Source organism: Bacillus thuringiensis (assembly GCF_001182785.1).
Lineage (GTDB): Bacteria > Bacillota > Bacilli > Bacillales > Bacillaceae_G > Bacillus_A > Bacillus_A thuringiensis_S.
On record NZ_CP012099.1, the window covers coordinates 4,834,980 to 4,950,322 of the forward strand.

The window sequence follows — 115,343 nt, forward strand, 5'->3', positions numbered from 1 at the left end:
CATATAAATCTTCAGCTGACTGAAGAGCAGCTTGACGCATCATTTTGAAGTCAGAGTTTGCAGTTAAATATTTCGTAAGAGCGCGGTAGTAAATTTTTTCTGTCGCTTCACGGCCCACTCCAGTTACTTTCACGCCGTAATGATCTCCGCCTTCAGATACTAAATAAGCAGCTTTATTATTAATACTACTGTTAATATGAACGCCGCCATTATCAGCTGTTCCAGTATAACGTTTATTATAGTGATCTGGGTAACCTTCACCTGGTTTTAATGGGTTTGGAATAGACGCTGGATCTTTTAATGAACGAAGTGCATCGCCTGGTTTACCAGGTGTATAAATGTCAGCACCTAAATCCCAGCTCTTCTTCTCAACCATAACACCCATAATATCAGATAACGATTCATTTAACGCCCCTGACTCATTTTTATAAACAAGGTTTGCTGTATGTTCAGTTACAGCATGCGTTAATTCGTGACCGATAACATCAAGTCCAGCAGATAATGGAATGAATGTTTTTCCATCGCCATCACCATACATCATTTGTACACCATTCCAAGCCGCGTTATTCCAGCTCTCTCCTACGTGAACAGTAGAAATAAGCTTCGCACCTTTATCATCGAAAGAGTTACGATTAAATGTCTTTTTGTAGTAATCATATACTTTTCCTGCATTTACATGCGCATCAACTGCAGCTTTATCTTCGAAGAACTTAGATTTACTTTCAACTTCTTCTCCTGTATATCCAAGCCATTGCGAGAATAAATTAAACCAGTTCTCGTCCATATTCTCTGCATCAAATGTATGGATACCTTGTCCTCGTTTACCATCAAACAAGTTGAATTGTCCTGTTTTCGTATCTTGAGCAATTTCAAATGATTGTCTAGCTCCTAATACTCCGTAACCAAATCCAGTAATGTTATCTACAGCGTTATATTTCTCAATAACATTTCCATTCGTTGCATCAACAAAATAATGCCAATACCCTGGAGCTGGTTTTGAAATCGATGCCTTAACTAAGTATGCAAGGTAGTAATTACCGTCCTTTTCATATACAAATAAATCTTTTTTCACACCGTCATAACTCTTTACTTTACCAATTTCTTTCTCAATATCTGCCTTTGCAATTGTTTCTGCTTGTTCCGCAGTAATACTTGCAGCTGCAGGAATATTTTTATCATCTAAATTCGGAATAACTTGTCCGAAGAATGCTTTTACATTATTTTCTTTATCAAGTGTAACAGTTTGATCAGAACCGTACACAGGAATGTTATTATGTTTCTCAACTAACTTCACATGTGTCGTATCAGATTCAGCGTCTTTTTCTTCCCCAACGATATTAAAATGCTTTTCAATATTTCCTGCTAATTTAAACATATCTTTCTTACTCTCTAAGTATTGAAAGACCGTCTCTTTTTTATCTAGTCCTTCCGGTGCTTTCCATTCTTCACCTATGTATGCAGGTGTTTTAAATTCTTGATGATATTGAATTTTTTGTTCTTCCGCTTTCGTTGTCGTTGCCCCAAACGCTCCAAATCCCCCGGCGATAACAGTTAACGCTAATGCTGATGAAATGACTTGCTTTTTCACTATAACATTCCCCATTCCCATAAAGATTTTTGACACTTTTATAAAATTCTGATTTTTTCAGCCGATACCTCCACCGAAAATTTGAGAAACATTTTTCAGACAATTCCAATCAAAAAAGAGGACATCCTATTGGATATCCTCTTTTTTACATATTTTATTGTTTTTTCAATTCAATTGCTAAATAATGAGATTGCTCTTTTGCTTCAATATGAATATCTTCTTCTACCGCTTCTGCTGCATCACGCATAACAAGATTTTCACCATTGATTACACTGCTTCCTTCAATTTGTACAAGGTACAATTGACGGCCTTCTTTCACTGGAAAATGAATTTCTTTTCCAGCCTCTAATGATAAGGAGTATAAATTCGCATCTTGGTGAATTTGAATTGGTGCATTTCCTTCTACTGAAGATACCATATGAAACCATTCATTTTCGCGCTTGCTCCAATCAAATTTAAACTCACCATAGTTTGGTTTATGATCCGCACGGTCTGGTAAAATCCAAATTTGTAATAAACGCAGCGTTTCATCGCCTAAATTATGCTCGCTATGAAATACACCCGTGCCAGCACTCATATATTGAACATGTCCACGCTCAATCGTTCCGCGATTTCCCATGCTGTCTTCGTGTGTTAAAGCACCATCTACAACGTAAGAAATAATCTCCATATCACGGTGCGGATGCATATCAAAACCAGTTTGTGCTGCTACTAGATCATCATTAATAACACGTAACGCTCCGAAGTTCATGTTATTTGGGTTATAGTAATTAGCAAAAGAAAAATGAAAATGTGTATTTAACCAGCCATGATTTGCTCTGCCCATATTTTTATGATCAACTTTTCTAAACATACCCTTCACCTCATACTATCTCGAATTCGAGATTTATTTTTAAATTTCTTCTTACTGTAACTTTTTTAGTAATGTTAATAATTGCTTTTGTTCCTCTATATTTAAATTATGAAACTTCTCTGCTTGGAACGTTTCTTGAGGTGGGACGATTTCCTCATATAAAGCTCTTCCCTTTTCTGTTAAAGAAATATATTTCGTAGTACCCTCTTGTTCACGCGAAATCCACTCAAGCTGCTCCATTTTATTTAAAAGCTGCGTTACATTTCCTTTCGTAACAAATAGCTTATTTCCAAGTTCTTGCTGCGTTAAACGATCATGTCCTCCAACTTGAGCTAACACATCAAACTGGGCGGCAGATACATTCCATTTCTTCAAATGCTGATTCGTCTCACGAATACTCTTATTATAAAAACGTGATAAACGAAACCATAATAGTAGCCCTAATCTATCTCCTGTTTTCATTTCATCACCTCGCTCGTTTTATACCATTAGTTTAGAACTAAACTTTATAAAAGTCAAATACTTATTTTTAATAAGCACAAAGAAAGCACAGCGCTATTTCTCCACTATGCTTTACATTAACTTTCTATTCTTATATTCATCCAATTTCCTCTCCGCGAACTTCCTCGCATCTTTTTCAATCCACCGCTCTTCGTACCGTTCACTTCCCACATACAATATATCTCTCTTATGCTGCATCGCATGGCGAAATTCATGCAGTAGCGTTTTGAGAACTTGTTCATACTCTTCCCACATACAAACGAAAATTAATTGCTTTTCTTTATGATAAAAACCACCTACTGGAAATAAGAACTCTTCTTCCTCTTCCCCTAATGATAGAAGCACATCGTTTGCATCACACGTATCACAAAAAATAACGGGCGTTTTACATGCTTCAATAAGAGAAAACAAATCCTCTCTCAGCTTTTTGACATCCCAAGGAAGCTCCGAATCCAACACATACCAATTCTCTACCTGTTGATATACATTTTGAAACTGGAGTTCCATTTTTCTATAATCCCCTTTCCAAGCACCCTTTTTCTATATGTATGCCACAATATGGTAAATATTAAACGTATTCTTTCATCCTTGAAAAAATACCAATAAAAAAGGAACCTATGTCGACATAGATTCCTTTTCCGTAATCACTTTTTTTTCATCACTTTTTTTAATACAAAATAACCAATTGCACAAACAATAGCAGCAAGTGCAAAGTATTTCACATATGGCCCCGCAACTTTATTAATGCTTTCCCACTCTGTTCCTAATTTAAAACCTAAATATACAAACACAATCGACCACGGAATAACAGCTAATGTAGTTAGCGTAATAAACTTAGCATGTGACATTTTCGCAATACCTGCTGGTATCGAAATAGCATGACGCACAACCGGAATAAAACGTGCAGTAAAGATAACGCCAGTTCCATAACGATTAAACCAATCTTCAGCATAATCAATATGTTTCTTCTGAATTAAAATATATTTTCCATATCGTTCAAGAACAGGTCTTCCTCCATATCGACCAATCCAATAAATGAATAGTTGTGCGATTACACCACCAATTGTACCGAACGCGACAGCGCCCCAAAATGTAATGCTTCCTGTTGATACTAAATAACCTGCATAAGACAATACGATTTCACTTGGAATAACCTCTAGCATTAATCCCAGCATAATTCCCCAATAACCAAGTCCTTCTAAAAAAACTAAAACTGAATGAATCAACTCTCCTAGCATCATTTACCTCTCTTTACTGTTTTCATTGCAAAAATAAAAGTACAAGCAGGAAATATCTTGTACTTTTATTTTTTTAAATTTAGTTAGTCTTCGTATCCCACTTAAAGATTTTATTTAAGAATTTATATACATTCTTCGACTCTTTTGTCAGAAGTGGGCCTAAAATGGATAGTATAAGCACGTATAGTGCTGAGAATGGTTTTAAGACTGACATTAAACCACCGGCGATACCGATATTAGCCATAATGATGGAGAACTCTCCTCTTGAAACGATTGTTAATCCGATATTTGTTGATGCTTTATGAGATAATCCAGCTTGTCTTCCTGCAATCATTCCCGCTACAAAGTTACCGATTATCGTAAGAAGGACAGCACCTAACGTTAACCATATCGCTCCGCCTAATGAGAACGGATCAATACTTAACCCGAAGCTGAAGAAGAAAATAGCTCCGAAAAAGTCTCTAAATGGAACAACAAGATGTTCAATTCGGTCACTATGCTCCGTCTCAGAGAAAACTAATCCTAGAAGAAGTGCTCCAATTGCTTCTGCAACGTGAATTGTTTCTGAAAAACCAGCAATGAAGAATAAAGAAGCAAATACTACAATAATAAAGATTTCATCTGAGCTAATATTGAGCAATTTATTTAATAACGGTGTAGCCTTTCTAGCTACTATAAAGAATAGAAGCATATATCCTAAAGCAATTCCAATTGAAGTAAGGGCACCTAAGAAGGAAGCGTGATCCCCAAGTACTAAACCAGAAACAACTGATAAATATACAGCAAGGAATATATCTTCAAACATAATAATTCCTAAAATTAATTCGGTTTCATTATTACCAGTTCTTCTTAAGTCCACTAACACTTTAGCAACGATAGCGCTAGAAGAAATCGTAATAATACCCGCAATAATTAAGATTTCTAGTAATGGGAATCCCATTATAAATCCGTATAACAAACCAAGTGAAAAGTTAATTAAAATATAAATCGTTCCGCCAATCGCAATAGAGCGTCCAGATTTAATTAGTTTTTTCATTGAAAATTCTAATCCTAGATAGAATAGAAGGAATAGAACCCCAATCCGTCCAAGGAAGGAAATTACACTTGCACTTTCAATAAATTTGAGATCGATAACACCTATTGTCGGTGCATGCGGTCCTACTAACATTCCAAGAACGATTAGAAAAGGAATTACTGAGAATTTAAATTTCCCTGCAATTACCGCTGCAATTGCCACTAAAACTAAAGCTGTACCAACTTCAAAAATTAACGTATCCATCTAGTCAGTCCCCCCTATTTGAAAGTAATTCATTAATGATTTTTTTAATTTCTTCTCTCTCACCTGAAACTACAAGCATATCTCCTTCTTCAATTACTGTTTCTGGTCCTGGATTAAATAGCTTCTTCATGTTCTTCTTCATAACTGCGATGATCGTTACGCTATATGTTTTTCTTATTTCAAGATCGCCAATTGTTTTTCCGATTGCTGGAGCTGAATTCTCCACTTTAAACCACTCAATCGCTAAACCTTCAAAAACCATCTCAACATTTTCTAACGCCCTAGGCTTATATACCATTCCACCTAATATTGCTGCGATTTGTCTTGCCTCTGAGTCACGTAGTGAAATACTCGAGATACTTTCTTCATGGTCTGAATCAAAATGATACATTTCTCTACGTCCATCATCATGAATGACAATTACCATCTTTTCGTTACCTTTCGTAACGATTTGAAACTTATAACCAATACCCGGAAGTTCACTTTCTCTAATATTCATTTTTAGCTCCTCCACAACTTTTTTATTTTAATTTTCTGTTTTTCTGTCTTTTATTCATGCAATCAACTTTAGAAATTCTAACCACTCAGGATATTTGTGGTTTGGAAATCTTTTATTGTAATAATAAGTGGCCCCTAAAAAGATACTTAAAGATGTAATGATAAAAAATATGTTGCTTCTCATTTTCAAACTCTCAAGGCTTACTTTCAATAAAGATTCTTCTCTCAAATTATCCCCACTTTCTCGCTTTAAATTTAGTTTTTTAAAATGTAAATAATTCTAAAAATATTACGATGTAACATAATCATAACACAAAAATGATTTAAGTAACATAACTTTTTAGAAAAATTGATTCTCGTATATTTTTTGCATATAATTTTCTTATTACGAAAAAAAGGAAGTGTATTATATGGTTGATATCTTTAGCAGATTCCTTGAGGTAACGAATAATATTTTATGGTCATATATTCTTATTGCAATGCTAATCGGCTTCGGTCTTTATTTTTCTTTTAAATTAAAATTTGTCCAAATTACTCAATTCAGTGAGATGGTCAGTTTAATTAGTAAAGGATTCAATCGAAAAGAAAAGAAGAAAGATAGCATCTCTCCATTCCAAGCATTTTGCTTAAGTGCAGCAGCACGTATCGGTATCGGGAACTTAGCCGGTGTAGCACTAGCAATTTCAATGGGTGGACCTGGCGCAATATTTTGGATGTGGTTTATCGCGATTATCGGAGCAGCTACTAGTTTTGTAGAATGTACGCTTGCGCAAATTTATAAAGTAAAAGATGGAAGCAGGTTCCGTGGTGGCCCAGCATACTACATGGAAAAAGGGTTAAACAAACGCTGGATGGGTGTCTGGTTTTCACTTCTTATTACAGTTACGTACGGATTAATTTTCAATTCAGTTCAAGCCAATACAGTAACAATAGCGTTTGAAAATGCTTTTGGTCTAGAGCGAACGATCGTAGGAGCTCTATTAGCTGTATTAGTTGCAGTTATTATTTTTGGTGGTATTAAAAGTATTTCACGTATTACTGAAATGATTGTTCCTCCAATGGCAATCGTTTATATCGGTGTGGCTGTTTTTGTTGTTATAAAAAACTTCAATATGTTACCAAGCATTTTCATGGAAATATTTAATGGTGCATTCGGATTAGATCAAGCCATCGCTGGTGGTATTGGTGCAGCAATCAAATACGGAATTCAGCGCGGTTTATTTGCGACAGAAGCAGGTATGGGTAGCTCTCCTAATGCCGCTGCAACTTCAGATGTATCTCACCCCGCTAAACAAGGATTCGTTCAAGCATTAGGTGTTTTCGTAGATACATTCTTAGTATGTACATCAACAGCATTTATCGTATTATGTTCTGGACTTTACAAAGGATCGAATTTAGAAGGTATCGAATTAACACAAAACGCATTAAGTTCACAAATCGGACCGTGGGCAAGCACTTTCTTAGCGATTATTATTTTCCTATTCGCTTTCAGTTCTCTACTAGGAAACTACTATTATGGTGAAACAAATATTGCATTCATTAAAGAAAGTAAAACATGGTTAATGATTTATCGTGTTGCAGTTGTCGGAATGGTATTCTTCGGATCAATCGCTGCTCTTAAAACAGTTTGGAGTTTAGCTGATTTATTCATGGGACTAATGGTATTCACAAACTTAATTGCCATCTCATTCCTTAGCAAATTTGCTTACGCTGCATTAGTAGACTATTTGAAGCAGAAGAAACAAGGAAAAGATCCTGTCTTCGTTGCAAACTCTATCCCTGGCTTAAAGAATACAGAGTGCTGGGATGGACAGGATGTAGAAGAAAAGCAAAAAGCTGTTTAACAAATAAAAGCAGAAGCGGCTCGTTTAAAACAAGAGCCATATCTCAAACAAAGGCCCTATTACTTCACCGTAATAGGGCCTTTTATTTACAACAGTTCATAATTTGTTCAAATTAATTCCAGCAAAAGGGTTGATTTATAGAGATTACTAGATTATAATAATTATAAATTAGTAATTGATATCACATAACAACTCAAAAGGAGATTGATCATAATGAACAAACAAGTAATCGAAGTATTAAACAAACAAGTAGCAAACTGGAGCGTTTTATTCACAAAACTTCACAACTTCCATTGGTACGTAAAAGGACCTCAATTCTTCACATTACACGAGAAATTCGAAGAACTTTACACAGAATCAGCTACTCATATCGATGAAATTGCAGAACGTATTTTAGCAATTGGCGGCAAACCAGTAGCAACAATGAAAGAATACTTAGAACTATCTTCTATTCAAGAAGCAGCATACGGAGAAACTGCAGAAGGGATGGTCGAAGCAATCATGAAAGACTACGAAATGATGCTAGTCGAACTGAAAAAAGGCATGGAAATCGCTCAAGACTCTGACGACGAAATGACATCTGACCTACTACTAGGCATCTACACAGAACTAGAAAAACACGCTTGGATGCTACGTGCGTTCTTGAATCAATAATAGACTTTAAAGCAGAAGCGGCTCGTTCAGAACAGGAGGGTGTTGGAACTCCTGATTACGAGGCGCTTTTTGCCTCGAATGAAGGAGTGAAACAACCGACTGTTCTAGCCGCTGGAGCTGGATATTAATTTAAAGCGGAGGTGACTTGCTCAGAACAGGAGGGCATTGGAGCTCCTGACGAAGAGGCGTTTTTTGCCTCACAGGAAGGCGCGAAATGACCGACTGTTCTAGTCACTGGAGCTGGATATCATTAAAAGCAGAAGCGGCTCGTTTAGAGTCGCTTTTTTATGTAATGGTCGCACTTAACGGTACACGAAATTATATCAACGATTTTTCAAACATATCGATCATAACTCGCAATATATCAACGATTTTTTCATTATATCGATCATTACCCGCAATATATCAACGATTTGACAAAGGATATCAATTTGCCGACAAATCACGACAATATCAGCGCCCCTCTCCCCTACTTTTATCAATATATTACAATCTCATCTATGTTAAAATGTAGGAAACACCCTTTAGTATCATAGATCCAAAAAGCTTTTCCAAATTCATCATTTACTACTTAAATGACGGGAGTGGTTCAGTTGAAAGACTACTTAATTAGAGCATTTTTTGCGTTAATAACAGTTGGGGTTCTCTTACTTATAGCTAATATTTTCAATATACGTGTCGAGGTTAAAGACTATGCTTTCCTCGTTGTCGTAGCAATTGGTGGCGGATGGGGTGGCTGGTACCTGTATAAAAAACAAAATAAAAATAACAATAAAGGCATTCCGAAATAATATGGAATGCCTTTATTCTATATTACATAATTAAACTTAAACCAATAATAAAAGTAGTCCCCAAAAAATATCATAAAAACCCATATTCTATGGTAAATAAAAAGAATTCATTTTGAATATAGAAACAGTCCAAAATCTTGCATAACAGAGGTATAACCCATTTGCCGCAACATTGTGGCTATATTCCCACGGTGATATGCTCCGTGGGTGACCACGTGTAGTATTGTTTCAGAAACCGTCGTATCTAGGTGCCCAGCATATGGATTATCAACCTCAACCACTTTTTCATAATCTTGTTGACTACTTAAAAGTACTTTATATCGTTTAGATAATTCATAAAAACTAGTTTTCATTTCCTCAATATTTTTTGTTTCCAGCTGCTCTCTCAATTGGTCTGTGTGTACCATTGCATCACTCATGCTTTTACCAGAAATAATCTCAAACCAGGCTAAATCTGTGAGGTATATGTGAGACATTACTTTTGCCACCGAAGAAAAACCACTCTTAACTTCCTTATGGAAAATGTCTTGCGGTAGTTCTTTTAAGCGATTTAAAATAACTTCATTTGCCCATAAGTGGTAATTATACATTTTTAATACAGAACGCCCCATGCTCATCTCTCCTCCAATTTTCACTTTAATGATTAGATTATGATACATAGCTGATTAAAAATTTCCAAAGGATTACATCTATAAAATTTATTCTGATTTCGATTAAAAAAACCTCTACTAACTTCATAAAAACATTCGGTATCTTCCAAAATCTGACCCTTTAACGGAACAATTATATATCACTCAATAATTCCTTACTCACCCTTTATTCAGATGTTCTTTTTTAATTCATCAAAACATCTCTCCATCTACTTCCCCTCTTCAAACGCTTCCACATCTCATTATCAATATATTGAACCAAATTAAAAACACATGCTTTTTTAAAATAAACTTACATGTGTTTCCAAAGACATCTATAAAAAACAAAGCAATCAAAATGATAAAGGCATTCCAAAGTAATATGGAATGCCTCTTTTATTGCCTTCTGTAATAAATAATGAAATTCAGACCACTAATACAACCAATCGCAATAAACATACAAAACGATTGTGGATCTCCACCTAGATTATACTCATCAACGATAAAACCAATCATAAAGAGCGTTATCGCCGAAACACCGATACACAATATCGAAATAAACCAAAGCGAAAATTCATTAATTAGCTCTTTCTTCTGTGTTGAAACAATTAGCATAACAAGAATAGACGCTGCTAAAATACTTTTAAAAACCGGACGTAAATACACAAACTCCTCCATCTATTTCTCCTTTCCCAAAAACATTACATCTAAACATTAACATATTTAACCAAATTAAAAACACATGCCTTTTTCAATTAAAACGACATGTGTTTCCGTATTTGCTATGATAGTTGCTTCCACTTCGTTCCCAAAACAGGACGCTCAAAATTTTGGATTGCATGAATTAGTTTATCTGCCGTCTCAGCTGAAACGATCAATTCTTTATTTGATGGATTCATAAATCCTTCTTCTGCTGCACGTTCAACCATTTGCAAAATTGGTCCGTAAAAATCTTTTATGTTTAATAAACCAACTGGCTTATTGTGTATACCAATTTGTGACCAACATACAACTTCAAATAGTTCTTCAAACGTTCCGTATCCGCCTGGAAGCGCGATAAAAGCATCCGCAAGCTCTGCCATTTTCGCTTTACGTTCATGCATTGTTTCTACTTCAATTAATTCTGTTAATCCTGTATGCACAATTTCTCCTCGGAATAGACCGCGCGGCATAACACCTGTTACACGTCCACCTAAACGAAGAACTTCGTTTGCTACTTCTCCCATTAATCCAACGCATGAACCACCGTATACGAGCTCATAGTCGTTCTCAACAAACATTTTACCTAACTGAATTGCCTGCTCTTTAAACTCTGGTCTCTCCCCTAAATTAGAACCTGCAAACACACAAATCTTTCTCATTCCTACACCCCGAAACTATATATTGTTATGATACAATTGACATTGTACAACATATTGAGGAGATGAGGAAGAAATGGATATCGTTGCATTCCAAAGATGGGTTGAGGAATTTTACGAAAAACGAAGCTGGTCACAGTATAATGCCTTTATTCGCTTAAATTTCTTAACTGAGGAAGTTGGGGAAGTTTCACGAGTCGTTCGCGCTATTGAAATCGGCCGTGATCGCCCTGATGAAGATGCGAAAACAGAAGAAGAGCTAAAACAAGAACTAAAAGAAGAACTTGGCGATGTACTATCTAACCTTATTATTCTTTCGCAAAAATATGATTTAGATTTACAAGACATTATGGACGCACACGTCACAAAGCTTTCGAAAAGATTCGAAGCATCTAAATGAGAATATTATCAATTATGGTATAATATTATTGTCACAATACTAAGGGGGATTTTATGTTATCAAAAAAATTGCACGACGCATTAAATGAACAAATGAACTTTGAATTTTACTCTGCCCATGCTTATATGGCAATGGCTGCTTACTGTACAGCTGAGAGCTATGATGGATTCGCTAACTTTTTCCTTGTACAAGCTGAAGAAGAACGTTTCCACGCAATGAAGCTTTACAACTATATTAATGACCGCGGAGAGCGCGCTATTATTACTGGATTTGATAATCCGAATAACGAATACGAATCTGTATTAAACGCTTTTGAAGTCGCACTTGAGCACGAGCGTGAAGTAACGAAACGTATTTACAACTTATCTGATATCGCTTGGGATGAGCGTGAACATGCAACAATTACATTTTTAAAATGGTTCGTTGACGAACAAGTAGAAGAAGAAGCTTCATTCGATAGCATCATCCAAAAACTAAAACGTATTACAAGCGATTCAAACGCACTGTTTATGCTAGATGCTGAATTAGAGAAACGTACATTTACGCCTCCAACTGAGTAATATTTCAATCACCTTAATACATGTATTAAGGTGATTTTTTTGTTTGCTCTCTATCTTAAAATCACCTTAAATTTCCTCATATTTGACATAGTGCCAGATATAAAATGGTATTATTTTCAATATAAAAACGAATATACGAGGAGAGGAAAAATGAATCAACGTGTAGAATCTGTTGATGCAATTCGTGGTTTCGCTTTGTTTGGCATTTTACTAATCAATATGACATTAATTCAATTTGGGTTCTTCACCAGTGAAAAACCAACTTATCTATTTGGCGATCTTGATAAAGGTGCTAATTGGTTTATTCAATTTTTCGGCACACATAACTTTATATCCCTATTTTCTTTTCTATTTGGACTTAGCATTATTTTGTTACAAAAAAGTATTATCGCAAAAGGAAAAAAATTCTTCCCCACATACATAAGACGTATTATCATTCTTTTACTACTCGGCTACATTCATGGCACTTTTGTTTGGGAGGGAGATATTTTATTTGCATACGGAATAATCGGGATTTTTTTAATGATATTCATCAATCGAAAACCGAAAACTTTGCTCATTTGGGCGATTATTCTACTCGCACTTCTTACACTTATGTCTTATCAAACTGATCCATCTACAAATATAAATGATTTCGCACCTTATACTGAAAAAGAACATAAAGTCCATCAAACTGGAAGCTATATGGATCACGTCAACTTTAGATTGACTGAAAATCCTTTTGATTACATGGGAATTGACGGTGCATTCGGATTATTTTTTATATCAGTTTTCGCAATAATTTTTATGTCTCCACTGTTCCTACTCGGAATGTATGTAGGGAAAAAAGGCTGGCTATTTGAGGTCAGTAAACATATACCTGCTGTCAAAAAAATATGGTTTGCCACCGGTCTCTTCTCTTTTACAATTAAAATCTTAGCTATGTTCGTAAAGCACCCGCTTTTAATTATGTTACAAGATGGCCTTACACCAGTAACTATGACCTTCTTTTACGGAAGCACAATCATTTTATTATTCCATTACAAAAAAGCAACCCGTCTACTAACATACATGGCGAACATGGGGAAAATGTCCGTTAGTAATTACTTAGCACAATCTATTATCGCAACAACCATTTTTTACGCATATGGATTTGGCTTATACGGGAAAATCGGATATTTCTTCGGTATTCTTTTAACTATCGGAATTTATACGATTCAATTATTCGTTAGCACCTATTGGCTCCAGAAATACCGGATGGGTCCAGTGGAATATGTGTGGAGACTGGGAACTTATTTAGAGAAACCACGTTTTAAAAGAGACTTGGATAAAGCAAGTTAAACAAAAAAGCAATGAGCCTACGCTCATTGCTTTTCTTAATTTATTAAAGCATAACCCCAACGATAATCGCTGATAATATACTTACTAACGTTGCACCGTATACAAGTTTTAAACCGAATGATGAGACAACGTTTGCTTGTTTGCCATCAATACTCTTCGTTGCACCTGCGATAATTCCGATAGATGAGAAGTTCGCAAATGATACAAGGAAGATAGATAAAATACCTACTGTACGAGCTGATAAATCGCCAGCTACTTTTCCAAGGTCAAGCATTGCAACGAATTCGTTCGTTACTAATTTTGTTGCCATAATTTGTCCTGCTTGTAACATCTCTGATGTTGGAATACCCATTACGAATGCTAATGGTGAGAAGATATATCCTAAAATGCTTTGGAATGTGATTCCGAAAATTGAATCGAATACACCATTAATTGCTGTAATTAATGCTACGAAACCGATTAACATCGCCGCTACTGTTACAGCGATAGAGAAACCAAGCATAATATATTCGCCTAACATTTCAAAGAATGTTTGTTTCTTGTCTTCTTGTAATTCTAAAATATCGTCTTCTTCTTTTACTTCATATGGATTAATGATATGAACGATAATGAATCCACTGAATAAGTTTAATACAAGTGCTGTTACTACATATTTTGGATCAATCATTTTCATATAAGAACCGACGATTGACATCGATACTGTAGACATTGAAGATGCACAAAGTGTGTATAAACGATTTTTCGGTAATTTGCTTAGTTGATCTTTTACTGTAATGAATACTTCCCCTTGACCAACGATTGCAGCTGCTACCGCATTATATGATTCTAGTTTTCCTAAACCGTTAACTTTACTTAATAGGAAACCGACTGCACGAATGATAATCGGTAAAACTTTAATATGTTGCAGGATCCCGATTAATACTGCTAAGAAAATAATCGGTAATAATACTGTTAAGAAGAATGGTGCTTGTCCATCGTTTGCTAGACCACCAAATACGAAATTAACCCCAGCTTCCGCAAATTTTAAAATAGAACCAAATCCATCTGCGATTCCTTTTACTAATACAAATCCGACCTTTGTATTTAGTAAGAAATACGCAAGTACCAATTGAATGACAAGCATAAGTGCAATTGGTTTATATTTAATCTTCTTACGATCTGAACTGATAAGGAAACCTAGTACAAACACTACAAGTAAACCGACTAGAAACATTACTATTTTCATATGTGAATCCCCCACTTCTCCCACGAATTGTTGGTCGTATAACGTATAACGAATGACGTCTGACCATTGTTGTTAAAAAAATTTAAAACCCCTAAAACTATTCAACTGTCATCTAAAATCAGTAAGCGTTTACATAAATTGCAATTTATAAAAGGTAGCTTCTTCTCTCCTACCATACTTGAAAGTCTGAAATTGATACCACCTACAAATCAAATTGTAAGCGTTATCTAGGTGAAATGCAATATAAATTTTAAAAGATTTTTATATGTTAATATATTCCTAATTAATTGGTTTTTTCATGCAAATTTACCATAAAAAAATAGCCCTAGCTATGAGCTAGAGCCATCCTTTTTTATAACATAACACCAACGATAATTGCTGATAGAATACTTACTAATGTCGCACCGTACACAAGGCGTAGACCGAATGATGATACAACATTTGATTGATTTTCATCGATACCTTTCGTTGCACCTGCGATAATTCCGATAGATGAGAAGTTCGCAAATGATACAAGGAATACAGAAAGAATACCAACTGTACGAGCCGATAAATCACCAGCTACTTTTCCAAGATCAAGCATCGCAACAAACTCGTTTGATACTAATTTTGTTGCCATAATTTGTCCCGCTGTTACCATCTCCGCTTGCGGGATACCCATTACGAATGCTAATGGTGAGAAAATATATCCTAAAATAGCTTGGAATGTAATACCGAACATTGAATCAAACAAGCTATTGATTGCTGTAATTAATGCTACGAAACCAAGTAACATAGCTGCTACTGTAATCGCGATTGTGAAACCAAGCATAATGTACTCGCTTAGCATTTCAAAGAATGATTGTTTTTTCTTATTTTCTAATTTCAGTGTATCTTCTTCTTCTGTAATATCGTACGGGTTAATAATATGAATGATAATGAAACCACTAAATAAATTTAATACAAGTGCTGTTACTACATATTTCGGTTCAATCATTTTCATATAAGAACCAACAATTGACATCGACACTGTCGACATAGAAGATGCACATAATGTATATAAACGATGTTTTGGGATTTTACTTAATTGATCTTTTACTGTAATAAATACTTCTGCTTGTCCAACAATGGCAGCTGCTACTGCGTTATATGATTCTAGTTTTCCTAGACCATTTACTTTACTTAACAACGTACCAATAGCACGAATAAATATCGGTAAAATTTTAAAGTGTTGCAGAATTCCGATTAAAACCGCAAAGAATACGATTGGTAATAACGCTGTTAAGAAGAATGAAACCTCTCCTTTATTAACAAGACCACCAAATACGAAAACGATTCCAGCTTCCGCATATCCAAGAAGTGCGCCAAATCCATCTGAAATTCCTTTTACTAAAATATAACCAACTTGTGTATTTAATAAGAAATAAGATAATACTAGCTGAATAATAAGCATAATTGCGATTGGTTTATACTTAATCTTCTTTCGATCGGCACTTATAAGAAAACCGAGTACAAATACAACGAGTAATCCTACAAGGAACATAACAAACTTCATTAATAAAATCCTCCATTTAACTCTTCATTAACGTTGAACGTCTGACCATTCAAAACAAGAAATAATCCGAACTTTCCATTTCTCCTCCAAAATCTTCAATCGGATAGGAAAGATCATAAAACCTCTTATTTCAAAGGCATTTTCCATTCTAACATAAATCACAACTCATATCCGCACTTTTCTTAAAAAAATACATTTTATTATGAAACATTCATGAATGTTCGTCTTTTTCATTATAAAGCGAAACTTTAATGAGCAGAAGTTTCACTTCACACAAATAGCTGAACCAACAAAAAATGAGCATCAAGTTTCACTTGATGCTCACCTCATTATACCGCTTTTTCTTTATCAGCTACCGCTGGCTTATCCCAACACTCTGTATTGTTCAAACCTGGAATAGACTCCGCATAAAAGACTGGATCTTTCCCTTGTTTCTTTTGCTTAATATAATCTGATAACGCTGCGAAAGCGTACTTAGAAAGGAATACAATTGCTACTAAGTTAATAACAGCCATAATTCCCATAAATAAATCTGCTAAATCCCAAACGATTTGAATTGTCGCTACAGACCCTAGCATAACCATACCAAGTACAGCAATGCGGTATGCATTTAATAACACTTTACTTCCATTTAAGAACTCAATATTTGTTTCACCATAGTAGTAGTTACCTACTAATGAACTGAATGCAAACAAGAAGATTGCCACTGCCACAAATATAGAAGCCCATGGACCGATATGTTGACTTAACGCCTGCTGCGTTAATTGAATTCCATTTAAATCAGCTGCATTATGCACGTCTGATAAAAGAATGATAAATGCTGTACAACTACAAATTAATAATGTATCTGTAAATACCCCTAAAGTTTGAATGAAACCTTGTTTAACTGGGTGCGTTACGTTCGCAGTCGCTGCTGCGTTTGGCGCACTACCCATACCTGCTTCATTTGAGAATAATCCACGTTTTACCCCTAATAAAATCGCAGCTCCTAATCCTCCGCCTACTACTTCTTTAATTCCGAAAGCATGTAAGAAAATTTCTTTAAATACATATGGAATTGCCGTAATGTTTGTTACAACAACGAATAATGCCACTGCTACATAAATAATTGCCATTACTGGAACAATCATTTCAACCGCGCGAGCAATTCGTTTTACTCCGCCGAAAATAATAATTGCAAGTAAACCAGCCATAACAAGACCTACTAATCTGCTATCTGTTTTAAATGCACCATCAAAGGCAGCTGCTACAGTATTAGACTGTACAGCGTTAAAAATCAATCCGAAACTTACTGTTATTAGAACAGAGAACACAACACCTAACCAGCGTTTCTTTAAACCCTTTTCCATATAATACGCTGGGCCCCCACGGAATGCATTCCCATCTTTTACTTTATAAATTTGCGCTAATGTGCTCTCTACAAATGCAGAAGCACCCCCAATTACCGCGATTAACCACATCCAAAATACTGCTCCTGGACCACCTGCTGAGATCGCAATAGCTACACCAGCTAAGTTACCAGTACCTACACGAGAAGCTGTACTCATACAAAACGCTTGGAATGATGATACACCGCTCTTCTCTTTTTGCGCTTTTCTCGTTTTCGAGCTTGCCCCATCCCCAAGCAAACGAATCATTTCACCGAAGTAACGAACTTGGACAAATTTCACACGAAATGAAAAATAGAGTCCTAACCCAATTAACATCGCAATAATGACATATGACCAAAGGACATTATTTACATCCCCAATTACCTTAGTTAAAAAATCCATATTTGCATTGCCCCCTCTTCCTAACAATAAGAAAATTATATTCTAAAAACTTTAAGTAATCAAGAACTTTATGTTAGGTTTTGTGACATGAGTATGTCACTTATATTAACATACGTGTTTTTTTACATAAAAATCTAGCCATTACATGCATTTATCCCGCATTAACGGGCAGTAAGACCCCCACCTCAAAATTCAACGAAAACGAAGAAATTAGGTGGGGGATCAACTGCCCGTAAAAGCCCGATTGGTTCAACTAATACTCAATCACTTATCCTCTTCGACCAGTCATACTTTTAAAACAGTACGTTCCCCACAAATAACGAGAGAGAAATAAACAAAAACGTTATATTAATAATTACCTCTCATCCTTTTCATCATTTACTACAACAAAAAAGGCGAGCATCGAATTTACCTCGATGCTCGCCTTTTCAATTACACTGCTTTTTCTTTATCTGTTACCGCTGACTTATCCCAACACTCTGTATTCGTTAAACCAGGAATAGAATCTGCACTGAAGACTGGATCTTTCCCTTGTTTCTTTTGCCTTACATAGTCTGCCAATGCAGCATACGCAAATCGACCAAGAAGTGTAATCGCAATTAAGTTCGTGATTACCATTAGACCCATAAATAAGTCTGCCATATTCCATACAACTTGAAGCGTCGCAACAGAACCGAATAATACCATTCCAACTACCGCAATACGGTAAATCGTTAACCACGTTTTGCTTTGCTTAATGAATTCAATATTTGTTTCACCATAATAGTAGTTTCCTAGAAGTGAACTAAATGCAAATAAGAAAATAATAATCGCTAAGAAACTGCTCGCCCATGGGCCAATTTGTGAACTTAATGCATTTTGTGTTAATTCAATACCTTCTAAATTCGTTGCTTTATATGCACCAGAACATAGTACGATAAATGCTGTTGATGTACATACTAAGAATGTATCTACTAATACTCCAATTGTTTGAATAAAACCTTGTTTCGCTGGATGTGTTACATCAGCTGTTGCTGCCGCGTTCGGCGCACTACCCATACCTGCTTCGTTCGCAAATAATCCGCGCTGAATACCATATTTCATCGCAGCACCGATACCGCCACCTACAGCTGAATCTAATCCGAATGCACCTTTAAAGATTTCCGTAAACACATCTGGTATTAAATAGAAGTTTTTAATGACAACAAAAATAGCTACCGCAATATAAATAAGCGCCATTGGCGGAACAATCATTTCCGACATACGTGCAATACTTTTTACACCACCAAAAATAATAACCCCAACTAATGCAGCTAATACAATACCAACAATATAACGCTCTAAGCCAAATGCATTTTCAAACGCTAATGTTACTGTATTTGCTTGTACTGAGTTGAAAATTAAACCGTAACTAATTGTAATCAGAATAGAGAACCAAATCCCCATCCAACGTTTATTTAAACCTTTTTCCATATAGTAAGCAGGACCACCACGGAAGCCACTGCCATCTTTTATTTTATAAATTTGTGCAAGCGTACTTTCTACGAAACTTGAAGACGCACCGATAATCGCAATAACCCACATCCAAAATACAGCTCCGGGTCCTCCCATAGAAATAGCTAACGCTACACCAGCTAAGTTCCCGATACCAATACGAGCTGCAGAACTCATACAGAACGCTTGGAACGATGATACGCTGCCCTTTTTACGTGTCTTGCCAGTTAGTCCATCACTCATTAAACGAATCATTTCCCCTAAATGAGTAAGTTGTACGAATTTTAATTTAATAGAAAAATAAAGCCCTAAACCAATTAACATTGCAATAAGAATATATGACCAAAGAATCGTATTCGTCGACGAAACGAATTGTTCCAAAATATTCATACAATTAACCCCTCCTTTTCTCCATAAATCGAATTATATTCAAAAAATATTCAAAAATCAACATTTTTCGACATCTTGCGACTTCCAAATATTAGGTCCCTTCCAATGGATGCATTGTTCTTTTGTGATTTTACTTTCACAAGCTGTGCATACTAAACAAAAAATAATTTCATAAACAACACCATTGACAAAAATACATAACTGTAACTATAATGGTTACAACAGGTTGTAACAAACCTAATTACAATACATTCATTCATTTTCAGATATACACTTTAACAAAACACTTTGGAGGGATTTATTATGAAAATTGGAATTATCGGAGCAACTGGTAAAGCTGGAAGTCGTATTTTAAAAGAGGCATTAGATCGCGGACATGAAGTAACTGCAATCGTAAGAAATGCTGCAAAAATTACAGAAGAAAACGTAAAAGTTTTAGAGAAAGATGTATTTTCTCTTACATCTAACGATCTACAAGCATTCGATGTAGTTGTAAATGCATTCGGTGCTCCAGCAGGACAAGAACACCTTCACGTAGATGCAGGAAACGTACTTATTGAAGCTGTGAAAGGTGCACCAAATACAAAATTACTTGTAGTTGGTGGAGCAGGAAGCTTATTTGTAGACGAAGAAAAAACAACACGTGTATTTGATACACCAGGTTTCCCGGGCGAATACCTTGCAACAGCTCAAAACCAAGGTAAAAACTTAGAAATCTTGCAACAAACAAATGATATCACTTGGACATTCATCAGCCCTTCTGCACTATTTGCATTAGGAAAACGCACTGGTTCTTACAAAGCTGGCAAAGACAATCTTCTTGTTAACTCAAAAGGTGATAGCTACGTAAGTTACGAAGACTTCGCAGTTGCAGCACTTGATGAAATTGAAAACCCAAAACATGTAAACGAACGCTTCACAGTAGTTTCTGAAGCTGAATAATAGAAAAAGCTCGTAAAACATTATGTTTTACGAGCTTTTTCTTATTATTGCACTTGCTCTAATCCATTTTGAGTAATCTTAAAGAATATTTCTTGCCCCTTCATCGCATCCTCTTTTTTAACTAACTCATTCTTTTTGTACCAATTCAAACGACTCGGTTCCGCATGGTATACTTTCAACACGTCTCCATACTCAAATGCCGTTCCATTTACTTGCTCAGCGAAATTCTTTGAAGTCTCTTGTCCTTCTGCCGTTACATGCTTTTTCTCATTTCCATTTTGATCATAAATCGTAAGGCCTATATACTGTTCATTTACAAAGCGATAATGAATCTCATCATTTGTAAATGTTGCATGTAATTTCTTTTCAGCGTAGTTTAACGTAATAATTGAACGTGTTACATTAGACACACCTTGATATACTATGCTATCCCCATATGTAACTTCCACAGATACTTCTGTCACTTTCTTATTCCCAAAGCGATCTTTCGTTTCTACTTTCACTTTTTGTTCGCCAATCTTTGTTGTATCCGGCTTTTCTACAAATCCGAGTACTTCTCCATCTTTCACCTGAACAAAGTTTTTCGCTTCTAATTTTTCAGCATCCGTTCCGATTACTACTTTTTGTGGGACTGCTGTTACTTCTTGCTGCGCTTCCACTCTCTCGAAACCTTTTTCCGTTAATTTAAAGTACAACTCTTGTTTCCCTTTACCGTTACTTACAAACTCATTTTTTTGATACCACTTCAATCGATCTGATTCTGCATGATATACCTTAATAACATCACCATATGCGAAGTCTACACCATTTAACTGTTCTGCAAAGTTTTTCGAACTCTCTTGCCCTTCTGCCGAAGCAACCTTCTTTTCATTTCCATTTTGATCATATAGCGTGATTCCCATATATTTTTCATTCTCAAAACGATAATGAACTTTAGCATCCGTAAATGTTGCCTGTAGCTTTTTCGCATTATGATCCGCAGTTACGATAGAACGCGTATTATTACCATCACCTTGGAAGACTAAGCTATCGCCATAAATTACTTCCAATGGCACTTCCGTCACTTTCTTATTTCCAAAACGATCTTTCGTTTCTATTTTCACTTTTTGTTCACCGATTTTTGTTGTATCCGGTTTTTCTACAAATCCAACTACTTCTCCATCCTTCACTTGAACAAAGTTTTTCGCTTCTAATTTTTCGACATCTGTTCCGATTACTACTTTTTGCGGTACTGCTGTTACTTCTTGTTGCGCTTCCATTCTCTCGAAACCACGCTCTGTCACTTTAAAGATTACTTCATGAACACCGTACTCTGTATTCACTAGTTCATTCTTGTTATACACTTTAAATCTATCAAACTCTTTTTGGTATACCTTTACCATATCCCCATATTCAAACGCCATTCCGTTGAATTGTTCTGCAAATCCTTTTGTATTCTCAGATGCTTTTACTGATAGAGCTTTCTTCTCTTTTCCATCTTTATCGTATACAGTCATCCCCATATACTTCTCATCTGCAAATGACGTATGCATTGGACTTTCTGAATCTGTTGTACTGAATTTCTTTTCTTCATGTTTTAACGTGACAACTGACTTAATATTACTTTCATCATCCCATGTACCGAAGAACATAATGCTGTCTCCGTAAATGACTTCTAACGGTACTTCCGTCACTTTCTTGTGCCCAAAACGATCTTTCGTTTCTACTTTTACTTTTTGTTCACCGATTTTTGTTGTATTCGGTTTTTCTACAAATCCAACCACTTCTCCATCTTTCACTTGAACAAAGTTTTTTGCATCTAATTTTGCAACATCAGTTCCGATTGTCACTTTTTGTGGAATTACTGTTACTGTTTGCTCAGATTCCAATCTTTCAAATCCGTTTTCAGTAATTTTGAAAAGCAGTTCCTTTATCTCTTTATTTTTCCCTTCTCCCCCATATACACCTTTTTGATACCAATGTAAGCGAGAAGATTCTGCATGATACACTTTCAACACATCTCCATACTCAAATGCTAATCCATTTACTTCTTTGGCAAAAGCTTTTGTATTCTCCAAACCTTTTACCTCTATATTTTTCTTCTCTTTTCCCTCTTTATTGTACATTGTGAATTCAAAATACTTCTCATCTCCAAAGTAATCATGGATCAAATTACTCGTATCTGTCGCACTCATTTTCTTTGTATCATGATGTAACGTTATAATTGATTTCATATCGTCAGTGCCATAGCTTAGTCCGTATACAAGTAGGCTATCTCCATACGTTACTGTTAGAGGTACTTCCGTCACTTTCTTATTCCCAAAACGATCTTTCGTTTCTACTTTTACTTTTTGTTCACCGATTTTTGTTGTATCTGGTTTTTCTACAAATCCGAGTACTTCTCCATCTTTCACCTGAACAAAGTCTTTCGCTTCTAATTTTTCAGCGTCTGTTCCGATTATTACTTTTTGCGGTACTGCTGTTACTTCTTGCTGGGCTTCCATTCTCTCAAAGCCCTTTTCTGTTACTTTAAATAATAATTCTTTCTCTACCTTCGCCTTACCTTGTCCGATAAAGTCATTATTTTGATACCAATTAAAGCGATCTGATTCTGCATGATATACTTTAACAACATCACCGTACTCGAATTCTAGCCCATTAATTGCATTCGCAAATTCTTTTGCCTTTTCAATACCTTTTACAGTTGCTTTCTTTTTCTCAATCCCATTTTGATTTAGTAATGTAAATTCAAAATACGTCTCTTCTTTAAAATAGTGGTGCACTTGATTTAAATCAGCTGTCGCACTAAATTTTTTCTCATTATGTTGCAATGTTACAATTGATTTAATATCTGTATTATATTTAAGCCCTTTAAATACTAAACTGTCTCCATATGTCACTTCTAATGGAACTTCCGTCACTTTCTTATTTCCAAAACGATCTTTCGTTTCCACTTTTACTTTTTGTTCACCGATTTTCATTGTATTCGGTTTTTCTACAAAACCAATTACTTCTCCACCTTTTACTTGAACAAAGTTTTTCGCTTCTAATTTTTCAGCGTCTGCCCCGATTACCACTTTTTGTGGTACTGCTTCTACTTCCTGTATACCGTCTATTAGTTCATATCCTTGTGGAGTAATCTTAAAGAACTTTTCTTTTTTATTCTTAGCTCCACCTTGCTCTACAAGTTTATTACTTTGATACCAATCGAAGCGACTTGGTTCTGCATGATATACTTTCATAATATCGCCATATTGAAGTTCAACACCTTCAAGTTGCAAAGCAACTTTTTTAGAATTTTCTTGCCCTTCTATAGAAATATTTTTCTTTTCATTTCCATCCTTATCATATAAGGTAATCCCTACATACTTTTCATTTTTAAAGCGCTCATGGAACTCATTACCAACGAAAGAAACGTTGATTTTCTTTTCATCATGAAGGAGTGTTATAACAGAATTTACCTCATCACCGTAACCTTTAAATACCATAGTATCTCCATAAAGACTGTTAACTGGAACAGAAATGAAATTCCTCTGTCCTTTCTCATCCTCAATTTCTACTAATACCGCTCTTTTTCCAACCTCTAAATCCGGCCACATAATTCTACCTGTTACTTTTACATTTTCACCCAAATTTCGAACAAGACTATTCGCTAGATTTTCATTAAAATTCGCACCAACGATGAGATTTTGTACCACATTAGACGCTTCACCATAAGGAAGCCCGCCATATGGTTTCACTTGTTTTTCACGAATAATATTACTATCTGTTGCTTTCCATATTTCTTTTTCTAATTTAGGCAAATTTAAATTTCCGATTTTTTCTCTAACCTCATCATTTGGACTTAATCCCCATTTCTCAAAAAACGGCACTAAGTTTTGTTCAGCCGCTTTCGATGCCATATAAATAAACATTTGCTTTTTATCTTCATCTGAAGCAGGCATTTCAAATTCTGGTAATAAGCGATACATTTGATGTAAATTAGGGTAAAAATGCTCTCCATAAGCTAAATCAAGTTGCCAAAACATTACTAGTTTCTCAAATTCTTTCATCTTTTTTTGAGCATCAGGATTATCTAAGTAGGCAAAAGCTTTTTTATAATGACCATCTTCTTCTAGACTTGATTTATTGCCTAACATCCTTTGAACCGATAATGAATATATATTTACTGTTACTTCTCCTACACCTGACCAAAACCAAGGAGCTTGCTGATGTAAATGCCCTACTTCATGCCACGGTCCCCAGCCATCTCCTTGTAATCTCTTTATATTTAAAACCCTATCCATAGTCTCTGGAACATACCCTGTATGATAATGAGTAGCAAACATCCAATCATCTTTATCTGGTTTTCTCTTTTCAACAAATTGGATATAGTGGTTTGGAGCTTTTGACAACCCTACACCATCTTCAGATAATCCTGCTACAGAATTTTCAAAGCGAATAATCTTATCATGTAGCCTCATTAATTCTACTGGATCCGTCTCTCCCATATAGTTTTCCACTGCTTCAGGACTTGCAGTAATTAAACTTCTCTCACCCTTCAATTCAACTGCATAAGGATTTTTATACTTCTTTAACATTGCATCCCAATCTTTTTTTGTGTGTTTTCCTAAGATAAATAATGGAAAATGACTTCCTCCATGAATAACTGAAGCCGCTACTTCGCCATCATTATTCATATTATAAAAATACAGTATTCCACCTCTTGAAGATGAAATATTATTTTCACCAGGTTTTAACTCAAATTCTTCAAACCCTTTTTCATCGTATGACTTCGTTCCTATGAACGCTTTAATAGATTGCGTTCCTTTTATTTCAATTTTAATTTCTTCATTTGGACTAGCATAAATTCCAGTTGGTTCATTCGCTGAAAGTACATAACGTACTTTCAAGCGTTTTTGCTCTTCTTCAATACTACCTTTCCCAGGCAAATGAAACGTTCTCTGCTCCAAACGATTCTCTTTACTCTCTTCCAACTGCCCGCCCTTATTCTCTTCCAAAGGCGCCGCATATCCTTTCGATGCTTCGAAAGCTACTGGTGATAATAATGTAGATATACAAATACCAGCTACCAATACCCTACTCTTTTTCTGCTTTGACATAATCTGTGTCCCCTGTCCTTTTTTTAGACAAACCACCCTATATATTCATTTAATAAGAAATCCTATTATTTTTATAAAAACATTTAATGAATAGACTAATACCTCTCGCACCTATATCAATTACTACCGCATTTCTCTAAATGTATTCGCTTTCTTATATTGTAAAATTTTTTATGTATTACGCCCCCTCACTTCTCTCTACTTGTGATGAGTTCTCTTCTTACATAAAAGGAAAAATAGTAAAAGATATATTTCAGTCTCGTCATCTATACATCTAAAAATAAAAATAGCAATAAAACCTTACATTTTCTTCATATATGACCATCTATAGGTAGTTTTTCCAAATGAATTTTACACGCTTTTACCTGCATTTAATAGCCTCCCCCCAAGAATAATATTACAATTTTGTGAATTTAATCTGTTAATCGTAACGTTAGGATTTTATTATATTTATATTATTTTCAAATATAATTTACTCTGTAAAAACACTATTTCTATCCCTTTTATTATTTTTTTAATATAATTTTAATCCTCACATACAAAAAGCATTGGCATACGCCAATGCTTTCTCATTATCTCTTTTGATTCGGTTTATGCGGTTCATTTGGAGTATATGGCTTATTTGGTTTATTTGGAGCCTCAGCCTTTTTCCAACTTACCGCTAACTCTGGACTTGTTTTTTCTTCACTACGCTCAAGTAATACTACTGCATTTTGAATAGTCGGTGTACCTTTATGCGCAATCCCTTGTAGTTTCGTTAAATTTCCTGATACTTTAAAGCTAAATCCACCAGCTGGTGTTTGTTTCGGAATTAAAATGCGGAACTTTTCTCCTACATTAAATTCTGTTTTTGTTTCGCCTTTTTCATTTGCAAATTTCACGCCCGCTGGTGCACCTGTTGCTTGCACTTTATATGTTCCGCTTTTTGCATTTGTTTCTACTGTATATAAACCTGTTTCAAAGAAATCATTTTTTAATACTGCTTCTTGTTCTTCTGTAGGAGTTACACTCATCGTAATTTCTTGTAACTCTTCACTAGCGTTTGCTTTTGCAACGATGTCTTTCGTTACTTTCTCTACATTTTTATTGCGGAAATCTAAATCATTAACATTAATTTGTTTTAACGCATTCCACACTGCCAGCTGCGTTGCGTAATGCGCCTCTCTCCAATCAGATACTCCTAATTCTTGTGGGCTCTTTTGTGGATATCCATTCAACAGTACACGGTACACATTAATATCCACTTTACCCATTTCTGGTAAATCTTGACCACTCGGAGATTTTAAATCTACATTTAAGCAAAATGCAATTTTTCCATCTGCCGTTTTAATAAGTTCTGTTCGAATTGGTTTCTTCTTTGACTTACTATAACTCCAATCCATTTCATACTTTGTATGGTCCATAACTTCTGCGAATGCTTTTTGAAGTGGGAATAATACAAATAAGACACTTAAAAACATAGCTACAAGTTTGAACGATTGCTTTATATTCATGTTTACAGCCCCTTAATAACAAACTTAATACTAAGTAGTATTTAATTAGAAAATATTTTTATGCACAAAAAAAAGAGTGCATAAAAGCACTCTTTTTTCTTTCTTACTTTAATCTTAGAAATCGAAGTTATCAGGATCTGGACCAACGCGGTGATTTTGGTTTAACGCATCGATTTTTTCCATGTCTTCTTTTGTTAATTCAAAGTTAAATACATCAGCATTTGCAATAATGCGGTGTTCTTTCGTTGATTTTGGAATTGTAATTACTCCGTTTTGAAGATCCCAACGTAAAATTACTTGTGCTGTTGTTTTACCGTGTTTCTCAGCAATTGCTTGTAATGTTTCATTATCTAATAATTGACCTTGCATAAGTGGTGACCATGCTTCCATTTGAATACCTTGTTCTTTACAGAAAGCTTGTAATTCTTTTTGTGTTAAACGAGGGTGGTATTCTACTTGGTTAATCATTGGCTTAATTTCTGCATCTTTCATTACATCTTGTAAGTGATGAATTTGGAAGTTACTTACGCCAATTGCACGTACGCGATCTTCTTTATAAAGTGTTTCTAACGCTCTCCACGTATTTTTATATTTTCCTTCTACAGGCCAGTGAACAAGATATAGGTCTAAATAATCTAATTCTAATTTCTTTAAGCTCTCTTCGTATGCAGCAATTGTTTCTTCGTACCCTTGATCTGCGTTCCATACTTTTGAAGTAATAAATAATTCTTCTCTTGAAATACCAGTCGCTTCAATACCTGCACGGATTCCTTCACCTACAGCTTTTTCATTTCCGTAAATTGCAGCTGTATCGATGCTACGGTATCCTGCTTTAATTGCTGATTTAATCGCTTCTACAAGTTCTGGTCCTTCTTCTACTTTAAATACACCTAAACCGAACCAAGGCATTTCTACACCATTATTTAATACTGTTTTACTTTGTAAGTTTTTCATTTTATTTTCTCTCCTTTTATTTTACTTGATCTCTTTTTTCTAATGTCATGCTCCATGCTGTTAAAATCACAGCACCTACTACCATAAGACCACCTACCCAAGCAGTATGGATTAATCCTAACGAATTCGTTACAAGGCCACCTATATAAGAACCTAAAGCGATCCCTCCGTTAAATGCGGCAATATTAATTGCTGAAGCAACATCAACCGCACTTGGAACAAAGCGCTCTGCCAATATAACTACATATACTTGTAGCCCCGGAACATTCATAAATGCGAATAGTCCCATGAAAATAATTGTGATTAATCCAGCTACTTTAAATGGCGCTGTAAATGTTAAAACAAATAATATGATCGCTTGAATAAAGAACATGTAAAATAGCGCTCGAATCGGATTATGATTCGATAATTTCCCGCCAACCATATTCCCTATCGCAATTGCGATTCCATACACTAATAAAATGATAGTAACGGTACTTGCTTCAAATCCTGTTACTTCTTGTAATAGTGGTGATAAATACGTAAATGTTACGAATGTACCACCGTATCCAAGTGCAGTAATAATGAAAACAAGTAATAGTCTTCCATTTTTAATTAATTTAAATTGATCACGAAACGATACAGGTACACCATTTTTTAAATTAGATGGGACAAGTATACTGTTTGCGATGAAAGCAATAATTCCAATTACGACAATCGCCATAAATGACGCTCTCCAGCCAAACTCTTGACCGATAAATGTTCCAATTGGCACACCAGTAATAGTCGCAACTGTTAATCCAGTAAACATAATCGCAATTGCGCTAGCACGTTTATTCTCCGGTACGATTGCAGCCGCAATTGTAGATCCAATTGACATAAACACACCATGTGCAAACGCAGATACAATTCTTGCGATAATTAATACAGTGAAGCTTGTTGCTACCGCCGCAATGCCATTACCAATAATGAAAATAACCATAATCCACATTAATAATGTCTTTCGCGACATACTAGCCGTTAACGCTGTTAAAACAGGTGCTCCTACCGCTGCTCCTAACGCATATAAGGAAACCGTTAAACCGGCTGTTGTAACCGAAACATTTAAATCTTTCGAAATAGATGGTAGTAAACCGACACTAATAAACTCGGTCGTACCAATCCCAAACGCACTAATTGCTAGTGCTAATAAAGCAAACATACTTCTTCGATTCGTCTGAACTTCCGAAGATGATACTGTATATGAACTCAATTGAATTCCTCCTTATTACAAGAAATCCAATCATAATAGTATGATAAAAAGGCCCTTTTATCTTCTAAAACATATATTTCATACTTACAAATGCTATTATGAATGGTTTCATTCTTTTTTTGAAGAACGCACTTTAAAGTACGATAGGCACTAAAAAGTAACATAGTCACTTTTTAGTACCGTACTACTCATTTGCCTCTTACATGTGCTATTATGAAACATATTTAACATAATAAAAAGTACGTACTTTAAAGTGCTATAGGTACTAAAAAGTAACATTTGTATTATTAAACTTACTTTACTCAAAAAGGGAGGGTTTCATATGAAGAAATACAATATTCCTGTAGAGGCGACTTTAGAAGTTATCGGCGGCAAATGGAAAGTTGTTATTCTTTGTCACTTAACGAAAGGTACAAAGAGAACGAGTGAATTAAAACGCTCCATGCCTGGTATTACACAAAAAATGTTAACGCAGCAATTACGTGAATTAGAAGACGACGGGGTCATTCAAAGAAAAGTATACAACCAAGTCCCACCGAAAGTAGAATATTCTCTTACCGACTACGGTTGGTCTTTAGAATCCATTCTTGACTCTCTTTGTTCTTGGGGCGAATGCCATCTTGAAAAAGAAGGTAACACATCGATGCTAATTGCGGAAGGTGAATAATAGGAAAAAGAAAAAAACGAACATGAATTTGTTCGTTTTTTCCTTTTTTTCTATATATATATGTACATTTCTAACTGAAACAAAATATTTTATACGCTTTCATACCTTGTCAGCACTACGTTATACACTCAATATCAAATAATTAGGAATCATTTTTATGTTAACATAGGTGTATATAGTATATAATATAGGATATATATTATATACACTTTCCGGTAACGGAGCTTTTCCATTATGCGGACAAGCCATATATCGGACAGTTCATAAATAATAAGTAAGACGTTATGGTTTTAGATTTATGTTTGCAGCTTACTTGCTGTCATAAATTTAAAGGCATTTTATTGTGTTTTGTGAAACTTTGCATAAAGTTTCGTAAACGTTTACTATCTTACTTATAAAAAATAAGAGTATTGCTATCGTAAAGGAGAATTGGAGATGCCAGAAACTATGACTCAAACAAAGCCAGAACAAGAAACTGTACAAATTTCTGCTAGCCAAGGACAACTTGATGTACTTGATCAGTTGTTAAAACCTGAGGTACAAGAATCATTAACAACACTAGTAGAACAGCTTCCAAAATTAACTGAGCTTGTTAACATTTTAACTAAGTCTTATGACTTCGCTCAAACTGTTGCTACTGATGAAGTATTAAAAAGCGACACTGTTGGTGCAATTACAGAGCTTGTAGAACCTGTAAAAGATACAGTGAAAAGCATGGCTGCAACTGCAATCGAAGCGAAAGATCGTGCTGACGAAAGTACTGAAGTTATCGGCCTATTCGGTCTATTAAAATTACTAAAAGATCCACAAGCACAAAAAATGTTCCGCTTTGTGAACGCATATCTTCAAATTAGTGCAGAACGTAACAATAAATAATTTAACTTATAACAACAATTAGTAAAGACGGGGGATATCATACTATGTCAAAACAAATTGTCATCTTAGGCGCTGGTTATGGCGGTCTTCTTGCCGCTTTAAACGTACGTAAATATTACAGCAAATCAGAAGCACAAGTTACAGTGATTAACCAATACCCAACACACCAAATCATCACTGAACTACACCGCCTTGCAGCTGGTAACGTTGCTGAGCAAGCAATTGCAATGCCACTTACAAAGCTTTTCAAAGGTAAAGATATCGATCTTAAAATCGCAACAGTTGAGTCATTCTCTGTTGATAGCAAAGAAATCAAACTAGCTGGTGGCACTACTTTATCTTACGATGCACTTGTAGTTGCTTTAGGAAGTAAAACTGCTTACTTCGGTATTCCAGGACTAGAAGAAAACAGCATGGTATTAAAATCTGCTGCTGATGCAAACAAAATCTACAAACACGTTGAAGACCGTATTCGTGAATACGCGAAAACGAAAAACGAAGCTGATGCTACAATCGTAATCGGTGGTGGCGGATTAACTGGCGTTGAGCTAGTTGGTGAGCTTGCTGACATTATGCCTAAACTTGCAAAAAGCCACGGCGTAAATCCAAAAGAAGTTAAACTTCTTCTTGTTGAAGCAGGTCCAAAAATCCTTCCAGTATTACCAGATCACTTAATCGAACGTGCAACTACTAGCCTAGAAGCACGCGGTGTTACATTCTTAACAGGTCTTCCTGTAACAAACGTTGCTGGCAATGAAATCGACTTAAAAGACGGTCAAAAACTTGTTGCTAACACATTCGTTTGGACAGGTGGCGTTCAAGGTAACCCATTAATCGGTGAATCAGGTCTTGAAGTTAACCGTGGACGTGCAACAGTTGATGCATACCTACAATCTACTTCTCACAAAGACGTATTCGTTGCTGGAGACAGCGCTGTTGTCTTCTCTCCAGACGGTCGTCCATACCCACCAACTGCACAAATCGCTTGGCAAATGGGTGAGTTAATTGGATACAACTTATACGCAGCACTAGAAGGCAAAGCATTCGAAGAGTTCGCACCTGTAAACTCTGGAACACTTGCTAGTCTAGGACGTAAAGATGCTGTTGCTACAATTGGAGCAAGCAATACTCCACTTAAAGGCTTACCAGCATCATTAATGAAAGAAGCAAGTAACGTTCGTTACTTATCACACATTAAAGGTCTATTCAGCTTAGCTTACTAATCTGAATATAAGCCCGAATCATGCCCAGCATGGTTCGGGCTATTTTTATCCCGCTATTTGCGGGCAGTAAAACTCCCACTGATTAAAGTTTCACTTTATCCGTAATTTTCTCTAATTTATTTATTCGGCAGAAGAATAATATAACCCTTTTAATTATCTAAATTTACTGATTATTTTATGTCTAAATTGTGTATATGAAAGGGATGGAAGTATTCTTCCTACTCCCATCCCTTTCACACAAACTATTCTCCTAATTTCACAAGGCTGTAGTTCTTCTTCCCTTTACGAATAATAATAAATCTTCCATCAAACGAATTTTCTACAGTAACATCCGTACCCACATCTGTTACTTTCTCACCATTCATAGAAATCGCACCATTATTAATGTCCTCGCGTGCTTGTCGTCTAGATGGTTCAATCCCTAAATCGACTAGCCACTCTACGATGTTTTTCGTCTCTTTTGAAGACTGGAATGTTGGCATTTCTTTAAAGCCTTGTTCAATTTCATCAGCTGTTAACGATTTAATATCTCCGCTAAATAACGCTGCTGTAATTTTCCCAGCTTGCAGGAACGCCTCTTCTCCATGAACGAATTTCGTCATTTCTTCCGCTAACACTTTTTGCGCTTCACGTTTATGAGGCTCCGCTTCTACCTTCACTGCTAATTCATCAATACGCTCTTTCGTTAAGAACGTAAAGTATTTCAAGTATTTAATTACATCACGGTCATCTGTATTTACCCAGAACTGGTAAAATTCAAACGGTGTCGTTTTTTCAGGATCAAGCCAAACCGCACCACCTGCTGATTTACCAAACTTCGTACCGTCCGATTTTAATAATAGCGGAATCGTTAATCCAAATACTTTCGCCTCATGACCTTCTAACTTACGAATTAAATCTAAACCACTCGTAATATTTCCCCATTGGTCACTACCACCAATTTGAAGTTGAACATCTTCTTTCGTGTATAAATGATGGAAATCCATCGCTTGCAAAATTTGGTACGTGAATTCTGTGAAAGAAATACCTGTATCTAAACGACTTGCTACAATATCCTTCGCTAACATGCTATTGATGCTAAAATTTTTCCCGTAATCACGTAAAAACTCAATAACATTTATTTCATGTGTCCAATCATAGTTATTTACCATCTTCACTTCGCTATTTCCGCCAAAATCAAATAGCTTTTTCATTTGTGCTGTTAACGCATCTACATTATGCTGAACCACTTCTAACGTTTGAAGTTGACGCTCCGATTGTCGTCCACTCGGATCACCAATTGTTCCTGTTGCCCCGCCAATTAAAATAACAGGATGATGGCCAGCTAATTGGAATCTCTTCATCATCATAAACGGAATCAAATGTCCGATATGCATACTATCACCAGTTGGATCAACTCCGCAGTATAGTGAAATCTTTTTCTCTTCTACTAGCTTACGTAAGCCTTCTTCGTCAGTCTGCTGATTAACGGCGCCGCGCCATTCTAATTCATCAATAATATTCATCTTTTGTCATCCCCTTTATTTTTAAAAAACAAAAAAGCCCCTATGTCTACGATAGACATAGGGACGATTATTCACCGTGTTACCACCCAGTTTGCATAAATAGCATAGCTACTCATACCACTCTTAGCAATAATATCGATTGCTAGTCCGCTTAGCATTACCTAAGATACTCCAGAGTGTAATTCGCAAGTTTGTTTGTGCTAGGTTCCAGCAACCCCTAGCTCTCTCGTTAACAGTGACAAACTGCTACTGGGCTCTTTCAACGTATGTTATTTGTTAAATTATTAGCATTATATTGAATTGAAAACAAATTGTCAACAATACCCAAATATTATTTTAAAATAATTCATATCTTCATACGTATTTCGTTATTCCTTATCTTCTCCAATAATCCTTACTTCTCGCTCTAACTTCACGCCAAATTTCTCTTCAACTGTCTTTTGTACGAAGTGAATTAAATCGATGTAATCTTGTGCTGTTCCGTTATCAACATTCACCATAAATCCAGCGTGTTTTAAAGAAACTTCCACTCCACCAATTCGCTTACCTTGTAGTCCTGAGTCTTGAATCAACTTACCAGCAAAGTTATTTGGTGGACGCTTAAATACGCTACCACATGAAGGATATTCTAGAGGCTGTTTTGACTCACGCTTAAACGTTAAATCATCCATTTTCTCTTTAATTTCTTCACGTACACCTTCTTCAAGTTCAAATCTCGCTTCAAGAATAATGTAATGGTTGTTAGCAAATACACTCTTACGATATCCAAATTCAAATGCTTCTTTCGTCAAAGTACGTAGCTCTCCATCACCTGTCATTACAACAGCTTCTGTTAACACAAACGATACTTCACCACCGTAAGCACCAGCATTCATATATAACGCTCCGCCAACTGAACCTGGAATACCACAAGCAAACTCAAGACCCGTTAAGTTATGGTCTAAAGCAATACGTGATACGTCAATAATTGCTGCACCACACTGTGCTACAATCGTCGTTCCTGTTACAGTAACACCTGTAATATGAATTAAACTTACTGTAATCCCGCGAATTCCACCATCTTTAATAATGACATTCGATCCATTTCCTAAAAACGTAACTGGAATATTATATTCGTTCGCATATTTGATAACTTCTTGAATTTCATCATAATTTGTAGGCGCAACAAAAACATCTGCTTTTCCGCCAACTTTAATATGCGTATGATTCTTTAACATTTCATCTTGTTTAACATGTCCTTCAGGCAATACCGTACTTAAATATTTATAAACCTCTTGCATATTCATTTTACGATTCCTCTATTTCTATATTCATTTTATCCCGTTATACGGGCCCATAATATCCCCACGTACATGAAAGAACCTAAAGTGGTGGATACAGTGTACCCAAAATCAATTCGAGACACCTATAAACCTCTTAATTTATAAGAGGTGCCACTCATATTAAAATATATATTGCATAATAAAGCAACCCAAATGGACTACTAAACTTGACATGTCATCAGAAAGACAACAATTTGTAAAATATGTGACTTTTTCAAAACACTATCCCTCAGTATCTTACTATACCATACAAAAAGAAAGTGGCATTTTTTTGTACTTTTTACTTTATTTACATCAATAAAAAAAGAGCACATCCGACAGAATGTGCTCTTTCTATACTCATTAAATTATTTTTCGTTCTCTTCTTTTTCCTTATCAAACCATAATAGTTCATCGTCATCCACTTCACCATTATAATTGATTAAAATTTCTTCTCCCGCTTTTATATCCTTATACGCGAAGAAGTTAAAAGTATGATTCTCGAAGACAATTTCATACGTTGCATTCGGATTATATGCATGATTAAATAACATGCCGTATCCTAACAGGAATGCCGTATGATTTACCCCATACTCAAATGCGTAGTCAGCAAGTAACGTTTTTTCAATGTGTTCATGCTGTTCATTTGGATAAGAGATAACCGGCGCTGAGTGAATCAACTCACCCTTTTTAATATCACGAGTTGCAAATACACCTCTATTAAATTCTCCATCACTAAGTTCAGAAGTCTTAACTTCGATCATATGCGTCACCTATATAATTCTTTCTTTGAAGTATTTTATCCCGCTATTTGCGAGGTTCAACTAATAATCAGTAGGTATTAGTCTCACTTTATCTCCTTAAGCTTGGCAGAAAACGCGCAGAAAAGCAATTAAATTACTATCAAGTATTCATTTAAATGAAAAAAGAGCACATCATTTGTGCTCTTTCCAAGCAATATTACTTTTCTAAAATATCTTCTAACAACTTCACTTGCTCGCTAACAGTTTGTAACGTCTTCACTGACGTATCATTTCGATGTTTTTCTTCTTCCACACTCGCTAGCACTTCTTCTGTAGCTGTAGAAGTTTGCTGAATTACGTTAGAAGCATGCGTAACATCCTTTACGATATTCGTCGTTTTAACTTGGAAACTTTCTTGATGAACAACAACCTCTCGCATTACTTCATTAATCGCATCAATAAACTTCCCTAAATCCGTTACATTTGTTAAAACGCTTGCTAACATTTCGTTACACTCTTCTTGTACTCTTTCTGACTTCTCTACCTGCACTTCTACCTTACTTGCTTGATTACTAAACTCCTTCAAAATCCCTTGAATTCTTCCCGCAGAACGATTTGATTCTTCAGCAAGCTTTAACACTTCACTCGCTACAATAGCAAAACCTTTTCCATGCTCACCTGCCCTGGCAGCTTCAATATTTGCATTTAAAGCTAGCAAACTCGTCTGACTTGAAATATTCGTTATTACATCTACAATTTCATTAATTTGTTTCGATTGCATCATTAAATCTCTAAATATAATTCCAGACTGTGAAACAACATCATTTAAACTTCTCATGTTAGCTTCAAAATTTCTTAAAGTATTTACGCTGCCCTTTGAAATTTCTAAACTTTCATCCACACGAGCCGATGCAGTTCTTACTTGAGAGATGATTTGTTCAATATTTCCCTCCATATCATTCAATACTTCTACCGAACGATACATCATCTCTGATTGTGATTGCGTACCAACTGCTACCTCTTCAAAGGCAAAATTAATTTCACTCATCGATTCCATCGACGTGTTCATATTTTGTCTTAAATGATTGAAATTACTATCTAGTTTCAAAACTGTTTCACCAATAAGCCTTTGCGTCTCTTCTAGCTCCTGAGCTTTTCTCATTACTTCTTGCTTCTCATCACTTAAACGAAGGAGCAGATTAGAACCGATTTTCGTGACACCCCACATAGCGATTGTTACAATCGCTAACAAACTTGCGAAATTAGCAGCTTCAGACGAGGCTGTATAAGCAAAAAATTGCTCCGGCCAATAGCTACAAAGGATAAATGTGATCACAACAGCTACCCCGCCAAGAATTAAAATGAGGCGCTCACTTAAGTAAATAAGTGAAACAGCTAATGTAAAATAGACCATTTGAAATACAGCCGGGCTTTCATTAAAAGCTTGTACCATAATGTAAGACATTGTAAGCAACATAAATGTCATGATATATTTATACGCTGATTCCATACTTTTTATAAAAGTAAAAAGCGTTCCAAATACAACGACAGAAATACCACAAATCCAAAACGCTATTGCTCTCTCTGTAAAAATATATCCATAATACCCAATCGCGATTATCCCAAGGAAGAAACTAAAAATCGTTATAAACAGTAATAAATGATTTTTCTGTGATTCTTTCTCAAGGTTAGAAAAACAAGTCCTCTTTAACCACTCCATATGAAGCCCCACCTTCTACTTATACATATCAATTACTTCAGTTTAAATACCGCACTCACTGGGTTATGATCGCTATTTTCAAACTTTAAATCTTTCCCTTGTACATTTACAATCTCTACATTCGGTGAAACGATAAAGCCATCAATAATAGTGACGAAATTTTCACCTTCTACATATTTCTTTACATCATCTCTCACAGTCATAACAGACGGATCTACAGCCCACTTAAAGCCACCGTCCGTAAAGTCCTTCGGTAACTCTACTAACCACTCAGGACGCTCTTTCACGAACTTCGGATCACTTAATTGAGCGTTTGAAACTAATTGATTCCAATCTCCACCCATTATTACGTAATCACCATTTTCATAATGCTTGTTCATATATTCTTTTAAATACTCTACTTGCTGTTTTCTAATTTTCCCGCCTTCATCATAAGCAGACAAATGTAAATTTACGAGTCTAACATGTTTCCCATTATTAACAGGTATTTTATGTTCCACAATTGCCCGATCTAAATCAAACAAACGCTTTGGCCACGGCTCCATTCCAGGAAGCTGGAACCTCTTCGCTTCTTGAACAGTGTATTTAGAAAACGTACTTAATCCAGCCTCCGCATATCCCATTGGATTTGTTATTGGCACCGGAACCCATTTCGTATCGTAGTTCTTGCCAAATGACGAAACATAATCAGGTAATCCTTTTTTCAAAAATTCATGTTCATTTACATCAAATGAACGAAGTGACTTTATATCAACTTCTTGTAATAGCGCAAAATCACTATTTTCATTTTGTAAAAACGAAAGCATATTCTTTAAATTAGTTTCTGTTTGCTCTTTACTACTTGAACCAGATCCCTTTCCCCCATCCATAAAGAAATCTTGCTCCTTATCTAACCCTGCATATCCAATATTAAATGTTGTAACTTTAAATTCATTTCCAGTCGCTAATACGCGCTCCTTATTATTCTCCACCTTCAAGCTTGTAACATCAGCAGGCTGTTCTTTAGTAAGTGTCATATACGCTAGAAATCCTCCTACAATGCCCGCTACTACTAAAACACATATAAATACGATTTTAAAAAATTTCTTCAAATAAATGACTCCTTTTCACGCGAATTTATTTTTCTTTATTTTCAGTCAAATAAAGAAAACGACACACATAAGAAACATTTTATCATAATTAAAACCGTATATCACTATATTTAGTTGATAAGTAATCGATCCTGTTTTAATTACTTAAAAAACCTTCAGACATCAAAAAAAGAAAAGTTACACCCACCTCCTCACTGGAAATTAAACGGTATATTTAGTACACTATATGTAATAATCATAGGCGATGGAGTTCGCCATAAACGCTGCTTAGCTAATGACTCCTACCAGTATACATACTGGTAGGAGTCTATTTTTTTGAGCAAGCTATTTAAAGAGGTGAGAAAATTGATTTATATTATCGTCGGCATTGCCGGTATATTAGGAGCTCTTTCTCGTTATTATTTAGGTCTTAATATCACCACATTTTGGCATCATTCATTTCCATTAGCAACATTAGTCATTAACTTAATCGGTTGCTTCTTCTTAGCGTGGCTAACTACTTATATCGCTCGACTAAACATCTTACCTTCAGAGGTTATCACAGGCATCGGGACTGGATTCATCGGTTCCTTTACGACTTTTTCAACATTTAGTGTAGAAACTGTGCAATTGATCAATCATTCTGAGTGGAGCATAGCCTTCTTATATGTATCATGTAGCATACTTGGTGGCCTCATTATGTCTGGCCTTGGCTATACACTTGGAGATTTCTTAATTAAGAAATCTCTTACGGAAGGTGATTACTCATGATAGAAGCCTTATTAGTCGCAACAGGAGGATTTTTCGGTGCGATTACACGATTTGCAATTAGCAATTGGTTTAAGAAAAGAAATAAAACACAATTTCCAATTGCTACATTCCTTATTAATATAACAGGGGCATTTTTACTCGGATATATAATTGGCAACGGAGTTACTACAGGCTGGCAACTATTATTAGGTACTGGATTTATGGGCGCATTCACGACATTTTCTACGTTTAAATTAGAAGCTGTTCAGCTTCTCGATCTTAAAAAACTGTACATCTTCCTTTTATATTTAAGTGCTACTTACATAATTGGTATCCTCTTCGCATTCCTTGGGATGAAGCTGGGTGGAATATAAAAAAAGCGACTCTATTGAGTCGCTTTCTTTCATAAGAAATATGTCCCGCCATATGGAATGGAAAATAAACCAGCTGGATGTACATCGTAATGTACAATTTGCATCGGAAGTTGTGAATACGGCATATACTGACTTTGCATCATTTGTGCAGCTTGTACTTGCTGCTGCATGTGAATAGCCTGATACACAGCATGAATTGTTCCCTGTGCTCCTGCCCAAGTAATAGCCGACCCTACTTGTCTTCCATTATAAAAATGATAGTTCATCATGATTCATCTCACTTATTCTTTTTCTTCCATATGGTATGTTGCTATTTCATAGTGAGTGCTTTGGCCCCTATTGGTAGCACCTATCTATTGCTCTTTTTCAGTTTTGAAGTAATAAATCCAAATAATAATACACCAATACCACTAAGGAACAATACATAACTTATCGGTACTAGGAAAAAGAAAGGTTCTTCAAGGAATCCATCCGCTCCTACTTTACTGTTTGAAGCATGTATAGTTAAAGAAATAATCGCTAAAATCATTAAAGAAATAGCTACTACGTATTTATTTTTCATTTCACATTCTCCTCTACTCATGTAATTCTCCTTAAATCGTTAACATCATATTATCTAAAATAAAATTAACAGTCAATAATTATTTATCGTTAAACGATAAATAATTATTGACTAAACTAATAACAAAAAAGTTTGCGAAGCATCTTAAATCACTTCGCAAACCTTCTAAATTATAAATATTTACACTTCAAATCTCCTGCTTAATACAATGTACATTGCGCAAAATAGCACGAATATCCCAGCATAAATTAACAAAATCTCTACACTAAACATATCCGACAATGGACCAAATATTATCATTCCTAAAGGAAGCGCGCATGAATTCGCAATTTGTACAAGGCTGAACATCCGTCCGTGCATCGATGGTTCTACTTTCTCCTGCAATAACACAGTAACTGGTGTATTGAAGCACGGCATTGTTATACCAATTAAAAAATTAAATACTAAATACATAATAAATATCGGTGCTATTCCGAGTCCAATCATAAGCAGTCCATATAATGCACAAGCTAGCGCTGTTGTATACATACGATTACGAAAGCCACCCCACGCCGCAATCAATACACCACCAGCTGCCGCACCCGCACTAAAGGTCATCTCACTAGCAGTAAGTCTCCACATTTCGGCCCCGAAAGAACGAGTTACCATTAAAGGTGTTAAAAAAGCAGCTGGACTTATTAAAATCATGACGATAATTAATAAAACGATTAGCCTTTTAATAAATACATTTTCTTTTAAATAAGAGAACCCTTCTTTAATTCCTTGTAAATTAGATTTTTGCTTACTCTCTACATTCACATGTCCTTCCACCTGAATGATAAACATAATACTAATTCCAATCATAGCCGTAATAACATCAATAAAAAGTGTTGTTTCAATGCTGGCAATAGAAAGAATCGTCGCACTTGCTGCTGGAGAAAGAAACATAATTAAAGATGTAATACTGCTATTTATTCCATTTACTTTCATAAGATACTCTTTCGGAACAATTTGCGGAATTAATGCATTTACAGCTGGCGTTTGTACTCCTGTTCCAGCTGAACGAATGAGTAACACAATAAAAAGTAACCAAATACTTTTATATCCTGTTAAAAATAAAATTGCTAAAACTAACGTCGCAATCGCTATAATCCCATCCGATAACATAATCATCTTTTTACGGTCATAACGATCAATCCAAACACCTGCAAACAAAGATATCGCAATTTGTGGTAGGAAACCGCAAACAGTTGAAATAGTCAACATCACTCCTGATGATGTTGTAAGGGTGATATACCATATAATCGCGTATTGCACGAGAGAGGAACCGAACAACGAAATAGTTTGAGCGGTCAAAAATAATATAATTTTCGTTTTCCAATTGTTTTCACTCATATGTTTCACACCCCCTTAACTAATCCTGTCTCTATATCAAAGATGCTATCTGCCCAATCAAGATAAAAACTCGCTTCGTGAGATACGAGTATAATGCTGCCCTTAAACTGAATTAGCGCCTTTTGCAAAGCTTCCTTCGCTTCTGCATCTAAATGATTTGTCGGCTCATCTAAAATTAAGAAGTTACAAGGTGATAGTAATAATCCGCACAGTTTCACCTTCGATTGTTCACCACCACTTAACGTACGAATTTCTTGCGAGACGTGCGTATCCTTCACACCACACGCAGCTAAATGATGGCGTATTTCCTTCATATTCAGTTTAGGAAACTGCCCTGAAATAATTTGAAGCGGCGTTAAAGAATCATTGCTCCAATTTAAATCTTGCTCATAATATCCAATCTTTAGTTGCTCTGAAAAGTGAAACTCTCCAGAAATACTAGCAATATTTCCAACGATTGTTTTTAATAAAGTAGATTTCCCTACTCCATTGAAACCTGTAATAACAAGTTTTTGCCCACCCATTACTGAAAAATTCAACTTTGGTAAGAGAGCGAAGTCGTAACCAACTTCAAGGTTATTTACTTCAAAAACTGTCTGAACTGAAATGGGAAGTCCCTGAAAATGAATAGACGGTTTATGAGTAAAACTTGGTGGCGCAATTCTTTCCATACGCTCCAATTGTTTTCGACGACCTTGCGCTATTTTTGAATTCACCCCAGCAATATTTCTACGGATATACTCTTCCGTTTTTTCAATTTTCTTTTGCTGTGCATAATATTGGCGAATGTAATCTTTTCGCAAATGCTCCTTCTGCCTTACAAAATCTGAGTATTTACCGTAATACTTCTTAACTGTTCCGAACTCTACATCACATATGCAAGAAGTTACTTTTTCCAGAAAATCAAAATCATGTGACACTACAATAAACGCTCCTTCGAACTTCATTAAATAGTTAGCAAGCCACTCCACATGCTCCTTATCAAGAAAATTCGTCGGTTCATCTAGTAATAAAATATTAGGCTCTTCTAATAAGAGCTTCGCTAAAATTACCTTTGCACGCTGCCCTCCGCTTAATTCACCAATAACACGATCCATCCCAATTGCATCAATACCTAAACCGGCTGCCACCTTATTCGTAATACTGTCTACTGAATAAAAATCACGAGCCTCAAGCTGCTCTTGCATTTCAGCCGCTTTTAGTAGTTGATTCTCATCTCCAGTCATTGCACTTTCTTCATATAACTTGTTCATTCTCTTTTCCATTTCATACAAATCATAAAAAGCTCTCTTTAAATATTGTGAAATGGTATAACCCTCATCAATGTCAGCGTATTGATCAAGATGCCCAATTTGAATATTAGGTTGCCACTTTATGTCTCCCTTATCAGAAATAATTTCCCCCACCAATATTTTCATTAATGTGCTTTTTCCTGCACCATTCTGTCCAACAATCCCCATATGCTCCCCTTTATGCAAATCAAAAGAAGCATTCTCGTATAATACTTTATCTATAAAACTATGTGATAAACTTTCAACTTTAAGTAAACTCATTTTTATTCCTCTTTTCCTGAAATTAAAAAAAGCAGAGAGATAGCGTCATTCGACACTAGCCCTCTGCTTCGTGGTTTTTCCTATACTACTCCAATTTACGGTAAAGACTCATCGGAATAATATACACAAAGGGCCATAGACAAAGCATTGTCTATGGCCCCTTAATCTATTTTATACACCAGCTGAAAAACCATAACGAAATAAGCATAGATAAACTATACTTTTTTAGAAAAGTTATTCAGCCGATGAATATAGGGGATTTATACCCCTTGATTAAGCTCCGTACAACGCTTCACCGTATACATTTGTGCGGAGCAAAGTTTTCTAATGAGTTTTACAAATTTTATATAAAGCATGTTCTGCACCTTCCTTAATACTTAAAAGGGATTTTAGCATACGGTTTTATGAAGCGTCAACATTACTTCCAAATCTTTCAACTACTTGTTTTCAAAATATTGCTTCTGAAACATACACATTCTTATCGCATTATGATAGTTACCATCAACGAAAAACTCATCGATAAGTTCACCTTCTACAATAAATCCAACCTTTTTATAAACATGTACTGCTTTTTCATTTTCCTTATCCACAACTAAATATATCTTATGCATATTTAATACAGCGAAAGCATAATCCATTGCTAAACGCGTCGCCTCTACTGCATAACCATATCCTTGATAATTCGGATCAATAATAATTTGGAATTCTGTTCTACGATGAATATAATCGATTTCTACTAACTCAACTAATCCAACCATTTCATTGTCTTTCTCAACGATAAATCGGCGTTCGCTTTGATCATGTATATGTTTATCGTATAAGTCTTGTAGCTCCACAAATGCCTCATATGGCTCTTCAAACCAATACGACATAATATGCGCATTATTATTCAGTTCGTGTACGAACTTTAAATCTTCTCGTTCTAATGGACGTAACTTCAATTCCTGATTCATTCCTATAACCTCCAAGTAAAAGAAACCTCTTCACTTAATTTCTCAATTTTTTTCGATTTCAAACGCCCTAATTTCATTGTAAACTTTCAGGCAACTTGAAGGTCAAGATGTAAAAAAGTAGTGCAAACTTACGTCTGCACTACTACTCTTTTCTCAAATCTCTCATATTCGATATGTATAAAGCAATAACTAAAACAAGAATTGCTCCTGCGTATAATAACGTCTCCATCGGTTCCTCATGAGACACAATAATTAATCGAATTAAAGCCGTAATTCCGATATAAATAAAATAGCGTAACGGGAAATGATAATTCGATTTAAAATACTTAATAATTAATGCAATGAACTCGAAGTATAAGAAATAGACGATGATACTTTCAACCAATTTATAAGACGTATACTCTTTTGACGAAAAAATATACTGCACAAACGTGATCGTCTCATTCACTAAGAAAATCGATAACACAATGGATAATATAATTAAAGCTATATTTAATATCCATTGCAAAACACTAGCTATAACATGATCGATATTAAATGACTTCATATTCTCTTTAGACTCCCCTTCGTATAAGTACTTATTTATTATAGCAAAATTACGATTGGAAAGAAGTTAAATCATATATTCGTCCTTTGTTGTTGCCAGTGTAGGTGATGTTCATTGTTTGGAGGAGTCTTTTAACCGCAGAACTAGATTCCATATTAAGAAATTCCCTCAATTCGCTATTAGTAGTTATCATATTAAACAGAAGTGTGTAATCTTGTACAGCACGTAAATGAGCATGTTTAGACATACTATTGCAGTTTGAACAACGCCATCCCTGCTTTTCTTTTAACATTGCCATTGTAAAACATTCCTCGCACTGTACCCCCTTTAGCAACTCCTCTTTTTTAATTTTATATTGTGCAAGAACATTTTGTCGTTGTGGAATGTGCTCATTCATAATCTGGCCTATAAGTCCATTTATATTATCAATCACTTTTCCTTTATATTGATTTTTAATCTGTTTTATTCTATTAGGTAAATTTGCACTGTGGATAATTTTACTAGACAGTATTTCATCTGAAGTTTTAATAATTGTACGAGGGGAACTAATTACAACGAGGGATTCAATCGGAATATTATGTAAATCATGTAGATTCAGCCATTTTCTCAGTTGCATCTCTTGCCGTTTCAGTTGTAAAAGCGGATCTGGGAATCCTTCTTCGGTAGTACCATCTGCTATTCGAATAAGCTGATTGAACTTTGCATCAAAAATTAATGTACCAATAATATTTTTTATTTCAAGAAAAAGAAGAAAATAAGATGAAACTATGAGAGTATCAATTTGGAAATAATGTTTTTGATCAAATAACCTAATATCATGTAAAATATGGTATTCTGCTTCGGATAGAAAACTCAGCGGATACTCGATCGCCTGCTCTCCTTTATAGCCGGCCATAAATTTCGCTAGACTTTCAACCACCACATTCCTTTTTGGATGATGAGCAGGCAATCTTCTAAGTAAAGCTTCTAATTGGAGCAAATATACGGGCATTTTCCGCTCTTTCACAATCACTTTTATCCCCCTCCAAAATATATCAGCGATTTTTCAAATATATCAGCGCAACTCCAAATATATCGGCGATTTTCGAAATATATCGGCGCAACTCCAAATATATCAGCGATTTTCGAAATATATCGACTTACCGACAAAAACCGACACAACATACACACATAAAATCTTATACACAGTATAACATCACAGCAAAAATCACACTGTAAGCATAATGTTAATATCCCATTTTGATTCTGTTCTTTTCAAAATGGGATATTAACATTCTACATATAAAAAAGACCATTTTGTTAAATCAAAGATGATCATCCTCTTTCACTATCACTTCACCATTCGGATATTTATGCTTAATATAATCGCTTCCCCAATCACAAAGTACTTTTAAGCCTTGTTTTAATGATTGTCCCTGTTCTGTAAGGGAGTATTCAACTTTCGGTGGCACTTGATTGTATACTTTTCTAGATACGAGTCCATCCTTTTCAAGCTCTTTCAATTGCTCCGTAAGCATTTTTTGTGTAATACCAGTGACCAATCGTTTTAATTCACCGTTTCTTGTCGGTCCGCTTGTTAAATGATATAAAATGTGGGATTTCCACTTACCCCCGATCACATCTAAAACGACTTCAATTCTATTGTTATACTCTTTTTTCATACCGAACTCCTTCTATATTTTAATAGGCACTTTCTCGTGCCTATGTCACGAGATGGTGTCTATATCACGGAAAAGTGCGTACTTTTCATAGTACCTGTACTATACCATAATGATGCATGTAAGCAACTTATAACAGAACATCAACTTAGTGGGGGTATTTTAAAATGAAAAAAGAAAATCGTACTACAAATTTTTATGATGTGATTCGTGAGCGTCGTTCCGTTCGCTCCTATGATCCATCCGTTACAATCTCTGATGAAGAAATTAAAGAACTTTTAGAAGAAGCAATGTTAGCACCAAGCAGTTCAAACTTAAACCCATGGCGTTTCATGGTAATTACAGATCAAGATTTAAAAGAGAAGCTTCACCCAATCGCTTTAAATCAACCACAAGTGTTAGAAGCATCCGCTATGATCGTAATTTTAAGCGAAAATAATGCCCACGAATTCGAACATATCAATAAAGTGAATGAACGTGCAGTAGCTGCTGGATTCATGACAGAAGAAATTAAAACTAGACTGAACAACAGCATTCGTGAGTTTTATGCACCTGTAAGTGACCAAGGAAAAAGAGAATGGCAAATGCTTGATGGTGGTTTGTTAGCTATGCAATTGATGCTTGCTGCAAAAGCAAGAGGATATGATACAGTTCCAATGCTTGGCTATAAGGTTGTAGAATTCCGCCAAGCATTTAACGTTCCAGAAAACTTAACTGATGTTTTAATGATTGCATTAGGCAAAGCAAAAGAGCCAGGATTCCCATCAGTTCGATTAACTGTAGATGAAGTAACTTCTTGGAATGGCGATTTTTAATCACCGGTTTCATCGTACTTTTGAAATGAAAGTACGATGAAATCTATTAGTTAAACTATGATCAACTACTTGCAAAAAAGAAAGGCGGAGAAAACAATGCTTGAAGTTTTAAACCGAATTAATGAACTAGCTAACAAACAAAAAGAAGCAGGTTTAACAAAAACAGAATTACATGAGCGTAAAGCATTACGCGAGGAGTACCTTCAAATTATCCGTGGTCAAATCAACACCACTGTTACAGGGTTAAAGATATTAGATCCTTTAGGAAATGACGTGACGCCTGAAAAATTAAAAGAACAACAAAAGCTAGCACTAAACACAGATAACAACGCATGAAAATACCAAGATTTTTTGTTACTTATTGATTCGTCTAAGTAAACATGCGATTAGATGAATCATTAAGTTAACATCCATTTTTATTTCTAAATAAAAAATCCCACAAACAAATTATCCCCGTCTTTGCTTTGTATCTTATAGCTTTTTCACACTGAAACTATATCCGTTAAAATCGTTTCATAACGTTATTACTTCCGCATAGCTACAATTTATATAATAACGGTACAGTACAAATAACGTACTGAATCACTAAGTATGGGGGAATAACGATGAACGAAGCGTTACTATTAGTAGACATACAAAATGATTACTTTGAAGGCGGCAATATGGAATTACATCAACCTGAAAAAGCCGCACAAAAAGCGAAAGAAGTTTTGAAAGTATTTCGCGAAAAACATAAAACAGTTATTCACGTACAACATATCGCGAACAATGAAGGAGCTACTTTCTTCTTACCTGATACAGTAGGTGTTCAAATTCATGATGATGTACAACCGATTGTTAACGAAAGAGTCATTCAAAAACATCACCCCAACAGTTTTTTAAGAACAAATTTATTAGAAACATTACAGACAGAGAAAATAGACCGACTAGTCATTTGCGGTATGATGACTCATGTATGTATTGATGCAACAGTGCGCGCTGCCAGTGACTTCGGATTTCAATGTATTGTAATTGAAGATGCTTGTACAACAAAAGATTTAGAATTTCAAGGAAATCTAATCCCTGCAGTACACGCTCATCAATCGTTCATGAGTGCATTAGAGTTTGGTGATATTTATGCAACAGTCATGTCAGCAAACTGTTTTATAACCAAAAGCAAATAAAGAATTACAGTTCCATATGAAAAAAGAAAGGATAAGTATCTTATTCTTTCTTTTTTTCCATCGTCTTAATGACAGTATTTATACGATAATCACCATAATGTAAAACATCTGCAAGAGTCTCTTCTAATTGCTGATGCGAAGATGTTTGAAGAGTCATGACATAGCAACCATCGCCGCTTATACGATACATTTCAGTAATTACGTCCGTTTTTTCAAAAAAATTTTGAATTTGATTATGATAATGCGGTGCATGCAAAAATAGTGTAACAAAGGTCATAATAGATCCTTCTAGCTTAGCCCTGTCAATATTTATCGTATATTTTTGAATGACACCTGCCTCTTCTAATTTATTAATTCGCTTCCCAACAGCCTGACCAGTCAAATGTACTATCTCCCCAATTTCCTTCCAGTTCATTCTAGCGTTTCCTTGTAGTAATTGTATAATCTTAAAATCTGTTGAATCAAACATGGGTATCCCCTTCCTATACGAAACGAATTCTATAAAATCTTCATTTCTCCTACAGTTTTTCTCAAAAGTTTTGCACTACAATCGATTAGCTCTATTAGCAATTACATTATTGTTAGTGGCTTTCCTTCTTCTTTACAATGTATTTTTTGGATTACTCGTAGGCACTACAGCAAGCTAGCAATTTTTTATAAATATGAACAAATTTTAGGAATTAGTTTATCTTTTTTTAATGTTTTATTTAGAGGCAGTTTATAGTCGGGTATTAACATAAGAAACGTAGCAACTAAGTTCATATATGACGCACTGCTACTATAATCGCTAACCGTACTACTTGAAATCATAAAATAAGGAGACGATAAAACATGAACAAAAAAGCAAAAGCACTATCATCCGTATTGCTCGGATTCACATTAGCATTAACAGGGTGTGCTGGTACTAAAGCTGAAGAAAATCATGGGAAACAAAAACAAGAACAAGTTGCTAAAGAAACAAAAAAGGAAAATAAATTAACTAAAGGGCAAAAAATGGCTAATATTCTTAGCGAGACAAATTGGCAAGGTACACGAGTGTATGACAAAGATAAGAATGACTTAACAAAAGAGAATGCAAATTTCATTGGTCTTGCAAAATATGATGCGAAGTCAGGCAGATATGAATTTTTTGATGCTAAAACAGGTGCAAGTCGTGGCGATAAAGGAACTTTCTTTGTCACAAATGATGGGAAGAAGAGAATATTAATTTCAGAATCAATGAAGTATCAAGCTGTCGTTGACATGACAAAACTAAACAAAAATGTATTTACTTATAAACGAATGGGGAAAGACGCTAACGGTAAAGATGTAGAAGTTTTCGTTGAACATGTCCCATATAAAGAAAAAGAACTTTCTTTCACTGATCCGGACAAGCAGCTGAACACGACTACAGGAGATATTGTTAAAAACGTTGATGGAGATAAAATTCTAGGCGATACCCTTTGGCATGGAACAAAGGTATTAGATGAAGCTGGTAATGATGTAACACAGTTTAATTCGAATTTTATAAGCCTAGCAAAATTTGATGACAAATCTAATAAATATGAGTTCTTCAATAGCGAAACAGGTCAAAGCCGCGGTGATTATGGCTACTTCGATGTTGTACACGAAAATAAAATAAGAGCCCATGTTTCCATTGGAAATAATAAATACGGTGCTGCTCTTGAGCTTACTGAACTAAATAAGAATAAATTTACGTATAAAAGAACTGGTAAAGACCAAGCTGGTAAGGATATAACTATATTCGTTGAACATGAACCTTATAAAGGTGATATGAAACCACAATTTAGCTTTTAAAAACGTTTGATTAAAGATCCTGTACTGAGTTGCAGGATCTTTCTTATTAAGCAAGAGAACGAAAAGACGAAAAACATGTAGCTTTTCGTCTTCACAATATTCCCTGATGATTTACAAAACCTAAAAACATACCGATACAAAATAAAATAAATCCAATTAGAATTAAGGGAAGAGTTAAGCCACCCCAAGCTGGTTTATTAGCAAACGCCCTTATTTTAAAATTAATCCTTGCTAAAGACATGATAACAATACCCGCTATTGATAAAATTGTAGTTACATAAGTCATTTATAACAATACTCCTCTTCTATATTGATTTTATATCTCTGCAAACCATCTGCATAAGTGTTATAGTCCAATATTCATACATGCCATTACAATTGTAGCAATCCAGCTTTGTGCCACATCATTTGTAAAATTCATTCTTCACTCCTAAAAAAAGACAGAACCAGACGGTTCGGTCTTTTTTGTTTTATAATAATCTCTTTTATTTTTGCTACAATACCTTTTTCTTATAAATCTTACGCTAACACAGCTTTTAATTAACTTATCCTGAAATATTATGAATTTGCGTTCAACTTATCTAAAATACTTTTATCTATTTTTGCTTGATTCACTTTAGCTATTTTAGAAACAATCCCACGGCGCTCTTCCCAATCAATCAAATAATATTGATTTTTTTCCAATTTATTTTGCATGGAAATTTTCAGTTCTCTTTCTTCCCCTTTTTTATCGTACACCTTCTCATCATAAACATGATACGTAAGAACTTCTCCATTACTCAATTTTTCGTTTTCTACTGTAGAATCGGTCGTTACTTTTACATAATATTGTTTAGTCGAATAGTATCCATTCCCTGACTTCATATAGTAGAAAGCACCTCCTACTATAGCTAATAACACAAAAATTCTCATGATCCATTTCATATGATAATACCTAACCTTTCTATTCTACTTGTAAGATTTATACCCGTTAAAATATAAATCTTACTTACCTTAAGTATGCTTTAACCATAAAGATGGTACAATTCAGTTTCCTTACACCCACATTACATTTTTGTAATTCTATCATTTTACAAAAGTTTCTTAAGTTGGCCGCAAACAAAAGAACATAAACTGTTTTAAGTTTTATTCCTCCAATTGCCACACTTTTAGCAACACTTGTTCAAGTAATAGGAATTACATTATTAATCAGCCCTCACCAATCAGGCCGCCCGGCAAATAGCGGGATAAAATTTGTGACCAAGTAAAAAAGCGCCCTACTTATAGGGCGCTTTTTTTATACTTAATGACTAATACTAGCTGTTGGGTATAATGTTGTTCCTCCAATTGAAACTTTTATTTCATTTGTTAATGGAACGTTTTGTTCATTAATAATTGTTCTCCACCATTCCCATGCAAGACCTGTACATTCTCTTGCTACAATTTTTATATTTTTTGAGTTCGGTGGAAGAGGGATAACTGTAGAGTAATGAGCCGTTTTGTCTTTTCCGCTACCATCCCACGTTTTATGTGTTAGTACTTCGTTACCCTTTTGGTCAAATGTGAATTCATCCCAAGATACATCAAATTGAGCAACGTAAGCACCGTAATGATCAAGTGTCATTTTAGCACTTGAATATTCTGTAGTTGTCGTCTCAATATAATCTGTATTGTTATGAACAGCAGCAGTTGCATTATCTTTTAAGAAAGTACTTGTATATGAAATCGGGTATGCTGGATTTTTAAGACTTAATTCAGCATTATCTTTAATGATATTTCGGATTTCATTGAAATCTTTAGTAACAACCTTGTTATGCTCTTTCGCATCTCCGCCTAATACTACAGCAGTAAAGGTACTTTCTTCAAAAATATCTTTATACTGTCCACTTGTTTCAACACTGTTATTCTTAAGTAAGGCTTTAAAAGCAGCTTGTACATCTTTGCTCTTAGATGTTGTTTCTAATTTTACATAAATCGTTCTACCATAAGCTACATTTGAAACCATAACAGGTGGAGCCGAATTACTTACGCCTTTTCGAGTTAACTCGTCAAAAGTAACACTATTATCAAAAAGGTCAGATGGATTGTTAGGTAGTTCAGCACTTACCGTATAAAATATTTGCTTATACGCCGCTACCATCACTTTTTTCTCTCCATTTGCAACCGCATTAAAATCAATGTTTAGACTGTTATCAAGATATTTAGCGTTAACATTAAGAGCACTTGCGATTTGTGATTTACTATAAACCATAGATTCCGTATACTGCATTCTTGCAGGTAACGTATGTGTTGTGGAATACTTTTCATTCCAAGTAGATACTAAATCGTCTACTGCTCCAGCTACATTACCATATGTCGGATTTTGGACAGTGATTGTATTTTCTTTTCTCATGCCCGGTAAGTCTATACTAATATTCAAAGGCTTTCTCTTAGCCACTAATAAACTCGGTTGATTGTCTGCAAAAGCTTTATTTGCAAGTTGTACAGCTCCTGGATACGTACGATTCACTACCGAATCAATAATTGAAATATCGACTGGTGACGTTGTAAGTGATTTTTTCTCGCGTTCCACTACTACAAATTTACCATTTGAATTGATACTTTCTTTCGGAACAAAACTCTCTACCTTATCACCATTTACAGCTAAAACCTCTTGATTATTATATTTAAGATTTGCTATACCAGTATCAATGCCACTAGCATTTTTGGTTACATCAGTTGCATTACTTGCTTGTGTTTCTGCGAAGGAAATAGATGAATAATTAATAGTGCATAGACTAACTAATAAACATGCAAGGAACTTTCTTCTTTTAGTTTTTTTCTTAATATTCAGAAAAATCACCCCGTTCTTTTTTTAGTAAAATATGATAATGATTGATAAATGATAGCTAACTAATAAACTTACATAAATGCTTTTAAAAGTTCTTGAATTAACGGGATTACGCCACCTACAAATTTTAAAACTGCCATTGCGATTTCCATATTATTTCCTCCTTTTTATTGCTACGAAAATATGATTTATCTTTATGCCCTCATTATAGTGACCCCTTACACTTTTATCAATACACTCTGATATGCAATATTACATATAAAAAACAAGCTGAATTCTTTTGAAAAATTATACAGAGATATTTTTTTCGCTTGGTACATACTTGAAAAGGTGAAGCATTCTTTTGCATTTTATGAGTAATCACATAAAAAAAGCTGCTGCCTATAAAATGTAGACAGCAACTTCAACTAGAATGTCTTGCATAATCTACGCAAGACATTTTATAACTAATACACTGCGATCGGCCCATAAGGACCATTAATAATTTCTATTTTTGTTTCAAAAATATCTGTCAAAAGTGTTGGGTCCATAACCTCTTCTACTGTTCCGAAAGCAGCAATTTGTCCATCTTTCATAGCACAAATTTTATCCGAGTATTTAGCTGCAAAATTTATGTCATGCATAACAGTCAAAATTGTTCGTCCAAATTCATTAGCTGCACGTCTCAAATGCTCCATCATTTGAACAGAACGAGCAACATCAAGGTTGTTCAAAGGTTCGTCCAAAAGTACATATTCCGTCTCTTGGCACAGTACCATCGCTACATATGCCCTTTGTCTTTGACCACCAGAAAGCTCATCTAAATATCTATTCTCTAAACTAGTTAAATCTAAGAAATCGATATATTTAGAGATGATAGCCTCATCTTCTTTAGTCAATCTTCCCTTTGAATAAGGAAAGCGCCCAAATCCAACTAGTTGTCTCACAGTAAGCCTAGTTACAAAATGATTTTCTTGTCGCAATATAGTCAAAACTTTTGCTAAGTCTTTTGATTTAGATTCAGAAACATCCATATTTGCTACCTGAATTTGGCCTTCATCCATATCTAAAAGTCTGCCAATCATTAAAAGTGTCGTTGACTTTCCAGCACCATTTGGTCCAATTAAAGAAGTAAAGCCCGCTTTTGGTATTTCAATATCCAAAGGTCCTATTTTCACCTTATCAGTATAGAACTTTTTAACATTATCAATTTTTATCATAAAGCCCTCTTCCTTAAAACTATAGTTAAGAATATGATTCCACCAAATAATTCAATAATAACTGAAACTACACCTTGAGCATGGAATACATGATACATTAAAAAGTATGCACTCGTCATTATCAAAAATCCTATAGCAAAAGCCATTGGAAAAATATATCTATGATCATACGTTGATGCTGCCTGATAACTCAAAGTTGCTACTAAAAAGCCGTAGAAAGTAAGTGGCCCAATTAGAGCTGTTGAAATGGACATCAAAATAGCAACTAATACAAGCGTATAAATTACACTAGGTTGGTATTTAACTCCAAAAGAAGTAGCAACATCCTTTCCTAGTGACAAAACATTTAAATTCTTAGAATGAGCAAAAATTAATACTGCTATAATTATGATCATAGGAATTACAATAGGAAAATATGCAGGATCTGCATGATTAACAGAACCAAATAATCTTGCTTGTAAGATATCAAATTCTGAAGGCGCAAGTAGTTTTCTCATGAAAGTTGACACAGAATTTAGCCCGGTACCAATAATAATTCCAACTAAAAGCATAAGTTGTAAATTCCCGTATTTACCGGAAAGTAACCATCCATAAAGTATCAAACTCATGAAGACCATAACAACAACTTGGAATAAAAATGATCCAATTCCATTAAAATTTATTAACGCACTAGCACCAAAGAAGAATACTGTACTCGTTTGAATTGCTGAATAAAGTGATTCGAAACCTAAAAGTGAAGGAGTAATAATTTTATTATTCGTAATAGATTGGAAAGCAACTGTCGATAAGCTATGGCAAACCGCAGCAATAATCATTGCAACAATAGCTACTATCCTTCTCTTAACGACTGGGATAAAAGAAGGTGAATCTATCGGAACTGGATTGTTATAAACTAAAAGTCCATATGAAGAAAGAAGACCTAAAGCAATCAATGTTATCAGTAAAATCCAATAACGTCTTGCTTCCTTCTTAGACCGAAAAGCGCTAGCTGATCTACTTTCATTATGAAGGCTAGAATCGATTTCGACATTTTCTTTTTTTCTATATTCTAATGTGATCATCGTAGCCTCCTTGGTTTTCTTTGTCTCAATAAAATAGTAATAAACACGACTGCTCCCACTGTTGCAAGTATTAAAGAAACAGGTAATTCAAAAGGCTGTATAATTGTTCGAGAAATGATGTCACAGGCAGTTATTGATCCCATTCCGATCACACAAACCCAAGGTAAATTACTCCTAAGATCATCACCTCTAAACATTGAAACGATATTTGGCACAATTAATCCTAAGAAAGGTAAGTGTCCAATAACAGCTGCAACAATTCCAACTGCAACAGAGATAAGAGCAGTCCCAAAAAGAACAATTCTATTGTAATTAACTCCAAGACTTGTTGCGACATCTTCTCCTAGTCCAGCTAAAGTCAATCTATTAGCATACATAAAAATAAGAAAAGTAATGATAACAATCAGCCATAAATATTCATATCTTCCCACCTGAATGTTAGCAAATGAACCTACAAACCAAGTTTCAATACTTTGCGTCTTTTGAAAAAGGAGTCCTAAAAAAGTAGACACTGCAGAAATTACTGCTCCAAGCATCAATCCAATAATCGGAACAATTAAAGACGAACGAAGCTTAACTCTTCTTAAAAATAGAAAGAAAATCATAGTTCCTATAAAAGAAAAAATGATTGCACCAGTCATTCTTTGAACTAAAGTCGGGGCAGGAAATAATAAATACACAAAAAGCAGGCCTAAGCCTGACCATTCAATAGTCCCCGTTGTAGTAGGTTCAACAAAGCGATTCTGTGTAATGAGTTGCATTACGAGCCCTGCCATCGCCATCGCAGCTCCAGTAAGCATTAATGCAGCTGTTCTCGGAACACGAGTTATGAAAAACATCTCTGTCCCGTCCTCTTGTCCACGTATATCATAAACTCCAGTAAACAGTGATATAATCCCTAAAATTATAACAACTATAATCGCTATTATAAAAGGTTTTGTCCATAATTTATTGTGATTATAAAACTGGGGTTGAGAAATATTCTCAACCCTAGAAATTATATTTTTTGACACTGTTTCGTACTCCTTTACACTACTTAGCTAAAGTTTTTGCCACATTTCCAAATAACTCTATATAAGTTTGAATTGATTCATTTGTGTAAGTATCTTCTGGTGCATAAATAACTTGTTTTTTAGAAACAGCAGTTGTGTTTTGAAGAGCAGGTGATTTAGAAATAACATCCTTAGCAGGTGTTGACTTAGCTGCATCAGATGTTGCAGCATCACGATCTAATACGAAAATCCAATCAGGATTTGTTTGTGCAATAGCTTCAACAGAAACGTCATCACCTTTATGACCTGCAGTAGAATTTGAAACTTCTAACGCTGGAGTCCAACCGAAAATTTCATACATTGGTCCCCAAACGCGACCAGAATGTGGAGCAGCAAAACCAATATTACCACCAGTAACGATAACACTCATAACTTTATCTTTTCCGTTATAAGCAGATTTTGCTTTTTCAATAGATTTATCAAAATCAGCTACTAATTGTTTAGCTTCTTTATCTTTATTAAAGATTTTTCCTAAAGTAACTGTAGAATCTTTAAGTCCTTTTACTAAGTTTTCGCCAGGCTTAGTAGCTTTCTCAGAGACATCAAAATTAAGATCAATAACTGCTGCATTTGGTACTAATTTTTTGATTTCTTCGTAATGGTCAGCAAATCTTTGACCAACGATTACAAGGTCAGGGTTTGCCGCTGCAATAATTTCAAGATTTGGTTCACGGTGATTCCCAATATTTTGAACTTTTTCATCCTTTTTATATGCTGAATCAGCAGGCATGATATCCTTTGGAGCAGCCGCTAATTTAATTCCCCAATCAGATAAAGTTTCAAAAGTTCTGTTATCCAAAGCAACTACATTCTTTGGGTTTACAGGGACTTTAACAGTTCCATGAGCATCAGTGATTTCAACCGTTTTTGGCTTATCACTACCATTATCTTTATTATTAGCCTTCGAAGTTTCTTTACTTGAATCTGAGCAAGCTACTAACATTAAAGTGAAAACTGCTAGAATACTCACTAATTTTAAAAGCATAGATTTTTTCATATGTATACTCCTTATAGTGTGATTTATTTCGAAAATGATGACATCCATAGATTGAATTAGAAAGTAACTTTTATTCAATTGAATCGCTATTGATAATCATTTTCATTTGAACATCCTGTTAATTAGTATAGTCATTAATTCTGTGAAAATCTTGTGAATGGTGCGAATTCATAAAATCAGGCATAAAAAGTAATATGTGAAGTCAGGCACCTTTATTCTTCAGAGCGTGTCGATTTTTTTCGAGTAGACACTTTCATTAGATCCGGTCTCAACTAATGCGCACTAGAATCGTCCCCTCCACACTACCCAAAAGATGAGCACCTTATAAACCATAATTTCCCCTGCAAAAAATGCTCATTAATAGCTAATGTTTTCATAATCCATTGCCTGATAGAAATATTCTTTTTACATCTTTTAAGACTTCACAGAAACTATTTGATTATCATATTTAATAAAAAAATGAGTAAAACCAAATGAAATAGTTTTACTCATTTTTTTATTATCTTATTTTTATCAGTCAATCATCGAATAGCCTCTGCCATGTATCGTTTGAATATATCTTTCTTTTTTCTCGCACTTTAACTTTTTTCTTACATACCCAATATATAAATCTACTACATTTGGATTTACTACTACGTTATATCCCCAAACCTGATTCAAAAGCATTTCACGGCTCAATATTGTATTTTTATTCTTGATTAAAAATACAAGTAAATCGTACTCGCGCTTAGTAAGCGAGAGGTTTTCGCCACCTTTTTTCACAATATTGCTAGATGCATCAACAAAGAGATCTTTAAACTGAAAAAAGTTTGTCTCATTTTGCTGAATACAGCCACTTCTCCTTAAAATCGCTTGAACTCTTGCTACTAATTCTTCTTTCACAAATGGTTTTCTTATATAATCATCTGCTCCTGCTTGTAATCCTGCTATGCAATCCTTGCTAGAAATATTATCGGTCACAATAATGATTGGTGTCTTTTTAACAAGCCGTATTTGTCTGCAAATTTCTGGTCCCGATATACTTAATGAATCCCAATCTAATATGATAATATCCCAGTCTTGTTCATATATTATATTTAAACCTTCGTTTTCATTGTGAAGTTTTAAAATGAAATAGCCTTCTTGCGTTAGACCGCTTACGATTTTCTTTGCTGAAGACCGTTCATTTTTAATCACCAACACCTGCTTCACCGATGGTTCACCTCTACTTCAATATAACTTATTTAGATAAAAAATTATCCCCAAAAAACAATTTAAGATTTATAAATTTAAAATTCCTAAATAATCCATGAAAACAGCTTATTAGGAGAACTCTATATAATCTTACAATAGGTATGGATAAAAACACAAAACATATTAATATTCTAATAAAACGAAAATTCAATGAAGTCTTATCAACCAGGTTTTGACGGGATAAACTTGTAATCATTAAGGGATACGCATTAAGGATAGAAGTGAAAGAAGTGAAGAATTAGAAGCATTCTATTTTTAAAATCCTAACTTTTCCACAAATAAAAGAAGCATAAACTTGCCGTGAATGTTACAACAAAACAAATAAAAATACCTATTATTAGCATGTGGCATTTAATCTTACTATTTTATTCATTAAAGCTTTTATACAACAAGTTCAATAACTTTAACAAAGGAGTTTTAGTATATTGGCTTAATGGTAAAAGTGTTTGTAATGATATCCTTTGCTTTTAGAGGTACCGTCAGGAAAATGCGGATTTACAACACTAAGCCCATTTTCCTGACGATTCCTCCGCTTTCAACAACGTTAAGAAAATTTTATATGAAAGAAAGTTTTGTTCTTTTAACCAAAAACGGTCGTTTATGGTTAGATGAACTACTCACAGCTATTTATGTGATGCCATTTTTTAGATGTAATCAAAGATAGTACAGTTGCATCATGAATTTGCCAAATTCCTTGTGTCTGTTGTCCCATATGGAAGGATCTCGTATATTTTTGCAGCAAGTGCCTGGGGAGATTCCTTTGCCCCTCTTTTAATCCAATCGTTAACAATATTATAGATACCGCCTGCTAAAAACAGGATTTGCATTCTGCTTATGTCATGATTGCGCGTAATATCCGCTTGAAAGACCTTTTCCATTGTGTAATTCAAATAATCAAGCATCATACTAGATATATTTGCATCAATTAACTTTCCTGACGGCTTCTGTGCAGACACAAAGCCCTCTATAATATATTCAATAATTAGCTGCATACTTTCATAAGGATCCAAACTATCAACCTCTTTCAAAAATTGTTGAACAATTTCATCCACTGATACTTGTACGACGTCGTAAACGTTGCGGTAGTATTTGTAGAATGTGACTCTGGCAACTCCAGCCTTTTTGCAAATAGCTGTTACGGTTATATCTTGCAGTTTATGTTCATGCAACAGTGCGCTCAATGCCTCCATAATGTATTTCTGAGAGTGTATACTGTCTTCTCTTGACTTCCTCAAAACTAACACATCCCTTCATTCTGTTCGTTTTAAGTGTAAATTATCACATAGTGCTTGAAAGATGAAAATTCACTGTTATACTTACACATGTAAGTACAATTGTTAGTGTATAAAAGGCCATCATTGCTGTCAATGTGTACCATTTTCTTTGTTTCCTACTGGCAATTTCCCGCCATTTTGCAAGCTATAAATAGGGTGAGATATACTGATACAATTTACAATATAAATTTTAAAATCCTTTTATATGAATAATACGAGATTTTGGCGTTTGTACGTTTCTAAATTACAACGTAAGAACAAGACAAATTTCCAACGAAAGTAGGGTGAGATTTAATTGGCAAAATATCTTTATAAGTTAGGACATTGGGCAGTAAATCATAGGAAAAAGGTTATATTTAGTGCACTCGCAATTCTTATTGCATTTGTACTTATTGGAGTCAACATGGGTTCCTCTTTCAATGATGAAATGAGCATTCCGAATACACCGGCAGATAAAGCAGGAAAAGTAATTAAAAAAGAGTTTAAAGCGATGCAACCAGCAGGTGCACAAGTAAAAGTAGTATTTCAAGCACCAAAAAACGGAACCTTGGAGTCAGCGGAAGTACAACAGAAAATTGCAGAAGTTCTAAGTGAGATAAAAAAAGATTCAGCTGTTGATTCTGTGGCAGCACCGATGCAACTGCAGAACCTTAGTGAAAATAAGAAAATCGGATATGCAGTTGTTACGTACAAAGTGGAAGCGGAAAAGGTCACAGAAGCTTCTAAGGATAAGATTTTAGATAGTATTGAAACAACAAGGGATGCCGGCATTCAAACGGAGCTATCAGGAGGCGATATTAAGTTTTCCGACTCAGAGACTTCAGGTATGACTGAAATTGTTGGAGTACTTGTTGCCTTCGTAGTCCTGACATTTACTTTTGTGTCTCTTCTAGCAGCTGGACTTCCGATTCTCACTGCGATAATCGGATTAGCGATTGGAATGCTAGGAATCATGATTGGAACCAATTATGTGGAAATCCAATCTGTTTCCTTAACATTAGCTGCCATGCTGGGACTCGCAGTAGGCATTGACTATGCGCTTTTCATTATCAATCGCTTTAGACAGCAGCTCGCACAAGGAGATTCTGTTCCAGAATCTATTGCCATTGCAACGGGAACAGCGGGAAGTGCCGTAATCTTTGCAGGATTGACTGTTATTATTGGTCTTTTGGGACTGTCTGTTACAAAGATTCCATTCCTAATAGCGATGGGCGTATCCGCTGCTTTCACTGTATTCATAGCTGTGGTGGTTTCCGTCGTCATATTACCGGCCATATTAGGAATTATCGGCCATAAGATTGCCCCAACTAAACAAAATCGATTCTTGGAAAAGATGACTGGGGCAGGTAAGAAACGCACTGGTTCAAATAAATGGGGGGAATTTGTCGTAAGACGTCCTCTGGTTGTTTCGATTTTCGCAATCGGACTACTTGCAGTGATTACGATTCCATTTTTCCATATGAACCTTGGGCTGCTTTCTGATGGAACATCAAAGTCCACAGAAACGACAGAACGAAGAGCATATGATTTATTGACCGAAGCATATGGAGAAGGAATTCATGCCTCTTTAGCGGTAGTGGCAAAAGCTGAGGAAGCAACAGCTGAAACGCAAAATACTATGAACACCGTTGCAAAAGAATTGGGTAACTTATCTGACGTGAAAAGTGTGACACCAGCTATCCCTGGTCCTTCTGGAAAGATTTATATGATTTCCATCACACCAAAAACAGGACCTGACGATACAAAGACGAAGGATTTGGTAAATACGATTCGGGACAGATCAAACCAGACCGAGAAAAAAAATGGAATTGAACTAATGGTAACGGGCACAGCAGCGATGAATATTGATATTGTGCAAAAGCTGAGTGATGCCTTGCCAGTTTTCGCTGCTCTTATTGTGGGACTCGCATATGTACTCTTAGTTCTAGTGTTTAGATCTCTACTCATTCCATTAAAAGCAGTATTAGGGTTTCTACTGTCTCTTGGTGCTACGTTGGGAGCCGTGGTATTTTTCGTGCAGGATGGGCATTTCCAAAATTTATTTGGTTTCCCAGCTGCCAGTCCAATCTTAGCTTTCTTGCCTGTTATTCTGATTGGCATCCTGTTCGGACTTGCCATGGACTATGAGGTGTTTCTAGTAAGCAAGATGCGGGAAGTATATACACATACAGGCGACCCGAAGAGAGCTATTTTAGAAGGAATGCGAGAGAGCGGTAAAGTCGTAGTCTCAGCAGGATTAATTATGATGTCTGTATTTATTGGATTCATGTTGGCACCTGATAGCATCATTAAATCCATAGGCATGGCTCTTACATTCGGTGTTTTCTTCGACGCATTCATCGTGAGAATGACAATCGTACCTGCGGTCATGGCTCTCATGGGTAAGTCGGCCTGGTACTTGCCAAAATGGCTGGATAAAATTTTACCTAACATTGATGTTGAAGGCGAAAGCATTATACATCACATGGAAAACAAAAGTGAAAAGATATATAAACAGAACAGTTAAAGTTAATTCATAGTTATATTCATAAAAAAAATCGCTTTCTTATAAAAGAGAAGTGGTTTTTAGAGAAAGTATAGATTTCCTTCGCTGCTTATACAAATATAGGTAAAAACAATTTAAGAAGGTTTGTTTGCATCATTGTAAAATATAAACATAAATGAAACACGCATTTTGAAAAAACTTAATCAAAATGCGTGTTTTTAGTATAAATCTAGTAATTTTATCAATGGGTACAAATTGCCCTTTTAAATTGTAGAAATTCAATGAATATCATATACACGTAAGGTGGTCACTTCCCTGTCAAGTAGACAATAATAAAGATACGGTTTAAAATCTTTTATTTTTGTATGCATAAGTTTGCCACAAACAAAAAGAACCATAACCTCGCCGACCTGGCAAAGTTATGGTTCATATCATACAAAATAAAAAAACCACCAAATATGTATTGGTGGAGACGGTGGGAGTCGAACCCACGTCCAAAAATATCGGCACTTAAGCTTCTACGAGTGTAGTCGATATATTAGCATTTCGCGAACTCTTCGGCCTATCGACAGGCTTCCAAGTTGCTAGTCTGATTGTTCTCTTCCTTCGCCCTCAGACGGCGAACTCCGGCGTAGTCCACTTAGTTTGAGTCCCTTACCCTACCACATGGACGATGGAGGGAGGAACCTTTAGTGCAATTAAGCAGCTAAAGAAAGATTGTTTTGTTTGCCAATTATAGGCTTTGACGTTTTAACGAGGCCGATCCCCTCGACTCGCAACCTAAGCTCGAACTATCCCTGTCGAATCCGTAACGTCCCCATGATAAAAATGGAGCATACGAAGAAAATATCGTGATAGCTACTAAGAGCTGTTTTTCAATGTGCAACAACCTTACATAAGTTATTATATCATACGCGCGCCGTTTTACAAATGTAAATATCTGTATTACATCTTTTGGCGATCACGGAACACGCGTGCAATTTCACGTTTCGCTTCTTTCTCTTTTAAATCGTGACGTTTATCATATTGTTTCTTACCTTTTGCTAAACCAAGTGCCATTTTTGCAAATCCATTTTTCAAATAGATTCTAAGTGGAACTAATGCGTAACCTGTTTCTTTTGCAGCGCCCGCTAGCTTATCAATTTCTTTTTTATGAAGAAGTAATTTTCTCGTACGAAGTGGATCATGGTTGAAACGATTCCCTTGTTCGTATGTATTAATGTGCATATTATGAACCCATACTTCACCATTATGTATACGTGCAAACGCATCTTTCAAGTTCACGCGACCAGCGCGAATCGACTTAATTTCCGTTCCTTGAAGGACAAGCCCTGCTTCGTATGTTTCTTCGATGAAATAATCATGAAACGCTTTTTTATTTTGTGCAATAACCTTACCTGTACCTTTTGGCATATAACGTCCCTCCTCTATTTTTACTATTGTAACAAATGTAGATAAAAAGCGAAAGTGGATCGCTCAGAATCTTTGGACATTGGAACTCCCGACAGAGAAGCGCTTTTTGCTTCGTCCGAGGGAGTGAAATGGCCCATAGATTCTAGCCACTGTAGCTAGATTCCATTAAAAGCGAAAGTGGCTCGTTCAGAATGTGAGGTGGATGGAGCTTCTGACCTTGAGGCGCTCTTTGCCTCTGGGGAAGAAGCGAAGCCGCCAAACATTCTAGCCACTGTAGCTGGATTATACAAAAAGCGAAAGTGGCTCGCTCTCAAGCCACCAATAAAAAAAGAAAAAGCCCCGCTTTTCATCAAAGCGAAGCCACTCTTTTCTTACTTACGCTTTTTCTTTTTCTTCTTGAATCCTGGTACGTTTTCGAAAAATCCTTTTTTCTTCTTGCCGTTACCATCTTTTTTCCCTGGCTGACTACCGGACGTAGATGCTGTTGCTGATGCTGATCCTCTTCCTGTACTTTTACCTTTGCCACCACGGTCAAATTTTCTACCTGTGCCACGTTCTCCGCCGCGCTCATTACTGCGCTCGCTACGTCCACCGCGTTTCTTTCTGCCTGTTCTTGGCTGCTCGATAACGACTGGACGATCTTTGAACTTACGGCGAGGTGTACCTTTCATGCCAACGATTTCAAAGTCGATTGCACGCTCGTCTTTATTTACGTTAATAACACGAATTGTAATTTCGTCACCGATGCGAAATACGTTTCCTGTACGCTCTCCGATCATAGCGAAATGCTGCTCGTCATAACGGTAGTAATCATCCGTTAAATAACTAACATGTACAAGACCTTCAATTGTATTTGGAAGCTCTACGAATAAACCGAAGTTTGTTACAGAGCTAATCATACCGTCATACTCTTCACCGATCTTATCAACCATATACTCTGCTTTTTTCATTTCATCTGTTTCACGCTCTGCTTCAACAGCACGGCGTTCCATATTAGAAGAGTGCTCTGCAATCTCAGGTAATTTTTCACGCCATTTTGCTTGCGTTTCATTGTCGACTTTACCATTAATAATGTATTCACGAATTAATCTATGAACAATTGTATCTGGGTAACGACGAATTGGTGATGTGAAATGTGTGTAGAACTCAGTTGATAAGCCGAAATGTCCTAAGCTATCCGAATCGTAACGTGCTTGCTTCATAGAACGAAGCATAACCGTTGAAATAACTACTTCTTCAGGCTGTCCTTGAACCATTTCAAGAATTTGTTGCAGCGCACGAGGGTGCACTTCATTCGCACGTCCTTTTACCGCATATCCGAAGTTCGTTACAAACTCGAAGAAACGCTCAAGCTTATCTTCTTTCGGATCTTCATGGACACGGTACATAAACGGTACGTTCATCCAGTGGAAGTGCTCTGCTACTGTTTCATTCGCAACAAGCATAAATTCTTCAATCAACTTCTCTGATACAGAGCGATCGCGCATGACAACATCAGTCGGTTTTCCTTCTTCATCCACTAATACTTTCGCTTCTTTAAAGTCAAAGTCAATTGCACCACGGCGCATACGTTTTTCACGTAGAATTTGTGCCAATTGCCCCATCTCTTTAAACATCGGTACTAATGGCTCATAACGCTTAATTAACTCTTCGTCCTCATCTTCTAAAATGCTTCTTACGTCAGCATACGTCATACGCTCTGTCGTTTTAATCACACTTTGGAAAATCTCGTGTTTAACAACATCACCTAAGTTGTTGATTTCCATTTCACAAGATAATGTCAGACGGTCTACTTTCGGATTTAATGAACAAATACCGTTAGATAGACGATGTGGAATCATTGGAATTACACGGTCAACAAGATACACACTTGTCGCTCTTTCCGCTGCTTCTACATCAATTGGAGAACCTTCTTGAACGTAATGACTTACATCCGCAATGTGAACGCCTAGCTTGTAATTGCCGTTCTCAAGCTTCGTTACTGTAACAGCGTCATCTAAATCTTTCGCATCTGCACCATCAATCGTTACGATCATTTGATCACGTAAATCACGGCGATCTTTTAAATCTTCTTCTGAAATCGTTTCTGGTACACTGTTTGCATGCTCCATCACTTCTTCAGGGAATGCTAAAGGTAAATGATGTTTATGAATGACAGATAAAATATCTACTCCTGGATCATTTTTATGACCTAGAATTTGAATAACTTCACCTTCTGCACTTAAACGGTTTTCTGGGTAGCTCGTAATTTTCACAACTACCTTATGACCTTCTACAGCACCCATTGATGCACTTTTCAAGATAAAGATATCACTCGTCCAGCGCTTATTGTCAGGTATAACGAACCCAAAGTTTTTCGATTCTGTATATGTACCAACTAGTTCTTTCGTTCCACGCTCTAAAATGCGTACAATTGAACCTTCTTGACGTGAACCGCTTGATTGAGAACTAAGGCGTGCTAATACTGTATCGCCATGAAGTGCACCGTTTAATTCTGTAGGTGGGATGAAAAGATCATCGTCTCCCGTTTTCTTCTCGTCTGGTACAACGAATGCAAAACCACGTGCATGTCCAATTAACTTACCTCGTACTAAATTCATCTTTTCAGGAAGACCATAACGGTTGCTACGTGTACGAATAACAAGTCCCTTCTCTTCCATCATTACAAGTGCCTTTACAAAATCTTTAAAGCCCTCAGAACCTTCAATTCCAAATGCCTCTTCTAACTCTTGTATCGTTAGCGGTTTATACGCTTCTTCTCTCATAAATAATAACAACTTATCAATATGTTCTTGTATGATTTCTTCCAAGTAGAAATACCTCCTTTAAACCCTTATATTATTTAGTGTATCCGAAAGATGGGGGATGTATAAAGTGAAACTTTAATCAGTCGGGGTTTGTTCATCCCCCCACTGATTGTTAGTTGAACCAATCGGGCCTTTACGGGCAGTTGATTCCTACCTAACTTCTTTGCTTTCGCTGAATTTCAAGGTAGGAGGCCTACTGCCCGTTAGTGCGGGATAAAGTGAAACTTTAATCATCTCCCAATGATTTTTTTACAGCTTCCATAAAAAGTTCCTTATGAAAAAAAGAGGCAACTAGATCTTACCAATCTAGTTGCTCCAAGAAGTTATATACATCCTCATGTAGCTCGTCACGTTGTTTATCAAGTGTAATGACATGCGTAGAGTCTTCATACCATTTAATGTCTTTTAACGTAGATTCTACACCGTTATAAATAATGTTAGCACTATCTGTATTAATCATTTCGTCATGACGTGCTTGTACAACAAATGTTGGTGCATAAATCATATCCACATTGTTACGTACGTCAGCAATTAATTGTTGTAATGCTTTTAATGTATTCATCGGTGTCTTTTGGAATTCCAACATTTCTTGTTCAATTTGTTCTGGTGATTTTTGCTCACGTTTTTTATATTCGCGGGCATATGCCAATATACCTTGGTACATCGTTTCTTCGCTCTTAATATACATCGGTGCACACATTGGTACTACACCTAAAACCGGTACTGTATAACCTAATTTCAAAGAAAATACGCCGCCAAGTGACAATCCAACAACAGCAATTTTCTCAAAACCTTTATCTTTTAAAAGCTGATATGCCTCCGTTACATCTTGCCACCAATCTGTAGGACCTGTATGAACAAGCTCTTCTGGTGGTACACCGTGCCCTTTATAAATTGGCGCATGACAAGTATAGCCTTTCTTTTCTAAGAAACGCCCTAACATACGTACATCAGCTGAGTTCCCTGTGAATCCATGTAGTAATAAAACAGCGCGGTCTCCACCCTCAAATGTAAATGGTTTCGGAGATGCTAATTTCATCATGTACTTCTCCTCTTTCTCTTCTGTAATCTAGTCGTATTCTTTCTATATCTAGTGTACCATATTTGTATTTCTATAATCTAATTAGAAACATCTTTCAAATGGCAAAACAAAAAAGAAGAACCATTAGTACATCTTACTAACGCTTCTTCTTTCAATTCTATAAGTTTAAGTACGTAACAGCAATTGTTAATACAAAGAACAATACAGCTAAAACAATTGTAATACGGTTTAATACTGCTTCAATTCCACGTGCTTTTTGCTTACCAAATAATTGCTCTGCACCGCCTGAAATTGCACCTGAAAGGCCTGAGCTATTACTAGACTGCATAAGTACCATAACAATCATTAAAATCGATACAGTAATAAGTAAAACGGATAATAACGTATGCACTTGGCGTACCTCCTACAAAGATTCAGTTATTGTAACTGTAGCATAAATCCTATAGAAAAGCGAGAGCTATAGAGTTGCCCTCGCTTTTCTTCTATTACATAAACATCATTGCAAATAACGGTCCAAGTAAACATGTCAAAATTGCTGTTAATGTCATTGTTACCGATCCAATAACACCTTCATGTTCGTTATTTTTCATTGCTCTCATAACACCCATAATATGAGAAGCACATCCAAATCCGATACCTTTACCAACTGAGTTTGTAACACGGCTCCATTTTAATAAGAGAGGTCCTGTAATTGTTCCAGTAATACCTGCGATAACAACGAAAGCTGCTGTTAAGGAAGGTACACCACCAACTTGTTCAGAAACGCTCATCGCAACTGGCATTGTCACTGATTTTGGTAAAGACGATAAGATTAAGCTTTTATCTGTTCCCATAAGTGAAGCAATGGCAAAATCACTAGCGATTGCAACTGTTGTACCTACTAATACCCCGCCAGCAATCGGTACAACATATTTTTGCAGAACATGACGTTGTTTATAAAGGGGAATTGCAAATGCTACAACACCGGGTCCAAGTAGCTTTGCAATCCAGCCACCACCACTTTCCATATAATGTTGATATGGTATATCAAGCACGATAAATAGGAAAGCCATTAATCCTGTTGCTACAAGCATTGGAATGGTGAATGGTGTTGGAAATAATTTATAGATTTTTTTAGATAATTGATATAATAGCACCGTAAAAAGAACCCAACCGATTCCGATTAATATTTGGCTCATCGCGACTCTCTTTCCTTCCTATTCGCAAGATATTGTCCTGTATGTCCTGCGACAATAATAATTAAAAATGTACTCGCTACAACTGTAATGAAAAGAGAAATTCCTTTATTCATAAAAAAAGCACCGTAATTCATTAGGCCAAGCGTTGGCGGAATTAATAAAAACGGCATAATAGCAACGAGTGTTTCTGCTCCTAAATCGAACCATTTCACTGGAAGAACTTTTAGGCTAAGTAAAACAAGTAAGAGGAACATCCCAATCAAACTCCCTGGAATTGGAATATTTAACATTTCTTGCACCCAAGTTCCAACCATATAAAACACGTAAAGAGCAGCAATTTGGACAAGAATCTTTGTAAATTTCATGTTCATCATCCCTCATGTTTATACGATCTTCTGTTAATATCTTTATCATAGTATAAATTGTAAAAAGCTGCAATTTATCCACTTGACAGCAAAAACAGCCGATGTTATACGCTTACAACCTTGATATGACTGCATTTCTAAATGAAAATTACGTCAAAAACCTTGACCTAATATAAAAAGTTTTTATTTTCTGAATTTAAAGGACTGTTATTTCAATAAAATAATCTTTTTATCCATAAGCTTACATATATATAAAGTAAAACTTTAATCAATGAGGGTTTCCTCATCCCCATTGATTATTAGCCCTAACCAAGCGGGTTTGTACGGGATAAACAAGATAGGTGGTGAACATATGCCCAAAAAAGTTCTTATTTTTTGTGATCCTGGGATTGATGATACGATGGCTCTCCTCTTAGCATTCTTTATCAATGAAATAGAAATCGTCGGTATCGTTGCTGATTACGGCAATGTTCCAAAAAAAATGGCCGTAGAAAATGCTTATTTTCTTACAAACGAAGTAAAAGGTAGAAATATCAAAATCTTTGGTGGATCAGAACGTCCAATTACTGGTGCTCCTCCTTCTTTTTTTACAGATGTACACGGGAAACAAGGGCTCGGGCCAATTATTCCAAAGATGAATGTAACTAACGAAGAAATGGAGAATTTTTTTGAAGTTATTCCTCTTATTGAACAGTATAAAGATGAATTAATTATTGTGAGCTTAGGAAGACTTACCTCCCTAGCAATTTTATTTATCGTATGTAAACAATTAATGGAGCAAGTTAAATCTTACTACGTAATGGGCGGTGCCTTTTTACATCCTGGTAATGTTACCCCTATTTCCGAAGCAAACTTTTATGGCGACCCTACTGCAGCTAATATAGTCCTTCAATCCGCAGCTAACATGTACATATACCCATTAAACGTCACCCAATATTCCATCATTACACCAGAAATGGCCGAATACATTGAAGCAAAAGGAAAAGCTCCACTTGTCAAACCGTTATTCGATCATTATTACTACGGATATTATAAAGACGCCCTACCACATTTAAAGGGTAGCCCCTTCCATGACACAATGCCAATACTTGCTTTACTTGATAACTCTATGTTTACCTATCACAGATCACCTATCGTTGTCATGACAGAATCTTATGCACAGGGGGCAAGCATTGGAGAATTTCGCTCTTTAGGAGAATCTAAACCATTTATTGATTGGCCGAGTCATCAAATAGCAATTGATTTTGATTATAATCGCTTCTTCAAACATTTCATGTCACTTATGACGGGTGAACAATTTTAGCATAAAAAAACAGACCGTGATTTCTCACGGTCTGCCGTTATTTTCTACAATTATCGTTTGATGTTGTAGAAAGATTTGATACCATCGTAAACAGCTATTTCGCCTAGTTCGTCTTCGATGCGTAATAATTGGTTGTACTTAGCAATACGGTCAGTACGGCTCATAGAACCAGTTTTGATTTGGCCAGCGTTAGTTGCAACTGCGATGTCAGCGATTGTAGCATCTTCAGTTTCACCAGAACGGTGAGATACAACTGCTGTGTAACCAGCACGTTTAGCCATTTCGATAGCTTCGAAAGTCTCAGTTAAAGTACCGATTTGGTTAACTTTAATTAAGATTGAGTTAGAGATACCTTTTTCGATACCTTCAGCAAGTTTTTGAGTGTTAGTTACGAATAAATCGTCACCAACTAATTGTACTTTATCACCGATACGCTCAGTTAATAATTTGTGACCATCCCAGTCGTTTTCGTCTAAACCATCTTCGATAGAGATGATTGGGAAGTCTTTGCAAAGCTCTTCATAGAAATCAACCATTTCTGCAGAAGTTAAGCCAGTACGGCCTTCGCCTGCAAGGTCATATTTACCAGTTTCTTTGTTGTAGAACTCAGAAGAAGCAACGTCCATTCCTAAGAATACGTTCTCGCCAGCTTTGTAACCAGCTTTTTCGATAGCTTCGATGATTACTTCTAGAGCTTCACGGTTAGAACCAAGGTTTGGAGCGAATCCACCTTCGTCACCTACTGCAGTGTTAAGACCTTTGTCATGTAATACAGCTTTAAGTGCATGGAATACTTCAGCACCCATACGGATTGATTCTTTGAATGTTGGAGCACCAACTGGTAAGATCATGAACTCTTGGAAATCAACGTTGTTATCAGCGTGAGAACCACCGTTGATGATGTTCATCATTGGAGTTGGTAATTGTTTTGCATTGAATCCACCAAGGTAACGGTATAATGGAAGACCTACGAAGTCAGCTGCTGCGTGAGCTACTGCCATAGATACACCAAGGATAGCGTTAGCGCCTAGTTTACCTTTGTTTGGAGTGCCATCTAATTCGATCATAGCACGGTCGATACCAGCTTGGTCAGTTACATCGAAACCAGCGATTTCTGGAGCGATAATTTCGTTAACGTTGTTTACTGCGTTAACAACACCTTTACCAAGGTAACGAGATTTGTCACCGTCACGTAATTCTACTGCTTCGTGCTCACCAGTAGATGCACCACTTGGTACGATAGCGCGTCCGAAAGCGCCGCTTTCTGTGTAAACTTCTACTTCTACAGTTGGGTTACCACGAGAGTCAAGGACTTCGCGAGCATAAACATCAATAATTGTTGACATAATAAATTCTCTCCTTTTTATATAAGCAAATTATTTAATAATTGTTTTACCTGTCATTTCTTTCGGTTGTTCCACATTTAAAAGTGTAAGCATTGTTGGAGCGATATCTCCTAAAATACCACCTTCACGAAGCTCTACATCATTTTTTGTAACGATGAAAGGAACCGGGTTAGTTGTATGAGCTGTCATAGGACCGCCATCAGCAGTTAACTCCTGATCAGCATTACCATGGTCAGCAGTAATAAGTGCTACACCATCTTTTGCAAGAATCGCTTCTACAACTTTTCCTAAACATTCGTCAGTTGCTTCTACTGCTTTAATTGTTGGTTCCATCATCCCAGAATGGCCAACCATATCACAGTTCGCAAAGTTAAGAATGATAACATCATGTTTATCATTTTCGATTTCATTTACTAAAGCGTCCGTTACTTCGTAAATGCTCATTTCAGGTTTCAAGTCATACGTTGCAACCTTTGGTGAGTTAATTAAGATACGCTCTTCTCCTGGGAATTCAGCCTCACGACCACCGCTAAAGAAGAATGTAACGTGCGGATACTTTTCAGTTTCCGCGATGCGAAGTTGCTTTAATCCCGCTTGCGCAACAACTTCACCTAAAGTGTTATCAAGGTTCATTGGCTTGAATGCCACGTAACCATCTACAGTTTCACTGAAGTGTGTCATACATACGAATTCTGGAATGTGAGGTACTTTTTCACCACGATCGAACTCACGGAAGTCTTCGTTTGTAAATACACGAGCAATTTGAATTGCACGGTCTGGACGGAAGTTATAGAAGATAACTGCATCATCATCATTGATTGTTGCAACTGGCGTGTTATCTTCGTTAACAATTACAGACGGCAATACGAATTCATCATAGATACCGTTCGCATAAGAGTCTTCTATGCACTCTTCTGCTGATTTATAAGTAGGGCCTTCACCATTCACCATAGCACTGTAACATTTTTCTACGCGATCCCAACGCTTGTCACGGTCCATGGAGTAATAACGACCAGAGATAGTCGCGAATTGTCCTACTCCTGTTTCTTTAATTACTTCATTTGTTGCATCGATATAACCTTTTGCTGTTTGTGGTCCAACATCGCGGCCATCTAAGAATGCATGGATATAAACTTTCTCCACGCCTTCTTTTGCTGCTAAGCGAAGAAGAGCAAACATATGGTTCATGTGACTGTGCACACCACCATCAGAAAGTAAACCGAATAAATGAAGAGCAGTACCTTTTTCTTTTACGCTTTTAATTGCATTTTGGAATGTTTCGTTCTGATCGAACTCACCTTCACGAATTGCAACGTTTACGCGTGTTAAGCTTTGATATACGATGCGGCCAGCACCAATATTTAAGTGACCAACCTCAGAGTTACCCATTTGACCTTCTGGAAGACCTACTTCCTCACCACAAGCTGTAAGCGTTGTATGAGGGAATTTGTTCCAGTAACCATCAAAATTAGGTTTCTTAGCTTGTGCTACAGCATTCCCGTGAGTTTCTTCACGAAGTCCGAAACCGTCAAGGATGATTAAAGCTGTTGGCTTTCTCATTTTACCGCCCCCAGAAGACCTAAGAACGAAGCAGGCTCTAAGCTAGCACCGCCAACTAAAGCGCCGTCGATGTCAGATTGTGCCATATACTCTTTAATGTTTTCTGGTTTTACGCTACCGCCGTATTGAATACGAACAGCTTCTGCAGCTTCTGGAGAAACAGCTTCTGCAACAACTTTACGGATGTGCGCACATACTTCGTTTGCATCTGCAGAAGAAGAAGATTTACCTGTACCGATAGCCCAGATTGGCTCATAAGCGATAACAGTTGCTTTAACTTGCTCTTCTGTTAAACCTGCAAGTGCTTTTGTCACTTGACCTGCTACTAGATCAAATGTTTTTCCGCTTTCGCGCTCTTCTAAAGTCTCACCACAACATACGATTGGTGTTAAACCATGTTCAAATGCTGCGATAGTCTTTTTGTTTACTGACTCATCTGTTTCAGCAAACATTTCACGACGCTCAGAGTGGCCAAGTACTACATAGCCAACTTTTAAGTCGCTAAGTGCTACTGGGCTAATTTCGCCAGTGAATGCACCATTTTTTTCGAAGTGCATGTTTTGTGCACCTACTTGTAAGTCAGTTCCTTCAGTTGCTGCTACAAGGCGCTCTAAGAATAGAGCTGGAGAGCAAACTACTGCATCAACAGCTGAAGCTGCTGGGATTTGACCTTTAACTTCCTCTACGAAGCTAACTGCTTCAGATAGAGTTTTATTCATTTTCCAGTTACCTGCGATAATTGGTTTACGCATGCTTTGCACCGTCCTTTTTCTTTGGCTGCTACTTATTTGTCGTTAAGACAAACTACACCTGGAAGCTCTTTACCTTCCATGAATTCTAATGACGCACCGCCGCCAGTAGAAATGTGGCTCATTTTATCAGCCATACCGAATTTTTCAACAGCTGCTGCAGAGTCACCACCGCCGATAACAGAGTATGTATCTTCTGCATCTGCTAATGCTTGTCCTACTGCTTTTGTACCTTCTGCGAATGGAGTCATTTCGAATACACCCATTGGTCCATTCCATACAACAAGCTTAGAGTTTTTAATTACATCTGCATAAATTTCACGTGTTTTAGGACCGATGTCCACGCCTTCCCATGTAGAAGGGATAGAGTCGATACCAACGATTTGAGTTGTTGCAGTTTCAGAGAATTCCTCAGTGATTACAACATCAACTGGCATGTAGAAGTTTACGCCTTTTTCTTTTGCAAGTTGCATAAATTCTTTAGCTAGTTCAATCTTGTCGTCTTCACATAGAGATAGACCAATTTCATGACCTAAAGCTTTAACAAATGTGTAAGCAAGTCCGCCACCGATGATTAAGTTATCTACTTTGTCTAATAGATGACGAATTACACCGATTTTATCTTTTACTTTCGCACCACCGATGATAGCTGTAAATGGACGTTCTGGGTTAGAAAGTGCTTTACCAAGTACATCTAACTCTTTTTCCATTAATAGACCAGATACTGCTGGTAGGTAGTCTGCGATACCCGCTGTAGAAGCGTGAGCACGGTGAGCTGCACCGAATGCATCGTTTACGAAGATATCAGCAAGAGCTGCAAATTCTTTCGCAAGTTCTGCATCGTTCTTTTCTTCGCCCGCATAGAAACGTACGTTTTCAAGAACTAATACGTCGCCTTCGTTCATTGCTGCAACCATTTCTTGTGCAACTGGTCCGAATGCTTCGTCCGCTTTTTTAACATCTTTACCAAGAAGCTCGCCTAAACGTGCTGCTACTGGAGTAAGACGTAATTCTTCTACTGCTTGACCTTTTGGACGGCCTAAGTGGCTTGCTAAAATAACTTTCGCACCTTGCTCTACTAAATATTGAATTGTAGGAAGAGCTGCACGGATACGAGTTTCATCTGTAATTTTGCCTTCTTTCATAGGTACGTTGAAATCAACGCGGCAAAATACACGCTTACCTTTTAAATCTACGTCACGAATTGATTTTTTGTTCATTGGATTTCCCTCCGACTACTAGTTAGGATTGACAAAACCCATTCAAAAGCTTAACACATTTGCTTTTAAAACGAAAGAAGAGAGAGAGGGAACAAACCCTCTCCCTCGTTTTGTCATTGATTGCTTATATAATTAAGAATTAAAGACCTTTAGAAGTCATGTAAGCTGCTAAGTCTACTACGCGGTTAGAGTAACCAGTTTCGTTATCGTACCAAGAAAGTACTTTAACCATGTTACCTTCCATTACCATTGTAGATAATGCATCGATTGTAGAAGAAGCTGTACATCCGTTATAGTCGATAGATACTAATGGCTCTTCGCTGTATCCAAGGATACCTTTTAATTCGCCTTCAGCTGCTGCTTTGAATGCTGCGTTTACATCTTCAACTGTTACTTCTTTGTCAAGTTCAACAACTAAGTCAACAAGAGAAACGTTAGCAGTTGGAACACGTACAGCGCCACCGTTTAATTTACCTTTAAGTTCTGGTAATACTAATGCTACAGCTTTAGCTGCACCAGTAGATGTTGGGATCATGTTTTCAGCTGCTGCACGAGCACGACGTAAATCTTTGTGTGGTAAGTCTAAGATTTGTTGGTCGTTAGTGTAAGAGTGAATTGTTGTCATCATTCCGCGTTTTACGCCGAATTTTTCGTTTAATACTTTAGCGAATGGAGCTAGACAGTTTGTAGTACAAGAAGCGTTAGATACTACGTTGTGGTTAGCTGCATCGTATTGTTCGTGGTTAACACCCATAACTACAGTGATATCTTCGTCAGAAGCTGGAGCTGAGATGATAACTTTCTTAACTGATCCACCTAAGTGTTTTTCAGCGTCTGATTTTTTAGTGAAACGGCCAGTAGATTCTACTACTACTTCTACTCCGTAGTCGCTCCATGGTAATTGAGCTGGGTCACGCTCAGCGATAACTTTAATTTCTTTACCGTTAACAACGATGCTGTTTTCGTTAGCAGATACTTCTGCATTTAAAGTTCCGTGAACTGTGTCATACTTTAAAAGGTGAGCTAATGTTTTAGCATCTGTTAAGTCGTTGATTGCTACTACTTCTACCTCAGAGTTGTTAAGAGCTGCGCGGAATACGTTACGTCCGATACGTCCAAATCCATTAATACCAATTTTAGTCATTTGAATTTCCTCCTTGGGGGATTATATTAAAGGGTAAAACCCTTTGTTAACTGTTTTGCTGCACCTTCATCTGTAATTAGAATTGAAGTGTGCCCTTGCTTTATTACAGCCTGTATTGCCTTTGCCTTTGAAGAACCTCCAGCGACTGCTACAACGTGAGATACATTTTGTAAATCCTCTAGTTGCATACCAACTGTTCTTACTTTATGAACAACATTTCCTTCTTCATTAAAGTAGTAACCGAAAGCTTCGCCAACTGCTTCGCTTGCTTGAATCTTTAACCAATCTGCTTCTGAAGTACTTCTGCGACGTGCCATTGTTAACGCATCACCTATTCCATGAATGACGATATTGGAAGATCGAATCAACTCAAGAACTTCTTTCACGGAAGGCTCTGTCACAATAGACGCATATGCTTCGCTACTAACATGGTCTGGAACATACAACAAGCGATAATTACTCATCGTATTTTGCGCCATCTTGGCACAAATGGTATTGGCTTCTAATTCAACACCTTCTCCAATTCCACCACGTGCTGGGACAAATAGCATATGTAAATCTTTGCAATCAAGTTGCATCATGTCCGCAGCAGCAGCTAGCGTAGTTCCTCCAGCCACAGCAACGATATTATTCGCTGTCAGACGGTCTTTTATACAAGTCACACAAGCACGGCCCATCTCCAGTTTGACCCAAGGTGATTCATCACTATCACCAGGGACAACGAAAACTTCATCCAAGTCTAATGTTTCCTTAAGTTGCTTTTCTAAAACCTTTAACCCGGAAATTTCTTTCATAAAGTCTTCCAAAGCAAGAACTAAAGCTGTTCCTTCTTCTGTCAAAGTCATTCCAGAAGAAGCGACGTGAACTAAGTTTTGTTCTTTCAAAACTTGAACTTCACTTCGCAATACTCGTTCTGTCATACCGAGGCTTGCTGATAAGTTTCTTCTTCCAATCGGCTGCATGAGCCTAATGTATTGAAGAATTTGCATTCTCGTTTGCATAACAGGTAGCAGATCAGGTAATAATTTTTTTGTGTTCTGAATCCATGAGCGCATATCTTTTCTCCTCACTACATTGGTTCATTTTTCCTTCATGGTCACTTTACGTCCCGTAGTGACATTTTGTGTCCCACATAGGTTAAAAAAATAATCCCTGCTACGTGTATTATTGTAACAGGAGATAGAAACTTATTCAACTCTTAACTGCATTCTTTATATAGTTTATTATGACACCTTTGTGAATGTTACCGTATTCTACTTGTTTTCCGTCCATTTCTACAACCGGAATCATTAAGTGATATTTTTCTAAAAGGTCATTATCTTCATATATATCTATTTCCTCGATTTGAAAAGAATATTCACATTGTACTTCCTGTAAAACTTGTTTCGCCTTCACGCAAAGGCCACAATCTTTTTTAGTATACAGTACAACTTTCATCTTCTTCACCTATCCGATCGTTTTTCGTAATGACGAAGCTGGGATATGCATTTGTTCTCTATACTTCGCCACTGTTCTTCGAGAAATAACAATTTCATGCTCTTCTTCTAATAATTTTGAAATCTTTTGATCTGAGAGTGGCTTTTTCTTATTCTCTGCTTCCACAAGCGTTTGAATAAACTGTTTCACTCGCTTCGTTGAAACTGCCTCATCCTCTGTCGTCGAAATTGCATTACTAAAGAACGATTTCATCTCAAATAAACCGTGTGGCGTTTGCACATACTTATTTCTTGTTGCACGACTAATCGTAGACTCATGTACACTTAGCTCTTCCGCCACCTCTTTTAAAGCGAGAGGCTTCAAATACGCTGGACCTTCCCAAAAGAAATCACGTTGTTTTTCCATAATAATCGTCATCACTTGCAGAAGTGTTTGTTTTCTCTGTTTCAAACTGCGCATAATCCATTGCACATGCTGATACTTTTCTGATACGTAAGATGCTACTTCACTTTCACTATTATTAAGAAGCGCACTATATTCAGAATGAATTTCAATTCTCGGCATATTTCTCTCATTCATTTGTAAAACGAGGCGATCGCCATCTTTTTTCACCGCCATATCAGGCACAATATAAAGTGGTTTATCTGAAGAAAACGCAAGACCTGGTTTTGGTTGTAATGACGTTATACAATTTACCGCACTCTGTAATTCCTCATTACTACATTTCAACACTTGAACGAGCTTTCGCCAATCTTTCTTCACAAAATAAGCGAAATGATCTTCTACAACCTCTTCTGCTAATCCATTCCGCCTTTGTAAGCGCTTCAATTGCAGAGTTAAACATTCCTGAATATTACGCGCCCCTACCCCTGCTGGTTCCAGTGATTGGACAAGCTCTACAGAGCGGTCGACTACATGAATATGCACAGAAAGGAGCTCTGCTAACTCTTCATTCGTTTCTTGTAAATATCCATTTCCATCCATGTTCATAATAATGAAAGAAGCTACTTTTCGCTCTTCTTCATCTATTTTATAATACTGTATTTGATTTAATAAATGTTGCTGAATCGTTGTAGAATCCACACTGTAGATCTCCATCTGATTCTCGACTTGTTTGCTGGTACTTTTACTGTTGTTAGAGCTCTTTTTCTTCTCCCTCTCAAAACCACCTAACTCAATAAGGGGATTCTCTAACGATTGCTCATACAAAAACTCCGATAATTCTTGTACATTATACTGGAGCATTGTAATCGCTTGCCTTAACTCTTGTGTCATTGCCAAACGTAAGCTTTGTTCTTGTAAAAGACTTGCCTTCAAACTAATCTCCCCCTTGTTTCTATTGTACAATAAGTTTGGTAAAAGGAGAATGCTATCACAGACACCCATTCCAAAATATTATTAATTTATATGTATTAATGAGATTTACAACTTACAACCTAAATTTGAATAATATTGAAAGAAAATAATAATATTCAAATTTAATACTAAGTACTAATAGTAAATATTAATACAAGATATTAAAATGAGCAACAAAAAAAGAGAAGATCCCATCTTCTCTTCCACTAATCAACTATTTTTCAAAAGCTGAAATAACTTCAAGCTCTTACCGCTTCGCAAAATACCTTTTGGATATACTTTCGCAGCAAATAAAGAAATCAGGTTAATACTACTTAACAAAACCAATATAGACGTTGCAATTTCCATACCACTCACAGACCCATTAATAATCCTAACTACCATACTAATTGGAGCTGTAAACGGAACATATGATGTCACCCTTGATACTAGCCCTTCAGGGTTATCAAGTACTACTAATAACTCCACCACTAAGCTTCCCATCAATATAAGAGTAATCGGCATCGTTGTTCCGGATAATTCTTCTGGCCTGCTTACCATAGAACCAAACACTGCGAAAAGTGCCGCATAAACGAAGTAACCGAGAACAAAATATAACAAGAAATATGCAGCATGCTCACCTGTAATCATATTTACATCAATATTCACTCCAAAAAACGAATCCGATACCTTAAAAATTCCAGATTTAATATATAGCGCCATACTAAGGAAGAAAATAAATAACTGTGTCAAACTAGCAAGACCGACTCCTAATATCTTCCCAAAGACCATGTGAACAGGCGACACCTTCGTTACCATCACTTCCATAACACGCGACGCCTTCTCTGACGCTACCGCTGTAGCAATCGCATTTCCATACGAAGTAATTGCTAAGTACATAATCGCTACTAATAAATACACCAGTAAGAATGAGCTTGTTTCTTCGTTATTTAAGTTTTGCTTTTTCGCTTGCACGTTCATCGTCAGTGATTTCACAGCCTCTTCTGATAACTGTTGTTTAACTACCGCACTTTGAAAATACTGATTTTGTACAAATACCTGCGCACTTTGAATCAACTTAGGATTATCCACCTTCATAAAGTAATCTAATACTGGTTCAGCACCCGCACCCTCTTTTAATATAAAGAGCGCTTCGACTTTCTTATCTAACAAATCTTGCTTATATTGATTTAATTTTGTTTTATCGCCTAAAGACCAATCCCATTCTGGAAGAGCTTTACTAAGATTAGATTGATCCAAAGTAACATTAGGTGCTTCGGAAATAAATACAACCTTTGCTTTTTCTTTCTCTCCAGAAAACTTTTGTACTAAAGTTGGAAAGGAGAATAAGAATATCCCTCCCCCTATTAATAACAATGTCATCCCAATAAATATTTTCGTCCTCACACGATCCCAATACGTTTGCCCTAAAACAATCCAGAAATTCCTCATTACTTATGCACCCGCCTTTTCAACAAAGATTTGATGTAAAGAAGGTTCTTTAATAGAAACATCTCGGATATATTGTTTAGTTTTAATGTCTTCAAGCAGTGAAAATGCATCCTCTCCATCATTAACTTTAATCATGAACGTACGATTAACTTTTTCAAAATTGAAATTTTTCTTCTTAAGAATAGGTTCAATATCCCCTTCCGTTTGCAACGTCATATATTTGTATTGATAACTTTTCTTAATATCTGACAAGGCACCCGATAATACAAGTTGACCGTTTTTCATAATACAAATTTCCTCACAGAACGTTTCTACACTGTCCATTTGATGACTACAAAAAATAATCGTTTTTCTTTGCGCAATTAACTCGAGCACAACATTTTTTAACATCTCTGCATTTACAGGATCCAATCCACTAAATGGTTCATCTAGTATGATGAATTCCGGATTATGCAATATCGCTGAAATCAATTGGATTTTTTGTTGATTTCCCTTTGACAATTCCTCTGTTTTCTTCTTTAAATGTGGTGTCATTTCTAATTTTTCTAGCCATTGTAACGCATGCCTTTTTGCAAGATTAGCTGGCATTCCTTCTAACTTGCCGAAATACACCAATTGCTCCACTACATTCATTTTCGGGTATAATCCACGCTCTTCTGGTAAATAGCCAATAGATAGGTCTTTCTTTGAAAAAGGGCGATTATTCCATAGAATTTGGCCGCTATCCGGTTTGATTAAATCTAAGATCATACGAATCGTTGTCGTCTTACCAGCACCATTTCGGCCCAGCATCCCTAAAATTCCACCTTCTTCTACACGTATATTTAAATCATTAACGGCTTTATATTCACCAAATGTTTTATTTAATCCTTGAATTTCAAATGCCATATATAACATCCCCTTTACTGTTTAATAAGGTAAATAACTGCCATTCCTAAAGCAATTCCGCCTACCATCAACAAAAACTTTTTCATCACTATTGCCTCCTTCATTTACTTGTTAAGTTGTATCTTTATCATAGACTTCTTTCTGATGCTATTGTCCGCAATCCGTACTGTATTTACCGTAAAAAAGGCGAACCACTCTTATGTGGTTCACCGCAATTTCAACAGATGACATTGATTGTATGAAAACTTCTTAAATGTTATTATAAAAATATTCAGAAATTAAACGATATACCTACAAAGAGAGGTGTCTAAACCGTTGCAGATACAACGTAATTTCGTTTTCATTTTATGTGTAACTATCCTGTATTTTTGTTTACAAGGCTATATCTTATATAAAATAAACCAACCATATAGTGGAGTTCTTATTTCTAAAACAGACTCAACTACATACATAATAGCAAAAATTAAATCCTCCGGTTGGGCTTTTCATACGGACTTAAAAGAAGGAGATATAATCTATTCGATAAATAAAGAAAAGCCTCATTTAGGAATACTTCCTGGATACCAAAACCAATCACTAAATGCATCTGAAATACAAATTAAAAAAGACGATATCACCCAAACTTATAAAGGAACACAACATTTTATTGATTCTCGTGACAAAATTATTTCTGTATACTTTCCCTTCCTACTCGCTTTTATTTGTTTAGGGTTATCTATTTTTCTTTATACAAAGAAGCCTTTGAACCGGGAAACATTCTTTTTGATCACGTTTCTATTCATGACTTCCTCAAGTCTTCTAATCGCAGTTGAATCTGGTAAAGGTGATTTTATCGCTCTCATTATTTTAAGTATTGTATTTCAAGGTACACCTATGTCTCTCATTTTATTGTTGAATGAATTATTCAAGAAAAAGCAACTATACGTTATTTCTATGAGATTTCTAAAAATCGATATTACAATCGGCATTATTTTACTATTACTCTCTATTTTAACGATGTGCATTCCATTTCCAATAGTTAATACCGATGGATTAGAACTAATTTACCTTTCAATAAATATTATCTTTTGTATATATTTTTTAATCCGTGCCTATATCAAATATCACAGTACAGTACATAAACCATTTTTAAAATTAATGCTCACGATTCATTCCATTGCCTTCTTTCCGTTCGTTACACTCTATGCTCTTCCAGATGCAATATTCAAAACACCTATTCTCTCAGCAGATATTGGCGCTATGTTCCTAATCGCTCTTCCAATCGGTTATTTTTATTTAGTAGCGACGAAGCAGATTTTTGATATAGAGTTTGTATTTGATCGTTTACGGTATTACGCATTTCTGTCACTAATTCCAACTCTATTAATTGCAATCATTACGAGCTGGAGCATTTATTACAAAGACAATTTTCTCTCTCGACTGCTGCAAAGTTTTATTATTATTTTTCCGTTAAACATTCTATTTCTCATATTAAAAGAAAGATTAGATTTTACATTCCGTAATCACCTCTTTCGGACTAAAACAAACTTATACGTAAACATTGAACAGTTTACCGCACAGCTATCATCTATTATGAAAACAGAAGAGTTAGAGAAAAAATTCACTAATGAAATCGTTTCGATGTTGAAACCTTCTTTTATTCAATTTGTTCAATATGATATGAAAGACAACACATATACACTCTGTAACGGATATCGACAAACGAAAGATTTCACACTTTCTAAAAAGAAAAAATGGAGTATGGCAGCATTACTAATTAATGATTTATTAGAGGATGATGGATGCATTGGCATTTACTTATACTCTACTAAACATATAAAACACTACATCTGGATTGGAAGAAAAGTGAATAATATTAAATCATGGTTCATCACTGTCACGACATACGTCCGTCTTATTTACGAAAACTTGTATACCATTAATGAAATTATTCATTCTCTAGAGCAGGAGAGTTTAGAATCCAAAACAAATTCTGCAAGCTTATCACGCCTACTCTTTCAAATTTCTGAACAAGAAAGGCGCCGACTCGCTTCAGATTTACACGACTCTGCATTACAAGATCAAATCGTATGGTACCGCAAACTAGACTCTTTACTAAAAAACAAATCCGTTCCACTAGAATTAAAAAATGAACTAAAAAAAATCCACTTCGGTATGCACGATGTAATACAACAAATTCGCGACACATGTAATGAATTGCGTCCATCACTTTTATCAGATGCTGGTTTAATTGGTGCATTAAGAGAATTGCTAGCCCAAACACAATTACGTGTGCAGTTTCATATTCAATTTGATCATGAATCAATTCAAGAACATCATTACGATTTTGACAAAATTTTATCTTTATATCGTATCATTCAAGAACTACTAACAAACGCAGATAAACATTCCGAGGCAACCATCGTATCGATTTTTTTATGGGAAGAGAATAACTGCATTTTCCTAGACTACCGAGACAACGGCAAAGGTTTTGATATAGACACTCCCCACTCTCCTAAGCAGCATATGGGGATTTCCGGTATAAAAGGAAGGCTTCAATCAATTGGTGGAGAAATACATATAGTATCCGAAGCTAAAAAAGGACTTCAAGTAAACATTACAGTTCCGAGGTGGTAAATAATGATTCGAGTATTAATCGTAGATGATCATCAAATTGTAGGCGAAGGAACAAAGAGCATGATTGAATTAGAAGAAGATATGCAAGCAGAATATATTTTAAATGAACAGGAAGCACTTATAAAAAGTGACGCTACACCTTTTGACATATATCTCTTGGATATGAATATGCCCAATTGTAGTGGTATTGAACTCGCCCAGAAAATATTACATATTCAAACAGATGCAAAAATCATTTTATACACAGGTTTTGAATACGTATCCCAATTTAATTTATTAATAAACTCTGGTATCAGCGGAATTATTAGTAAATCAGCTTCTCAGCAAGAGCTATTAATGGCAATTCGTGCAGCTGTAAATGGATATACTTTACTTCCTATTTCTTTATTACGTCAACTACATACAGACGATATAACGACTCAACAACTTGAAAATAAAACCGCTCTTCTTACACAAAAAGAATTAGAAATCTTAGAATCCGTCTCTAAAGGAAGTAGCAATAAACAAATTGCTGATGAACTGTACATGAGTTCAAGAGCTGTAGAATACAACCTAACAAAAATCTTCAAAAAATTAAAAGTAGGATCACGCTCCGAAGCTTTAACAGAAGCAATGAGACAAGGCATTTTGAAAGTACACATATAAAATGAAACTTCCATCAGTTTGTTTTGTTTAACCCTCAAATAATGAGATAAATAAAAAAGTCCTAACCTACAAAACGTAAGTTAGGACTTTTTAACGCGCCCAGAGGGATTCGAACCCCCGGCAGACGTGGTACCGGAAACCACCGCTCTATCCGACTGAGCTATGGGCGCATGATTATAGAAAACACTTCATTTTCTCTTCATAATAATAGCAATAAAAACCATTTAAATCAATAAAAACTCTTTGATAGCACATTATATATACGCTTTTTGTCTGCATAAAAAAGCCCCCTAATTTCTACATTTAGGAGGCACTTCTTACCCATTTTATTTATCTAGTTTCTCTTTAATCTCTTTTGGAATTTCATTCGGCTGTACTTCTTGGTATGTTTCAATATATTCACCTTTTGTTTTAACCTTTACATACGCTCCTTCTCGAAGCCCACGAGGTGCATAAAACTTAACGTCTCTTCCTTCACCCGAAGCGTAATAACCAGTAAGTTTATAGTCTCCAGCTACCTCTCCAACTGTAGATAATCGGCCAGATTCTTTCGCTTTTACATATACAAATTCTTCTTTCACAAGCGGATTATATCTATCAGTCACCTCATTATGAGAAAAGCTTGCCACACCAATAACTAATATAAAAAGTCCAATTAAACCTAATAATAATTTCTTCATTTTTCTCTCCTTAAAATATCCTTTTAACTTACTTTACTTTCTTTATTCTAGGAGAAAGAGGGTTTTTCCACTATCGCTTTTCCTTACATATTCATTACAAAATTGTAATCCACACATGTAATACCCCTAAATTTTCCAATCATAAATTCACCCCAACTCACAAATTATAATCTTTGAATTGATATTCCAAAGGGGGCTTCATTCAATGACTGTAATTACGAAACTAAAGCAAACTGTTTCTGGATTAAAAAGTGCACAAGCTAGCTTAGAGGGATTCGCTCTTGATACGGATAACCAACAAGCTAAGCAACTTTTCCAAACAGCTGCGCAGCAAACACAAACGATTATCGATTCTTTAAACCCACGCGTTGAAGAAGTCCAACAAGAAGAACCACAATACTCACAGCAATAACGAATCAGACTTGCTGTGAAATAGAAAAAGGATGATATGCAGTCATCCTTTTTCTATCACATTACATATTGCAATAGAAATGGAATGATAATTATGCGAAAACTCGGCCTCATAACCGCATTATTTGCACTTCTATTTAGCTCTTTTACCGGATGTGATAATAGTCCTTTAGATAAAAAAGTGAAAGAAGAAGCAAAACGAACGGAGAAAGAAAAAGGTCCAAAGTTAACAAAGACGAGTACGGAATCCTTTAATCAATCTATATCACAAGGAGCGAAGAAAAGAGCTCTCGCTATGGATGAAATTACAAAAAGCACAGCAGTAAACTCAAATTTAGATCTCTACATAGCAGTTACACCGGAGCATCACGAAAGATTTGGATTAAAACCTCTACGTAAGAAGCTTCAAAAGCAGCTAAGTGATGAGCACCCTACTTTCGATGTTCGTGTAAGTACCGATAAAAAAATCTTTATGTTACTCGAAAAGCTCGAAAGAAAGATTAAGGACAAAAAAGTATCTAAAGATGAGATTAATAAGCAATTAAAATTCATTGGTAAAAAAATGGAGTCTAACACTTAACGCTTTTTAAAAGAAAAGGAAGGATTGCAATGTCTAGTAAAGATAAAAACTTAACCCCTGTACAACAGGAGTATAAAAAATTCGAGCAAGAACGCGAACCGAAACGACCTGTCTTAAAAAATTGTATAAAAGCCTTTTTCGTCGGTGGTTTTATTTGCTTCATAGGACAACTAATCTCTACTTTTTATATTACGTATTTCGATTTCACTGAACGTTCGGCAGGAAATCCAACCGTCGCAACTCTTATTTTCATTTCTATGTTACTAACTGGTTTCGGTATATATGATCGTTTTGGGCAGTTTGCTGGTGCTGGTACAGCTGTACCTGTTACTGGATTTGGTAACTCTGTTATTGCAGCATGTATCGAACACCGAACGGAAGGATTCGTCCTTGGTGTTGGCGGCAATATGTTTAAACTAGCGGGTTCTGTTATTTTATTTGGTGTATTTTCAGCTTTCGTCATCGCACTTATTAAAACGATTCTCGTTCAATGGGGAGGTCTATAAATGTTACAAGGACACCGAACGTGGGTATTTGAAAACAAACCAGTCATTATCTCAACAGGGGTTGTCGGTGGACCATTTGAAGCAAAGGGGAACATCCCAGAAGACTTCGATATCCTTCATGAAGATTTATGGCTCGGACAAGATTCCTATGAAAAAGCACATAAAATTTTATTCGAAGAAGCTTGTAGTCGCGCTACTGAAAAAGCGAAACTTCGTAAAGATGATATTCAATTTGTACTCGCAGGAGATTTAATTAATCAAATTACTCCAACAAGCTTTGCTTGCCGGACACTTGGCACTCCTTATCTCGGATTATTCGGGGCTTGTTCTACTTCTATGGAAGGTTTAGCACTTGGGGCAAGTATCGTAAATGCAAAAGGCGCAAAATATTTATTAACTGGTGCATCCAGTCATAATACAGCTGTAGAAAAACAATTCCGCTATCCTACCGAATACGGTGGACAAAAGCCGCCTACTGCACAGTGGACAGTAACCGGAGCAGGAGCCGCCATTTTAAGCGATACCGGACACGGCCCTAGGGTAACATCTGCCACAATTGGACGAGTTATTGATATGGGATTAACAGATCCTTTTAATATGGGAGGCGCAATGGCTCCAGCTGCAGTCGATACAATCGAAGCCCATTTACGCGAACGACAAATCGATGCCTCTTACTATGACCTAATCGTGACCGGTGATCTTGGTCATGTCGGTCGCGAAATTGCTTACGATTTACTACATAAGCATGGAACAAAAGTAACGAGCGAACAGTTTCAAGATTGCGGAATTATCATTTATAGAGAAGGACAACCTGTCATAGCCGGCGCTAGCGGGCCTGGATGTTCTGCAACCGTCGTGTACGGTCATTTATTAAATCGAATGAAAAGAGGAGAGTTCAAAAAAATACTTGTCGTTGCGACAGGCGCTTTACTATCTCCACTTACATTCCAACAAGAAGAAACGATTCCGTGTATCGCTCACGCCGTTTCGATTGAATTTGGAGGTGCAACGCAATGATTTTTTTCTGGGCTTTCGTCATTGGTGGACTCATATGTGTAATCGGACAACTTATGTTTGATGTCGGCAAGCTAACACCAGCTCATACAATGGCAACACTCGTTGTTGCCGGAGCTATATTAGATGGATTCAATTTGTATGAACCATTAATTGATTTCGCTGGAGCTGGTGCAACTGTACCTATTACAAGCTTCGGTAACGCCCTCGTTCATGGTGCGATGGAAGAAGCTGCAAAACATGGTATCGTTGGCGTCATTACCGGCATGTTTAAAGTAACGAGCGCCGGCGTATCCGCAGCTATTATTTTTGGTTTCATAGGAGCATTGTTATTTAAACCGAAAGGATAAGGAGTGTTTGTATGACTGTTATCGCTAGCGTAAAAACTTGCCTTGCTAGTGTAAGAGGAGCTCAAGCAAGTTTAAGCTCGCTTTCATTAAATTCACAAGACGACGAATCCAAACGTGTATTTCATGAATGTATGTTAGAAATGGATAGCGTCATCGCTGATTTACAGAATAGAGTTTCAGTATTAGAACGTGAAGAACCTCAATATAAAGGGTTTTAAGTAGACTGGAGGAAATGACTATGTCTCACCTGCCGGAATGGACACTTGTCATTCTTCGCTCTGTATTCATATTAATTATTTTATTTGCTATTACGAAATGGTTAGGGAAAAGACAAATCTCTCAGCTCTCCTTTTTTGAATACATTGCCGGAATGACAATCGGTGACATCGCTGCCCAAGTATCTACAGGGCTCGATTCGAAATTTTTCCACGGCGTCTTTGCGATACTCATTTTCGCTGCGGTACCTTTTTTCACAGGAATCCTCTCCTTAAAGAACAAAACAGCTCGGGATTTTTTTGAAGGGAAATCTACCGTATTAATAAAAGATGGAAAGATACTCGAAGATAACTTAAAGAAAGAAAAATATACGAGTGACGAATTACTTGAACTACTCCGAGGAAAAAGTGCGTTCAGCGTAGCGGAAGTCGAATTTGCTGTCTTAGAACCGAGCGGAGAATTAAATGTACTATTAAAGAAAGATTCTCAGCCACTTACAGCAAAAGACATCGGTTTAAAAGTACCAAACGAAAAAGAACCGCAAACTGTTATTATGGATGGAAATGTACTAGATGAACCTCTATCCTCCAGTGGACATAACCGCGCTTGGTTACATGCTGAACTAGAAAAACTCGGTGTTGTTATTGAAAATGTCTTTCTCGGTCAAGTCGATTCATACGGACAACTCACTATCGACATTTACAATGACAAACTTCAAATGCCTTCTCCTCAAAACAAACCTTTATTATTAGCATCTTTAAAAAAATGTCATGCTGATCTTGAACTATTTTCCCTAGAAACAAAGTCGAAATCAGCAAGTGAAATGTATAGTAAAAACGCGAAACAAATCGAAAAAATTTTAAATAAAGTAACCTATCTTTTAAAAGACTAATTATCGAAAGAACGCTTCAGTTAAAAGGCGTTCTTTTCTGTTTTTCTCCAGTTTTCATAACGTTTAAATTTACGTAATTCGGTTATGATGTTGAAGATACATAAGCAGGGAATTTCGAAAACATAGCGAATATTTCATGGTACAACTACATATTTTTTTGATTTAAAGTGGTTTCGTTTGACCTTTATTGACCATAATTGTATTATAAGACTAAGAAAGCTTTAGAAGGAGGAAATAACAGATGAATTTAATTCCTACAGTAATTGAACAAACAAATCGTGGAGAACGCGCTTACGATATTTACTCTCGACTATTAAAGGACCGCATCATTATGCTTGGTAGTGCAATTGATGACAACGTAGCTAACTCAATCGTTTCCCAGCTTTTATTCTTGGAATCTCAAGATCCAGAAAAAGATATTCACATCTACATCAACAGCCCTGGTGGTTCTATCACAGCGGGTATGGCAATCTATGATACAATGCAGTTTATTAAACCACAAGTATCAACAATCTGTATCGGTATGGCTGCATCTATGGGTGCATTCTTACTTGCAGCAGGTGAAAAAGGAAAACGTTATGCACTTCCAAACAGTGAAGTAATGATTCACCAACCACTTGGTGGAGCACAAGGTCAAGCGACTGAAATCGAAATCGCTGCAAAACGTATCCTATTCTTACGTGAAAAGCTAAACCAAATTCTTGCTGACCGCACTGGTCAACCACTTGAAGTACTACAACGCGATACAGATCGCGACAACTTCATGACAGCAGAAAAAGCTTTAGAATACGGTTTAATCGATAAGATCTTTACAAATCGTTAATAAATTAAAAGCGAAAGCGGCTCGTTCAGAATGGGAGGAGGATGGAGCTTCTGACAAAGAGGTGCTTTTTACCTCGACGGAAGAAGCGAAGCCACCGACCATTCTAGCCGCTGGAGCTGGATATAACTAAAAGCGGAAGCACCCTATAATTGGGCGCTTCTTTTATATATTGTTCCCCGCTCACATACCCCATCCAGTATCCCTCTAAATATATCAACGATTTTTCAATTATATCGAACAAAACTCAAATTATATCAACGATTTTTTTAATATATCAACGGTTCGACACAACATATCGATTTACCGACAATCTCCGATAAGGACAAATCAGCTAAATACCCCTCCCCGCTAATCCGCACAAACAACAAAACAAAAAAACTATCGCATATACGCGATAGCTCTTTATTGTACATATGCAGCTAATGCTTCTAAAGCCTCTTCTGCATCTGAACCTTCTGTTGTAATTGTTATCATGCTTCCAGTTCCAATTGCTAAGCTCATAATCCCCATTATGCTCTTTGCATTTACTGTCTTTCCATCTTTCTCAATAAAGATATCTGCATGAAAGCGATTTGCCTCTTGTACAAACAACGCAGCCGGACGTGCTTGTAAACCGTTTTTTAATGAAACCTGAACTCGTTTTTGAACCACAGCTCCATTTCCCCTTTAACCTCTTATTTTTTTGCTACCGTTTCCCCCGCGCGTAATTTCTCTGCAATTTCATCGATTTTACGCAAACGATGATTAATACCCGATTTACTAATTTTCCCCCCGGATACCATCTCACCTAACTCTTTCAATGTTACATCTTGATAATCTCTTCGTAGTTGCGCAATCTCTTGTAGTTTATCTGGCAATATATCAAGACCAACCGTCTCATCAATATAGCGGATATTTTCAATCTGCCTTAGCGCTGCACCAATTGTTTTATTTAAATTAGCTGTTTCGCAGTTCACTAAACGATTTACGGAATTACGCATATCACGTACGATTCGAATATCTTCAAACCTTAAAAGCGCATTATGAGCACCAATAATATTTAAAAATTCCGTAATTTTCTCCGCTTCTTTCAAATACGTAATGTACCCTTTTCTTCTTTCCAACGTCTTACTATTTAAATCAAATCCGTTCATCAGTTCACATATAGCATCATTATGTTCCTTATATAACGAAAAGATCTCTAAATGATAAGATGATGTTTCTGGGTTATTTACTGAACCACCTGCTAAAAATGCACCGCGTAAATACGATCGTTTACAACATTTTTTCTCAATCAATTCCTGTGATATATTTCGAATAAATGAAAAATCAGCTCGAACAATATGAAGATCTGCTAGTATTTCACGAGATTTTTCAACAAGTCGTACAATATACACATTATTTTTCTTCAATCGCATTTTTTTACGAACAAGTAATTCTACCGTCACATCATATCCTTTTTTCAAAAGCGTATAAATCCTTCTTGCAATTGCCGCATTTTCTGTTTGAATATCGATAGATAGACGACGGTTTGAAAAAGAAAGCGATCCGTTCATTCGAAGTAACGCCGATAATTCTGCTTTCTCACAGCATTCTTTCACTTCAAGATTCGTCAACTCTTTCTTTGTTTCTGATGCAAATGACACAGTCAACACCTCCTTATACGATTATTATGGAACAAAATTCTTGTCCTATATGAATGAGGAGCGCTACCTCAAACGAGGCAACGCATATTTATAACAATGAATATAAAATCGAAGCTAACTTTAACGTATCATGCCTTACAACACGATCATCATACTTCGCTAATCCCTCTTGAATAACATCAATATTATTTTCAGCAAAACGTTCTTCATCCACTACAACTGGTGTAGACATTTCTTCCTCATATAACTTACGTAATTCACAAGGAATCTCACGGTTATTTACAATTGCAGTATTGATAAATGGTTGCCCTAAATGATCGTGTAACGCCTGCACATGATCAAAAGCAGTATATCCCATCGTTTCACCCGCTTGTGTCATAACGTTACATACATATACCTTCTTCGCCTTTGCAGCAAGAACAGCGTCCCCAATTTTGTTAACAACTAAATTGGGTAATATACTCGTATACAAACTTCCTGGGCCGAAAACAAGTAAATCAGCTCGTTTAATCTCAGCCAACGTTTCATGCAATGGCTCTACATCTTCTGGAGTTAAAAAGACACGATTAATCTTCTTTCCGTAATAAGGAATCTTTGATTCACCTGTGACAATTTCTCCATCTTCAAGTTCCGCATGAAGTACCGCACTTTGATTCGCTGCTGGTAATACACGTCCTCTGACATTTAATACTTTACTTGTTTCCGTAATTGCATGGAAAAAGTCTCCCGTAATCGAGGTCATACCTGCCAACAATAGATTTCCTAACGCATGACCTTTCAGTCCGTCTCCTGTTGTGAAACGGTGCTGAAATAAAGCTTCCACCAGTGGCTCTACATCCGATAACGCAACAAGTACGTTACGGATGTCACCTGGAGGTGGAATTTCTAGCTCATCACGTAATCTACCCGAACTGCCACCATCATCAGCGATTGTAACAACTGCTGTAATATCAACAGGATATTGCTTTAATCCTCTTAATAAAACAGAAAGTCCAGTCCCGCCTCCCATGATGACAATTTTAGGCTTTCTCTCTTTTTTCATCCCTTAATGGCCCTTTCTCTTCTCCACATCACGATGAGATACATGAACACTATACTCTGGTTTCAAATGTTTCCCAAGGTATTCTGTAAGCGTAACAGAACGATGCTGTCCACCTGTACATCCAATTGCAATTACAAGTTGACTTTTGCCTTCTCTTTTATAATGAGGCAGCATGAAAGTAATCAGATCCGTCAACTTCTCTAAAAACTTATGTGTCTCATTAAATTTCAGTACATAAGAAGAAACTTCTTCATCTAGTCCTGTTAATGGCTTCATATGTGGAATGTAATATGGATTTGGTAAAAAACGAACATCAAATACTAAATCTGCATCAATTGGAATACCGTACTTAAATCCAAATGACATAACATTTACACGAAATGCTTGCTCAGTTTCTGTTGAGAACAAGTGAACAATTTTTTCACGTAATTCTTTCGGTTTTAAATCCGATGTATCAAGCACAATATTCGCTCGTGCCTTCATATCTGTTAATAAATTGCGCTCTGCTTCGATTCCCTTTAACGGCAAACCCGTTGGTGCAAGTGGATGCGAACGTCTCGTTTCTTTATAACGAGTTACAAGCGTACTATCTTTCGCATCTAAAAATAAAATATGAGGAATAATCCATGTACGTTCTGATAAATCATCAAGTGCTCCCCATAAATGTTCGAAAAACTCGCGGCCACGTAAATCAATACCAAGTGCCACTTTATTCATTTTCCCTTTTGAATCCGCCATAAGCTCAATAAACTTTGGCAATAACATCGGTGGTAAATTATCCACACAAAAATATCCTAAATCTTCAAAACTTTGTAAAGCTACTGTTTTTCCAGCTCCAGACATCCCTGTAATAATTACCATTTTTATATCATTATTCTCTGTCATCGTATCCTCTCCTTGACGGTTTAACTCGGATCTAATCGATATGAAAGCAACTCAAAATCTGGGGTATATACAAATGTACCGTAGATTATGCCATTTCCTTTAATTAAATAATCAATAATGTGATAATCTCCTGGCGCCATTGCTAAATCATCAATTTTATCAAATGTATGCCAACCAATGATGCCTTCTTCGCTCTCTAGTTTGTTTTCTCCTGCAAAATCTGTCGCTAAAAAGGAGAACATCATCCATTCAGAAACAACTTTATCACCTTCTTGGATGACAAAGGTGAAGACCCCCTTTAACGCTGGGTTTTTCAAATAAATACCTGTTTCTTCGCGATATTCGCGAACAACGGAATCTCTTACAGTCTCACCACGCTCCATTTTCCCGCCTGGTGCAACCCACCAATTTCGGCGAGGTTTTTGGAGTAAGAGTACTTCATTATCTCTAATTAACACACAGTTTGTCACTCTTTGCATGTTTCTTCACCTCAGCTACTTGCAGTAAAATTCCTCACTGCATACTTCTTTCATTATACTATCAAAAACAGTTTGCTACAACGAAGGAGCCAGTCCTCTTTCGCTAAGCATATGCTACTCAGCAATTTTAAAAAAGCTTTCCATAACAAGCAATGTAAATGCTTAGACTTTTAATGAATAGCATGAAAAATCCCCTTAACGATTTTTATCGCCAAGGGGATTAAAGCCCTTATTTCTTACCGAAATAAGTAACAATTGCAAATCCTAAAATAAAGGTAATAATTGAACTTATAATTGAAAATCCGCCGGTCGGAATCCCAGGGAATACAATTACAATCGAACCGATTACAAGTCCAATAATTGCCGCAAATGTCATACTTTTATAACGATCTAATAAAAAACTAATGCCTTTACTACTTACAACGAACCCTACCATAACACCAGCACCGATAACCACGATTAAAGGTAAGTTAAGTGTAGTTAAAGCGTTAATTGCTGTTGGATACACACCAATAATTAATAAAATAAACGATCCACTAATCCCAGGAAGTAGCATAGCCATACTAGCCATCCATCCTGCGAAAAATAAACCAATTGCATTTAAAATTGTTAACGTCGTAATTGGATCTGCTGCCTTATCTGGTTTAAAGAAAGCTGTAATCGCAACAAGAATTGCTGCAACTATTAATAAAACGATGTGCTTACCTTTAAACGACGACTTTGCATCAGCTTCCCTCATTAACATCGGTAATATACTAATAATTAAACCGAGGAAGAAAAATTGAGTCGGCTCATAATGATTTGCAAGTAAATATTTAATGACGTGACTTAACGTTAAAAATGCCGCTGCCACACCAGCTGCAAGGGGAATTAAAAATCCTAAATGTTTTTTCCATTCACGACTAAAGAATCCACTAATTGCCGCAAGCAATTGTTCATAAATCCCTAACACAACAGCGATTGTACCGCCGCTCACACCAGGAATTAAATCACTAACGCCCATACAAAATCCACGATATATATTACGCCATTCCATACTGAATAAATTCCTCATTTCTTATAGTGATTTTTTCCGTAAAGTCCAGTATATCAATAAGAAAGCTTATAATCCTTATATTTTTTGACGAAATTTTGACATTTTCACACAAAAAAAGAAGAAAGCTCCTGTCGGTAGCTTTCTTCTCGCAAGGTATATTATCCCTTATTTTTCTGATACAGTTTTTAATTCCTCTAATAATTCTTCTACGTAATGTTGTGCGCTTTGTGCTGCGATACTACCGTCACCTGTTGCAGTTACAATTTGACGAAGCATTTTTTCACGAACATCACCAGCTGCGAAAATACCAGGAATTTTCGTTTCCATACGTTCGTTCGTTTCAAGGTAACCATTTTCATTTGTAATACCTAATTCAACAAATGGTTTTGATAATGGTAACATACCGATGTATACGAATACGCCGTCAGTTTTGACTTCTTTCTCTTCTCCACTGTTTACGTCTACAAGTGTTACACTTCCTACTTTACCACTTGCTTCGTTAATTTCTTTTATAGTGTGGTTCCAAATGAAATCTACTTTTTCGTTTTGGAAAGCACGATCTTGTAAAATTTTCTGTGCACGAAGCGTGTCACGACGGTGAACGATCGTTACTTTTGATGCGAAGCGTGTTAAGAACACACCCTCTTCAACAGCAGAATCTCCGCCGCCAATTACGATAAGTTCTTTTCCTTTAAAGAATGCCCCGTCACATACTGCACAATATGATACACCGCGGCCGCCAAGTTCTGTTTCACCCGGTACACCAATTTTTTTATACTCTGCACCGCTTGCAACGATAATTGCACGTGCTTTATATTCTTTTTTACCAGCAATAATTGTTTTGTATTCTTTACCATCGATGACTTCTTTCACATCACCGTATGCATATTCAGCACCAAATTTCTTCGCATGCTCGAACATTTTATTTGATAAGTCTGGTCCTAAAATAGACTCATAACCTGGGTAGTTTTCTACATCTTCTGTGTTTGCCATTTGGCCACCTGGAATACCACGCTCAAGCATTAATGTGCTTAAATTTGCACGAGATGTATATACTGCAGCTGTCATACCAGCTGGTCCTGCACCAATAATAACGACATCATAAATTTTTTCTTCTGACACACTATTCACTCCTATCCATTCCTACACAATTAAGTTACCCTCATTATACTGTTAGCATCATTTTTTTCCCAATGATTTGCTTATCTTATGTGTGCGTACGCTTAACAGCTTGCACATACTTTCGGACAGTCGCTACAGATACATTATATACATCTCCAAGCTCCGACTGTGTCATTTTATTTCCTTGTTCGCCGCGTACAATGTATTCAATCGCAGCTGACCAGCCGTACACATTTGTAAATATGTCTCCAGATGTATATAAACGTATGAACGTACAAAACCAAAAGTGTAAACACTCTTCAATTAATTCATCATCTTTTTTCGTATAATTGTATAATGCATCCGCGATTCGTACGCACTGCTCAAATTGTTGTAAATCAGCTGGAATACTCTTATGACTATTAAGTAAAAAGAAGTACTTTGCAAGTTGCGATACGATGGGAACACCGTTCTTCGCTTGCGTTATATCAAAGAAGAATCCAACCTTCTCCGGCGTTGACAATTCATTCATTAAATATAAAGCTAGCATTTGTTCTTCTAACGTCGCACTTTGCTGAAATGATTTTCGTAATTCTTCAAATAACACGTTTTGTCCTTCATCTGCTAAATTCAGCGCATTCCACGGTTCTTTTCCCTTTTTATCAGGATGCAATTCCACGACATGTTGCCACATTTTTTCAGCTAGTTGCTGATCTTTCACCATATAAGCAGAATATGCAAACCAATAATAAAAACTAACGTCTCCTTCGTATCCTTGACGCTTTAATAGTTTGAACCATTTATATGCATGCTCGAAATAACCAATTGTTGCAAGTGTAGTTCCCAATTTCAAACGATGTTCAAATGAAATCGGATATACTGAAACTAGCTGTCCCGCTAACGCTTCTACTTGTTTATGCTCTCCAATTGAATATAGAAAAATAAGCGTATTACAAAGCGCATGTATATTACCAGGATTTTTCTCTAAAATCATTTCTGTTAACTTCAGTGCTTTGTCTACATTACCCGATTGAAAATGTGCAATGGCTAAATTATTATGACCTGACCAAAATTCCGGATAATCTTTCGTAACAATTTCTAATGTAGCAATTGCTTCTTCCAATTGTCCATTACGAATATAGCGATTCGCTTCTTCCTGCATAACAATTAAATCATCTTCATCTTCAATCTCTTCCGCACCCATTGCTTCTTCTTCCATAATCTCAAGAAGTTCTAATGTATCTTCTACGAATTCCTTCTCTTTTGCAACTTCTAAATAACGATCCGCATATTTCTTCGCCTGTTGAAATAACCCCATATATGCATAATTATTTGCAATAAAATAATAGCACTGTTCAAGTTCTGGATTAGATCTAACTAACTTTAAGAAGATTTGATTCGACTCTTGATATTCACCAGCCTCAGATAATACTGTTGCTAATTGACATAAAATAAACGGCTCCTTCTCACTTTGTGCCGCTCTTCGAAAATATTTAATTGCATCTTGCAATTTTTGCCCTTTGTAAGCTCTCATCCCTTTTTTATAAAAGAATTCCGCTAATTGATTAAAAGAGATAACTTGTCCGTTCTCCTTATATATCCTTTGATTTTTCCCCATATATCCTCCAGTTTTTTGTTTTCTTCGTTCACACATTCTTCTATCTATAAGTATAAACGATTCCGTAAAAAACAAAACAGTATATTATACTCAATTATTTCCTTTTTATTCATAAAAAAAGAGGAGAAATGTTACATTTTCACCATGAACCTTCTCTTGCGATCATTTGCTCTTTCGTATAAATAATACGCATTGGATTTCCACCTACGAAAGCACCGCTCGGTACATCTCTATGAACAAGTGTGCCAGCTGAGACAGTCGCACCGTCTCCAATTTTCACACCTGGTAATATTGTTACATTCGCTCCAATCATCACTTCATTTCCAATGACGATTTCCCCAAGTCGATATTCACGAATTAAATATTCATGTGCTAAAAGCGTTGTGTTATAGCCAATAATCGAATTCTCTCCCACAGTTATCTTTTCCGGGAACATAATATCCGGCATTACCATAAGCGCAAATGATGTTTTCTTTCCTACTTTCATCCGTAAAAAAGTGCGGTACAACCAATTCTTCACAGATAAAAATGGCGTGTAACGCGCAATTTGGATAATAATAAAGTTTTTCATTACCTTCCAAAAAGAAACTGTTTTATACACATTCCATAATGAATTTTCTCCTGAAACAGGATAGCGCGTTGTCCGTCGCACTTAGCTCGCTCCTCTACTAACTTACTTGGACCTTTATGAACGGTTCATATTAGACAAAATCGGTAGCAAATCACTCATTTTATCTAGCATAAAGTCCGGCTTGTAAGCTTCTAAATACGCTCTACCTTTCAGCGTCCATGAAACTGCAGCTGTTTTCGTCCCCGCATTTTGACCACCAACAATATCATGATGATTATCTCCAACCATCAATGCCTCTTCTGGTTTTGCATCTAATAATTCAAGCGCTTTTTGAAGTGGCTCTGGATGTGGTTTCACATGCTCTACATCATCAATTGTCACGACAACATCAAAAAATTCATCAAGCTTTGACAACTGTAATCCCATCTCAACGGTTTGTCTCGCTTTCGTTGTAACAATACCAACTTTATAACCTTGCTTCTTCAACTCTCGAACCGTTTCATATACAGTTTCATATTCTTCTACTAATTCATCATGATGATCATGGTTAAATTCGCGATAACTTGTAATCATCTCTTCAACCTTACTTTCATCAATCTTACTGAAAGTATCATGCAAAGATGGACCGATAAATGGCAACACATCTTCACGCTTATATTGATTTGGATAATATGTATTTAAAGTATGTAAAAAAGAAGAAATAATAAGTTCGTTTGTATTAATTAAAGTTCCATCTAAATCAAATAACACTGTATTTATTCTCATTGCCTTAGTCCTTTCGCCTTCCTGAATATGAAAGAAGCAGCATCTTATAATAAGATGCTACTTTTCTCTAATTTTCCGAATATCTTTTATCAGCTTGCCCCATTTTTCGTCTCACAATAATGAAAATAATAGAAATAACAACAAGTCCAATTGACATTACTTGCGCAATACGAAGTGGTCCTAGCATTAAACTATCTGTACGTAAGCCTTCTACGAAGAAGCGTCCTACTGAATACCAAATTAAATATGTGAAGAATAACTCTCCACGGCGTAAATTCACTTTTCTTAATGCAAGTAGTAAAATTACACCTGCAAAATTCCATAATGATTCATATAAAAACGTCGGATGATAATACACACCCTCAATATACATTTGATTAATAATGAAATCTGGTAAATGAAGACCTTCTAAAAACTGTCTCGTTACTTCATCACCATGCGCCTCTTGGTTCATAAAGTTTCCCCATCGGCCAATTGCTTGTCCTAGTAAAATACTTGGTGCAGCAATATCCGCCAACTTCCAGAATGAAACCCCGCGTCGCTTTGCAAAAAGAATCCCTGTAATAACCGCTCCGATTAAACCACCATGAATCGCCAAGCCACCTTGACGAATATTAATAATTTGACTCGGGTTTTGCGCGTAATATTCCCATTCAAAAATAACATAGTACATTCTCGCAAATAGAATAGCGATCGGTACTGCAATTAATACAAGGTCAACAAATGTATCTTTTGGAATACCTAGCCTTTCTCCCTCGCGAGTTGCTAGCCAAAGACCTAATAGCACACCTGTACCGATAATAATCCCGTACCAATAAACAGGAAACGGCCCAAGTTGGACAGCTACGCGGTCAAGCTGCGGTACAGAACCTAACAGCATATGTATGACCTCCCTCTCCAATGTTTACTCCTGATTTCCTAACTCAATCGCACTCATTAATCGTTCTGAGAACTGCTGTGCTGCATTGACTCCCATACGCTTTAAACGGAAGTTCATCGCTGCTACTTCAATAATAACAGCCAAGTTTCGACCAGGACGAACTGGAAGTGTAATCTTCGTAAGTTCTGTATCAATAATTTTCATCTTCTCTTCATCAAGACCTAAGCGATCATAATTTTTCTTTTGATCCCAAATTTCAAGATTAATAACAAGTGTAATACGCTTATAATTTCGCACTGCCCCTGCACCGAATAACGTCATAACGTTAATGATACCTAGACCACGAATTTCTAATAAATGCTCAATTAAATCTGGTGAGCTTCCTACTAATGTATCTTCATCTTCTTGGCGAATTTCTACACTATCATCCGCAACAAGGCGGTGACCACGCTTCACAAGTTCAAGAGCTGTCTCACTTTTACCAACACCACTTTGACCTGTAATTAAAACACCAACACCGTAAATATCTACTAATACACCATGAACAGCAGTTGTTGGTGCTAGCTTACCTTCTAAATAATTAGTTAAACGACTTGATAATCTCGTTGTCGTTTGAGAAGAACGTAATAAAGGCATGCCTGATTCACGTGATGCTTGTAATAACTCATCTGGTACATCTTGATTACGAGTTATAATAATACATGGCGTCTCCTCGGTACAAAGCGCTTTCATTCTCTCTTGTTTTTGCTCTGTTGTTAACGTATCAAAGAACGTAAGCTCCGTTTTTCCAAGAAGCTGCACACGATCAGCTGGATAATATGTAAAGAATCCTGCCATTTCAATTCCAGGTCGTGATAAATCACTTGTATCAATCGGACGATGAATTCCTTCCTCACCACTTATTAACTCCAATTGAAATTGTTCAATTAAATCTTTTGTCCTTACTTTTGGCATATGTATAAACCTCCACTCCGCTGCGGGTTCAGTCTCGTTTGATGTAAAATTCCATTCTACCGGATATTGTACCATTTTTTTCTGGAAACAAGAAATACGGTTTCTAATAAATAGAAAAAAACATTTCATACGAATAATGAAATGTTTTTCTTTTTGTCATTTTCTCTTTTTTTCATATAGAGGTTCCACAATTGCCTTTTCAATAATCATATTAAAAATTGAAATACAAATTGCCGCAACAATCGCTACACCAAATCCTGATATATTAAAAGCATCTCCTAATAATGAATCTGCTATTTTTAACGTAATCGCATTAATAACAATTAAGAAGAAGCCGAAAGTTACAACAGTAATTGGTAGCGTAATTAAAATTAAAAACGGCTTTACGAACACATTTAAAACCGCCAATATAATACTCGCAATAATTGCAGTTTGTATATTTGCTACGTAAAATGCATCTGGTGCAATCCCTTTTAAAAGCCCCGATACAGCGATTAACACAACGCTATTTACAAGAAGTGATACAATCCATCTCATTTTCTTACACATCCTTTTGACATATATATTTCATCATACGCTAATAGATAATAAACGCAAGTATGATACAAACACTTATATCAACTTATTCTACTCTTCATGCTTGTATACCTACTAACACTTCTTTGTGAAATAAGGGCCGCACCACCTATGTTCATGAGTTTTCACAAAGGTCCAAGTGAAATCTTTATCTACCATATAGATATCACCTTTATACGCATCGTCTGTCTCACACAATATATCATCCATATGTAACAAACTCGCATCCTTTATTAGCAATACATCATCACAGTGTTGGTAGAAAATGTAGCACTCCTTTTTCACTTCATTATGAAACTCGTTTTCCGCTTCTTTACCCTCTAAACACTTCTTTTTCTCATAACTAAATATGTGCCATAGATAACCACATGCATACCTATCTCCATGAAGAAAAATATCTTCTTTTTCTTTATCACTTAAATGATTTGCAAAGTGATCCTCCCAGCACTTTCGAAAATATACACCCCAACTTTGAAATTCTCTTACCTTCATATTTTTCTTTCTTAACACCTCTAAAAACTCCATCTTCTCCCCCTATACAATAAAAACCGAGTGTCATTTCCACTCGGTTTTTATTCACACACTTATTGCGATAATTCTACTTCTTTTATTTTCTCTTTCATTCTTGCTTTATCACGATTTAAAATCTCTTTTAAATACTTACCTGTATACGAGCGCTCTTCTTTCACTACTTGCTCTGGCGTTCCGGAAGCAACAATTTGTCCACCTTTGTCCCCGCCTTCTGGTCCAAGGTCAACAATATAATCCGCTGTTTTTATCACATCTAAATTATGTTCAATTACAAGTACCGTCTCACCGCTCTCAACAAGACGTTGCAGCACTTCTAGAAGACGTGCAATATCATGCGCATGTAAACCAGTCGTTGGCTCATCTAAAATATATAACGTACGACCTGTAGAACGACGGTGTAATTCAGAAGCTAATTTCACACGCTGTGCTTCCCCACCAGATAATGTTGTTGCTGGTTGACCTAATTTCATATAACCAAGCCCAACATCTACAAGCGTTTGAAGTTTACGCTTAATTTTAGGAATATTGGCGAAGAATTCTACTCCATCTTCAATTGTCATCCCTAACACTTCAGAAATATTCTTATCTTTATATTTCACTTCTAACGTTTCACGATTATATCGTTTACCGTGACAAACTTCGCACGGAACATACACATCTGGTAAGAAGTGCATTTCGATTTTAATAATTCCATCACCACGGCACGCTTCACAACGTCCACCTTTTACATTAAAGCTGAAACGTCCTTTTTGATATCCGCGCACTTTCGCTTCATTCGTTTGTGCAAACACATCACGAATATCATCGAATACACCTGTATACGTCGCTGGATTAGAACGTGGTGTACGACCAATTGGCGATTGATCAATATCAATTACTTTATCTAAATTTTCAAGACCTTTAATCTCTTTATGAGTACCTGGCTTCGCTTTCGCTTTATATAACTTTTGCGCCAACGATTTATATAGTACTTCATTAATCATCGTACTTTTACCTGATCCAGATACACCTGTTACCGCTACAAACGTACCGAGTGGGAATGACATTTTTGCATTCTTTAAGTTATTCTCTTTTGCGCCGACAATCTCCACTTTACGTCCGTCACCTTTACGTCTTTCAAGTGGAACTGGAATAAACTCTTTACCGCTTAAATATTTTCCTGTTAACGAATTATCATCTTGCATCACTTCAGCTGGTGTCCCTGCCGATACAACTTGCCCACCGTGAATACCTGCACCTGGTCCGATATCAAGTAAATAATCAGCAGCCATCATCGTATCTTCATCATGCTCAACAACGATTAATGTATTACCTAAATCGCGCATTTCTTGCAATGTACGAATAAGACGATCGTTATCGCGCTGGTGTAAACCAATTGAAGGCTCATCAAGAATATAAAGTACGCCAGTTAGACGAGAACCAATTTGCGTCGCTAAACGAATACGCTGCGCCTCACCACCTGATAACGTACCAGCCGCACGACTTAGCGTTAAATAATCTAAACCAACGTTCACTAAGAATCCAACGCGCTCCTGAATTTCTCTTAAAATTAAATGAGCTATTTTTTGTTGCTTCTCCGTTAGCTCTACATTCGAGAAAAATTCTTGTACTTCTTGAACTGAATACTTCGTTACGTCAGCAATCGTTTTATCACCAACAAAAACAGCTAAGCTTTCAGGCTTTAAACGGCCGCCTTTACACTTCGGACAAGCTTGTTCTGCCATATACTTTTCCATTTGCTCACGAATGTAATCGGAACTCGTTTCACGATAACGACGTTCAATGTTTGGAATAACACCTTCAAATAAAATCTCATTTTCCTTTACTTGACCGAATTCATTTACATAGCGGAAATAAACCTTCTCTTCCCCGCTTCCGTACAACACTTTATCAAATAAATCTTTCGGTATATCTTTCACAGGCATATCCATATCAACGCCGTAGTGATTACATACAGATTGTAAAAGTTGTGGATAGTATTGTGAACTTGTCGGTTCCCAAGGTGCAATCGCATGTTCATTTAATGATAAATCCCAGTTCGGGATAACAAGTTCTAAATCTACCTCTAGCTTTGAACCAAGTCCATCACAAGAAGGACAAGCTCCGAACGGACTGTTGAATGAGAACATACGCGGCTCTAATTCTCCGATTGAAAAACCACAATGCGGACAAGCATGATGTTCACTAAATAGAAGTTCCTCTTCTCCCATTACATCGATTAAAACTCGGCCTCCGCCAAGCTTTAATGCACTTTCAAGTGAATCAGCAAGACGGCTTGCGATTCCTTCTTTTACAACAATACGGTCAATTACAACTTCAATGGAATGCTTCTTATTTTTATCTAACGTAATCTCTTCAGACACATCGAGCATTTCACCATCAACACGTACACGAACATATCCTTGCTTCTTAATATCTTCAAGTACTTTCACATGTGCACCTTTACGACCAGAAACGATAGGAGCTAACACTTGTAATTTCGTACGTTCAGGATATTCAAGAACACGGTCTACCATCTGCTCTACTGTTTGTGATGTAATTTCAATCCCATGATTTGGACAAATTGGCGTACCAATTCGCGCAAATAATAAACGTAAATAATCATAAATCTCCGTTACCGTTCCGACAGTTGAACGTGGATTACGACTCGTCGTTTTTTGATCGATTGAAATCGCTGGTGACAATCCTTCAATCGTATCTACATCCGGCTTATCCATTTGTCCTAAAAACTGGCGCGCATACGCAGATAACGATTCTACGTATCTGCGCTGCCCTTCTGCATAAATCGTATCAAATGCTAATGATGATTTCCCCGAACCAGACAATCCCGTTACAACGACAAGCTGATTTCTCGGAATGGTTACATCAATATTTTTTAAGTTATGTGCTCTAGCACCTTTTACAACGATAAAATCCTTGCTCTTACTCACTCTTTTCACCCTTCCGCTTTTAATTCTAATAGTAAATCTCTTAGTTCAGCTGCACGCTCGAAGTCTAACGCTTTTGCTGCTTCTTTCATCTCTGCTTCCATCTTCGCAATTGTCTTTTCACGCTCTTTTTTCGTCATTTTCTTAGCAGGAGTTGCTTCGTATGTTTCTGTCTCTTCAGCAGTTGTCGTTGCACGGATTACATCACGTACGCCTTTTTGAATCGTTTTCGGCGTAATACCATGCTCTTTATTGTAGGCTTCTTGTATAGTACGACGACGCTGCGTTTCTTCAATTGCAATTCCCATTGATCTTGTTATACGATCTGCGTACATAATAACTCGGCCGTTTTCATTACGCGCGGCACGACCAATTGTTTGAATTAATGAGCGCTCTGAACGTAAGAACCCTTCCTTATCAGCATCTAAAATCGCTACAAGTGATACTTCTGGAATATCTAATCCTTCTCGTAATAAGTTAATACCGACCAGTACATCAAACTTACCAAGGCGAAGATCGCGGATAATTTCAATACGTTCTAACGTTTTAATTTCAGAGTGAAGATAGTTAACTTTAATTCCTACATCTTTTAAGTAGTCCGTTAAATCCTCTGACATTTTCTTCGTTAAAGTCGTAATTAATACACGTTCATTTTTTGCAATACGATCTTGAATCTCTCCTAATAAATCGTCAATTTGCCCTTCAATAGGTCGTATATCGATTGGTGGATCTAAAAGCCCTGTTGGACGAATAATTTGTTCTATTACTTCTGGTGACTGCTCTAACTCGTACGGTCCTGGCGTCGCCGAAACGTAAATAACTTGATTCGTTTTCTCCTCAAACTCATCAAACATGAGCGGTCTATTATCTAAAGCTGACGGCAGACGGAATCCATGATCCACAAGCACTTGCTTACGTGCTTGGTCCCCGTTATACATCGCTCTTACTTGTGGCACTGATACGTGCGACTCATCCATAACAATTAAGAAATCTTCCGGGAAATAGTCCAATAACGTATACGGTGTTGCACCCGCTGGACGAAGTGTTAAATGACGGGAATAGTTTTCAATCCCTGAACAAAAGCCCATCTCGCGCATCATTTCTAAATCATAACGTGTACGCTGCTCTATACGCTGCGCTTCTAACAACTTACCGTTATCATTTAATTCCTTTAAACGCTCTTCTAATTCTTTTTCAATATTTTCAATAGCGACCTTCATTTTCTCTTCACGTGTAACGAAGTGAGATGCTGGGAAGATTGCTACATGATCACGTTCTGCTAATACTTCACCTGTTAACGCATTTACTTCACGAATACGATCGATTTCATCACCGAAAAATTCAATTCGAATACAATGCTCATCAAGTGATGCTGGGAAGATTTCAACTACATCTCCGCGCACACGGAATGTACCACGCTTGAAATCAATATCATTACGTCCATACTGTACATCAACAAGTTCACGAAGCAATTGATTGCGGTCCTTCTCCATACCAACTCGAAGTGATACAACTAACTCGCGGTATTCTTCAGGAGAACCTAAACCATATATACACGAAACACTCGCAACGATAATTACATCGTCCCGTTCAAATAATGCAGACGTTGCTGAGTGACGCAATTTATCAATTTCATCATTAATCTGCGCGTCCTTTTCAATAAACGTATCTGTTTGTGGTACATACGCTTCCGGCTGATAATAATCGTAATAACTAACAAAATACTCAACTGCATTATTCGGGAAAAAGTCTTTCAACTCACTATATAACTGTCCTGCTAACGTTTTATTGTGAGCCATAACAAGTGTTGGCTTTTGCACTTCTTTAATGACATTTGAAATCGTAAATGTCTTACCCGTTCCTGTCGCTCCAAGCAACACTTGCTTTTTCTTTCCACTATTAATTCCCTCTACAAGCTTCTCTATAGCTACCGGCTGATCACCTTGCGGGGAATACGCTGATATAATTTCAAATTGATGTTCCAAGTAAAATCCGACCTCCTCATAAAAATCTGTATTATTATTTTACCACGAATGCCTATAAAAAACCTAAAAAAACGAACAGATATTCGGTAAAGTTTTCGACAATATACACATAGAAAAAGGAAGGAGTAAATACTTCCTTCCTCTACTAACTCTATTTTTTAGGTACATATACTAAGTCATATCCATTGCGCCCAGCTTCATTCGTACAATCTATTAGCCTATAAGTGATTCCTGATTCGCGCTGGTCTTTAACAATACTTTTACAACTATCTTTATGTAACCCTTTATCCTTCCCAGCAAATTTGTCTTTTCTATTATCTGACACATAAAATATATCGTTCCCACTATACTCTAACGTTTGAAAAATCGGGTCCCCTTCAAGGGTATACTGTACAATTCTTATTTTATCAACTTCCCTTTGCTCGACATTCAAAACGAACTTTTCAAATTTATCTAGATTGGAAATCCTGGTTCCCTTTACAATGACATCGTTCTTCTTATCAATTGTAGTGTTAGATGGTGAACATGCTACTAAAGTAAAAAGAAATAGACATATAAAACTGATTCTTTTTCCTATTGTCATCCTCTCCTATAAAAATTATTTGTATACCCAAAAGCTACTTTCAACTATGAAAGTAGCTTTTCTTTTCCTTTCTCCTTCTTCGGAAAAAACACATATGAAAATGAAATCGCTGTATCAACTAAAAATATAATCGCCCACACTTGGCTCACGCGACTTGCAGCTTTATTTAAAACGATTCCCGATTCTAACCAATTACCCCATTGTTCAAATGGAATAAATCCATACGCGAAGAAAAAGAATATGTGCACACCAACGAATAAAACAAGATGTAATACCCAATTTTTTATTTCCTGCTTTGCATAGGCCATACCTGTTAATTCTATCTGTTTTTCAATAATAGGCGCTGGTTCATTACGCCATTTCGCAACTAGCTTTTGCGCAAATATATCAAGCTTCTTCAAATCCTTTTTCCCATAGAAAACTGCATACAATAAAATAATTACAGTAATAATTTGAAAATTAGAGAACTTTCCTGTTTGATAATAGTCCACTGCCCCTAATGTTAAAATAAACACTTCATTTACGAGGAGTACAATCCCCATAATAAAGCTCGCCTTCTTCAAACGAAATCCGTAACGGAGTAAAAAGAAACCGATAGCCGATAACCAAAATATAATCTCTGCCCCAATTAAAAAATACCAACGATATTCTGCGAGTATGCTCATTTATCCTTCTCCCTTTCATCATAAATACGAAAAGCTTCATCCATATATAATAAAAACTCTTCTTCAATTGGATACATGCTCATTTTCTGTGAATCTTCCTTTGATTTTCTAACTTCCCATAACTTATCTAAAAACGCTTCGTCACCATTAGCCATTTCTAAACACTTTTGCATTAATCTCTTCATTGCCCTTTGTACCTCATCACTAGCGGCTTCTTTACCCTCTTTCATAAAAATACGTAATTGCTTTAATAAATCTACCCATTCTAAAACATTCGGATCTTCCTCACTCATATTCGGCAAATTATGAAGCAACTTTTGTTCTTCCTTTGAAAATACTTCATTTTGAAATATTTCACGTATACGAGGAGACTGTTTTGAAAGCTGAATAAGTTCAAACATAACTTTCCAATCAAGTTCTCCCTCTACATCTACCGAATAAACAACCGCTTGTAAAACACGCTCCATTCGATTGAACTTCTTTTGCTCTTCTTGTACAAATCGAAGTTGGTTTTCAAGTGATTTTTTCAAATCCAGCTCACCTTTTACTAACATATTCGCAACTTCTTTTAATGAAAATCCCATTTCTTTTAAAAATAAAATTTGTTGCAAACGAATAACGTCAGCTTCACTATATAACCGATGCCCACCCTCTGTTTTTCCGCTCGGCTTTAATAAATCTATTTGATCATAATAACGTAGTGTACGTACTGTAACCCCTGTTTCCCTCGTCAATTCTTGTATTGAAATCACTACCATCACCTCTTCCCCCTCATTATAAAAGATGACGTTACGTCACTTTCAAGCATTTTGTAAAAAAAATACAAAAAGCTGTTTATACAAAGTGTATAAACAGCTTTTATGGAAATAACCCCTTTTGTATGGCGCGCCCACAAAATAAAATAAGTGCTCCAACAACAACACTCGTTGCCGTTTTATGATAATGGGCTAATAATAATAAATAATACGATAAACCTACAGTACCAATCATAATACAAATACTCGGCACTGGATTACGAGAAAAATTTTGCATTCCCCAAAGAAGCGCAAATATAGCTGTAGCGACACATAACACCGGTAATCCCATCCCAGTTCCCCTTTTTCTATCTATTATCCCTTGTTGCTAATACGCTCGTTGATGCGATACTTATTAATAAACCAAAAATAGCAATATATAATAGCTCAGTTACATGTACTGCTTGCCTATCTAAATACTTATTTACACAAAGATACATAATAAACAAGAAAACGAAGCTTGTAATACAAATCGTAAAATATGACTTCATCTTGTTCACAACTCGCTCATCAATCGATGGTACTCCCTCTTCTTTCAAACGCTTCTGCTCTTTATATTCCGAAATTCCATATAAAATGACTAGCGCTACATTCGATATAAAAATAGTTCCTTACGAAATACTTAAAATCATTAAACTCGTATTTAAAAGAATTCCTGCTACAAGCAAACTCCCTACGAATCTCATGACCTCTCTCTTACTCATACATGATCAACCTCTTTTCGATTTCTATATTTCCACTTCGGCCAATAGTTCACAAGAAAATACACCCACTGCCCTAGTACAAATAAAACAAACGGCATACCAGCATTTCCATCAACAATTAAATTATATAAACTCCATATCGCTAAACTAATCGTAAAAAATAGCCCTACATATTTAAACGCTTTATCTGACTGAAATCTCTCAAACTCATCCTGCATTTTTTATTCCCCCTATCGCTATGCTCGTTTTCCTACCATAACTCCTATAATGAGACTACCTGCAAATAAGGAACTACATATTATAAATATCTCTTGCACTGGTATAACAGCCCTGCCTATTGCTTTACTCGCAACAATATAAACAATAAGCAACAGAAATGCGAATACAAATGAGACGTTTACATGCTTTTTTATATTTTCATTTACTCGCTCATCTATATCGGGAAGTTCTTCTTTTTTGTACTTACGTTTTTTGTAATACACATACACTATCAAAAATACAATTGCTAAAACGTTACTCACTACGAGCGGTAAAATTGGTATAGCCGGATTCATAATATGAACTATAATGTCTCCTAAAAACAATCCAAAAGTCGCACCTATAAATAACTTTTTAGTATCGTTCATTTTTCCTCCCCTTACTCTAGCGTAAACATTTCCTCCACCTTCACTCCAAAATATTTGGCGATTTTTAAGGATAACTCTAGACTCGGGTTATAATGATGGTTTTCAATCGCCACGATTGTCTGCCGCGTCACCTGCATCGCCTTTGCCATTTCAACTTGTGTTATATGATTTTGCTTTCTTAACTCTTTTATTTTATTTTTCACACCCATAGGATCCACCTTCAAAAGTAAAGATATCTTTACAAATTTTAGAAAAACATTTCACTGCATATCTTCTCTAACAAAGTACAAGAGTAATTCAATTTATATCAGCGATTTTTTAAATATATCAGCGCAACTCCATTTATATCGGCGATTTCCCAAATATATCGACTTACCGACAAATATCAACATCAGTAGCACCATAAGCATAAGAAAGAAGCTGCCCCAAAATATCTTTTGGAACAGCTTCTTCGTCCTACTTACATAAATCCTAATCCCCATACAAGAACGTATCCAAGAACCGATAAGCAAACCGAGCCAATCAGTCCTGCCACGAATGCTTTACTTCCTAATTTACGGAACGTTTTAAACTCTACATTTAAACCGAGCCCCGCCATCGCCATTGCGATTAGCATATAAGCAATGACAACAATGTATCCCGCAACAACTTCTGGAATAATCCCAAGCGAATGCACTGCACTCATTGCTAAAAACCCGAAGATGAACCATGGAATTGGAAGGTCGCGCCATGATCTTTTTTCCTCGCTACCTTCACTCTTACCAAACCATAATCCGATTAAAATCGCTACTGGTACAAGCATTGCAACGCGCGTTAATTTCACGATAACTGCGATATCTACAGCCGTGCTTCCTCCTGGCGCCGCAGCCGCAATTACGTGAGCAATTTCATGCAGTGTCGCCCCTGAGAACACTCCATATCCGTATGGAGATAAACCAAGCACTGGATATAATAACGTATAAATAAGCGTAAATATTGTACCTAAAATTGCGATGATCGCTGCTCCAACTGCTGTTTCGTCATCTTTTGCTTTCACTTGCGGTGCAATTGCCACGACCGCGGCCGCGCCGCAAATTGCCGTACCGCATGCTGTTAAAATCCCAAGTTTCTTTTCTACTTTAAATACTTTCGTTAGTCCGTATACAACAAAAATAGTAAATGTAATAACAACCGCCGCGATGACCAATACTTTCGGTCCCGCCTTCGCAATATCAACAAGATTTAATCGCATTCCAAGTAAGATGATCCCAAAGCGCAGTAACTTCTTACTCGCAAAGTTCGTTCCTGCAATCGCATCATGAGGAACTCCAATTGCAGCGCGCCAAACCATCCCAATTAGAATAGCAATTACTAATTGTCCCATAATATTTAAAAATGGAAGCTCTGCTAAATATTTCGCGGCAATTGCGATTAATAATGTAATCCCAATTCCTTGCGAAAATCCAAAGCCCTTCTTCTTTTGTATAACAAGTGTTTGTTCCACCTTGTACCACCCCAATAATCGTATTGGAACATGCATGTTCTTTCTACTTACATTATAAGAGAGTTTCTATAATAAGTTTAATACCAATACCAAATCTCTATCATCAGAAATACTTATGATAAGATGATAGAAAAAGAAAGGAGCCCATTATATGAACGTAGATATTTTAAAAATTTTTGTTACTGTCGTTGAACAGAAACACTTCTCACGTGCAGCAGAATTATTAAACCTTTCACAGCCCGGAGTAAGTATGCATATACGCAACTTAGAAAACGAATTTGGCACTACACTTATTCAACGCTCTCCGAAGCACGTCCAAGTTACGGAAGCTGGAAACATATTATATATACATGCAAAGCAAATGCTCTCTCTTTACGAAGAAGCCAAACAAGAAATTAACGAACTACATAACGTTGTAACAGGAACTCTTCGCATCGGTGCTAGTTTCACAATTGGCGAATACTTACTTCCAAAAATACTGGCTAACTATGCGAATGAAAATCCACACGTCGAAGTTCATACTTTCATCTCAAATACAGAAGACGTTTTGCAAAGCCTTCGCTCTAATCAAATTGATATCGGCCTAGTAGAAGGGCAAGTCATATACGCTGATGTTGACGTTGAAACGTTTATGCAAGATGAAATGAAGCTTGTCGTTCCGCCAAATCATCCATTGCTCCGCACAAATGAAATAAATGAAAGCACACTCCAAGATCAAGTATGGGTATTAAGGGAAAGTGGTTCTGGTACACGCGCTTATAGCGATCGTTTTATTCATCAACACCATTTGAAAATGAAACGATTCTTTACATTTAGTAGTATCCAAAGCGTAAAGGAAGCAGTTAGTGCCGGGCTTGGCATCGCTATCCTTTCTGATTGGACTGTACGAAAAGAGCTACTGGCAAAAGAGCTATTCCACGTCGAAGTTCCAAATGAACAACTCATCCGCCCGTTCTCCATCGTGCGCGGCAAATATTTCATCCCGTCTAAAGCTATTCAGGTGTTTTTAAATCATGTAGACTCTTTTGCGAAAAAACAGCATTGACCTTCACATTAGTGTGAAGGTTTACAATACATTTAAAGGGAGTGAAACGCATTGCGAATTGGAGAATTATCAAAAGAAACCGGGGTTAGCGAAAGATCACTAAGACATTATGAAGAAAAAGGATTACTCCCTTCTAAGCGCCTTGCAAATGGCTATCGTGATTTCGACGAAAGTGCCGTTGAAAAAGTAGAGCTTATCCAAATGTACTTACAGCTCGGCCTAAATTTAGACGAGACAGCAAGGATGCTACGCTGCCTCGAAATCGAGCCGCACCTGTACGACAATCCGTGCAGCAGCATCCTTACGCTTTACGAAGATAAACTCAATGAAGTAACAAAGCAAATCTCATTACTTTCCAGCATTCAAACGAATTTGCAAAAACACGTTTCACTCCTAAAGCAAACAAAAGAAAAGGGATGATTACATGTTTGTTATACAAGGCAGTTCAAGACAAAACGGAAATACAGAAGCTTTAACACATATGGTGATTGATGGAATTGAAACAGAACAAATTTACTTGCGTGATCATATCGTCCACCCAATCATAGATCAGCGTCATGATGCAGAAGGATTCCAACCTGTAAATGATGACTACGAGCAGTTAATCGAGCGTATGTTAGAGCACGATACAATCATCTTTGCTACACCATTGTATTGGTACGGAATGAGTGGACATATGAAAAACTTTGTTGATCGCTGGTCACAAAGCTTGCGCGATACATCTCTTCATTTCAAAGAAAAAATGAAAGGCAAAAAAATGTATGTTGTCATCGTTGGCGGGGACAATCCAAAGCTAAAAGCATTACCGCTTATCGCTCAATTCCAATATATCTTTGATTTTGTTGGTTCATCATTTGAAGGTTATGTTATTGGGGATGCGAATGGATTAGATGAAATCAAAAACGATGCTGAGGCGTTGGCAAAAGCACAATTGTATAATAATGAATTCAAAAATAGCAAATAGAAATAAGTTTGACAAACCCTTTTGTATGCGCATACAATAAAAGTAATATTATGAAAGGAAGGTACTTTGACCAATGAAGTTCTAATTCTCTTATTTATTTCATCCATCACAAATAGTGAACAAAAATGATGAAAACTAGCAGGGGATTAGTCTGTCCATTTGTCGATACTTTCTTTCGAAACGATCATGTAAAAAATCGTTTATTTATATACGATTTTTTACATACAAGGGCGACGTTTATCCTCTCTAGTGAAACTAGGGAGGTTTTTTTATGACTATTTTATTCGCAAGTAATATTGAAAAGAGCTTTGGTGATCGCACACTATTTACGTTACCATCACTGGAAATTCAAGCACAGGATCGCATAGGTATTGTCGGAGTCAACGGAGCTGGTAAATCTACGTTATTACAAATATTAAGTAAAGAAATAGAAGCCGACAGAGGCATAGTAACTCATCATAGTTCTATCAGCATCATTCCTCAGCTTAGCGAGGAACTACCGGAAACTCCATCTTCCCTTGCAAAAGGAAAATGGAGTATTTCAAACGTTACCGACGTAATGAGCGGCGATGAACGAATGCGGCTAAAGATTGCCCATGCTCTCGAACAAAATGCAGGCATTTTATTCGCTGATGAACCAACAAGCCACTTAGATATGGTCGGTACAGAGCAATTAGAAAAGGCACTTTCATCTTATAAAGGAGCACTTGTTTTAATATCGCATGATCGTGAATTTCTAGATAATATATGTACCAAAATTATTGAAATTGAAGACGGTATTATCCAAGAGTATAAAGGGAATTATTCCAACTATCGAAAGCAAAAAGAACGTGAACGAATACAAAAACAAGCAGAATATGAGCAATACGTACAAGAAAAAAATCGTTTAGAACAATCCATTTTACAAAAAAAGCAACGTGCTTCTAGCATGACAAAAATCCCAACACGGTTCAGTTCATCTGAATCTAAACTTTATAAATTAAGTGGGGCTCATGGCCAAGAACAGGTTAGTAAAGCAGCAAAAGCATTAGAGACACGTCTCGAAAAATTAGAAAAGAAAGAAAAGCCAAAGGATTTTTCTCAAGCTCAGTTTGACGTACAATACCATACACCCATTCATAGTAAGGTCGCAGTACAGTTCAATAAAGCAACAAAGAAAATAG

Annotated in this window: 116 protein-coding genes, 1 tRNA gene, 1 other RNA gene, 1 riboswitch and 1 other annotated feature (2 of these 120 cut by a window edge); of the genes, 33 read left to right on the plus strand and 85 right to left on the minus strand. The window is 36.3% G+C overall.

The genetic code is table 11. The features are described 5' to 3' along the window. The 7 genes from nprB to AC241_RS25120 form a co-directional block, all read right to left on the minus strand. Positions 1-1,588, minus strand: partial view of a neutral protease NprB gene (gene nprB / locus AC241_RS25090; RefSeq protein ID WP_042969179.1) — the 5' portion only. Its footprint begins 62 nt before the window's first position; 1,588 of the gene's 1,650 nt are visible here — the first part of the coding sequence; it begins with the start codon at positions 1,586-1,588; its stop codon lies beyond the left edge, outside the window. 154 nt (positions 1,589-1,742) lie between these two features. Continuing rightward, the gene (locus tag AC241_RS25095) at positions 1,743-2,441 is read right to left on the minus strand and encodes a pirin family protein (protein WP_000488928.1); all 699 of its coding nucleotides are present in this window, start codon (positions 2,439-2,441) and stop codon (positions 1,743-1,745) included. Between the two features lie 51 nt (positions 2,442-2,492). Next, entirely contained in the window at positions 2,493-2,903 is a 411-nt protein-coding gene (locus AC241_RS25100; protein ID WP_016079803.1) for a MarR family winged helix-turn-helix transcriptional regulator, read from the minus strand. Positions 2,904-3,014: 111 nt separating this feature from the next. Beyond that, positions 3,015-3,449, minus strand: coding sequence for a DUF3920 family protein (locus tag AC241_RS25105; RefSeq protein WP_043935782.1), 435 nt, complete (start codon positions 3,447-3,449; stop codon positions 3,015-3,017). Positions 3,450-3,586: 137 nt separating this feature from the next. After that, entirely contained in the window at positions 3,587-4,180 is a 594-nt protein-coding gene (uptA, locus tag AC241_RS25110) for an undecaprenyl phosphate transporter UptA (RefSeq protein ID WP_000900216.1), read from the minus strand. A 79-nt stretch (positions 4,181-4,259) separates the two neighbouring features. Beyond that, positions 4,260-5,459, minus strand: a complete 1,200-nt coding sequence (locus AC241_RS25115; protein ID WP_000380223.1) for a cation:proton antiporter — start codon at positions 5,457-5,459, stop codon at positions 4,260-4,262. 4 nt (positions 5,460-5,463) lie between these two features. Beyond that, the gene (locus AC241_RS25120; RefSeq protein WP_016079800.1) at positions 5,464-5,958 is read right to left on the minus strand and encodes a cation:proton antiporter regulatory subunit; all 495 of its coding nucleotides are present in this window, start codon (positions 5,956-5,958) and stop codon (positions 5,464-5,466) included. 409 nt (positions 5,959-6,367) lie between these two features. On the opposite strand from AC241_RS25120, the gene AC241_RS25130 reads away from it, so the two are divergent. The 4 genes from AC241_RS25130 to AC241_RS25140 all read left to right on the plus strand — a co-directional run bounded on the left by AC241_RS25130 (position 6,368) and on the right by AC241_RS25140 (position 9,246). Continuing rightward, complete coding sequence (locus AC241_RS25130; RefSeq protein ID WP_016079799.1) at positions 6,368-7,801, plus strand: alanine/glycine:cation symporter family protein; 1,434 nt, start codon at positions 6,368-6,370, stop codon at positions 7,799-7,801. Between the two features lie 213 nt (positions 7,802-8,014). Continuing rightward, complete coding sequence (locus tag AC241_RS25135; RefSeq protein WP_016079798.1) at positions 8,015-8,455, plus strand: Dps family protein; 441 nt, start codon at positions 8,015-8,017, stop codon at positions 8,453-8,455. Continuing rightward, positions 8,425-8,583 carry an NADH dehydrogenase gene (locus AC241_RS34915; protein WP_080990856.1) on the plus strand — a complete coding sequence of 53 codons (159 nt, stop codon included), beginning with the start codon at positions 8,425-8,427 and terminating at the stop codon, positions 8,581-8,583. Before AC241_RS25135 ends, AC241_RS34915 begins: the two co-directional genes overlap by 31 nt. Positions 8,584-9,048: 465 nt before the next feature. Further along, a complete protein-coding gene (locus AC241_RS25140; RefSeq protein ID WP_016079797.1) occupies positions 9,049-9,246 on the plus strand; it encodes a hypothetical protein in 198 nt (65 codons plus the stop codon). A gap of 107 nt (positions 9,247-9,353) precedes the next feature. On the opposite strand, the gene AC241_RS25145 is transcribed toward AC241_RS25140, so the two are convergent. The 3 genes from AC241_RS25145 to AC241_RS25155 all read right to left on the minus strand — a co-directional run bounded on the left by AC241_RS25145 (position 9,354) and on the right by AC241_RS25155 (position 11,236). Next, positions 9,354-9,857 carry a DinB family protein gene (locus AC241_RS25145; RefSeq protein WP_016079796.1) on the minus strand — a complete coding sequence of 168 codons (504 nt, stop codon included), beginning with the start codon at positions 9,855-9,857 and terminating at the stop codon, positions 9,354-9,356. A 414-nt stretch (positions 9,858-10,271) separates the two neighbouring features. Next, entirely contained in the window at positions 10,272-10,553 is a 282-nt protein-coding gene (locus AC241_RS25150; protein ID WP_016079795.1) for a hypothetical protein, read from the minus strand. A gap of 104 nt (positions 10,554-10,657) precedes the next feature. Beyond that, complete coding sequence (locus tag AC241_RS25155) at positions 10,658-11,236, minus strand: LOG family protein (RefSeq protein ID WP_050844678.1); 579 nt, start codon at positions 11,234-11,236, stop codon at positions 10,658-10,660. Positions 11,237-11,309: 73 nt separating this feature from the next. On the opposite strand from AC241_RS25155, the gene AC241_RS25160 reads away from it, so the two are divergent. The 3 genes from AC241_RS25160 to AC241_RS25170 all read left to right on the plus strand — a co-directional run bounded on the left by AC241_RS25160 (position 11,310) and on the right by AC241_RS25170 (position 13,513). Further along, positions 11,310-11,633, plus strand: coding sequence for a MazG nucleotide pyrophosphohydrolase domain-containing protein (locus AC241_RS25160; RefSeq protein ID WP_000355746.1), 324 nt, complete (start codon positions 11,310-11,312; stop codon positions 11,631-11,633). Between the two features lie 53 nt (positions 11,634-11,686). Further along, positions 11,687-12,193: a ferritin gene (locus AC241_RS25165; protein ID WP_029443553.1), complete on the plus strand. Its 507-nt coding sequence runs from the start codon at positions 11,687-11,689 to the stop codon at positions 12,191-12,193. A gap of 150 nt (positions 12,194-12,343) precedes the next feature. Further along, complete coding sequence (locus tag AC241_RS25170; RefSeq protein ID WP_050844679.1) at positions 12,344-13,513, plus strand: DUF418 domain-containing protein; 1,170 nt, start codon at positions 12,344-12,346, stop codon at positions 13,511-13,513. Between the two features lie 43 nt (positions 13,514-13,556). Here AC241_RS25170 and AC241_RS25175 read toward each other — a convergent pair whose 3' ends face one another. From AC241_RS25175 to AC241_RS25190, 4 genes are all read right to left on the minus strand, one after another. Next, the gene (locus tag AC241_RS25175; protein ID WP_000706853.1) at positions 13,557-14,738 is read right to left on the minus strand and encodes a NupC/NupG family nucleoside CNT transporter; all 1,182 of its coding nucleotides are present in this window, start codon (positions 14,736-14,738) and stop codon (positions 13,557-13,559) included. A 352-nt stretch (positions 14,739-15,090) separates the two neighbouring features. After that, on the minus strand, positions 15,091-16,272 hold the full coding sequence (locus AC241_RS25180; protein WP_000673845.1) for a NupC/NupG family nucleoside CNT transporter: 1,182 nt from the start codon (positions 16,270-16,272) through the stop codon (positions 15,091-15,093). Between the two features lie 329 nt (positions 16,273-16,601). Continuing rightward, positions 16,602-18,044 carry an alanine/glycine:cation symporter family protein gene (locus AC241_RS25185; protein WP_016079793.1) on the minus strand — a complete coding sequence of 481 codons (1,443 nt, stop codon included), beginning with the start codon at positions 18,042-18,044 and terminating at the stop codon, positions 16,602-16,604. 432 nt (positions 18,045-18,476) lie between these two features. Beyond that, a complete protein-coding gene (locus tag AC241_RS25190; RefSeq protein WP_016079792.1) occupies positions 18,477-19,907 on the minus strand; it encodes an alanine/glycine:cation symporter family protein in 1,431 nt (476 codons plus the stop codon). Positions 19,908-20,210: 303 nt separating this feature from the next. Here AC241_RS25190 and AC241_RS25195 point away from each other — a divergent pair, with 303 nt between their 5' ends. Beyond that, the gene (locus tag AC241_RS25195) at positions 20,211-20,849 is read left to right on the plus strand and encodes an NAD(P)-dependent oxidoreductase (protein WP_000689910.1); all 639 of its coding nucleotides are present in this window, start codon (positions 20,211-20,213) and stop codon (positions 20,847-20,849) included. A gap of 44 nt (positions 20,850-20,893) precedes the next feature. Here the strand turns inward: AC241_RS25195 and AC241_RS25200 are convergent, their stop codons facing one another. The 4 genes from AC241_RS25200 to AC241_RS25215 form a co-directional block, all read right to left on the minus strand. Further along, positions 20,894-25,930, minus strand: a complete 5,037-nt coding sequence (locus tag AC241_RS25200; protein WP_050844680.1) for a putative mucin/carbohydrate-binding domain-containing protein — start codon at positions 25,928-25,930, stop codon at positions 20,894-20,896. Between the two features lie 572 nt (positions 25,931-26,502). After that, on the minus strand, positions 26,503-27,423 hold the full coding sequence (locus AC241_RS25205; protein WP_050844681.1) for a thioester domain-containing protein: 921 nt from the start codon (positions 27,421-27,423) through the stop codon (positions 26,503-26,505). Positions 27,424-27,537: 114 nt separating this feature from the next. Next, positions 27,538-28,377, minus strand: coding sequence for an aldo/keto reductase (locus AC241_RS25210; RefSeq protein ID WP_050844682.1), 840 nt, complete (start codon positions 28,375-28,377; stop codon positions 27,538-27,540). Positions 28,378-28,393: 16 nt separating this feature from the next. Further along, complete coding sequence (locus AC241_RS25215) at positions 28,394-29,557, minus strand: MFS transporter (RefSeq protein ID WP_168410432.1); 1,164 nt, start codon at positions 29,555-29,557, stop codon at positions 28,394-28,396. A 373-nt stretch (positions 29,558-29,930) separates the two neighbouring features. On the opposite strand from AC241_RS25215, the gene AC241_RS25220 reads away from it, so the two are divergent. From AC241_RS25220 to AC241_RS25230, 3 genes are all read left to right on the plus strand, one after another. After that, complete coding sequence (locus tag AC241_RS25220; RefSeq protein WP_000760481.1) at positions 29,931-30,275, plus strand: winged helix-turn-helix transcriptional regulator; 345 nt, start codon at positions 29,931-29,933, stop codon at positions 30,273-30,275. A gap of 435 nt (positions 30,276-30,710) precedes the next feature. After that, entirely contained in the window at positions 30,711-31,151 is a 441-nt protein-coding gene (locus AC241_RS25225) for a DUF1641 domain-containing protein (RefSeq protein ID WP_001115310.1), read from the plus strand. A gap of 44 nt (positions 31,152-31,195) precedes the next feature. Next, positions 31,196-32,374, plus strand: coding sequence for an NAD(P)/FAD-dependent oxidoreductase (locus tag AC241_RS25230; protein ID WP_000043197.1), 1,179 nt, complete (start codon positions 31,196-31,198; stop codon positions 32,372-32,374). Between the two features lie 242 nt (positions 32,375-32,616). Here AC241_RS25230 and tyrS read toward each other — a convergent pair whose 3' ends face one another. The 5 genes from tyrS to AC241_RS25255 all read right to left on the minus strand — a co-directional run bounded on the left by tyrS (position 32,617) and on the right by AC241_RS25255 (position 38,734). Continuing rightward, positions 32,617-33,879, minus strand: a complete 1,263-nt coding sequence (tyrS, locus tag AC241_RS25235) for a tyrosine--tRNA ligase (protein WP_048564206.1) — start codon at positions 33,877-33,879, stop codon at positions 32,617-32,619. Between the two features lie 56 nt (positions 33,880-33,935). Further along, positions 33,936-34,151: a binding site (T-box leader), on the minus strand. 96 nt (positions 34,152-34,247) lie between these two features. Next, positions 34,248-35,165 (minus strand): UDP-N-acetylmuramate dehydrogenase, encoded by a 918-nt coding sequence (gene murB, locus AC241_RS25240; RefSeq protein ID WP_029443559.1) that lies wholly within the window; start codon positions 35,163-35,165, stop codon positions 34,248-34,250. Positions 35,166-35,548: 383 nt separating this feature from the next. Continuing rightward, a complete protein-coding gene (locus AC241_RS25245) occupies positions 35,549-35,944 on the minus strand; it encodes an SET domain-containing protein (RefSeq protein ID WP_000573651.1) in 396 nt (131 codons plus the stop codon). Between the two features lie 196 nt (positions 35,945-36,140). Further along, positions 36,141-37,643 carry a DUF4077 domain-containing protein gene (locus tag AC241_RS25250; RefSeq protein ID WP_029443560.1) on the minus strand — a complete coding sequence of 501 codons (1,503 nt, stop codon included), beginning with the start codon at positions 37,641-37,643 and terminating at the stop codon, positions 36,141-36,143. A 32-nt stretch (positions 37,644-37,675) separates the two neighbouring features. After that, on the minus strand, positions 37,676-38,734 hold the full coding sequence (locus tag AC241_RS25255; RefSeq protein WP_016079783.1) for an endonuclease/exonuclease/phosphatase family protein: 1,059 nt from the start codon (positions 38,732-38,734) through the stop codon (positions 37,676-37,678). A gap of 231 nt (positions 38,735-38,965) precedes the next feature. Further along, positions 38,966-39,025: riboswitch (Fluoride riboswitch) on the plus strand. A 54-nt stretch (positions 39,026-39,079) separates the two neighbouring features. Here AC241_RS25255 and crcB (AC241_RS25260) point away from each other — a divergent pair. Both crcB (AC241_RS25260) and crcB (AC241_RS25265) read left to right on the plus strand, forming a co-directional pair. Continuing rightward, the gene (gene crcB, locus AC241_RS25260; protein ID WP_042969155.1) at positions 39,080-39,484 is read left to right on the plus strand and encodes a fluoride efflux transporter CrcB; all 405 of its coding nucleotides are present in this window, start codon (positions 39,080-39,082) and stop codon (positions 39,482-39,484) included. Further along, a complete protein-coding gene (gene crcB / locus AC241_RS25265; RefSeq protein ID WP_029443563.1) occupies positions 39,481-39,837 on the plus strand; it encodes a fluoride efflux transporter CrcB in 357 nt (118 codons plus the stop codon). The genes crcB (AC241_RS25260) and crcB (AC241_RS25265) overlap by 4 nt, the downstream gene beginning before the upstream one ends. Before the next feature lie 29 nt (positions 39,838-39,866). On the opposite strand, the gene AC241_RS25270 is transcribed toward crcB (AC241_RS25265), so the two are convergent. The 8 genes from AC241_RS25270 to AC241_RS25305 form a co-directional block, all read right to left on the minus strand. Then, complete coding sequence (locus AC241_RS25270) at positions 39,867-40,106, minus strand: DUF3947 family protein (protein WP_050844683.1); 240 nt, start codon at positions 40,104-40,106, stop codon at positions 39,867-39,869. A gap of 80 nt (positions 40,107-40,186) precedes the next feature. Beyond that, a complete protein-coding gene (locus AC241_RS25275; protein WP_042969156.1) occupies positions 40,187-40,420 on the minus strand; it encodes a DUF3955 domain-containing protein in 234 nt (77 codons plus the stop codon). Positions 40,421-40,579: 159 nt separating this feature from the next. Further along, the gene (locus AC241_RS25280) at positions 40,580-41,773 is read right to left on the minus strand and encodes an MFS transporter (RefSeq protein ID WP_048564209.1); all 1,194 of its coding nucleotides are present in this window, start codon (positions 41,771-41,773) and stop codon (positions 40,580-40,582) included. 5 nt (positions 41,774-41,778) lie between these two features. Continuing rightward, a complete protein-coding gene (locus AC241_RS25285) occupies positions 41,779-43,326 on the minus strand; it encodes an ABC-F family ATP-binding cassette domain-containing protein (protein ID WP_050844684.1) in 1,548 nt (515 codons plus the stop codon). 437 nt (positions 43,327-43,763) lie between these two features. Further along, positions 43,764-44,279: a spermidine N1-acetyltransferase gene (speG, locus tag AC241_RS25290; protein ID WP_001071094.1), complete on the minus strand. Its 516-nt coding sequence runs from the start codon at positions 44,277-44,279 to the stop codon at positions 43,764-43,766. Positions 44,280-44,421: 142 nt separating this feature from the next. After that, a complete protein-coding gene (gene psiE / locus AC241_RS25295; protein WP_000834709.1) occupies positions 44,422-44,826 on the minus strand; it encodes a phosphate-starvation-inducible protein PsiE in 405 nt (134 codons plus the stop codon). Between the two features lie 49 nt (positions 44,827-44,875). Then, the gene (locus AC241_RS25300) at positions 44,876-45,838 is read right to left on the minus strand and encodes a nuclease-related domain-containing protein (RefSeq protein WP_050844685.1); all 963 of its coding nucleotides are present in this window, start codon (positions 45,836-45,838) and stop codon (positions 44,876-44,878) included. A gap of 292 nt (positions 45,839-46,130) precedes the next feature. After that, positions 46,131-46,487: a winged helix-turn-helix transcriptional regulator gene (locus AC241_RS25305; protein WP_050844686.1), complete on the minus strand. Its 357-nt coding sequence runs from the start codon at positions 46,485-46,487 to the stop codon at positions 46,131-46,133. Positions 46,488-46,651: 164 nt separating this feature from the next. Between AC241_RS25305 and AC241_RS25310 the strand changes: the two genes are divergently transcribed. The 3 genes from AC241_RS25310 (at position 46,652) to AC241_RS25320 (ending at position 48,462) form a co-directional block, all read left to right on the plus strand. Further along, positions 46,652-47,299, plus strand: coding sequence for a nitroreductase family protein (locus AC241_RS25310; protein WP_050844687.1), 648 nt, complete (start codon positions 46,652-46,654; stop codon positions 47,297-47,299). Between the two features lie 96 nt (positions 47,300-47,395). After that, entirely contained in the window at positions 47,396-47,635 is a 240-nt protein-coding gene (locus tag AC241_RS25315; RefSeq protein WP_050844688.1) for a DUF896 domain-containing protein, read from the plus strand. A 269-nt stretch (positions 47,636-47,904) separates the two neighbouring features. Continuing rightward, complete coding sequence (locus tag AC241_RS25320; protein ID WP_050844689.1) at positions 47,905-48,462, plus strand: cysteine hydrolase family protein; 558 nt, start codon at positions 47,905-47,907, stop codon at positions 48,460-48,462. 40 nt (positions 48,463-48,502) lie between these two features. Here AC241_RS25320 and AC241_RS25325 read toward each other — a convergent pair whose 3' ends face one another. Then, complete coding sequence (locus AC241_RS25325; RefSeq protein WP_050844690.1) at positions 48,503-48,931, minus strand: Lrp/AsnC family transcriptional regulator; 429 nt, start codon at positions 48,929-48,931, stop codon at positions 48,503-48,505. A gap of 362 nt (positions 48,932-49,293) precedes the next feature. Between AC241_RS25325 and AC241_RS25330 the strand changes: the two genes are divergently transcribed. Next, positions 49,294-50,259, plus strand: a complete 966-nt coding sequence (locus AC241_RS25330; protein WP_029443570.1) for a DUF4822 domain-containing protein — start codon at positions 49,294-49,296, stop codon at positions 50,257-50,259. A gap of 91 nt (positions 50,260-50,350) precedes the next feature. Here AC241_RS25330 and AC241_RS25335 read toward each other — a convergent pair whose 3' ends face one another. The 9 genes from AC241_RS25335 to AC241_RS25380 form a co-directional block, all read right to left on the minus strand. Next, positions 50,351-50,545: a hypothetical protein gene (locus tag AC241_RS25335; RefSeq protein ID WP_016079772.1), complete on the minus strand. Its 195-nt coding sequence runs from the start codon at positions 50,543-50,545 to the stop codon at positions 50,351-50,353. 272 nt (positions 50,546-50,817) lie between these two features. Then, positions 50,818-51,183, minus strand: coding sequence for a YxeA family protein (locus tag AC241_RS25340; RefSeq protein ID WP_043935792.1), 366 nt, complete (start codon positions 51,181-51,183; stop codon positions 50,818-50,820). A 358-nt stretch (positions 51,184-51,541) separates the two neighbouring features. Then, positions 51,542-53,080: an anthrolysin O/cereolysin O family cholesterol-dependent cytolysin Alo gene (gene alo / locus AC241_RS25345; protein WP_050844691.1), complete on the minus strand. Its 1,539-nt coding sequence runs from the start codon at positions 53,078-53,080 to the stop codon at positions 51,542-51,544. 434 nt (positions 53,081-53,514) lie between these two features. Then, positions 53,515-54,267 (minus strand): iron ABC transporter ATP-binding protein, encoded by a 753-nt coding sequence (locus AC241_RS25355; protein WP_000590061.1) that lies wholly within the window; start codon positions 54,265-54,267, stop codon positions 53,515-53,517. Next, positions 54,264-55,328, minus strand: a complete 1,065-nt coding sequence (locus tag AC241_RS25360; protein WP_016079769.1) for an iron chelate uptake ABC transporter family permease subunit — start codon at positions 55,326-55,328, stop codon at positions 54,264-54,266. Before AC241_RS25360 ends, AC241_RS25355 begins: the two co-directional genes overlap by 4 nt. Further along, positions 55,325-56,341 carry an ABC transporter permease gene (locus AC241_RS25365; RefSeq protein WP_000041820.1) on the minus strand — a complete coding sequence of 339 codons (1,017 nt, stop codon included), beginning with the start codon at positions 56,339-56,341 and terminating at the stop codon, positions 55,325-55,327. The genes AC241_RS25360 and AC241_RS25365 overlap by 4 nt, the downstream gene beginning before the upstream one ends. A gap of 19 nt (positions 56,342-56,360) precedes the next feature. Continuing rightward, a complete protein-coding gene (locus tag AC241_RS25370; RefSeq protein ID WP_050844692.1) occupies positions 56,361-57,377 on the minus strand; it encodes a siderophore ABC transporter substrate-binding protein in 1,017 nt (338 codons plus the stop codon). A 513-nt stretch (positions 57,378-57,890) separates the two neighbouring features. Continuing rightward, complete coding sequence (locus AC241_RS25375; protein WP_043935796.1) at positions 57,891-58,568, minus strand: response regulator transcription factor; 678 nt, start codon at positions 58,566-58,568, stop codon at positions 57,891-57,893. 716 nt (positions 58,569-59,284) lie between these two features. Further along, positions 59,285-59,800 carry a TetR/AcrR family transcriptional regulator gene (locus AC241_RS25380; RefSeq protein ID WP_043935894.1) on the minus strand — a complete coding sequence of 172 codons (516 nt, stop codon included), beginning with the start codon at positions 59,798-59,800 and terminating at the stop codon, positions 59,285-59,287. Positions 59,801-60,179: 379 nt separating this feature from the next. On the opposite strand from AC241_RS25380, the gene AC241_RS25385 reads away from it, so the two are divergent. Continuing rightward, positions 60,180-62,390: an MMPL family transporter gene (locus AC241_RS25385; RefSeq protein ID WP_155417073.1), complete on the plus strand. Its 2,211-nt coding sequence runs from the start codon at positions 60,180-60,182 to the stop codon at positions 62,388-62,390. 443 nt (positions 62,391-62,833) lie between these two features. On the opposite strand, the gene ssrA is transcribed toward AC241_RS25385, so the two are convergent. The 7 genes from ssrA to AC241_RS25415 form a co-directional block, all read right to left on the minus strand. After that, positions 62,834-63,188, minus strand: a transfer-messenger RNA (tmRNA) gene (gene ssrA / locus AC241_RS33395). Between the two features lie 126 nt (positions 63,189-63,314). Next, a complete protein-coding gene (smpB, locus tag AC241_RS25390) occupies positions 63,315-63,782 on the minus strand; it encodes an SsrA-binding protein (protein WP_001123917.1) in 468 nt (155 codons plus the stop codon). 371 nt (positions 63,783-64,153) lie between these two features. After that, positions 64,154-66,592, minus strand: coding sequence for a ribonuclease R (gene rnr, locus AC241_RS25395; protein ID WP_050844693.1), 2,439 nt, complete (start codon positions 66,590-66,592; stop codon positions 64,154-64,156). A gap of 295 nt (positions 66,593-66,887) precedes the next feature. Next, on the minus strand, positions 66,888-67,628 hold the full coding sequence (estA, locus tag AC241_RS25400) for a carboxylesterase (RefSeq protein WP_000761986.1): 741 nt from the start codon (positions 67,626-67,628) through the stop codon (positions 66,888-66,890). 160 nt (positions 67,629-67,788) lie between these two features. Beyond that, complete coding sequence (secG, locus tag AC241_RS25405) at positions 67,789-68,022, minus strand: preprotein translocase subunit SecG (protein ID WP_000557266.1); 234 nt, start codon at positions 68,020-68,022, stop codon at positions 67,789-67,791. A gap of 94 nt (positions 68,023-68,116) precedes the next feature. Continuing rightward, positions 68,117-68,809 (minus strand): LrgB family protein, encoded by a 693-nt coding sequence (locus AC241_RS25410; RefSeq protein WP_000078304.1) that lies wholly within the window; start codon positions 68,807-68,809, stop codon positions 68,117-68,119. Then, the gene (locus tag AC241_RS25415) at positions 68,806-69,174 is read right to left on the minus strand and encodes a CidA/LrgA family holin-like protein (protein ID WP_050844694.1); all 369 of its coding nucleotides are present in this window, start codon (positions 69,172-69,174) and stop codon (positions 68,806-68,808) included. The genes AC241_RS25410 and AC241_RS25415 overlap by 4 nt, the downstream gene beginning before the upstream one ends. Positions 69,175-69,526: 352 nt before the next feature. Here AC241_RS25415 and AC241_RS25420 point away from each other — a divergent pair, with 352 nt between their 5' ends. Next, positions 69,527-70,477 (plus strand): nucleoside hydrolase, encoded by a 951-nt coding sequence (locus AC241_RS25420; protein WP_050844695.1) that lies wholly within the window; start codon positions 69,527-69,529, stop codon positions 70,475-70,477. A gap of 50 nt (positions 70,478-70,527) precedes the next feature. Here AC241_RS25420 and eno read toward each other — a convergent pair whose 3' ends face one another. The 10 genes from eno to AC241_RS25470 form a co-directional block, all read right to left on the minus strand. Continuing rightward, a complete protein-coding gene (gene eno, locus AC241_RS25425) occupies positions 70,528-71,823 on the minus strand; it encodes a phosphopyruvate hydratase (RefSeq protein WP_000103951.1) in 1,296 nt (431 codons plus the stop codon). 30 nt (positions 71,824-71,853) lie between these two features. Continuing rightward, a complete protein-coding gene (gene gpmI, locus AC241_RS25430) occupies positions 71,854-73,383 on the minus strand; it encodes a 2,3-bisphosphoglycerate-independent phosphoglycerate mutase (protein ID WP_016079762.1) in 1,530 nt (509 codons plus the stop codon). Beyond that, positions 73,380-74,135, minus strand: a complete 756-nt coding sequence (tpiA, locus tag AC241_RS25435; RefSeq protein WP_001231038.1) for a triose-phosphate isomerase — start codon at positions 74,133-74,135, stop codon at positions 73,380-73,382. The genes gpmI and tpiA overlap by 4 nt, the downstream gene beginning before the upstream one ends. Positions 74,136-74,167: 32 nt before the next feature. Next, the gene (locus AC241_RS25440) at positions 74,168-75,352 is read right to left on the minus strand and encodes a phosphoglycerate kinase (protein WP_001036333.1); all 1,185 of its coding nucleotides are present in this window, start codon (positions 75,350-75,352) and stop codon (positions 74,168-74,170) included. Positions 75,353-75,491: 139 nt separating this feature from the next. Next, positions 75,492-76,496 carry a type I glyceraldehyde-3-phosphate dehydrogenase gene (gap, locus tag AC241_RS25445; RefSeq protein ID WP_000161234.1) on the minus strand — a complete coding sequence of 335 codons (1,005 nt, stop codon included), beginning with the start codon at positions 76,494-76,496 and terminating at the stop codon, positions 75,492-75,494. Between the two features lie 26 nt (positions 76,497-76,522). Continuing rightward, a complete protein-coding gene (gene cggR, locus AC241_RS25450; protein ID WP_001258185.1) occupies positions 76,523-77,551 on the minus strand; it encodes a gapA transcriptional regulator CggR in 1,029 nt (342 codons plus the stop codon). Between the two features lie 136 nt (positions 77,552-77,687). Continuing rightward, a complete protein-coding gene (locus tag AC241_RS25455) occupies positions 77,688-77,933 on the minus strand; it encodes a glutaredoxin family protein (RefSeq protein ID WP_000869730.1) in 246 nt (81 codons plus the stop codon). A gap of 9 nt (positions 77,934-77,942) precedes the next feature. Beyond that, on the minus strand, positions 77,943-79,250 hold the full coding sequence (gene rpoN / locus AC241_RS25460) for an RNA polymerase factor sigma-54 (RefSeq protein ID WP_050844696.1): 1,308 nt from the start codon (positions 79,248-79,250) through the stop codon (positions 77,943-77,945). A gap of 249 nt (positions 79,251-79,499) precedes the next feature. Continuing rightward, positions 79,500-80,720, minus strand: a complete 1,221-nt coding sequence (locus tag AC241_RS25465; protein ID WP_050844697.1) for an ABC transporter permease — start codon at positions 80,718-80,720, stop codon at positions 79,500-79,502. Positions 80,721-80,723: 3 nt separating this feature from the next. Continuing rightward, a complete protein-coding gene (locus tag AC241_RS25470; protein WP_000863493.1) occupies positions 80,724-81,608 on the minus strand; it encodes an ABC transporter ATP-binding protein in 885 nt (294 codons plus the stop codon). A gap of 315 nt (positions 81,609-81,923) precedes the next feature. Here AC241_RS25470 and AC241_RS25475 point away from each other — a divergent pair, with 315 nt between their 5' ends. Then, positions 81,924-84,224, plus strand: coding sequence for a sensor histidine kinase (locus AC241_RS25475; protein WP_050844698.1), 2,301 nt, complete (start codon positions 81,924-81,926; stop codon positions 84,222-84,224). A gap of 3 nt (positions 84,225-84,227) precedes the next feature. Then, positions 84,228-84,869, plus strand: a complete 642-nt coding sequence (locus AC241_RS25480; RefSeq protein WP_050844699.1) for a response regulator — start codon at positions 84,228-84,230, stop codon at positions 84,867-84,869. 94 nt (positions 84,870-84,963) lie between these two features. On the opposite strand, the gene AC241_RS25485 is transcribed toward AC241_RS25480, so the two are convergent. Together AC241_RS25485 and AC241_RS25490 are read right to left on the minus strand one after the other, a co-directional pair. Next, positions 84,964-85,039: transfer RNA gene (locus AC241_RS25485), tRNA-Arg, on the minus strand. 156 nt (positions 85,040-85,195) lie between these two features. After that, entirely contained in the window at positions 85,196-85,549 is a 354-nt protein-coding gene (locus AC241_RS25490) for a YxeA family protein (protein ID WP_016513219.1), read from the minus strand. Between the two features lie 205 nt (positions 85,550-85,754). On the opposite strand from AC241_RS25490, the gene AC241_RS25495 reads away from it, so the two are divergent. The 8 genes from AC241_RS25495 (at position 85,755) to clpP (ending at position 90,341) form a co-directional block, all read left to right on the plus strand. Beyond that, positions 85,755-85,961: a DUF1657 domain-containing protein gene (locus AC241_RS25495; RefSeq protein WP_000216166.1), complete on the plus strand. Its 207-nt coding sequence runs from the start codon at positions 85,755-85,757 to the stop codon at positions 85,959-85,961. A 93-nt stretch (positions 85,962-86,054) separates the two neighbouring features. Further along, complete coding sequence (locus tag AC241_RS25500) at positions 86,055-86,540, plus strand: YhcN/YlaJ family sporulation lipoprotein (protein ID WP_016079756.1); 486 nt, start codon at positions 86,055-86,057, stop codon at positions 86,538-86,540. 29 nt (positions 86,541-86,569) lie between these two features. Further along, positions 86,570-87,046 (plus strand): stage V sporulation protein AC, encoded by a 477-nt coding sequence (gene spoVAC / locus AC241_RS25505; protein ID WP_000095399.1) that lies wholly within the window; start codon positions 86,570-86,572, stop codon positions 87,044-87,046. Continuing rightward, positions 87,047-88,063, plus strand: coding sequence for a stage V sporulation protein AD (spoVAD, locus tag AC241_RS25510; protein ID WP_050844700.1), 1,017 nt, complete (start codon positions 87,047-87,049; stop codon positions 88,061-88,063). It begins immediately after the preceding gene. Next, positions 88,060-88,410 carry a stage V sporulation protein AE gene (spoVAE, locus tag AC241_RS25515; RefSeq protein WP_000575919.1) on the plus strand — a complete coding sequence of 117 codons (351 nt, stop codon included), beginning with the start codon at positions 88,060-88,062 and terminating at the stop codon, positions 88,408-88,410. Before spoVAD ends, spoVAE begins: the two co-directional genes overlap by 4 nt. Positions 88,411-88,421: 11 nt before the next feature. Beyond that, on the plus strand, positions 88,422-88,628 hold the full coding sequence (locus AC241_RS25520; protein WP_016079754.1) for a DUF1657 domain-containing protein: 207 nt from the start codon (positions 88,422-88,424) through the stop codon (positions 88,626-88,628). 20 nt (positions 88,629-88,648) lie between these two features. Further along, on the plus strand, positions 88,649-89,518 hold the full coding sequence (locus AC241_RS25525) for a DUF421 domain-containing protein (RefSeq protein ID WP_029443588.1): 870 nt from the start codon (positions 88,649-88,651) through the stop codon (positions 89,516-89,518). A 241-nt stretch (positions 89,519-89,759) separates the two neighbouring features. Further along, complete coding sequence (gene clpP / locus AC241_RS25530; RefSeq protein ID WP_001049162.1) at positions 89,760-90,341, plus strand: ATP-dependent Clp endopeptidase proteolytic subunit ClpP; 582 nt, start codon at positions 89,760-89,762, stop codon at positions 90,339-90,341. 402 nt (positions 90,342-90,743) lie between these two features. Here clpP and AC241_RS25535 read toward each other — a convergent pair whose 3' ends face one another. The 25 genes from AC241_RS25535 to AC241_RS25655 all read right to left on the minus strand — a co-directional run bounded on the left by AC241_RS25535 (position 90,744) and on the right by AC241_RS25655 (position 112,171). Then, positions 90,744-90,992, minus strand: coding sequence for an HPr family phosphocarrier protein (locus AC241_RS25535; RefSeq protein ID WP_000250307.1), 249 nt, complete (start codon positions 90,990-90,992; stop codon positions 90,744-90,746). Positions 90,993-91,015: 23 nt separating this feature from the next. Beyond that, positions 91,016-91,966 (minus strand): DNA-binding protein WhiA, encoded by a 951-nt coding sequence (gene whiA / locus AC241_RS25540; protein WP_016079752.1) that lies wholly within the window; start codon positions 91,964-91,966, stop codon positions 91,016-91,018. An 88-nt stretch (positions 91,967-92,054) separates the two neighbouring features. Then, complete coding sequence (locus tag AC241_RS25545; protein WP_000712187.1) at positions 92,055-93,008, minus strand: gluconeogenesis factor YvcK family protein; 954 nt, start codon at positions 93,006-93,008, stop codon at positions 92,055-92,057. 3 nt (positions 93,009-93,011) lie between these two features. Then, positions 93,012-93,893 carry an RNase adapter RapZ gene (rapZ, locus tag AC241_RS25550; RefSeq protein ID WP_000138459.1) on the minus strand — a complete coding sequence of 294 codons (882 nt, stop codon included), beginning with the start codon at positions 93,891-93,893 and terminating at the stop codon, positions 93,012-93,014. Positions 93,894-93,913: 20 nt separating this feature from the next. Continuing rightward, positions 93,914-94,372: an NUDIX hydrolase gene (locus tag AC241_RS25555; protein WP_001190080.1), complete on the minus strand. Its 459-nt coding sequence runs from the start codon at positions 94,370-94,372 to the stop codon at positions 93,914-93,916. Between the two features lie 229 nt (positions 94,373-94,601). Continuing rightward, positions 94,602-95,408: a DUF368 domain-containing protein gene (locus tag AC241_RS25560; RefSeq protein WP_000455196.1), complete on the minus strand. Its 807-nt coding sequence runs from the start codon at positions 95,406-95,408 to the stop codon at positions 94,602-94,604. A gap of 165 nt (positions 95,409-95,573) precedes the next feature. Then, positions 95,574-96,530: a thioredoxin-disulfide reductase gene (trxB, locus tag AC241_RS25565; protein WP_001288078.1), complete on the minus strand. Its 957-nt coding sequence runs from the start codon at positions 96,528-96,530 to the stop codon at positions 95,574-95,576. An 85-nt stretch (positions 96,531-96,615) separates the two neighbouring features. Beyond that, a complete protein-coding gene (locus tag AC241_RS25570) occupies positions 96,616-98,127 on the minus strand; it encodes a tetratricopeptide repeat protein (protein ID WP_016079751.1) in 1,512 nt (503 codons plus the stop codon). Between the two features lie 139 nt (positions 98,128-98,266). Then, the gene (locus tag AC241_RS25575; RefSeq protein ID WP_016079750.1) at positions 98,267-98,779 is read right to left on the minus strand and encodes an acyltransferase; all 513 of its coding nucleotides are present in this window, start codon (positions 98,777-98,779) and stop codon (positions 98,267-98,269) included. Between the two features lie 33 nt (positions 98,780-98,812). Next, on the minus strand, positions 98,813-99,463 hold the full coding sequence (gene ppaX, locus AC241_RS25580; RefSeq protein WP_001222403.1) for a pyrophosphatase PpaX: 651 nt from the start codon (positions 99,461-99,463) through the stop codon (positions 98,813-98,815). Between the two features lie 67 nt (positions 99,464-99,530). Further along, complete coding sequence (lgt, locus tag AC241_RS25585) at positions 99,531-100,343, minus strand: prolipoprotein diacylglyceryl transferase (protein ID WP_000924240.1); 813 nt, start codon at positions 100,341-100,343, stop codon at positions 99,531-99,533. A 24-nt stretch (positions 100,344-100,367) separates the two neighbouring features. Then, positions 100,368-101,297 carry an HPr(Ser) kinase/phosphatase gene (hprK, locus tag AC241_RS25590; RefSeq protein WP_001127251.1) on the minus strand — a complete coding sequence of 310 codons (930 nt, stop codon included), beginning with the start codon at positions 101,295-101,297 and terminating at the stop codon, positions 100,368-100,370. Positions 101,298-101,453: 156 nt separating this feature from the next. Continuing rightward, positions 101,454-101,834 (minus strand): phage holin family protein, encoded by a 381-nt coding sequence (locus AC241_RS25595; protein ID WP_001267308.1) that lies wholly within the window; start codon positions 101,832-101,834, stop codon positions 101,454-101,456. Positions 101,835-101,948: 114 nt separating this feature from the next. Next, positions 101,949-102,398 (minus strand): DUF4275 family protein, encoded by a 450-nt coding sequence (locus AC241_RS25600; RefSeq protein ID WP_050844701.1) that lies wholly within the window; start codon positions 102,396-102,398, stop codon positions 101,949-101,951. 59 nt (positions 102,399-102,457) lie between these two features. Continuing rightward, positions 102,458-105,334 (minus strand): excinuclease ABC subunit UvrA, encoded by a 2,877-nt coding sequence (gene uvrA / locus AC241_RS25605; RefSeq protein ID WP_050844702.1) that lies wholly within the window; start codon positions 105,332-105,334, stop codon positions 102,458-102,460. Between the two features lie 5 nt (positions 105,335-105,339). After that, positions 105,340-107,316, minus strand: a complete 1,977-nt coding sequence (gene uvrB, locus AC241_RS25610) for an excinuclease ABC subunit B (protein WP_000400989.1) — start codon at positions 107,314-107,316, stop codon at positions 105,340-105,342. Positions 107,317-107,467: 151 nt separating this feature from the next. After that, on the minus strand, positions 107,468-107,899 hold the full coding sequence (locus tag AC241_RS25615; protein ID WP_029443592.1) for a DUF4362 domain-containing protein: 432 nt from the start codon (positions 107,897-107,899) through the stop codon (positions 107,468-107,470). A 44-nt stretch (positions 107,900-107,943) separates the two neighbouring features. After that, a complete protein-coding gene (locus AC241_RS25620; RefSeq protein WP_050844703.1) occupies positions 107,944-108,564 on the minus strand; it encodes a hypothetical protein in 621 nt (206 codons plus the stop codon). Continuing rightward, on the minus strand, positions 108,561-109,322 hold the full coding sequence (locus AC241_RS25625; RefSeq protein ID WP_050844704.1) for a MerR family transcriptional regulator: 762 nt from the start codon (positions 109,320-109,322) through the stop codon (positions 108,561-108,563). Before AC241_RS25625 ends, AC241_RS25620 begins: the two co-directional genes overlap by 4 nt. 100 nt (positions 109,323-109,422) lie before the next feature. Next, the gene (locus tag AC241_RS25630) at positions 109,423-109,650 is read right to left on the minus strand and encodes a hypothetical protein (RefSeq protein ID WP_000524131.1); all 228 of its coding nucleotides are present in this window, start codon (positions 109,648-109,650) and stop codon (positions 109,423-109,425) included. Between the two features lie 16 nt (positions 109,651-109,666). Beyond that, positions 109,667-109,963 (minus strand): ATPase, encoded by a 297-nt coding sequence (locus AC241_RS25635; RefSeq protein ID WP_224413696.1) that lies wholly within the window; start codon positions 109,961-109,963, stop codon positions 109,667-109,669. A 95-nt stretch (positions 109,964-110,058) separates the two neighbouring features. Continuing rightward, complete coding sequence (locus tag AC241_RS25640) at positions 110,059-110,280, minus strand: hypothetical protein (RefSeq protein WP_050844705.1); 222 nt, start codon at positions 110,278-110,280, stop codon at positions 110,059-110,061. An 18-nt stretch (positions 110,281-110,298) separates the two neighbouring features. After that, positions 110,299-110,688: a hypothetical protein gene (locus tag AC241_RS25645; protein ID WP_050844706.1), complete on the minus strand. Its 390-nt coding sequence runs from the start codon at positions 110,686-110,688 to the stop codon at positions 110,299-110,301. A gap of 11 nt (positions 110,689-110,699) precedes the next feature. Further along, positions 110,700-110,897, minus strand: coding sequence for a helix-turn-helix transcriptional regulator (locus AC241_RS25650; protein ID WP_048564224.1), 198 nt, complete (start codon positions 110,895-110,897; stop codon positions 110,700-110,702). 251 nt (positions 110,898-111,148) lie between these two features. Continuing rightward, positions 111,149-112,171 carry a YeiH family protein gene (locus AC241_RS25655; RefSeq protein WP_000438414.1) on the minus strand — a complete coding sequence of 341 codons (1,023 nt, stop codon included), beginning with the start codon at positions 112,169-112,171 and terminating at the stop codon, positions 111,149-111,151. A gap of 151 nt (positions 112,172-112,322) precedes the next feature. Between AC241_RS25655 and AC241_RS25660 the strand changes: the two genes are divergently transcribed. The 4 genes from AC241_RS25660 to abc-f form a co-directional block, all read left to right on the plus strand. Further along, positions 112,323-113,216, plus strand: a complete 894-nt coding sequence (locus AC241_RS25660; protein ID WP_050844707.1) for a LysR family transcriptional regulator — start codon at positions 112,323-112,325, stop codon at positions 113,214-113,216. Positions 113,217-113,267: 51 nt separating this feature from the next. Beyond that, positions 113,268-113,636, plus strand: coding sequence for a MerR family transcriptional regulator (locus tag AC241_RS25665; RefSeq protein WP_050844708.1), 369 nt, complete (start codon positions 113,268-113,270; stop codon positions 113,634-113,636). 4 nt (positions 113,637-113,640) lie between these two features. Next, on the plus strand, positions 113,641-114,180 hold the full coding sequence (locus AC241_RS25670; RefSeq protein ID WP_050844709.1) for a flavodoxin family protein: 540 nt from the start codon (positions 113,641-113,643) through the stop codon (positions 114,178-114,180). Positions 114,181-114,451: 271 nt separating this feature from the next. Then, on the plus strand, positions 114,452-115,343 hold the 5' portion of the coding sequence (gene abc-f, locus AC241_RS25675) for a ribosomal protection-like ABC-F family protein (protein ID WP_050844710.1). The gene runs 743 nt beyond the window's last position; only the first 892 of its 1,635 coding nucleotides appear in the window; the start codon lies at positions 114,452-114,454; the stop codon falls past the right edge of the window.

What these genes read in the sequence shown, in the direction of transcription:
- AC241_RS25105 (WP_043935782.1), bottom strand. Translation starts at nt 3,449, where the DNA reads ATGGAACTCCAGTTTCAAAATGTATATCAACAGGTAGAGAATTGGTAT.
- AC241_RS25360 (WP_016079769.1), bottom strand. Translation starts at nt 55,328, where the DNA reads ATGATCACATTAGAATATAGAAAAAAAGAAAATGTCGAAATCGATTCT.
- AC241_RS25645 (WP_050844706.1), bottom strand. Translation starts at nt 110,688, where the DNA reads ATGAACGATACTAAAAAGTTATTTATAGGTGCGACTTTTGGATTGTTT.
- AC241_RS25245 (WP_000573651.1), bottom strand. Translation starts at nt 35,944, where the DNA reads ATGATCGAAGTTAAGACTTCTGAACTTAGTGATGGAGAATTTAATAGA.
- gap (WP_000161234.1), bottom strand. Translation starts at nt 76,496, where the DNA reads ATGACTAAAATTGGTATTAATGGATTTGGACGTATCGGACGTAACGTA.
- AC241_RS25315 (WP_050844688.1), top strand. Translation starts at nt 47,396, where the DNA reads ATGCTTGAAGTTTTAAACCGAATTAATGAACTAGCTAACAAACAAAAA.
- AC241_RS25595 (WP_001267308.1), bottom strand. Translation starts at nt 101,834, where the DNA reads ATGAGATGGATTGTATCACTTCTTGTAAATAGCGTTGTGTTAATCGCT.
- AC241_RS25465 (WP_050844697.1), bottom strand. Translation starts at nt 80,720, where the DNA reads ATGAGGAATTTCTGGATTGTTTTAGGGCAAACGTATTGGGATCGTGTG.
- speG (WP_001071094.1), bottom strand. Translation starts at nt 44,279, where the DNA reads ATGAATCAGGAATTGAAGTTACGTCCATTAGAACGAGAAGATTTAAAG.
- AC241_RS25410 (WP_000078304.1), bottom strand. Translation starts at nt 68,809, where the DNA reads ATGAGCCAAATATTAATCGGAATCGGTTGGGTTCTTTTTACGGTGCTA.
- lgt (WP_000924240.1), bottom strand. Translation starts at nt 100,343, where the DNA reads ATGCTGTTAGGTTCTGTACCGCAGCTTGACCGCGTAGCTGTCCAACTT.
- AC241_RS25625 (WP_050844704.1), bottom strand. Translation starts at nt 109,322, where the DNA reads ATGGTAGTGATTTCAATACAAGAATTGACGAGGGAAACAGGGGTTACA.
- smpB (WP_001123917.1), bottom strand. Translation starts at nt 63,782, where the DNA reads ATGCCAAAAGGTACAGGTAAGGTTATTGCACAAAATAAAAAAGCGTTT.
- AC241_RS25355 (WP_000590061.1), bottom strand. Translation starts at nt 54,267, where the DNA reads ATGATAAAAATTGATAATGTTAAAAAGTTCTATACTGATAAGGTGAAA.
- AC241_RS25270 (WP_050844683.1), bottom strand. Translation starts at nt 40,106, where the DNA reads ATGATGAACTATCATTTTTATAATGGAAGACAAGTAGGGTCGGCTATT.
- murB (WP_029443559.1), bottom strand. Translation starts at nt 35,165, where the DNA reads ATGAATATGCAAGAGGTTTATAAATATTTAAGTACGGTATTGCCTGAA.
- tyrS (WP_048564206.1), bottom strand. Translation starts at nt 33,879, where the DNA reads ATGAATATTATTGATGAATTAGAATGGCGCGGCGCCGTTAATCAGCAG.
- estA (WP_000761986.1), bottom strand. Translation starts at nt 67,628, where the DNA reads ATGAAATTAGCATCTCCGAAACCATTTACATTTGAGGGTGGAGACCGC.
- AC241_RS25520 (WP_016079754.1), top strand. Translation starts at nt 88,422, where the DNA reads ATGACTGTTATCGCTAGCGTAAAAACTTGCCTTGCTAGTGTAAGAGGA.
- AC241_RS25570 (WP_016079751.1), bottom strand. Translation starts at nt 98,127, where the DNA reads ATGGGGAAAAATCAAAGGATATATAAGGAGAACGGACAAGTTATCTCT.
- spoVAE (WP_000575919.1), top strand. Translation starts at nt 88,060, where the DNA reads ATGATTTTTTTCTGGGCTTTCGTCATTGGTGGACTCATATGTGTAATC.
- AC241_RS25560 (WP_000455196.1), bottom strand. Translation starts at nt 95,408, where the DNA reads ATGGAATGGCGTAATATATATCGTGGATTTTGTATGGGCGTTAGTGAT.
- AC241_RS25640 (WP_050844705.1), bottom strand. Translation starts at nt 110,280, where the DNA reads ATGCAGGATGAGTTTGAGAGATTTCAGTCAGATAAAGCGTTTAAATAT.
- AC241_RS25115 (WP_000380223.1), bottom strand. Translation starts at nt 5,459, where the DNA reads ATGGATACGTTAATTTTTGAAGTTGGTACAGCTTTAGTTTTAGTGGCA.
- AC241_RS25160 (WP_000355746.1), top strand. Translation starts at nt 11,310, where the DNA reads ATGGATATCGTTGCATTCCAAAGATGGGTTGAGGAATTTTACGAAAAA.
- AC241_RS25095 (WP_000488928.1), bottom strand. Translation starts at nt 2,441, where the DNA reads ATGTTTAGAAAAGTTGATCATAAAAATATGGGCAGAGCAAATCATGGC.
- AC241_RS25490 (WP_016513219.1), bottom strand. Translation starts at nt 85,549, where the DNA reads ATGAAGAAATTATTATTAGGTTTAATTGGACTTTTTATATTAGTTATT.
- AC241_RS25305 (WP_050844686.1), bottom strand. Translation starts at nt 46,487, where the DNA reads ATGAAAAAAGAGTATAACAATAGAATTGAAGTCGTTTTAGATGTGATC.
- gpmI (WP_016079762.1), bottom strand. Translation starts at nt 73,383, where the DNA reads ATGAGAAAGCCAACAGCTTTAATCATCCTTGACGGTTTCGGACTTCGT.
- AC241_RS25165 (WP_029443553.1), top strand. Translation starts at nt 11,687, where the DNA reads ATGTTATCAAAAAAATTGCACGACGCATTAAATGAACAAATGAACTTT.
- clpP (WP_001049162.1), top strand. Translation starts at nt 89,760, where the DNA reads ATGAATTTAATTCCTACAGTAATTGAACAAACAAATCGTGGAGAACGC.
- AC241_RS25650 (WP_048564224.1), bottom strand. Translation starts at nt 110,897, where the DNA reads ATGGGTGTGAAAAATAAAATAAAAGAGTTAAGAAAGCAAAATCATATA.
- AC241_RS25340 (WP_043935792.1), bottom strand. Translation starts at nt 51,183, where the DNA reads ATGAAATGGATCATGAGAATTTTTGTGTTATTAGCTATAGTAGGAGGT.
- AC241_RS25170 (WP_050844679.1), top strand. Translation starts at nt 12,344, where the DNA reads ATGAATCAACGTGTAGAATCTGTTGATGCAATTCGTGGTTTCGCTTTG.
- cggR (WP_001258185.1), bottom strand. Translation starts at nt 77,551, where the DNA reads ATGCGCTCATGGATTCAGAACACAAAAAAATTATTACCTGATCTGCTA.
- AC241_RS25210 (WP_050844682.1), bottom strand. Translation starts at nt 28,377, where the DNA reads ATGAAAAACTTACAAAGTAAAACAGTATTAAATAATGGTGTAGAAATG.
- tpiA (WP_001231038.1), bottom strand. Translation starts at nt 74,135, where the DNA reads ATGCGTAAACCAATTATCGCAGGTAACTGGAAAATGAATAAAACTCTA.
- rapZ (WP_000138459.1), bottom strand. Translation starts at nt 93,893, where the DNA reads ATGACAGAGAATAATGATATAAAAATGGTAATTATTACAGGGATGTCT.
- AC241_RS25545 (WP_000712187.1), bottom strand. Translation starts at nt 93,008, where the DNA reads ATGAAAAAAGAGAGAAAGCCTAAAATTGTCATCATGGGAGGCGGGACT.
- AC241_RS25660 (WP_050844707.1), top strand. Translation starts at nt 112,323, where the DNA reads ATGAACGTAGATATTTTAAAAATTTTTGTTACTGTCGTTGAACAGAAA.
- AC241_RS25495 (WP_000216166.1), top strand. Translation starts at nt 85,755, where the DNA reads ATGACTGTAATTACGAAACTAAAGCAAACTGTTTCTGGATTAAAAAGT.
- AC241_RS25225 (WP_001115310.1), top strand. Translation starts at nt 30,711, where the DNA reads ATGCCAGAAACTATGACTCAAACAAAGCCAGAACAAGAAACTGTACAA.
- hprK (WP_001127251.1), bottom strand. Translation starts at nt 101,297, where the DNA reads ATGCCAAAAGTAAGGACAAAAGATTTAATTGAACAATTTCAATTGGAG.
- AC241_RS25150 (WP_016079795.1), bottom strand. Translation starts at nt 10,553, where the DNA reads ATGGAGGAGTTTGTGTATTTACGTCCGGTTTTTAAAAGTATTTTAGCA.
- AC241_RS25670 (WP_050844709.1), top strand. Translation starts at nt 113,641, where the DNA reads ATGTTTGTTATACAAGGCAGTTCAAGACAAAACGGAAATACAGAAGCT.
- AC241_RS25380 (WP_043935894.1), bottom strand. Translation starts at nt 59,800, where the DNA reads ATGGAGGCATTGAGCGCACTGTTGCATGAACATAAACTGCAAGATATA.
- AC241_RS25330 (WP_029443570.1), top strand. Translation starts at nt 49,294, where the DNA reads ATGAACAAAAAAGCAAAAGCACTATCATCCGTATTGCTCGGATTCACA.
- AC241_RS25280 (WP_048564209.1), bottom strand. Translation starts at nt 41,773, where the DNA reads ATGAGTGAAAACAATTGGAAAACGAAAATTATATTATTTTTGACCGCT.
- AC241_RS25155 (WP_050844678.1), bottom strand. Translation starts at nt 11,236, where the DNA reads ATGAGAAAGATTTGTGTGTTTGCAGGTTCTAATTTAGGGGAGAGACCA.
- AC241_RS25185 (WP_016079793.1), bottom strand. Translation starts at nt 18,044, where the DNA reads ATGGATTTTTTAACTAAGGTAATTGGGGATGTAAATAATGTCCTTTGG.
- AC241_RS25335 (WP_016079772.1), bottom strand. Translation starts at nt 50,545, where the DNA reads ATGACTTATGTAACTACAATTTTATCAATAGCGGGTATTGTTATCATG.
- AC241_RS25500 (WP_016079756.1), top strand. Translation starts at nt 86,055, where the DNA reads ATGCGAAAACTCGGCCTCATAACCGCATTATTTGCACTTCTATTTAGC.
- AC241_RS25630 (WP_000524131.1), bottom strand. Translation starts at nt 109,650, where the DNA reads ATGGGATTACCGGTGTTATGTGTCGCTACAGCTATATTTGCGCTTCTT.
- AC241_RS25555 (WP_001190080.1), bottom strand. Translation starts at nt 94,372, where the DNA reads ATGCAAAGAGTGACAAACTGTGTGTTAATTAGAGATAATGAAGTACTC.
- AC241_RS25525 (WP_029443588.1), top strand. Translation starts at nt 88,649, where the DNA reads ATGTCTCACCTGCCGGAATGGACACTTGTCATTCTTCGCTCTGTATTC.
- AC241_RS25175 (WP_000706853.1), bottom strand. Translation starts at nt 14,738, where the DNA reads ATGAAAATAGTAATGTTTCTAGTCGGTTTACTTGTAGTGTTTGTACTA.
- AC241_RS25200 (WP_050844680.1), bottom strand. Translation starts at nt 25,930, where the DNA reads ATGTCAAAGCAGAAAAAGAGTAGGGTATTGGTAGCTGGTATTTGTATA.
- AC241_RS25195 (WP_000689910.1), top strand. Translation starts at nt 20,211, where the DNA reads ATGAAAATTGGAATTATCGGAGCAACTGGTAAAGCTGGAAGTCGTATT.
- AC241_RS25285 (WP_050844684.1), bottom strand. Translation starts at nt 43,326, where the DNA reads ATGAGTTTACTTAAAGTTGAAAGTTTATCACATAGTTTTATAGATAAA.
- AC241_RS25320 (WP_050844689.1), top strand. Translation starts at nt 47,905, where the DNA reads ATGAACGAAGCGTTACTATTAGTAGACATACAAAATGATTACTTTGAA.
- AC241_RS25370 (WP_050844692.1), bottom strand. Translation starts at nt 57,377, where the DNA reads ATGAAAAAATCTATGCTTTTAAAATTAGTGAGTATTCTAGCAGTTTTC.
- AC241_RS25310 (WP_050844687.1), top strand. Translation starts at nt 46,652, where the DNA reads ATGAAAAAAGAAAATCGTACTACAAATTTTTATGATGTGATTCGTGAG.
- AC241_RS25180 (WP_000673845.1), bottom strand. Translation starts at nt 16,272, where the DNA reads ATGAAGTTTGTTATGTTCCTTGTAGGATTACTCGTTGTATTTGTACTC.
- AC241_RS25135 (WP_016079798.1), top strand. Translation starts at nt 8,015, where the DNA reads ATGAACAAACAAGTAATCGAAGTATTAAACAAACAAGTAGCAAACTGG.
- crcB (WP_029443563.1), top strand. Translation starts at nt 39,481, where the DNA reads ATGATAGAAGCCTTATTAGTCGCAACAGGAGGATTTTTCGGTGCGATT.
- AC241_RS25220 (WP_000760481.1), top strand. Translation starts at nt 29,931, where the DNA reads ATGAAGAAATACAATATTCCTGTAGAGGCGACTTTAGAAGTTATCGGC.
- ppaX (WP_001222403.1), bottom strand. Translation starts at nt 99,463, where the DNA reads ATGAGAATAAATACAGTGTTATTTGATTTAGATGGAACTTTAATTAAT.
- AC241_RS25470 (WP_000863493.1), bottom strand. Translation starts at nt 81,608, where the DNA reads ATGGCATTTGAAATTCAAGGATTAAATAAAACATTTGGTGAATATAAA.
- AC241_RS25100 (WP_016079803.1), bottom strand. Translation starts at nt 2,903, where the DNA reads ATGAAAACAGGAGATAGATTAGGGCTACTATTATGGTTTCGTTTATCA.
- AC241_RS25480 (WP_050844699.1), top strand. Translation starts at nt 84,228, where the DNA reads ATGATTCGAGTATTAATCGTAGATGATCATCAAATTGTAGGCGAAGGA.
- AC241_RS25205 (WP_050844681.1), bottom strand. Translation starts at nt 27,423, where the DNA reads ATGAATATAAAGCAATCGTTCAAACTTGTAGCTATGTTTTTAAGTGTC.
- eno (WP_000103951.1), bottom strand. Translation starts at nt 71,823, where the DNA reads ATGTCAACAATTATTGATGTTTATGCTCGCGAAGTCCTTGACTCTCGT.
- AC241_RS25600 (WP_050844701.1), bottom strand. Translation starts at nt 102,398, where the DNA reads ATGGAGTTTTTAGAGGTGTTAAGAAAGAAAAATATGAAGGTAAGAGAA.
- psiE (WP_000834709.1), bottom strand. Translation starts at nt 44,826, where the DNA reads ATGAAGTCATTTAATATCGATCATGTTATAGCTAGTGTTTTGCAATGG.
- spoVAC (WP_000095399.1), top strand. Translation starts at nt 86,570, where the DNA reads ATGTCTAGTAAAGATAAAAACTTAACCCCTGTACAACAGGAGTATAAA.
- AC241_RS25455 (WP_000869730.1), bottom strand. Translation starts at nt 77,933, where the DNA reads ATGAAAGTTGTACTGTATACTAAAAAAGATTGTGGCCTTTGCGTGAAG.
- AC241_RS25230 (WP_000043197.1), top strand. Translation starts at nt 31,196, where the DNA reads ATGTCAAAACAAATTGTCATCTTAGGCGCTGGTTATGGCGGTCTTCTT.
- AC241_RS25620 (WP_050844703.1), bottom strand. Translation starts at nt 108,564, where the DNA reads ATGAGCATACTCGCAGAATATCGTTGGTATTTTTTAATTGGGGCAGAG.
- AC241_RS25215 (WP_168410432.1), bottom strand. Translation starts at nt 29,557, where the DNA reads ATGTTTGCTTTATTAGCACTAGCAATTAGTGCGTTTGGGATTGGTACG.
- AC241_RS25120 (WP_016079800.1), bottom strand. Translation starts at nt 5,958, where the DNA reads ATGAATATTAGAGAAAGTGAACTTCCGGGTATTGGTTATAAGTTTCAA.
- AC241_RS25130 (WP_016079799.1), top strand. Translation starts at nt 6,368, where the DNA reads ATGGTTGATATCTTTAGCAGATTCCTTGAGGTAACGAATAATATTTTA.
- uptA (WP_000900216.1), bottom strand. Translation starts at nt 4,180, where the DNA reads ATGCTAGGAGAGTTGATTCATTCAGTTTTAGTTTTTTTAGAAGGACTT.
- AC241_RS25190 (WP_016079792.1), bottom strand. Translation starts at nt 19,907, where the DNA reads ATGAATATTTTGGAACAATTCGTTTCGTCGACGAATACGATTCTTTGG.
- AC241_RS25420 (WP_050844695.1), top strand. Translation starts at nt 69,527, where the DNA reads ATGCCCAAAAAAGTTCTTATTTTTTGTGATCCTGGGATTGATGATACG.
- AC241_RS25325 (WP_050844690.1), bottom strand. Translation starts at nt 48,931, where the DNA reads ATGTTTGATTCAACAGATTTTAAGATTATACAATTACTACAAGGAAAC.
- AC241_RS25615 (WP_029443592.1), bottom strand. Translation starts at nt 107,899, where the DNA reads ATGACAATAGGAAAAAGAATCAGTTTTATATGTCTATTTCTTTTTACT.
- AC241_RS25145 (WP_016079796.1), bottom strand. Translation starts at nt 9,857, where the DNA reads ATGGGGCGTTCTGTATTAAAAATGTATAATTACCACTTATGGGCAAAT.
- AC241_RS25250 (WP_029443560.1), bottom strand. Translation starts at nt 37,643, where the DNA reads ATGGAGTGGTTAAAGAGGACTTGTTTTTCTAACCTTGAGAAAGAATCA.
- AC241_RS25415 (WP_050844694.1), bottom strand. Translation starts at nt 69,174, where the DNA reads ATGAAATTTACAAAGATTCTTGTCCAAATTGCTGCTCTTTACGTGTTT.
- spoVAD (WP_050844700.1), top strand. Translation starts at nt 87,047, where the DNA reads ATGTTACAAGGACACCGAACGTGGGTATTTGAAAACAAACCAGTCATT.
- AC241_RS25275 (WP_042969156.1), bottom strand. Translation starts at nt 40,420, where the DNA reads ATGAGTAGAGGAGAATGTGAAATGAAAAATAAATACGTAGTAGCTATT.
- AC241_RS25440 (WP_001036333.1), bottom strand. Translation starts at nt 75,352, where the DNA reads ATGAACAAAAAATCAATTCGTGACGTAGATTTAAAAGGTAAGCGTGTA.